This is a genomic window from Bacillus sp. AFS037270 (assembly GCF_002585305.1).
Genome location: NZ_NUNF01000013.1, coordinates 1 through 115343 on the forward strand (window position 1 = coordinate 1; position 115343 = coordinate 115343).

The 115343-nt window shown below is 38.2% G+C and carries 88 protein-coding genes and 4 pseudogenes (1 of these 92 running past the window's edge); 19 read left to right on the top strand and 73 right to left on the bottom strand.

The window, feature by feature from the left end:
* Positions 1-222 precede the first annotated feature (222 nt).
* Positions 223-1281, top strand: a complete 1059-nt coding sequence (locus COD92_RS06085; RefSeq protein ID WP_098528502.1) for a LacI family DNA-binding transcriptional regulator — start codon at positions 223-225, stop codon at positions 1279-1281.
* 353 nt (positions 1282-1634) lie between these two features.
* Here the strand turns inward: COD92_RS06085 and COD92_RS06090 are convergent, their stop codons facing one another.
* The 6 genes from COD92_RS06090 to bioW form a co-directional block, all read right to left on the bottom strand.
* Positions 1635-2843 carry a cytochrome P450 gene (locus COD92_RS06090; protein ID WP_255295246.1) on the bottom strand — a complete coding sequence of 403 codons (1209 nt, stop codon included), beginning with the start codon at positions 2841-2843 and terminating at the stop codon, positions 1635-1637.
* A 77-nt stretch (positions 2844-2920) separates the two neighbouring features.
* Complete coding sequence (bioB, locus tag COD92_RS06095) at positions 2921-3928, bottom strand: biotin synthase BioB (protein WP_098995930.1); 1008 nt, start codon at positions 3926-3928, stop codon at positions 2921-2923.
* On the bottom strand, positions 3925-4629 hold the full coding sequence (gene bioD, locus COD92_RS06100; protein WP_098528500.1) for a dethiobiotin synthase: 705 nt from the start codon (positions 4627-4629) through the stop codon (positions 3925-3927). Before bioD ends, bioB begins: the two co-directional genes overlap by 4 nt.
* Positions 4626-5795 (bottom strand): 8-amino-7-oxononanoate synthase, encoded by a 1170-nt coding sequence (gene bioF, locus COD92_RS06105; RefSeq protein WP_098528499.1) that lies wholly within the window; start codon positions 5793-5795, stop codon positions 4626-4628. The genes bioD and bioF overlap by 4 nt, the downstream gene beginning before the upstream one ends.
* Positions 5785-7143 carry an adenosylmethionine--8-amino-7-oxononanoate transaminase gene (gene bioA / locus COD92_RS06110; protein ID WP_098528498.1) on the bottom strand — a complete coding sequence of 453 codons (1359 nt, stop codon included), beginning with the start codon at positions 7141-7143 and terminating at the stop codon, positions 5785-5787. The genes bioF and bioA overlap by 11 nt, the downstream gene beginning before the upstream one ends.
* Positions 7124-7909 carry a 6-carboxyhexanoate--CoA ligase gene (gene bioW / locus COD92_RS06115; protein WP_098995931.1) on the bottom strand — a complete coding sequence of 262 codons (786 nt, stop codon included), beginning with the start codon at positions 7907-7909 and terminating at the stop codon, positions 7124-7126. Before bioW ends, bioA begins: the two co-directional genes overlap by 20 nt.
* Before the next feature lie 571 nt (positions 7910-8480).
* On the opposite strand from bioW, the gene COD92_RS06120 reads away from it, so the two are divergent.
* Positions 8481-8660: a helix-turn-helix domain-containing protein gene (locus COD92_RS06120; protein ID WP_098528496.1), complete on the top strand. Its 180-nt coding sequence runs from the start codon at positions 8481-8483 to the stop codon at positions 8658-8660.
* Between the two features lie 268 nt (positions 8661-8928).
* On the opposite strand, the gene COD92_RS06125 is transcribed toward COD92_RS06120, so the two are convergent.
* From COD92_RS06125 to COD92_RS06245, 25 genes and pseudogenes are all read right to left on the bottom strand, one after another.
* A complete protein-coding gene (locus COD92_RS06125) occupies positions 8929-9201 on the bottom strand; it encodes an HU family DNA-binding protein (RefSeq protein ID WP_098528495.1) in 273 nt (90 codons plus the stop codon).
* Between the two features lie 367 nt (positions 9202-9568).
* A complete protein-coding gene (locus COD92_RS06130; RefSeq protein ID WP_098995932.1) occupies positions 9569-10897 on the bottom strand; it encodes a glycoside hydrolase family 30 protein in 1329 nt (442 codons plus the stop codon).
* 220 nt (positions 10898-11117) lie between these two features.
* A complete protein-coding gene (locus COD92_RS06135; RefSeq protein ID WP_098995933.1) occupies positions 11118-13427 on the bottom strand; it encodes a glycoside hydrolase family 3 C-terminal domain-containing protein in 2310 nt (769 codons plus the stop codon).
* 221 nt (positions 13428-13648) lie between these two features.
* Positions 13649-14938 (bottom strand): prolyl oligopeptidase family serine peptidase, encoded by a 1290-nt coding sequence (locus tag COD92_RS06140; protein ID WP_098995934.1) that lies wholly within the window; start codon positions 14936-14938, stop codon positions 13649-13651.
* Between the two features lie 17 nt (positions 14939-14955).
* Positions 14956-16704: a DUF5605 domain-containing protein gene (locus COD92_RS06145; RefSeq protein ID WP_098995935.1), complete on the bottom strand. Its 1749-nt coding sequence runs from the start codon at positions 16702-16704 to the stop codon at positions 14956-14958.
* Positions 16705-16827: 123 nt separating this feature from the next.
* On the bottom strand, positions 16828-17475 hold the full coding sequence (locus COD92_RS06150; RefSeq protein ID WP_098528490.1) for a YesL family protein: 648 nt from the start codon (positions 17473-17475) through the stop codon (positions 16828-16830).
* Between the two features lie 116 nt (positions 17476-17591).
* The gene (locus COD92_RS06155) at positions 17592-18479 is read right to left on the bottom strand and encodes a carbohydrate ABC transporter permease (RefSeq protein ID WP_098528489.1); all 888 of its coding nucleotides are present in this window, start codon (positions 18477-18479) and stop codon (positions 17592-17594) included.
* 18 nt (positions 18480-18497) lie between these two features.
* The gene (locus COD92_RS06160) at positions 18498-19367 is read right to left on the bottom strand and encodes an ABC transporter permease (RefSeq protein ID WP_098528577.1); all 870 of its coding nucleotides are present in this window, start codon (positions 19365-19367) and stop codon (positions 18498-18500) included.
* A gap of 362 nt (positions 19368-19729) precedes the next feature.
* Positions 19730-21214, bottom strand: coding sequence for an ABC transporter substrate-binding protein (locus COD92_RS06165; RefSeq protein ID WP_098995936.1), 1485 nt, complete (start codon positions 21212-21214; stop codon positions 19730-19732).
* A gap of 128 nt (positions 21215-21342) precedes the next feature.
* Positions 21343-22962, bottom strand: coding sequence for a response regulator transcription factor (locus COD92_RS06170; RefSeq protein ID WP_176550391.1), 1620 nt, complete (start codon positions 22960-22962; stop codon positions 21343-21345).
* Between the two features lie 20 nt (positions 22963-22982).
* Positions 22983-24707, bottom strand: coding sequence for a sensor histidine kinase (locus COD92_RS06175; RefSeq protein WP_098528486.1), 1725 nt, complete (start codon positions 24705-24707; stop codon positions 22983-22985).
* A 455-nt stretch (positions 24708-25162) separates the two neighbouring features.
* On the bottom strand, positions 25163-26323 hold the full coding sequence (locus tag COD92_RS06180) for a serine hydrolase domain-containing protein (RefSeq protein WP_098528485.1): 1161 nt from the start codon (positions 26321-26323) through the stop codon (positions 25163-25165).
* 110 nt (positions 26324-26433) lie between these two features.
* The gene (locus COD92_RS06185; protein ID WP_098995938.1) at positions 26434-27918 is read right to left on the bottom strand and encodes an ABC transporter substrate-binding protein; all 1485 of its coding nucleotides are present in this window, start codon (positions 27916-27918) and stop codon (positions 26434-26436) included.
* A gap of 200 nt (positions 27919-28118) precedes the next feature.
* Positions 28119-28916, bottom strand: a complete 798-nt coding sequence (locus COD92_RS06190) for an alpha/beta hydrolase (RefSeq protein ID WP_098995939.1) — start codon at positions 28914-28916, stop codon at positions 28119-28121.
* Positions 28917-28961: 45 nt separating this feature from the next.
* Complete coding sequence (locus tag COD92_RS06195) at positions 28962-29267, bottom strand: AtuA-related protein (protein ID WP_098995940.1); 306 nt, start codon at positions 29265-29267, stop codon at positions 28962-28964.
* The gene (locus tag COD92_RS06200) at positions 29264-30685 is read right to left on the bottom strand and encodes an acyclic terpene utilization AtuA family protein (protein ID WP_255295247.1); all 1422 of its coding nucleotides are present in this window, start codon (positions 30683-30685) and stop codon (positions 29264-29266) included. Before COD92_RS06200 ends, COD92_RS06195 begins: the two co-directional genes overlap by 4 nt.
* A 17-nt stretch (positions 30686-30702) precedes the next feature.
* Complete coding sequence (locus COD92_RS06205; RefSeq protein WP_098995941.1) at positions 30703-31545, bottom strand: polysaccharide deacetylase family protein; 843 nt, start codon at positions 31543-31545, stop codon at positions 30703-30705.
* A 253-nt stretch (positions 31546-31798) separates the two neighbouring features.
* Entirely contained in the window at positions 31799-34075 is a 2277-nt protein-coding gene (locus COD92_RS06210) for a glycoside hydrolase family 3 protein (protein WP_098995942.1), read from the bottom strand.
* 161 nt (positions 34076-34236) lie between these two features.
* Positions 34237-35333, bottom strand: a pseudogene (locus COD92_RS06215) (Gfo/Idh/MocA family protein).
* 20 nt (positions 35334-35353) lie between these two features.
* Complete coding sequence (locus COD92_RS06220; protein ID WP_098995943.1) at positions 35354-36226, bottom strand: sugar phosphate isomerase/epimerase family protein; 873 nt, start codon at positions 36224-36226, stop codon at positions 35354-35356.
* A 181-nt stretch (positions 36227-36407) separates the two neighbouring features.
* Entirely contained in the window at positions 36408-37955 is a 1548-nt protein-coding gene (locus tag COD92_RS06225) for a glycoside hydrolase family 43 protein (RefSeq protein ID WP_098995944.1), read from the bottom strand.
* Positions 37956-38202: 247 nt separating this feature from the next.
* Positions 38203-41046, bottom strand: a complete 2844-nt coding sequence (locus COD92_RS06230; RefSeq protein ID WP_098995945.1) for an alpha-L-rhamnosidase — start codon at positions 41044-41046, stop codon at positions 38203-38205.
* A 217-nt stretch (positions 41047-41263) separates the two neighbouring features.
* Positions 41264-42988 (bottom strand): glycoside hydrolase family 3 protein, encoded by a 1725-nt coding sequence (locus COD92_RS06235; RefSeq protein ID WP_098528474.1) that lies wholly within the window; start codon positions 42986-42988, stop codon positions 41264-41266.
* Between the two features lie 4 nt (positions 42989-42992).
* Complete coding sequence (gene pgmB / locus COD92_RS06240) at positions 42993-43655, bottom strand: beta-phosphoglucomutase (RefSeq protein WP_098995946.1); 663 nt, start codon at positions 43653-43655, stop codon at positions 42993-42995.
* Between the two features lie 264 nt (positions 43656-43919).
* Positions 43920-45032: an alpha/beta hydrolase gene (locus tag COD92_RS06245; RefSeq protein WP_098995947.1), complete on the bottom strand. Its 1113-nt coding sequence runs from the start codon at positions 45030-45032 to the stop codon at positions 43920-43922.
* A 372-nt stretch (positions 45033-45404) separates the two neighbouring features.
* Here COD92_RS06245 and COD92_RS06250 point away from each other — a divergent pair, with 372 nt between their 5' ends.
* Together COD92_RS06250 and COD92_RS06255 are read left to right on the top strand one after the other, a co-directional pair.
* Positions 45405-45707: a phosphotransferase gene (locus COD92_RS06250; protein ID WP_098995948.1), complete on the top strand. Its 303-nt coding sequence runs from the start codon at positions 45405-45407 to the stop codon at positions 45705-45707.
* Positions 45700-46413, top strand: coding sequence for a phosphotransferase (locus tag COD92_RS06255; RefSeq protein ID WP_098995949.1), 714 nt, complete (start codon positions 45700-45702; stop codon positions 46411-46413). The genes COD92_RS06250 and COD92_RS06255 overlap by 8 nt, the downstream gene beginning before the upstream one ends.
* Before the next feature lie 332 nt (positions 46414-46745).
* Here the strand turns inward: COD92_RS06255 and COD92_RS31505 are convergent, their stop codons facing one another.
* From COD92_RS31505 to COD92_RS06260, 3 genes and pseudogenes are all read right to left on the bottom strand, one after another.
* Complete coding sequence (locus tag COD92_RS31505; protein ID WP_141561080.1) at positions 46746-46853, bottom strand: beta-xylosidase family glycoside hydrolase; 108 nt, start codon at positions 46851-46853, stop codon at positions 46746-46748.
* Positions 46854-46926: 73 nt separating this feature from the next.
* Positions 46927-47163: pseudogene (locus COD92_RS33275) on the bottom strand (beta-xylosidase family glycoside hydrolase); the annotation flags it as partial.
* Between the two features lie 134 nt (positions 47164-47297).
* Positions 47298-48197, bottom strand: a complete 900-nt coding sequence (locus tag COD92_RS06260) for a helix-turn-helix domain-containing protein (RefSeq protein ID WP_098995950.1) — start codon at positions 48195-48197, stop codon at positions 47298-47300.
* A 313-nt stretch (positions 48198-48510) separates the two neighbouring features.
* Here COD92_RS06260 and COD92_RS06265 point away from each other — a divergent pair, with 313 nt between their 5' ends.
* The gene (locus COD92_RS06265; protein WP_098995951.1) at positions 48511-50169 is read left to right on the top strand and encodes a glycoside hydrolase family 43 protein; all 1659 of its coding nucleotides are present in this window, start codon (positions 48511-48513) and stop codon (positions 50167-50169) included.
* A 21-nt stretch (positions 50170-50190) separates the two neighbouring features.
* Complete coding sequence (locus COD92_RS06270) at positions 50191-51483, top strand: MFS transporter (protein WP_098528468.1); 1293 nt, start codon at positions 50191-50193, stop codon at positions 51481-51483.
* Positions 51484-51690: 207 nt separating this feature from the next.
* Here the strand turns inward: COD92_RS06270 and COD92_RS06275 are convergent, their stop codons facing one another.
* On the bottom strand, positions 51691-53211 hold the full coding sequence (locus tag COD92_RS06275) for a glycoside hydrolase family 43 protein (RefSeq protein ID WP_098995952.1): 1521 nt from the start codon (positions 53209-53211) through the stop codon (positions 51691-51693).
* A complete protein-coding gene (locus COD92_RS06280) occupies positions 53208-54518 on the bottom strand; it encodes a glycoside hydrolase family 1 protein (RefSeq protein WP_098995953.1) in 1311 nt (436 codons plus the stop codon). Before COD92_RS06280 ends, COD92_RS06275 begins: the two co-directional genes overlap by 4 nt.
* 227 nt (positions 54519-54745) lie before the next feature.
* Here COD92_RS06280 and COD92_RS06285 point away from each other — a divergent pair, with 227 nt between their 5' ends.
* Complete coding sequence (locus COD92_RS06285; RefSeq protein ID WP_098995954.1) at positions 54746-55750, top strand: AraC family transcriptional regulator; 1005 nt, start codon at positions 54746-54748, stop codon at positions 55748-55750.
* Positions 55751-55848: 98 nt separating this feature from the next.
* On the opposite strand, the gene COD92_RS06290 is transcribed toward COD92_RS06285, so the two are convergent.
* From COD92_RS06290 to COD92_RS06370, 18 genes are all read right to left on the bottom strand, one after another.
* Positions 55849-57159, bottom strand: coding sequence for an MATE family efflux transporter (locus tag COD92_RS06290; RefSeq protein ID WP_098995955.1), 1311 nt, complete (start codon positions 57157-57159; stop codon positions 55849-55851).
* Positions 57160-57253: 94 nt separating this feature from the next.
* Complete coding sequence (gene nikE, locus COD92_RS06295) at positions 57254-58063, bottom strand: nickel import ATP-binding protein NikE (protein WP_098995956.1); 810 nt, start codon at positions 58061-58063, stop codon at positions 57254-57256.
* 28 nt (positions 58064-58091) lie between these two features.
* Entirely contained in the window at positions 58092-58919 is an 828-nt protein-coding gene (nikD, locus tag COD92_RS06300; RefSeq protein WP_098995976.1) for a nickel import ATP-binding protein NikD, read from the bottom strand.
* A gap of 5 nt (positions 58920-58924) precedes the next feature.
* On the bottom strand, positions 58925-59767 hold the full coding sequence (gene nikC, locus COD92_RS06305; protein WP_098995957.1) for a nickel ABC transporter permease subunit NikC: 843 nt from the start codon (positions 59765-59767) through the stop codon (positions 58925-58927).
* Positions 59764-60708, bottom strand: coding sequence for a nickel ABC transporter permease subunit NikB (gene nikB / locus COD92_RS06310; RefSeq protein ID WP_098995958.1), 945 nt, complete (start codon positions 60706-60708; stop codon positions 59764-59766). The genes nikC and nikB overlap by 4 nt, the downstream gene beginning before the upstream one ends.
* Positions 60709-60725: 17 nt before the next feature.
* Entirely contained in the window at positions 60726-62351 is a 1626-nt protein-coding gene (nikA, locus tag COD92_RS06315; protein WP_098995959.1) for a nickel ABC transporter substrate-binding protein, read from the bottom strand.
* Between the two features lie 237 nt (positions 62352-62588).
* Positions 62589-63494 (bottom strand): alpha/beta hydrolase, encoded by a 906-nt coding sequence (locus tag COD92_RS06320; RefSeq protein WP_098995960.1) that lies wholly within the window; start codon positions 63492-63494, stop codon positions 62589-62591.
* A gap of 108 nt (positions 63495-63602) precedes the next feature.
* The gene (locus COD92_RS06325) at positions 63603-64895 is read right to left on the bottom strand and encodes an MFS transporter (protein WP_098995961.1); all 1293 of its coding nucleotides are present in this window, start codon (positions 64893-64895) and stop codon (positions 63603-63605) included.
* Between the two features lie 265 nt (positions 64896-65160).
* On the bottom strand, positions 65161-67665 hold the full coding sequence (locus COD92_RS06330; RefSeq protein ID WP_098995962.1) for a GH39 family glycosyl hydrolase: 2505 nt from the start codon (positions 67663-67665) through the stop codon (positions 65161-65163).
* Between the two features lie 90 nt (positions 67666-67755).
* Entirely contained in the window at positions 67756-68517 is a 762-nt protein-coding gene (locus COD92_RS06335) for a DeoR/GlpR family DNA-binding transcription regulator (RefSeq protein WP_098528461.1), read from the bottom strand.
* Positions 68518-68660: 143 nt separating this feature from the next.
* Positions 68661-68789: a hypothetical protein gene (locus COD92_RS32670; RefSeq protein ID WP_255286580.1), complete on the bottom strand. Its 129-nt coding sequence runs from the start codon at positions 68787-68789 to the stop codon at positions 68661-68663.
* A gap of 45 nt (positions 68790-68834) precedes the next feature.
* Positions 68835-71747, bottom strand: coding sequence for an alpha-L-rhamnosidase (locus COD92_RS06340; RefSeq protein ID WP_098995963.1), 2913 nt, complete (start codon positions 71745-71747; stop codon positions 68835-68837).
* Between the two features lie 118 nt (positions 71748-71865).
* Positions 71866-73158 carry an MFS transporter gene (locus COD92_RS06345; RefSeq protein ID WP_098995964.1) on the bottom strand — a complete coding sequence of 431 codons (1293 nt, stop codon included), beginning with the start codon at positions 73156-73158 and terminating at the stop codon, positions 71866-71868.
* 211 nt (positions 73159-73369) lie between these two features.
* Positions 73370-74638: a glycoside hydrolase family 1 protein gene (locus COD92_RS06350; RefSeq protein WP_098528458.1), complete on the bottom strand. Its 1269-nt coding sequence runs from the start codon at positions 74636-74638 to the stop codon at positions 73370-73372.
* Between the two features lie 165 nt (positions 74639-74803).
* Entirely contained in the window at positions 74804-75829 is a 1026-nt protein-coding gene (locus COD92_RS06355; RefSeq protein ID WP_098995965.1) for an AraC family transcriptional regulator, read from the bottom strand.
* A gap of 233 nt (positions 75830-76062) precedes the next feature.
* Positions 76063-77316: an L-rhamnose isomerase gene (gene rhaA / locus COD92_RS06360; protein ID WP_098528456.1), complete on the bottom strand. Its 1254-nt coding sequence runs from the start codon at positions 77314-77316 to the stop codon at positions 76063-76065.
* A gap of 21 nt (positions 77317-77337) precedes the next feature.
* Positions 77338-78756: a rhamnulokinase gene (rhaB, locus tag COD92_RS06365; protein WP_098528455.1), complete on the bottom strand. Its 1419-nt coding sequence runs from the start codon at positions 78754-78756 to the stop codon at positions 77338-77340.
* Between the two features lie 227 nt (positions 78757-78983).
* Positions 78984-79901, bottom strand: a complete 918-nt coding sequence (locus COD92_RS06370; RefSeq protein ID WP_098528454.1) for a DMT family transporter — start codon at positions 79899-79901, stop codon at positions 78984-78986.
* 246 nt (positions 79902-80147) lie between these two features.
* Between COD92_RS06370 and COD92_RS06375 the strand changes: the two genes are divergently transcribed.
* The 4 genes from COD92_RS06375 to dcuS all read left to right on the top strand — a co-directional run bounded on the left by COD92_RS06375 (position 80148) and on the right by dcuS (position 85017).
* On the top strand, positions 80148-81164 hold the full coding sequence (locus COD92_RS06375) for an AraC family transcriptional regulator (RefSeq protein ID WP_176541109.1): 1017 nt from the start codon (positions 80148-80150) through the stop codon (positions 81162-81164).
* 192 nt (positions 81165-81356) lie between these two features.
* A complete protein-coding gene (locus tag COD92_RS06380; protein ID WP_098528452.1) occupies positions 81357-82610 on the top strand; it encodes a dicarboxylate/amino acid:cation symporter in 1254 nt (417 codons plus the stop codon).
* A gap of 111 nt (positions 82611-82721) precedes the next feature.
* Positions 82722-83399: a response regulator gene (locus COD92_RS06385; protein WP_098528451.1), complete on the top strand. Its 678-nt coding sequence runs from the start codon at positions 82722-82724 to the stop codon at positions 83397-83399.
* A 31-nt stretch (positions 83400-83430) separates the two neighbouring features.
* Positions 83431-85017, top strand: a complete 1587-nt coding sequence (gene dcuS, locus COD92_RS06390) for a DcuS/MalK family sensor histidine kinase (RefSeq protein WP_098528450.1) — start codon at positions 83431-83433, stop codon at positions 85015-85017.
* 230 nt (positions 85018-85247) lie between these two features.
* Here dcuS and COD92_RS06395 read toward each other — a convergent pair whose 3' ends face one another.
* The 5 genes from COD92_RS06395 to COD92_RS06415 all read right to left on the bottom strand — a co-directional run bounded on the left by COD92_RS06395 (position 85248) and on the right by COD92_RS06415 (position 92301).
* Positions 85248-88079 carry an alpha-L-rhamnosidase gene (locus COD92_RS06395; protein ID WP_218014457.1) on the bottom strand — a complete coding sequence of 944 codons (2832 nt, stop codon included), beginning with the start codon at positions 88077-88079 and terminating at the stop codon, positions 85248-85250.
* A gap of 172 nt (positions 88080-88251) precedes the next feature.
* Complete coding sequence (locus tag COD92_RS06400; protein ID WP_098528449.1) at positions 88252-89523, bottom strand: MFS transporter; 1272 nt, start codon at positions 89521-89523, stop codon at positions 88252-88254.
* 335 nt (positions 89524-89858) lie between these two features.
* Positions 89859-90044 (bottom strand): hypothetical protein, encoded by a 186-nt coding sequence (locus tag COD92_RS06405; protein WP_098528448.1) that lies wholly within the window; start codon positions 90042-90044, stop codon positions 89859-89861.
* A gap of 255 nt (positions 90045-90299) precedes the next feature.
* Complete coding sequence (locus tag COD92_RS06410) at positions 90300-91637, bottom strand: family 43 glycosylhydrolase (RefSeq protein ID WP_098995966.1); 1338 nt, start codon at positions 91635-91637, stop codon at positions 90300-90302.
* 253 nt (positions 91638-91890) lie between these two features.
* Positions 91891-92301, bottom strand: coding sequence for an Lrp/AsnC family transcriptional regulator (locus tag COD92_RS06415; RefSeq protein ID WP_098528446.1), 411 nt, complete (start codon positions 92299-92301; stop codon positions 91891-91893).
* Between the two features lie 117 nt (positions 92302-92418).
* On the opposite strand from COD92_RS06415, the gene COD92_RS06420 reads away from it, so the two are divergent.
* Positions 92419-93177: an MBL fold metallo-hydrolase gene (locus tag COD92_RS06420; protein ID WP_098528445.1), complete on the top strand. Its 759-nt coding sequence runs from the start codon at positions 92419-92421 to the stop codon at positions 93175-93177.
* 31 nt (positions 93178-93208) lie between these two features.
* Here COD92_RS06420 and COD92_RS32675 read toward each other — a convergent pair.
* The 3 genes and pseudogenes from COD92_RS32675 to COD92_RS06430 form a co-directional block, all read right to left on the bottom strand.
* Positions 93209-93357: pseudogene (locus COD92_RS32675) on the bottom strand (MFS transporter); the annotation flags it as partial.
* A gap of 249 nt (positions 93358-93606) precedes the next feature.
* Positions 93607-94560, bottom strand: coding sequence for an alpha/beta hydrolase (locus tag COD92_RS06425; protein ID WP_098995967.1), 954 nt, complete (start codon positions 94558-94560; stop codon positions 93607-93609).
* Between the two features lie 56 nt (positions 94561-94616).
* Positions 94617-95606 carry a quercetin 2,3-dioxygenase gene (locus COD92_RS06430; RefSeq protein ID WP_480254339.1) on the bottom strand — a complete coding sequence of 330 codons (990 nt, stop codon included), beginning with the start codon at positions 95604-95606 and terminating at the stop codon, positions 94617-94619.
* A gap of 225 nt (positions 95607-95831) precedes the next feature.
* On the opposite strand from COD92_RS06430, the gene COD92_RS06435 reads away from it, so the two are divergent.
* Positions 95832-96758: a LysR family transcriptional regulator gene (locus COD92_RS06435; protein ID WP_098528442.1), complete on the top strand. Its 927-nt coding sequence runs from the start codon at positions 95832-95834 to the stop codon at positions 96756-96758.
* A gap of 301 nt (positions 96759-97059) precedes the next feature.
* Here COD92_RS06435 and COD92_RS06440 read toward each other — a convergent pair whose 3' ends face one another.
* Complete coding sequence (locus COD92_RS06440; protein ID WP_098528441.1) at positions 97060-97959, bottom strand: LysR family transcriptional regulator; 900 nt, start codon at positions 97957-97959, stop codon at positions 97060-97062.
* A gap of 169 nt (positions 97960-98128) precedes the next feature.
* On the opposite strand from COD92_RS06440, the gene COD92_RS06445 reads away from it, so the two are divergent.
* From COD92_RS06445 to ystJ, 5 genes are all read left to right on the top strand, one after another.
* Positions 98129-101023: a 2-oxoglutarate dehydrogenase E1 component gene (locus COD92_RS06445; RefSeq protein ID WP_098995968.1), complete on the top strand. Its 2895-nt coding sequence runs from the start codon at positions 98129-98131 to the stop codon at positions 101021-101023.
* Positions 101024-101085: 62 nt separating this feature from the next.
* A complete protein-coding gene (gene odhB, locus COD92_RS06450; RefSeq protein WP_098528439.1) occupies positions 101086-102330 on the top strand; it encodes a 2-oxoglutarate dehydrogenase complex dihydrolipoyllysine-residue succinyltransferase in 1245 nt (414 codons plus the stop codon).
* Between the two features lie 20 nt (positions 102331-102350).
* Positions 102351-102857: an acyl-CoA thioesterase gene (locus tag COD92_RS06455; protein WP_098528438.1), complete on the top strand. Its 507-nt coding sequence runs from the start codon at positions 102351-102353 to the stop codon at positions 102855-102857.
* Between the two features lie 137 nt (positions 102858-102994).
* A complete protein-coding gene (locus tag COD92_RS06460) occupies positions 102995-103264 on the top strand; it encodes an aspartyl-phosphate phosphatase Spo0E family protein (RefSeq protein ID WP_176550393.1) in 270 nt (89 codons plus the stop codon).
* A gap of 185 nt (positions 103265-103449) precedes the next feature.
* Complete coding sequence (gene ystJ / locus COD92_RS06465; protein WP_098528436.1) at positions 103450-104697, top strand: NADP-dependent malic enzyme; 1248 nt, start codon at positions 103450-103452, stop codon at positions 104695-104697.
* Between the two features lie 275 nt (positions 104698-104972).
* Here the strand turns inward: ystJ and COD92_RS06470 are convergent.
* From COD92_RS06470 to COD92_RS06505, 8 genes and pseudogenes are all read right to left on the bottom strand, one after another.
* Positions 104973-105250 (bottom strand): annotated as a pseudogene (locus tag COD92_RS06470) (DUF2179 domain-containing protein); the annotation flags it as partial.
* A gap of 63 nt (positions 105251-105313) precedes the next feature.
* Positions 105314-105610 carry a glycoside hydrolase family protein gene (locus COD92_RS06475; protein WP_098528435.1) on the bottom strand — a complete coding sequence of 99 codons (297 nt, stop codon included), beginning with the start codon at positions 105608-105610 and terminating at the stop codon, positions 105314-105316.
* 193 nt (positions 105611-105803) lie between these two features.
* Positions 105804-106247 (bottom strand): PNPOx family protein, encoded by a 444-nt coding sequence (locus COD92_RS06480; protein WP_098528434.1) that lies wholly within the window; start codon positions 106245-106247, stop codon positions 105804-105806.
* A gap of 20 nt (positions 106248-106267) precedes the next feature.
* Positions 106268-107452, bottom strand: a complete 1185-nt coding sequence (locus COD92_RS06485; protein ID WP_176541107.1) for an acyl-CoA dehydrogenase family protein — start codon at positions 107450-107452, stop codon at positions 106268-106270.
* 19 nt (positions 107453-107471) lie between these two features.
* The gene (locus COD92_RS06490; RefSeq protein WP_098528575.1) at positions 107472-108431 is read right to left on the bottom strand and encodes a VOC family protein; all 960 of its coding nucleotides are present in this window, start codon (positions 108429-108431) and stop codon (positions 107472-107474) included.
* Positions 108428-109366 carry a fumarylacetoacetate hydrolase family protein gene (locus tag COD92_RS06495; RefSeq protein ID WP_098528432.1) on the bottom strand — a complete coding sequence of 313 codons (939 nt, stop codon included), beginning with the start codon at positions 109364-109366 and terminating at the stop codon, positions 108428-108430. The genes COD92_RS06490 and COD92_RS06495 overlap by 4 nt, the downstream gene beginning before the upstream one ends.
* Before the next feature lie 517 nt (positions 109367-109883).
* Positions 109884-110834: an alpha/beta hydrolase gene (locus COD92_RS06500; protein WP_098528431.1), complete on the bottom strand. Its 951-nt coding sequence runs from the start codon at positions 110832-110834 to the stop codon at positions 109884-109886.
* Positions 110835-110836: 2 nt separating this feature from the next.
* On the bottom strand, positions 110837-111889 hold the full coding sequence (locus COD92_RS06505) for a quercetin 2,3-dioxygenase (protein WP_098528430.1): 1053 nt from the start codon (positions 111887-111889) through the stop codon (positions 110837-110839).
* Positions 111890-112155: 266 nt separating this feature from the next.
* Between COD92_RS06505 and COD92_RS06510 the strand changes: the two genes are divergently transcribed.
* Complete coding sequence (locus COD92_RS06510; protein ID WP_176541106.1) at positions 112156-113043, top strand: LysR family transcriptional regulator; 888 nt, start codon at positions 112156-112158, stop codon at positions 113041-113043.
* Positions 113044-113085: 42 nt separating this feature from the next.
* On the opposite strand, the gene COD92_RS06515 is transcribed toward COD92_RS06510, so the two are convergent.
* Together COD92_RS06515 and COD92_RS06520 are read right to left on the bottom strand one after the other, a co-directional pair.
* The gene (locus COD92_RS06515) at positions 113086-115155 is read right to left on the bottom strand and encodes a bifunctional aldolase/short-chain dehydrogenase (protein ID WP_098528428.1); all 2070 of its coding nucleotides are present in this window, start codon (positions 115153-115155) and stop codon (positions 113086-113088) included.
* A 117-nt stretch (positions 115156-115272) separates the two neighbouring features.
* Positions 115273-115343, bottom strand: the final stretch of a protein-coding gene (locus COD92_RS06520; RefSeq protein ID WP_306418540.1) for a Gfo/Idh/MocA family protein. 892 nt of this gene lie beyond the right edge of the window; the window shows 71 of its 963 coding nt (coding positions 893-963); the start codon falls outside the window, past its right edge — the gene reads right to left on this strand; its stop codon occupies positions 115273-115275.

Sequence of the window (115343 nt, forward strand, 5' to 3'; positions counted from 1 at the left end):
ATATAAATTTTAGTATTTTTATATGTTTATTCTTTGGTTACCTACTATATTGTCTAGAATTTCGTTTTATTTTAGATATTTTTAACTAAATAAAAACTAAATAAAAACTAAACAATAACTAAATATAAACTAAACCAACTTGTTTTATGCTATAATAAAATAAACAAAAAGGTTTAACTAACGAAATGAATTTTTATCACGTAGGCAGGTGTTTATAACTTTATGAAAATAGATGATATTGCTAAATTAGCTAATGTTTCAAAATCCGCTGTTTCTCTGGCGTTAAATGGAAAAAATGGTGTCAGCCAAAAAACACGTGAGAAGGTCTTGCGAATTGCTCAGGAACATGGATATATTCCACGCCCAATTATTAAAGCTGATCAATTTGTTCAGCTAAACACAAAACTGTTGAGATTTGTAGCAGTCACAAATGCAGGCATTGTAACAGAGCAATATGAATCACTCCCTTTTTTCACGGATTTAATACATAATCTTGACAAACAAATCGGAACCAGTGGTTATTCACTTATGGTTTCTTCAATTAACATAGATAACCTCCAAGATGAAATAACCAGACTCGAGCAAGAACAAAAGTCCGCCGGTATATTATTGTTAGGTACCAACTTAACACCGGAGCAAATTAACCTAGTTGCAAGTGTTCAGCCAAATATTGTTGTTTTGGATACTTGTTTCGAAACAATGGATGTCAGCTTTGTCGTCATGAACAACGTATATGGTGCATACCAGGCAGGACAATACTTAATGGAGTTAGGACACCAGCAAATTGGTTATGTAGGGTCAAATACGAGAATGTATAATTTTGATATGAGGAAAAAGGGTTTTTTACAAGCACTTAGTGAAAATGGGTTAATGATTGCCGAAACCAATTACTTTTCAGTATCCCCGACAGTGATTTCATCCCAGGATGTGTTTAAAGAGAAAATCAAAAACCGGTTAAACCAATTACCTTCAGCCTTATTTTGCGAAGCTGATTATATGGCCATTAGCGTTATAAAGTCGCTTACTGAATTAGGCGTCAGAGTTCCGGATGACGTATCTGTGATTGGTTTTGATAACATATTTGAATCCCAAGTGATAACGCCTGAATTAACGACAATCCATGTGAAAAAGGACCGGATTGCTTTACTTGCTGTTGAAAAACTTATTAAGCAGATTGAAAATAATGACACGGATAAAATTAAATTGTTTGTGGATACAGAACTCATTGAGAGGAAATCATGTGTAGTTTCCACACTAACGGAAAGAGAAATAAAAGCCTAAAAAAACCTTAGTTTGGTAACATGAACTATAACCCGAATAATGGACTCTTAAAAAAAATCCCTTATTCGGGTTTTTTGTGTCCCTTAGATTAAAAAAGACGACTTAAAATCCCCATTTTGGAATTTTAGAGTCGTCTTTTTTTGTGGTGATAAAAAGATTTTTGAAAAACCGAAGGTTTTTCAGTACCCTCCTTTAGCTGCTAGGGCCTTTTATAGGATCTTACTAAGGATATCAATGAATTTTTCATAATCATTACATTATGGCGGTAGGAACATATGAAAAAGCGGATGCATAGTTTGTGTCCTTTTTCTTTTACCGCTTGGATTCACCATTCCAAATATAAAATCTCTAACTCAGTCAAATATAATTTGCAGTTCGTTTAGCGATCTAAATCCAATCAGTTTTCTCCATTGCAAGTCAGAAGCCGCTAATTGAAGGTTGTCTTTCCAAACTAGGAATGATTTAATCGCAATTTGTGTTTCTAAACGTGCCAACGGGGCACCTAAACAAAAATGCGTGCCATATCCAAATGCAAGATGGGGATTCGGATTCCTCGTTATGTCGAATAAATGAGAATCATGGAATTTATTCTGATCTCGATTGGCAGCTCCCAATAAGATATATATTTGTTCCCCTTTTTTAATAGTTGTATGATGGATCTCAATATCCTCCGTAGCAATCCGAGCGGTCATCTGTGTTGGACTCTCATAGCGTAAACACTCCTCAATCGCTCCTTCAATCAGTAATGGTTTTTCCTTTAGCTCCATCAGTTGATTAGGATGTTTCAATAAGGTAAGGATCGAATTGCTAATAAGATTGACTGTTGTCTCATGACCGGCAATAACAAGTAAAATGCAGGTTGCCAATAATTCCTCATCTGTTAACCTGTCCCCTTGCTGTTCCTCTTTTATTAACAAACTGATAAGATCCTCTTCAGGGCTGTGTTTCCGTTTTTTAATTAGTTCATTAAAATAATCCCTTAAGATTATAGTAATTGCATTTCCATTATCTAACGCCTTTCTCGAACGGGTAAAATCAATGGTTTGAATTAAGCTTGCCGCCCATTCTCTAAATTGATATCGCTCTTCTTGAGGTACTCCTAATATTTTCGCGATAACGAGACTTGCTAAAGGAAACGCAAAATCGGAAACCACATCCATTGTTTTCTTATTTTGAAACTGTTGCAGTAAATCGTTTACCGTTTCTTGGATAAAAGGACGAAGATGTTCCACCATTCTAGGAGTAAATAGGTTACTAACCAGGAAACGCAACCGCTTATGGTCTGGTTGATTTTTAAAAAGCATCATGTCATTTTGGATGTTTTTGAGCTGCTCATATTTTTTCGATGTCTGGGGCAGCGGGGTGCGATTTTTAAATCGAGTATCTTTAAGAATGGTTATTGCTTCTTCATATCCTGTCACATACCATCCCGGATACTTTAACAGGTTTCCCCAATAGATTGGATGCATGGATCGAAGCTTTTCATAAAATGGATAAGGATTTTGAAAAAACTCAGTAGTAGTAAATGAAAGTGGTAATGTTTGATTTAAATCTGTTTTCATGTCAGCCCCCTTTAATATAATCACAATCATCTTACAGCGATCCATCACTCATATCTCTGTAAAACTTTTAAACTCTTTTATTTTTCTACTACTAAGTTAGCTTTCATTTCTTCTACTGATTCTACCTCAAATCCTAACTCACGTAACATCTTATAATCTTCAATTTCTTCTTGGCCAGCTGTTGTTAAATAATCGCCAACGAAAACCGAGTTGGCTGCGTATAGCCCTAACGGCTGTAAGGAACGAAGGTTGACCTCGCGTCCACCCGAGATTCGAATTTCCTTAGTTGGATTGATAAAGCGGAATAATGCTAGCACTTTTAAACAATAAAGTGGATTTAATTCTTTTACTCCTTGTAGTGGTGTACCGTCAATGGCATGTAAGAAATTAACTGGAATGGAATCCGCATCAAGAGCTTTTAAGCTGTTAGCCATATCCACTACATCCTGCTTCGTTTCCCTCATACCGACAATAACACCTGAACATGGCGACATACCAGATCCTTTTACCGTCTCAACCGTATTGACGCGATCATCATACGTATGTGATGTGGTAATGTTTGCATGGTTACTCTCGGATGTATTAATATTATGGTTATAACGGTCTACCCCGGCTTTTTTTAGGCGCTTCGCTTGTTCTGGTTTCAACAGCCCTAGACAAGCACAGATTTTTAATCCGTATGTTTCTTTTATTTCCTTTACTGCTTCCACCACGTGATCAATTTCTTTATTTGATGGCCCTCTGCCGCTGGCCACAATACAGTATGTCCCTACATTTAAATCATGGGCACGCTTTGCTCCTTTAAGGATTGTATCCTTATCAACCATTCTATACGTATTAATCGGTGCAGTTGAAATAGAAGATTGAGAACAATAACCGCAGTTTTCTGGACATAATCCCGATTTTGTATTCATAATCATATTCAGTTTTACCTTTTTGCCAAAAAAGCGCTTTCTAATTTGAAATGCCGCATGCATGAGCAACAATACTTCATCATCCGGACATTCTAAGATTGAAAAAGCCTCGTCATTTGTGACTTCCTTCCCTGTTAATACCTGTTCCGCAAGTTCCATCCATTTATTCATCTTCTTAGCTCCTTTTCGTTTAATAATAAAGTCATATCTACGTGTTCTTTTACCATATTTTTTATGTTTGCCATTGTTAAATCTTTCAGTTTAGGAGTAATTCCTAATATAGGGACACCACATAATTCATCAATTAATTTAGGGTTGGTTATTTCAGCAAGACTAGGATTCTCACTAATCCCATTCAGAATGATACCGGCAATCGTGAGCCCTAGACTTTTTGCGTACTGAACCGTTAGAAAAATATGATTCACCGTCCCGAGATTTGGCCGGGCTACAATCAAAACGGGCAGCTTTAATGCTTTTATTAAGTCACTTACTAAAAACTGTTCCCCTAGTGGGACCGAAATACCACCAGCCCCTTCGACAATGAAAAAACCGTGTTTTCCTTTAATCTTTTCCCAACGATCTAATACATCTTCAATCCCAACACTCTTCCCTTCGAGCTTTGCTGCAATGTATGGTGCAAGTGGTTCTTTAAATGGAAAAGGCGTGATTTCTTCGTAAGATAATGATGTTTCAGATAGTTGTTTTAAAAGACTTGTATCGCTTGCTGGATCCTCACGTGGAATACCGCTTAGAAATGGCTTAAACACTCCAACATCTATCTGTCTCTCTTTTAGCACTGCTGCTATTCCACTCGCTATGATGGTTTTTCCAACATCAGTATCTGTTCCTGTAACAAAAATTCCGTTTTTCAAATCAATTTCAGCTCCTTACCAATGCAATAAAAGCACTCTAACAAGTAATCAATTTCATTCGAAGAATGGTCAGAGGTGACGGTTAGGCGGATACGACTTTCCCCAACAGGAACCGTTGGCGGACGGATTGCAGGCGCAAAAATTCCATTTTCCTGGAGCTTTTCGGCAAAAATAACCGCCTCTGTTGGTTCTCCGATCATAATAGGAATAATCGGGGTATCGTCCCCCTTCACGTCAAAGCCCATTTCTACTAAACTCGTTTTTATTTTTTTTACATTTGAAACTAGCAGCTTGCGCTTTGTGTCACTTTCTTCAATTATTTCAAATGCTGCATAGGAGGCAGAGCAAATGGAGGGAGGCATTGCAGTTTGAAATATAAAGGTCCTCGAATGGTTGAGCAGAAAGTCAATTAGAACCCGAGAACCCGCAACAAACCCGCCCTCCGTGCCAACAGCTTTACTTAAGGTTCCGATAACCACATCAGGTTGCACACCGAAATGTTCGCTCGTGCCCCTTCCCTTTTCCCCTAAAACACCTGTTGCATGTGCATCATCGACAATTACGTAGGCATGATACCGTTTTGCAAGGGAGATAATCTGATCAAGAGGGGCGATTGTTCCGTCCATACTGAAAACACCATCTGTTACGATAAAACGCCGTATATAGTGAGATGTTTTTTTCAACTTTTCTTCAAGATGATCCATATCGATATGGTTATACACAACAGTTGAGGCTTTTGAAAGTCGGCAGCCATCGATAATACTTGCATGATTTAATTGGTCGCTTAAAATGAGATCCCCTTTTTCAGGTAGGGAAGATAACACACCAACATTTGCTAAAAAGCCGCTTGAAAAAAGTAAGGCAGCTTCCGTTTGCTTAAATTGAGCGATTTTTTCTTCCAGCCTTCGATGCCACTCTGTATGGCCAGTGGTTAATCTAGAGCCGCTGCTGCCTACTCCAAATTCATTCAGGATTGTTTCTGCGGCGTAAACCAACTGCCTGTCATTCGCCAAACCTAAATAATTATTGGAAGAAAAAACTAGATGTCTCTTACCGTCGATTAACATTTCTGGAAGAGGAGCCGTATTCATCGTTCGTAGTTTTCGATACAAACCAGCTGCTTTCGTTTGATCAATTCGCTTGCTCAACCATTCATCAAGCTCCAACACTTGTCACCTCATTTGTCACATCGATGATCGCTTCTTTCATAATCTCAACCATTTCTTTTAGTTCTTCCTTTGTGCTCACATGCGGCGGCATAAAGACGATGGTATCCCCCAATGGCCTTGTTAGCATACCTAGCTCTCTCATTTTCAGTGTAGCCTGATAGCCGATCCGTTTTTCTTTCGGTAAAGGCTCCTTCGTTTCCTTTGAAAAAACAAGCTCGATACCACACATAAACCCAAGCTGACGGATGTCGCCAACGTAAGGAAGCGATTTCAGCTCCTCAAGTAATTTATGGAGATACTTAGCCTTTTCGGCTACCTCTTCTACAAGGTTTTCTTTTTCAAATAAAAGTAAATTTTCAAGGGCCACTGCACACCCCAGCTGGTTTCCCGTATAGGAATGACCATGGAATAAGGTTTTTAGTTTATCGTAGTCATCATAAAAAGCTTGGTATATTTCCTCTGTTGTTAAGGTTGCCGCAATTGGTAAGTAGCCACCTGTAATTCCTTTCCCAACTGCCATTAAATCAGGCTGAACCCCTTCGTGTTCACAGGCAAACATCTTTCCTGTACGGCCAAATCCGGTTGCGACTTCATCGACAATCATTAAGACATCATATTTTGTACAAAGCTCACGGACACCTGCTAAAAATCCATCAGGCATCACAATCATTCCTCCAGCCCCCTGGACCATCGATTCTATTGAAAGCGCAGCGATTTCTTGTTGTTTTTCGATTAGCAGCTGTTCAAGTATATGTAAACATTCGTCCCGGCATATCGTTGGATCACCGCTCTTAGAATGATAGACAAATGGAATGGGAGCTTTATAGCTTTCAAACATGAGCGGTCCGTACACTTGATGGTAAAGATCAATCGAACCAACACTAACGGCGCCAATTGTATCGCCATGATAGCCATTATGCATTGCAATAAATTTTTGCTTCTCCGGTCTTCCAATATTCATCCAATATTGAAACGCCATCTTGAGCGCAATTTCCATCGCTTCCGCACCACTATCTGAATAAAAAACACGAGTCAGTTTTTCTGGACTAATTTCGATTAGTTTTTCTGCCAGCTCTGTTGCCGGGATATTAGTCATTCCTAAAAGAGTAGAGTGGGCTATTTTATCAAGCTGTTTCTTAATCGCTTCGTCCAATTCTTTTTTTCGGTGACCATGGACATTCAACCACAATGCAGAAAAACCATCGTAATATTCTTTGCCATCTGTGTCTTTCATTTTTATCCCTTGGCCGCTTTCTATGATGATCGGATTTTCATCGTAATCTTTCATTTGCGTGAACGGTAACCAAAGGTACTTTTTACTTTTTTCAATTAATTCGTGTGACATTTTCTTCCTCCCATTCAACGAATATTGGCTGTTTTTCTAAGTATTCTATGTATGCATGCAGATCGCTTAAGCCATCCACAAAGAAGATGCGGCAGCCACGTTCATCACCAAATTCTTTTAATCTCGTAATCCGCTGATAGCCAATTTTTTTACCGGCAACATATCCAGTAATATATTCAGGATCATCGGACCAGCATAATTCTGCGACTGTAGCTGGATGCTGACTTACCTTTGTTGCAAGAACAAGTGCCTCTTTCACCCTTAGACTTGGAGTTATTTTGTGGTGGTCCGACCATTTGTCAAAATTCGTGGTCAACCAGTCCATTCTCGAAACCCGTACTCCTTTTTCGTTTCGATTATCCATTCGTACACTAGATCGAATATCAAACAAAATGGCCCCTCTAAGCCCAGAATTTTCAGTAATTTGCTCAAATGCTTTTTCAATACATTTTCGGGGAACCCCTGCTATCTCTAATAGGTTCTGTGCGATTGAATGTCCTTCTTTTACAGATTCCACTTCATTTGTACCAATCGGTAATGGCTTTAATTTTGTTACAGGTTTATCTATTAATTCAAACTGAATCTGCAAAAAATCAGGGGTCCCTCTTGAATGCGTTAATGCCTTTTCGAGCAGGACATTAACAGCATTTTTCAAATTGTCGTAGGTAGAAATGAGTTCCCCACCGGAAATATGCTTGCCCCCCTGTTCATGGGCTCCATCCTCAGAAGCTCTCATTCTAACACTATAGAAGTCTTCCTTGCTCAAACACTCTCACCCTCCTAACCTTGGTATTTGTTTTAGCATCCTTATTAATTTGATTAGTGGATATCTTTTTAAAATCACATCTTTTGTCAGCTATCATTATGAACAAACTTTCTATCTAGTAGATCTTCCATAAAACAAAAGCCCCTCTTTTTCAACCATACCCTTCTAAATGTTAACCAAAATTAAAATTGGTTAACATTTTAAATGTTAAAATCCTCTACCCATTTTGTCAATAATTTTAATTTTAAACAATTTCCGACAAATCCCATCCTCCTTGATTGCTTTAACCGCTAACGAGTTACTTCTATGATATTTGTTCGTAAAAGTATAATAAAAGTTTTGAACGTTCATAAATTTTTTTTGTTTAACGAACGTTAATAATGACCTTTTTCGATCAAAAAATACCGTTCGAAAAACGAACAGGTAGCAGCGGTAGCCCTGCACATCAACTTGCTAAATACTCTCAAACATTTCTTTTCTAATTATGACAACATCCTTTAGGCCCAAAAAGAAAACAAAATCATTTTAGTTAAAGGTGGATAAGTTCGAATTGTATGTATAAATTAAAGGAATGCATAATCAGGTGTACAGAATACCTGCGATCGCAAAGAAGCTAGATATATCAAGAAATACAGTGTATAAGTACGTAAAGAAGACACTAGATGAAATGGTAGAGTGGACTGCGTCCACCATGACAAGAAGAAAGAAGTTCAACGAACATAAAGAATTAATTCTTCATTGGTTAAGATAATTTCCAGATATAACTGCTTCACAGGTACAGGATTGTTTAAAAGAGAAATTTCCACATACAAAGGTTAGAGAAAGTACAGTCAGGATTATTAAGAACCCTCCATGAAGAATATGGGATTCTAAAGAAATTCATAAGGGATTATGATTCTATTCCTGATCCACCAATGGGTTACAAATTCAAGTGGTAAAAGTGTACTTTTTTAACAAGAAAAAGGCTCTAAGGAATGATCCCTAGAACCTTTTCTGTATTTAATAAAAGATATTCGAACTTATTTAACGGCTTCCTTTAATTCCTTGCCTGGTTTAAAAGCTGGAATTTTAGAAGCGGGAATTTGAATTTCTTCCCCTGTTTGTGGGTTACGCCCCGTTCGAGCTGCACGTTCGCGAACTTCAAATGTTCCGAAACCGATTAACTGGATTTTTTCTTCCTTAGCAAGAGCATTAGAGATGGTTTCGAGCAACACATCCACAGCTTTTGTGGCATCTTTCTTTGCTAGTTCTGCTTGTGTTGCGACAGCATTTACTAATTCTGTCTTATTCATTATTCAAGCACCTCTTCTTTTTATTTTTTGATATTATGTAGAGATGACAGCATATCATATTTTCAATATATCTGTCACTTGATTATATTAGCTTAAAGATGGAGAAACTCCTGTTTTTTTCAATGATTGATTACTTTAGATAGGGCTTCTAAAGTAATCAGATGTGGGTTTTAATATAACTAACAGCCATTTGAAAATCCAGCTAAATATCCCCGTTTTTAAATACGATTTTTCGTATAGTTATTTTCAGTTCAGACAGTGTTTCCACACAATCACTGACAAGTTTATAAAAGTATTCTTTTCTAATACTACCTCCTGCATTGCATTTACAGCTGACATCTCTCGCATGAATACCGGAGTCAATGGGTTATTTTAGAACAATTGTATTAAAGGATTCAGGTTTTAAATCAAATTGATAGGCTTGGCCTTGGATTTCAAATACTAATTCCCGCTCTTTTTTAAGTGGATTGTTCACAATTAATGCAATGGAATTATCCGGATTTTGGAATGCAAGTGCATGAGCTGTTATATGACCTTTTGTTTCTAGTCTGACCGCTCCATTTTTCACAAAATGAGAATAATGCTTAACCACATAAAATTCGGGATTGTATTGGAAGCTTTTCGTTTCTGGATCCACAGTGATCATCGAATTTTGTTCCCAGCCCCAAGTGCTGCGGCCTTTTGGCTCTAGAACGGCATTCCAGTATACATATCCATTAGCCCCATTAACAAAATAATGACGGAAAAGGTTGCTGACGTATTGCGCATATTCCCATGTATTTTTGCCGTTTCCACATTCATTTTCTGTTTGTAAGTAACGTAATTCAGGGTAACTCTCAGCAGTCCTTTGGATAGCATGTTTTCCTGCCCATTGATAGCCGACACCCGAGATATACTTATAGGCTTCAGAGTCACTGAGAACAAGATCAGCATACACATCAAAATCAGATGTAGTATCCGTCATTAACTCCTGCCAAGGTTCTGGTGCATTGATCGTCCCCAGCCAAATTTCTGTATCTAGGTTGTGTTTTTCAAAAGCTGGTCCTAAATAATCACGGATAAATTCCTGTAATTGTTCCCCTGTCCACTTACAAGAAGGAAATTTTTGATCAGCCATTACTTCATTTTGAACATGAATTTGGTTGATTTTAATTCCTTCTTTTTCATAGGCTTGTACAAATCTCACGAAATAAAGTGCATAAGCCTCTAGCACTTTTTTCTCCCAGCGCAGTGTTCCATAGTTATAAGCCTTCGGAAATTTTAGCCATGTCGGCGGGCTCCATGGTGAAGCAAAAAATTTCATATCCGGGTTTCTTTTTTGTGCCTCACGAATGTATGGAATGAGGTATTTTTGATCCCGTTCAATCGAAAAATGCTCCATCTCATAGTCGTCATTGGTTTCATTATGACTATACCATTCCAAAGCATAATCACTTGCACCAATTGGCAGGCGGCAAAGGGTAAACTGACAGTCTCCATCGGTAGCAAATAAAGAATCGAGTACTTTTGTACGCTCTTCTTCAGACAAGTGATTAAGCGCATACATGCCAAGTTCATTAAAGCAGCTGCCAAAGCCCTCAACAACACGTCCTTTATTTGCTGTTATGATCAAATTGCTTTGTTTATCAGAGGTTTCGATAGGTTCCTTTGTTTGCCAATAAGAATCTCTTGTTGATTCAATCCAATTTATAGTCATTTATATTCATTCCTTTCAAATGCATTTTTTCATATGTAAACGTTTTATTACTTGTCAGTTTATATCGTATTATTTAAGATTTATGGTATTATCTACGGAAAAATAGTATTTATTTAAAGAGAATTGTTAAATTTATTAGTTTTTCACCTTAAAACATATAACAAGCCAAACTCCCGAATCCGTTTGGCTTGTTATAATCCCCTATTGATTTATAAGATGTTTAGTTTTCAATTGTTTGAGCCTGAGGCGCATTGTTTAATGTCTCATTCAGCTGATGGATAAGACTAGTAAGCATATCTTCCGTTAATTTTTCTGGATTAAATGCAGCCATGGCACGTAACGGCATAAATCTCATCATTGCCTGGAACATTTCAAAAGCATCTGAGTCTTCCGCCATATTAGCAAATGGGCTTCCTTCATTTGCTTTAGCAAGGGTTTCTTGAACAATTGGAGCAAGAACTGGATTGGCCATCAGGTCCCCTATTGTCGTGTTCCGATGGACTAGTTTATTAACCGTAACACTCGAGTTGACTTGTAATGTACCTTTTAAAATCATTTCTGCTGAAGACTTGCCGACAAGAACCTCGAACAACCCACTCTCAACATGCCAATCTTGAAGATCCACATTGTAATAAGCAAAAGCTCTTTTATCCAAGGTGAAACTTACTTTTTTCTCTTCGCCTGGTTGTAAATCAACCTTTACAAAGCCCTTTAATTCCTTTTCAGGTCGAATAACAGTACTTTCGACATCACGAACATAAAGCTGAACAATTTCCTTTCCAGCCCTCCCACCTGTATTTTTAACTGTAGCTGTCACTTCAACTGTTTCATTATCTAAAATGGATTCCTTGTTAATTAATAGATTGGAATATTCAAAGCTTGTATAACTCAGACCATAACCGAATGGAAATAACGGTTCAATCGCTTTGGCATCGTAATAGCGGTACCCTACAAAAAGCCCTTCCTTATATTCTACCTTGTCCCCTTCCCCTGGGAAGTTAAGATAGGAAGGATTATGACGCAGCTCTTTTGGGAATGTTTCAGCCAATTTTCCACTTGGATTCTCATCACCAAATAATAAATCGGCTATCGCACCTCCTAGCGCCTGACCTCCCAAGTATCCTTCAAGGAGGCCCTTTACTTTACCAAGCCAAGGCATTTCAACTGGTGCACCATTGCTTAAGACGACCACTATATTAGGCTGTACCTCTGCTACCGCTTCAATAAGAATGCGATGATTGTCAGGAATTCTTAAATGCTCTCTGTCATAACCTTCCGATTCATAACGATCTGGAAGACCAACAAATAAAACAGCAGCATCCGCATGGACCGCTTTTTCCTTTGCTTCTGAAATTAATTGATCATCCGTAAGATCATTTTTTAAATGATATCCTTTTGCATAAACTACGTTGGCATTTCCTGCAGTTTTTTCTATTTCCTCACAGATATTATCCAGCTTGGTCGGCTTGATATGGGAACTTCCGCCGCCCTGATACCTTGGGTTAACAGCAAACTCACCGATAACGGCAATGGTTCCGTCCTTTTTTAACGGAAGAATACGATCTTCATTTTTCAGTAAAACCATACTTTCCCTCGCAACTTCTCTAGCAAGCTGGTGATGTTCCTCTTTATCATAAACAGCGTTTTCTTTTTTGTTACCCACTGCCTTAAAGATAATTTTTAATAATCGTTCAACGGTTTTGTCCAGGGTTTGTTCCGAAAGTTTACCGCTCTTTACTGCTTCAACAATTTTTCTATCTCCTAATCCATTACTTGAAGGCATTTCTAAATCTAATCCGGCTTCTAATCCCTTTGCCCGTTCATTGACTGCACCCCAATCTGAAACGACAAACCCATCAAAGCCCCATTCATCCTTTAAAATATCGGTTAATAAGGTTTTATTTTCTGAAGCATATTCCCCATTTACTTTGTTATAGGAACACATAACAGTCCATGGTTCAGCTTTCTTAACGGCATTCTCAAAACTAGCAAGATATATTTCTCTTAACGTCCGTTCATCAACGATTGCATCCACCGACATTCGTCGATGTTCCTGATTGTTGGCAGCAAAATGTTTAAGTGATGTACCTACACCCTGGCTTTGAACACCTTTAATGTGGTTTGCCGCTAATTCCGAAGATAGATAGGGATCCTCGGAAAAATATTCAAAATTCCTGCCACATAATGGTGAACGCTTGATATTCGCACCAGGTCCAAGAAGAACAGCGACGTCCTCAGCCTGACACTCTTCACCTAAGGCAGCACCAACCTTATTAATTAGAGAACGATTCCATGTACTTGCAAGTCCAACAGCAGAGGGGAAACAGGTTGCTGGCACACTATCATAAATCCCCAGGTGATCAGCACTTTGCTGCTGTTTGCGCAGGCCATGCGGGCCATCTGTAACCATAATGGATGGTATGCCTAATCTTTCAATTCCTTTAAGCTGCCAGAAGTTTAGCCCGGAGCAAAGACTTGCCTTTTCTTCAATTGTCATTTGTTCAATTAATTTTTTAATATTTCTTTTCATTCAACAGTCCTCCTCATTACTATTTCATAGTCTATTGACGTACAAGAACTAGTTTTTTATTTAACTGCTCTAGTTTTTGTGAAGATGCTAATGGTGTGAACTTTTCAAAAATCTGTAGGAACATCCAGATTATTCCCTTCTTGCCCCCACAGAGCGGATTTTCCACATGAATGTTCTTAAATTACTAAATTTGTTTTAATAGCTTCACTTTACTGATAGGATCAACAATTCTGGACTGTTATTTGTTTTGACTGCAACGCCAACCATTGGAGTAGAGTTACCTCTGTTCCGTTTTCTTTTACCGGAGAACCATCGTAGTCCAGTACGCAATCGTCTTTTAGCATGTAGATCCAGGTGCCATGGCCGAAAAATTCAAAGGGGTTTCCTTCATCATCCTTAAAAATACCTGAGGTATCTACGACCTTATCAAAATATGATAAATGAACATTAGGAGCACCAGCTTTGAATAGACGCTCATATGTTGGAATCACAGTGATTTCAGGTTTTACTATTACATCATTTTTTGCATGTGTGAACCAGATAGGAGTATTCTTGATATCTTGAATATTTTGTTCCGTAATGACCTCGTCATAGAGAGCTTCGCATACAGGATATGCTGCTGCGAAGAAATCGGGGTAATCGATTATCATTCGCATGGTCATAAACCCCCCGTTAGAACAGCCACCGATATAGATACGATTCGTATCTATGTTTGAATGTAAATTAATAAACTCATCAATGAGCGCTTTTAGTGCCTTCACGTACATTGAATTTCCGCTCTTAGTGTACTCACCGCTGCCGTCATCCATCCACATGGTGGGTACTTGGGGAGCAAGGACATAAGCGCCCCCGAATATTCTTTGTACTTTTTCACTTGACAGGTTTACTACATTATTTCCGGTATAAGCGACCGTCGTGTCATATCCTCCTTCGCCTGCACCATGCAGCCAGATGATTAAGGGATGTTTATCTCTGCTTATATTTGGTGAAAAACAGCCAAAACTGAGGGGCATCTCAGCATATGATGACTCACTGTTTACCCAGCCTTTGACCTGCTCCATGTTACCGCCGCCGAAATGATCATAGACAAGTCCTGAAATGGAATCAGTATTGGTTTGTATTTCTTTCACCTGTGTTATGCGAAAATCGCAGAAAACATAGACATTATGTTCCTGCATAAACGCAATTTCCGAGTTCAAACGGTAGATCGCCTCACATTCAAGTTCCAGCGTGGCGTGACTGCCTATTTCGGTTTTGTTCCCTTCACTGTCTGATGTATACGCATTTGTCACACGACAATAGCCTTTTGACGGATAAAGTTCTACCGAATTCCAATCTTTTCTGAGTTGTATCACTTCGCCCGTTTTTTTACTTCGTCTCTCGACATAAACGTTGAATGTATCTTCAGATAGTGCCTCTGATTTAATAGATTGGGAAAGTGGAAGAATGATTTTGGTTATATAAGGGCCATAGTCAGTAACCTCTGTCACAGTCATGTAAGAACGATTCATTTTTACCTCTCCTTTTGTTATATTTTAGTCATCCTGACAGCCATATACTGTTTACCAGGAAGTTCTATTCTAAATTTCCCTTCATAAACATCTTCGAGTTCATTAATCGTCATATCCCAGGTATCAATTACGTCCACTTTATACTGAATGCCAGGTTTCATCCGGTACTCTCTGAAACTAGGTCGATTAAAGCCATAATAATATAAATAAAATTTGTCAGGAATTCCCGCAGAAGGTGCATCCCAAGCGGTCTCTAATGGATTCAATCCCTCTTGCGGCCCCTCTTCCATTATCCGCCTCAAGAAACCAATTCGCTTTGGACTGTCTCCATGTAACTGTCCACCTTTGGACCACCATAAAATATCTTCTGGATGGAGATACGTTTCGCCATGTCCAACATAACCACCTCTGACTGCACCTTCCCAAAACCTGCGTACCATTTCTTCCCCAGTGATATTTCCCCATCCTTGGTCAATATCTCCCTCATAGGCACATTCGTCGATCACGATTGGTTTATTCCACTGTTTTCTCCAGTCGTCCGTATTTTCCGATGTTTTATATACATCAATTCGTTGAACACTACAGTGTGTAATCCAAGGCCGTGAATAATCATAGAATCCCCAACAGTTATGAATAGAAATAAGGTGATGGTGAGGGTCATTTTCCGTTATAATCTGAGCGAATCGCTCCCAATCCTCTATTTCTTTAGCCCACATTAAGTCATATTCATTTGCTAATGACCACCAAAGATTGCGATAAGCTGAAAGACGAGCGGAGAGGTATCTCAAATAGCGATCATCTTCCGCCTTTTTCATTTCTGCAAATCCCCACCTGTCATAGGCGTGGTACAGGATCAGATCGGCTTCAATTCCTAGATTGCCAAGATCTGCGATCCTTTGTTCTAAGTGCTGAAAAAACTTTGGATTAAAACGTGTAAAGTCCCATCCTTCCTCAAGAGAACCTTCAAAAGGATAGAATAAAGGCTCATTAGAGTTAAATTGATAGGATTTAGGAAACACACACATTCGTATTTTATTAAATGGTGAAGCCTGTAATGTATTCAATGTTTGTTGAATTAATTTTTCCTCTTGGTGAACCCATGCATAACAAGTGGTTCCTACTGGAACGTATGGTGTTCCATCCTCATACGAAAAATGAAATGTATTTTTTACCCGGACAGGACCATGGTTTTCCTTAGAGGGACTTTCACAAGTAAACTCACCTTCAATACCGGTCAGTGACCGTGCATTGCTCGTTGTTTTAAATGTCCAGCTTCCTTCAATACCCGGCATAAATCTGATCCGATAGATACCCTCCCCGTCATAGAATCCAAGAGTCTTATAGCGTTTCTCTCCATTACAGATAAATTCTGCTTCCAAAGTGACGTCTGTAAAAGGGTTGCCGTGAGCTGGGCCATGAAGTTCCACCTCAAATACGGACCATTTCTCTACTTCTTTAGGTATAGACACTTTGGCCGATCCCAAAATTGCTGACTCAGATTCATAATTAGACGCCGGTGCAAAGTAACCAGTCTCTTCTTCTAACTCTTCTATAGCAGCCAACTCTGAATACAGTTTTTCTTCAATATCCTTTTGACGTAAAGACTCAGGCAGCCGCGAAATTAGTTGTTCCAACGTATTTAATTTAACAAACATAATCGGGAATTCAGTAGGTTCCAATAATTGTGGCACATATTTTAGCAAAACTGCTTTGGCATTTTTATTTGCCAGGATCTTACCCATTTTCATTTTTGGTGAATAACTCATTTCAAGTGTTATCCCCTTTCTCTAAGAGATTTTTAGACTTTATTAGGAAAAGATATGTAAAATATGCTTATTAATATAAAAGAGAACTATCTCTTCAGCTCTCTTTTATTGTCTCTCATGGAATTAATACGCTTCTGTTCTGGTCTTTTTTTCCGAGAAGTCCGCGGCTTTATTCATTTTTACAAAAACATAATTACTTAGCCACATAAGTAAAAATGCTATAATACTACCGCTAAAAAACGGGAGGACTCCGGGTATTTTAATAAAGATGAAACAGAGGAACCCAGTCAAAGTAGCCATACTAAAGGTTGGGATTGGATTTATGGTCATTAAAACAAATGAATTTTTAATTCCCTCTTTCAAGCGAACATCAAAATGAACCAACACCGGAAAAATATATAATAGAGTAAGTAAAAATAAGATTATGATAATAACATTGGGGACATAAAGTAATTTGAATGTCGGTACCGTGGTTGCCTCGACTATTCTTATGTTTGAGTACATGAAAAAACAAGATAGGCCGATTATGAGTCCTAATAGGTTCCCTTTAACAAATTCTTTTTTATAAGTGAACCAAAACGTTTTAAATACTGGAATATCAGTCTGCTTCAATACCCATTTACGTACCACCGTGAACATAGCCAGTGTGGCCGGAAAAAAACCAAAAACAACAAAACCAAGCAAGGTAAATGAAATCCAAAGAACATTCACATAAGCAAACCTTAGGATCCACTCCGAAATACTATAAAATCCCCGCATAAAACCTATCATTTAACATTTCCCCCTTGCCTGTTTCTCCTGTTTTTGATTCCTTATCTCGATACCGTGATAATACTGGAGGACTATCGATATTCAACCAGCCCTCCATTTTTTATAGAGTGATATACTTATCCTTTAACTGAGCCTAAAGCAATTCCTTTTACCAAGTACTTTTGGAAAAATGGATAAGCGATGAGTATCGGCAGGATACCGATTACCGCAATCGCCATCCTTACAGCTGTAGTAGGAACTTGTGCAGCCGCCGTACTTGTGTTAGAACCTAAATTGCTTGTCGCTAAGAATTGAATATCCGACAACATCCTGTTCAAGATGTTTTGAATACTAAATAATGAAGGTTCTGTAATATAGACAAGTCCGTTGAACCAGTCATTCCAATAAATAATGGTTTGTAGTAGGCCAATTGTAGCCAGGATTGGGAGGGAAAGCGGCAGAATGATCGAAAAGAATGTTCTAAATTCACCTGCACCATCCATCCGTGCTGATTCGATTACTGGCTCCGGTATCGAAGTCATAAAGAATGTTCTCATTAATAAAACGTTAAATCCGTTCATGAGTAACCCTGGAACGATTAATGCCCAGATTGTATTTTTGATATCGAACACCTGCGTATAGACAAGATACGTTGGAACAAGTCCGCCGTTAAACAATAGGGTAAAGAAAACGATGAAAGCAAACACATTTTTGAAAGGTAAATCACGTCGTGAAAGACCGTAAGCCAAAAACGATGTCATTACCAAACTTACAAAAGTTCCAAATACCGTTACAAATACCGTAATACCATAAGCCCGTAAAATACTTGAAGAATTAGCGAATAGATAATCATAGGCCGCAAAACTTACTTCCTTCGGGATAAAGGAATACCCTTCCTTCAGAATGGATGCTTCATCACTCAGGGAAGAAGACAAAAGAATGATAAAAGGTATGATGCTGCCTGCCGCAAGTATAATTAAAACGATATGTGATACCCATTGTGTAATTCGATCAGATTTATACATCCTTTTCCACCTCCAATTTTAAAATAATGCATTGTCTTTACTTTTTCTACGAACGAGATAATTCGATAATAATACAAGTACAAATCCGACAATGGACTGATACAAACCGGCTGCGGCCGACATACCGATATCCCCAAGCTGCATTAAACCCCGATACACATACGTATCAATAACATTGGTGGTATCATAGATAGCACCTGAATTCATTGGTACTTGATAGAACAGTCCGAAATCGGAGTAGAAAATGCGGCCGATTGCCAATAAAGTCATCATAATAATAACTGGCATAATGGAAGGAATCGTAATGTGAATAATTTGATGCCATTTATTCGCTCCATCTAAAGTGGCTGCTTCATAATATTCTTGGTCAATCCCGATAATAGCGGCTAGGTAAATAACACATAAGAACCCTACGCCCTTCCACATATGGATAAAGGTTAAAATATATGGCCAGTATTTGGCTTCGTTATACCAAGAGATACCATCCAGACCCAGCATTGGTAAAATGGTTTTATTCAAATAACCAACATCTTCACTAAGGAAGGCAAAACCCAAATAGCTGACGATAACCATTGAGATTAGGAATGGCAAAAGAATGACACTCTGATAAAAGCTTTTTGCCAACTTATTTTTTATTTCATTTAGCATAATCGCCACAGCTATCGCAATTGCGGTATTTATGATAATAAAGCCGCCATTATAAAGAATGGTATTGCGAGTAATGACAAACGCATCTCGTGTGCTAAACAAGTATTCAAAGTTTTTAAAACCAATCCAATCACTGGCAAAGATCCCTTTAGCATAGTTAATATCTTTAAAAGCAATGATAAGACCAAACATTGGCAAATAATTATTGATCAATAAGTAAACCAATCCAGGTACCATCATGATAAAAAGTGGTAAAGCCCTTTTTAATCTTATCCGCCTGGCATTTACCTTTTTCGCAGGAACCGCTTGGACCCCTGCTTCTAATTCCCTTACTGTCACTTCTGACATCCCTATTCCCCCTTCGTTACGTGAAAATGTTTGCGCTTACAAAGAACTATCATTCCAACTTATAATTTTATTTTATAAGACTAGAAACTCTGAAACTATCCAAAATACGACTTCTTATTTTTGTTTATCCGACTTTTCAGAATATATTTTCAATACTTGGTTCTGGAATAGGTGGAAGCAGAAGAACCGTCCCCATGCTTCTATGCTTCTATAAAAAAAGAGAACTAGATCCACTAGCTCTCTTTCTCTGTTCCTTATTGCTTTTTCTTCCAAGCTTCGAATTGCTTTTTCTTTTCAGAAATTATTTTATCTAGACCTGCTGCTTTAAGCTTTTTATTAAACTCTGGTAAGCTCTTCTCTGGGTCCAAAGTGCCCGATTCAATCCCTAATTTATACTGATTAATTACGTTTGTTGAAGCGGCCATTTCTGTTTTCACTGGATCTGGGTTAAATGTAAAACCAAACGCAGGAGAGAAAATTGCAGAATTATTATGTTTTTCCATAACTTCCCAGTAATTTGCAGAATTTCCTTCCCAAGGGTAGGTTAGGAAATTATTCCCAATCTGCCATTGACCAAACACATATTTGGATTCCTTGACATTATCAGGCAATTTAATAGTACCATCAGATTTGACTTGATAATGCTTCCCTTCGATACCATTATCTAATAAATTCATAATATCTTTATCGGTATAGAGTAAATTAATTAATTCCATTGCCTTCTCCGGATTTTGGCTGTTTCGAGCAATGGACATATTAAAGCCTGTTGCTGCATCCGTATATGAATACACATCCGTCAATTTAACAGATACCATATCATATCCTGTGATTCCTTTTTCCTGAACATCAAAACCTGGTTTCATGTGATTAAAATATCCAAACCCTTTGCCTGCCTTAACAATATTAGCAGCGACGTCTTGTGAGGTAGCTGAATTCTTAATAATATAGCCAGCCTGGAACCACTTTCTTGCTAACTTGACAGCATCAACATATTCTGGTTCTTCAAACATATTGACGATTTTTTTATCTTTAAAGGATACTACTCCAAGGTTGTCCCCTAGAATATCAAACTTACCACCTGCAATAATAGAAGCAACCGATATGCGTCCTGTGTTTACAACCGGAGTTAAAGTTGGTTCTTTTTCTTTAACGATTTTAAAAACATTCTCCAAATCAGCAAATGTTTTGACTTGAGAAAGATCGATTTTATATTTATCGACAATATCCTTTCTCATGATAAATCCATAATAGGAACCCCAATCACGCATGCTTGGAATACCATACATTTTACCATTCACCTTGTTACCTTCTAAAAGACGTTTAGGTACGACTTCCAAAATTCCCTTGCCATGTGTTTTAACCAAATCATCTAATGCAAGAAGCTGGCCTTTTGTGGCCTGTGTGCTATAGCCTAAATTGGCTCCGGTCACGACCAAATCTAGTTTGTCATTCCCTGTAAGCATTAAGTTCGTTTGCTGTTGGTAATTCGCCACATTAATTGGTACTAATTTTACAGTGGCATTAATCTTCTTTTTAACGATTTTATTTATTTCATCCTGTACTAATGGCAGATCTTCCATCTCTGTAAAGGTTAAGTATGCCATATTAATTTGATAAGGCTGGCCCTTTGAGCCTGATCCTTCACTAGTACTACTTTCCTTCGAGCTGCAGCCAGCTAAAACTAAAGCAGCAGACATGACGAACAGTAAAAAACGTGTGAATCTCTTAAACTGCTTCATCCTTTTTTCCCCCTTATTATCTAGGTGATTTCATGTTAACCTTATTTGAAACCGTTATCATGAATCTATTTTTAGTATAGAGGATGGGATAAAAAAACACTTACTAAAAATACGACTTTTCATTTTTGTTATAACGACTTTTCTGAAAATATCGACTTTTTCCGATATTCCATCGGATTTAATTTTGTTGACCTCTTGAAAATAGTAGAAAAATAGGAGAAATTTGAATATCCCGCAGATAATGCTACTTCACTTACAGGCAAATTTGTTTCTATTAATAGTTTTTTAGCGTATTCAATCCGCTGCAGCTGTAGGTAGTCAGATATGGACAACCCTGTTTGTTTTTTAAATAATCTTGTTAAATAGTCCGGATTCAGATAAACAAAATTGGCAATATCTTCACGAGTTAACCTTTGTTCACCAAGATGATCATGAATATATTTTTTCACTATATCCACCACTGATCCTTTTTCTTGAGGCAAATGAAGCTGGTCCATGGCTACATCTGCTATATAAATGACCCAATTATGGAGTGAGTTTAAAGATTTCAATACTCTTTTTGGCTTTTCAGTTAGCAGATTTTGAGAATAAACTTTATTGGCTTGAATTCCTTTTACCTGAAGAACATAAAAGACTAATTGCAAAAAATCTTGATAAAATAAATGCAATGATTGGGCGATTATATTTTCATCTGACTTTTTCCAATTGGTAAAATAATGATTAATAGCATCTAAAAATTTTTCTTTTGGGCCACTCTTCATTAAACTTGTCCAATCAGCAGTAGGAAGCAATGGTGAAGACCCCAAACCTTTTTTATTTTTGTAACAGACCATTGTTTTATTACTTTCGGTAACATTATTTCGATCAAATTCCTGCAGGATTTGGACCATTCCGACTAATTCCTCAATAGGAACCTGATTACCTATGTAGCCGCAAAGATCACATAAAAAAAACTGAGCAAATTCCAAAATAAACTGGTTACAATTTTCCTTAAACTCTTTTAAATTGATGGGGGTTTCCAAAGCAATAATCATTAAGACATAACCAACTTCTAAATTAAGGACATACCCATCCATATTATTTTTTTCGATAATCTCAGCAAGAGCTTTATTCAAAGCATATTCGCTCACCTTTTCTTCATGTACCGACAGAATCTCTTTCCATTCTTGAACATGAAATAAAATAGGCAGAAAAGTATTCAGATCTGTATAAGATAAATGATAACACTTCATTTGTTTTTCAATTGTTTCTTTTGCTGCGGGGAAAGCTTGATGAATAAGATCTAACCAGAACCGTTCTTGCATAACGGAATGGTGAGACTTTTTTAATCGAAGATAAGATTCCTCTACCATTTTTGCTTCTCGATCTTTTTTGATCTTTTCCAATGCATCATGAATCACATCTTCCAGTTCTTGATAGTCCACTGGTTTAAGTAAATAGTTAAAACTTTTCAATTGCAAGGCTTGTTTCGCATAGAAAAAGTCTGAATGGCAGGTTAAAAAAATAGCTTCCGTTTCAGAGTAGTGTTCACGAACCCACTTTAATAACTCCAGGCCGGAGCCTTTAGGCATTTCAATATCACATAATAACAAATCAACCTTTTGATTTAAAAACACTTCTTGGGCTTGTCTTAAGTTATTAGCGGTATAAACTGATGTGATATGATGCTTTTCCCAATTAACACCCGCTTGTACACCTCGAATGGAATGAATTTCATCATCAACGATAAGTACATGAAATTGACTCATAACCATGCCACCTTTTTATCTTAGATTAATTCGTTAGGAATTCGTATCTGGACTGTTGCTCCCCTGCCCAGTTCATTGAAAAATAATATGGTTGCCTTTTCTTGATATAACAAGCTCAATCTTTGTTTAATATTCCAAATACCCATTCGCTCCCCTTCCTCATTTGTCAATGATTTTTCTTCTCTTAAACTGCATAAAACATCCTCTGGGAAACCTTCTCCTGTATCCTGAATTTTAATGTTCAAATACTCAGGGTCATCGTCTTTCATTACCACTATTAAAATATCAAGAGGATCATCAAGATTAAAGGCATGTTTAATTGAATTTTCGACAATTGTTTGTATGACAAGTGGAGGAATCTTGCATTTTAAAAATTCTGACGGTGATACAATATCATATTTAAAGGATTCAGGAAAACGAAGCTGTTGAATTTTCAAATAATTATCCGTATGCTTTAGTTCATCTTCTAATTTAACAAAATAGGAATTACTGCGACACATAAACCGAAAGTAATTAGCCAGACATTTAGCCATCTCTTGAATGACTGCAAAATCCTTTACTGTCGCCAAATTATAAATAATATTTAATGAATTAAGGAAAAAGTGCGGGTTGATCTGCAGCTGCAAATGCTTTAATTCTGCTTTTTGCAAATTTAATTTTTCTTCATACACATTTATTTTTAGATCCTTAATCTCAGAGACCATATGGTTGAAGGTTCCATTCATCACCCGAAACTCAGTCGAATTCCGATTGGCAGGAAGACGAATATCCAAATCTCCTTTTCTCAGCTTCTTCATGGCGGAGACAATTCGATTGATAGGTTGTAGAAAAACTTTTCTCATAATAAAGATAAAAAATAGTAGAAACAATACTGCTAATATAGTTATTAACGACGAAATTCTTTGTAAAAATGGAAGTTTCTCTAGGATTTCTTTCTCAGGAATCAATGCTGCGAGATAAAAATTAGCTTGTGATGATTTTTTCTTCATTAATACAAACCGATCATTTTCCCCAGTTATGATATACTTTTTCTGTTTAATCGTTAAATCTATTTTTTCCTTCTTAATAAAGGTCTTATTAGTAATGGGTTCAAAGCTGGAAGTTGCCAGCAAGGCTCTTCCTGTATCTCCAAAATCAATATATTTAAACGGTGTAATAAGTTTGTCCATATTCACCCAGGCGCCAACATATACTCCATCAACGTTATAATATTGAATCAAGTAATAATCTTTTGCCCCTTTCCAGATATTCCATCTGCCTTCTCTAAGCTCCTCTGGATGTTTCTCGAGTAACTGATAAATTTCATCTCTTGCTTTATATCGAGCAAAATAATTATCTGAAGAATTTTGTGTAAATAATAGATCCTTATAAGCCTCCGAATAGATAAAAATTGAATCGATTGAAGTGTATAAGTAAGACTGATTGGTAATCGAATTAAATAAACGTATTTTTGCTTCCTCATAATCATTGGGATCTAGGGTGTCATTATATTGAAGGAAATATAAATCGGTATTATTCTGCGTGATTTGAAAAATATATTTTCCGACACCTTCCAACCCTTTGTCGATTTGGTCCATATAAATATTCAGCATATTTTTGTTCGACTGGGCTACCTGACTCCTTATCACTTCTACCGCATAATAGTTATTTACAATGTGAACAACGATTAGTGGTCCAATAATTAAAAACACACTTAAAAAGAGTTTAAACAGTAACGAGTTAATAATAGGCTTTATCGTCCGCATAGGTAGCCCTCCTGATGTAATCCCTTACAAACTACTAAATCATATTATACATGATTTATTTTTGAAATTATGAAAAAACTTTAAATAAATTGTCATCAAATTCATTCAAAAGTCCTATATTAATTACCCCCTAGGCGCTTTTTTCTCATGCTCGGTCGTCAATAACGCCCATTGACTACCTTCGGCGCTCTTTTTTCTCTTGCTCGGTCGTCAATAGCGTCCATTAACTACCCTCAGCTCTCTTTTTTCTTTTGCTCGGTCGTCAATAGCGTCCATTAACTACCCTCAGCTCTCTTTTTTCTTTTGCTCGGTCGTTAATAGCGTCCATGGACTACCCTCAGCTCTCTTTTTTCTTTTGCTCGGTCGTCAATAGCGTCGTATACTTAAAACCTACTAGTAAAGCAAAAAGCCTTGAGCATTCACTCAAGACTTGTGTAAAGTATTATTTTATTGACTTATAATGATCCATAAATAACAGACCGTAATCTTGGCTGTTGATAATCCTCAAGGTTTGGCAACATCTGCTGCATATAAACTGCTGAAAGTTTTTCTTTAGGACAAATAGTTACCCATGTTCCTGACATCCCGTTCCAGCCAAATTCACCAACAGGACTGTTGCTTCCAGACGTTGGTGGATCTATCATAACCTGCACTCCAAGACCATAGCCATAACCTGCTAAACGATCCCAATTGAAATCCGAAGAGTTCTGTGAGTTTAAATGATTAGTTGACATTAGTTGGATTGTATTCCTTCCTATAATTCGATTACCATTCAATTCCCCTCCACTGGCTAACATATGGGCAAATTGACTATAATCACCTAGAGTAGAGAATAGTCCTCCTCCTCCACTTTCAAAACGTGTATCAACTTTCGGAAACATATCTAAGCTTTTAATTAGCTTACCTTCTTCATTTCGAATATAAAAGCTGGCTAGATAATCTTTTTTCTCTTCGGGCAGATTAAAAAATGTATTCTTCATTGATAGAGGCTGAAAGATTTCTTCTTTTAGAAATTGACCAAGAGTCTTTCCGGATATGACCTCAATTAAAGCGCCTAAAACATCGTGACTATATCCATACTTCCAGGCAGTCCCGGGATCAAATGCAATCGGAATAGTACTTAGTGCTTTAGAAAGGGCTCGAATATAGGTTTCTTTCGTGAAATCCCCTTGGCTATTTAATTGTTCTTCTACTTCCTTTACCCGGCTTTCCTGTTCCGTCGTTCCCCAGCTATAACTCAGCCCTGATGTCATTGTGAACAGATCCTTGACCCTAATTTGCCTCGACGCAGGCAAAATTTCCTGTTCTCCTTCTTTACTGATCCGAAAGACCTGAGGACTTTTAAATTCGGGCAAATATTCCTCAAGTGGATCATTCAGTAAAAACTTTCCTCGTTCGTATAAAGTTAAAGCTGCAGTACATGTAACGATTTTTGACATAGAGTGGATTCGAAAAATCGTATCAGATCTAATTGGTTTTTGCGTTTCCAAATCCGCATAGCCGATGTACTCTTCAAATACCTTTTCACCATCGTGGATTACAGCACAAGAACAGCCTACAGGACCCTTCTCTACAAAACTTTTCAATAATGGTTGTAAGTTTTGAAATGACAACATCTATCTTTCCAACTCCTCTATTAACTTTTATATTATGATGAATCGTATTAGTAGACTTATAAAAAAAAGAGAACTGGAGAAAAATCCAGCTCCCTATCCATCTTAATTACTTATTTTTTCCACTTATCATATTGCTTTTGTTTCTCAGCAATGATTTTCTCCAAACCTGCCTGTTTCAGCTTTTTATTGAATTCTGGTAAGCTCTTATTCGGATCTAATGTACCTGATTCAATCCCTACTTTATATTGATTGAGTACGTTTGTTGCTGCGGCGATTTCTGTTTTTACTGGATCTGGATTAAACGTAAAACCAAAAGCTGGAGAGAAGATAGCAGAGTCGTTATGCTTCTTAAAGATTTCCCAATAATTTGGCGGGTTTCCTTCCCAAGGATAAGTTAGAAAATTATTACCAATTTCCCACTGACCGAAAACATATTTAGATTCTTTAACACCATCCGGTAATTTAATAGTTCCATCTGATTTAACGACGTAATGCTTCCCTTCAATTCCATTCGCTATTAAATTCATGATATCTTTATCAGTGTAAAATAAGTTCATAAGCTCCATTGCTTTTTCCGGATTTTGGCTGTTTCTCGCAATGGACATCCCAAAGGATGTGGCAGAATCAGTATATGCGTAAACATCTGTAAATCTAACAGCTACCATTTCATGCCCTGTGATTCCTTGTTCCTGTATTTCAAACCCTGGCTTCATATGTGAAAAATAACCAAACCCTTTTCCTGCTTTTACGATATTAGCTGCTGCTTCTTGTGATGTTGCTGCATCCTTCATGACATACCCAGCTTTGAACCATTTTCTTGTTAGTGCTACTGAATCCATATAATCTGGATCTTCAAACATATTGATAAATTTTTTGTCTTTAAAAGACATGACGCCCAAGCCATCACCAAGAACATCATACTTTCCGCCATTTAAGACGCTCGCCGGTGTTATGGCACCTGTATTAACAATTGGGGATAAAGTTGGTTCTTTTTCTTTGACAACTTTGAACACTTTTTCTAAATCCGCAAATGATTTTACCTGAGAAAGGTCAATGTTATATTTATCCACAATATCCTTTCTCATAACAAAACCATAATCAACGCCCCAATCTCTTGCACTTGGTACCGCATAGAGTTTTCCGTTCACTCTGTCTCCTTCTAGAAGCGTCTTAGGCACGGCTTCCAAAATACCTTTCCCATATTTTTCAAGAAGATCATCCAAGGGTTGATATTGCCCCTTGACTGCAGATGTGTTATAGCCAAAGAATGATGAGGATACGATTAAATCTAGTTTTTCATTTCCTGTAAGCAGCAGGTTAGATTGCTGCGACCAAGCTGAGCCGTTAATTGGCATTAGTTTTACCGTTGCATTTATCTTTTTCTTGGTAATTTTATTGATTTCTTCTTGAACCAATGGCAAATCGTCAATTTTAGTAAAGGCCAGGTATGCCATTGTCAGTTGATATGGTTCGCCTTTTCCATTAGAATCCCCTTTACTAGCAGTGCTGCTTTGCTTCGAGGAACATCCTGTCAGAATTAAAAAAATTGACAGGATGACCACTATAAATCTGACAAAAAATTTACCCTTACCCATCGTTTTCCCCCTTATTTTTGTTTGATAGCACCTCTATTGAAAACGCTATCAAAAATTTAATTTAAGAATTTGATATTATCTCCTTCTTAAATTCATTCTAAAAGAGAATCTAAAGGCACACTTACTAAAAATACGACCAATAATTTTAAATTTTCCGACTTTTATATCAATCTATTATCTTTATTGATTATTATCGAACATTAAACTGTCTTTCTTTTTAAAGGGAACCAAGCTAGGGTTTTTTGAATACACATATCCCAATACGACCAAGTGTGTCCTCCTTGCCCCTCTTCATAGTGAAGTTCCAATCCTAAATTCCTTACATGGTTTCTAAAGTTGCTGTTCAAATCATAGGTAAAATCTTCGGTGCCGCAGCATTGATATAATAATGGCAGATTTGTTTGTGCTTCCTTTGCACGTGTGGCTAAAAACAATAAATCTTCCTCTCCATTTGCCAAATTAGCGTAATCTCCAAATATCTCATTAAAAGCTTTTTCCCTGATTGGCTGCATGGCAGGATGCAGTTTACTTAGCAAATTGGGCATATCAAGTGTGCCGGAGAAACTGGCAGCTGCCATAAACATTTCAGGCTTTTTCAACGCCCATTTAAAGCTTCCATACCCCCCCATAGACAAACCAGCAACAAAATTATCTTCTCTTGTATCGGATAATGGAAAATATCTTTGTGCAATGAGTGGAACTTCTTCTGTAATAAAGGTCCAATAATTTTTTCCGTGAACCATATCTGTGTAATAGCTTAAATCCACATTAGGCATAACCACAGCAACCATATGTTCCTGTGCATACCGTTCGATAGCTGTTTGCCTTGTCCAAGCTGTATGATCATCCGTTCCTCCATGCAGTAAATAAAGCGTTTGAAAATTAAAAGGTTTGCTGTAATCTATCGTTTGATGAAAATTTGACTCTGGCAGTATGATGTTCATTGCTGTAGACATTCCCAATACTTGAGAAAAAAATTTCATTTCAATTAAGGCCATATTCATTGTCTCCAATTCTATTTTTTTGTAAATATTCTAAAAAATCTAATCTGCTATCTCCATTTCTAACAGCGCTGAACTTAAACTTTTTCCGTGCATATCGATTGCTATTGACTTGGTAACTCCCCCGCCCAAAGCCTTTTCCATAACGAAATTCAATGCTCCTAAACTTGGTATCTCATATCTTGTCACTTTGCCTTGAACAATTTCCTTAAACCAGTCTTTTATTCTTTGAGCAGTTACCTGTTCTTTTATTTTTTCATAGTTTTCCATATCATAGGCAATGACGGATATCACAGAAATATCTCCCTTATCTCCGGTTCTTGAATGGGCGATTTCCCTTAATTTCATAGTTTCACCTCTTCATAAACTACTTCAAGGTTTATATCAGTTTCTGGAATTAAAATGGATCCTATCGCAATTATTTCTCTGGTAAACTTTCTGGCTCCTCCGCCCCCTGCAGGCCCGTTCGTATAGAGTGCTTCTACTTCGTTTCCAATTTGATCTGCAGCCTCCTTTGTTTGCGTCCTAGCTGCAACTCTTAATCGTACTTCTTTAAAATCTTGTTTGCCATCATACAAAATCTCGCCTAAAGTGTCTTGATAAAGTGAATTGACCCCAATAAAATAGATCCTTAATTCATCAATTGGCAGGCCGCAATTCTCCACCCGTCTTTTAACAATCTCTCCGGCCAACCTAGCCCTTTCCAAGGCACCAGTACCGCCATAACTTATTTCTCCTTCACCAATGTAACCTTCTTTATATCCAATACTGGTTTTTAGAAGACCTGTCTTTTCTTTACCACTGGCAAATTGGATTAATACTCTATTTTTCTCAAGTTGCTGTACAACCACCCTTGAAAAATCTGCTATTACATCAGGTGTATAATAGTTTTCAGGATCTTGGATTTCATATAGAATTTGTTCTTTACAGGTTTCAGGAGTAACCATCCCCCCTGCCTCTTCCAGCTTGGTAATTAATATATCGCCCTTTTCATCAATTTCTCCGATTGGAAAGCCAATGTTCCATAAATCAGGTACTTCTTTATAACCAGGATCTGCAAAATATCCTCCCATCACCTGTGAGCCACATTCCAATAAATGACCGGCAAGTGTCCCTTTTCCCAATAAATCGTAATCATGAACATCCCAGCCAAATTCATATAGTAAAGGTCCAACAACCAGAGATGGGTCCGCACCCCTGCCTGTAATGACGATATCTGCCCCATCTTTTAGAGCTTGTACGATGCCTTCTGCTCCAATATAGGCATTGGCCGATACCATTTGAGATTGAATATAGCGAAGCTTTTCACCTGTCTCCATTACCTTATAATCCAAGTATTTTTCAATATTGTGATAAACATCATCCCCAAGAACTGCTGCTATCTTGAGCTGCTTGATTTCCAATTGTTCTGCAAGCCTTTGGGTTGCTTTTACGGCTGCCAAAGGGTTGGCTGCCCCCATATTGGTGATAATCTTTACATTCTTTTCAATACATAAAGGGAGTATCTTTTCCATACGATATTCTAGTAGTTCATTATAACCCTTTGTTGGATCGAGAAGTTTTTGCTGTTGTGCAAGTGCGATGGTCCTTTCAGCCAGGCATTCGAAAATAATATAGTCCAAGTTTCCCTTTTTAATAATGTCTATCGCTGGTTCAATTCGTCTCCTGCATATCCGGCTCCGGAACCTATTCTTATCTTTTTCAAGTTCAAAAACCTCCAATAAAATAAAATAACCCGAAAAATTGGACTCATTCCATGCGTCCAATTTTCGGGCTTCTTTCATCACATTTGTCTTTGTCGATTACGCAAATCACGCCATTTTATTAGTTGGATTTCTTCTGATCGCAGTAATTCTTGGATTTCTTTGTCCCGAAATACATCAAATTCAAACCGCCTCATAGGCCAAGTTTCCGTGATGCCTTTTAATTCGCTGGTATCCAAGGAAGGATGAAAAACTAATTCGGTTATACCTGGTTTTAATGAACGTATACAATTAATGGCCGCCTCTTTGGTGATTTGATAGGCTGGTTCTTTTCCCGCGGGCACAAAAAAGGGTAACATTTCTATATAGTCAGGCAATTGAATCCCCTTTTTTTCTGCAAGCGCGATAATTTCTTCATGATTTCCCTGCTTTCTGAACGAGTGACCTTGTTTGGCATATCTTAATGGCAATTGATACTTTTCACAAAGGTCTAACAGAATGTCCATGACATGATGCATACTTCCCATGTGATTATCAATGTTGGTGGGCTCTAACCCTAACTTAAGCGCAAACTCCATCTGAGCAATCGCTTCTTCGCGAAGCTGTTCTGGATCCGCATGTGTTATAACCGTTTGTGTATCTGCAGGAAAATACCCCTTTTCATCAACTAGGGTAGACATATTTGTTTTTAGCGGCCCCCATTTGTAAACGTCCCACTCGGATGTGTGGGTAAAATGAATCCCAACGTCCATTGATGGATTTTGTTTAATGAGGCGGACGGCTTCCAATGTCCAAGGACATGTCATCATGAGACTTGCAGAAGTAATGGAGCCTTCTGTAAGGAGTGTATTGATTGCCTCATTTGTTGAATGACACATTCCAAAATCATCCGCATTTAGTATTAAATAACGTTCGTTGGACACTATTCTCCCCACCTATAAATAATTGTTTTACTCAACGAGCTCCTTTTTATCCCATCTCGGGCAATGAACCAACCTTTCATTTACCCAGCGAGCTCCTTTTATCTCATCTCGGGCAATGAACCGGCCTTTCATTTACCCAGCGAGCTCCTTTTATCTCATCTCGGGCAATGAACCGGCCTTTCATTTACCCAAGGACCTATATTTATTCAAGTTGGGGTAATGGAGCTCTGCTATATTTACCAAGGCCTACTATTTATTTGATATTTTGATATTTTTCGGTTCTTTCATCCTGAATCTTGCCAGACCAATTTAGACCAAAGGCAAAGTCATATACATTTCCCTCAGTGTCAACGTGACATTCCATGTCGTGAGCAACATCTTCCAATTGTTCTTCGACTGTTTTCATATTAGCCGGCATTTGCATTGGCAGAAGACCTGATGGCTCCACCCCGCCCGTTAAAATGTCAAAAATCGCTTGATCCTGTACGCCGAAATTCGCAATAATCCCCTCTACTTTGCCTTCAAATTCTTCTACAACAGTCGGATTTGATAGTAGGAGCGAAACAACAACCGGTTTTCCTTTCATGACTTCAACTGTTTCTATTACCATATCCAGATCCGTTGTATTACTTGGTGTCACCGTTTTTCCTTTGTATGATCGGTTTAAAACGTCACCCGGACGTGCATCTCCAGCAAGACTTTTTTCGCGGGCGTAGGTCGCTGTATAAGGTTTGTACTGAAGGCTGATTGGTACATACCCATTACCCCCTTCCTTCACATCATCATGACTATAGCCTGTTCCAGACTTTGGAGTACTTATAAAGACGAGACCAAAATCTGCTTCCTTAGGGTTATCTGTCAAATTGAAATATTTCCTAACCACATCGATATTTACTGGGTATTCAAATTTTTCAGGTGTTGGATTACCAAACCAATCTTTACCGGCAGGTGTATATTTTTTAGGGATATAGACAACCTTGTCCTTACTTAATGGCAAGATGTTTTTCTTGTTTTTCAACATCACGATTGATTTAAGCTGCACATCATATCCTTCCTGCATATACTCTGGTTTCCCGACTTCTTGAGAAGTTTCCTCTACTTTCAAATATGGATTTTCAAATAATCCAAGACGGAAGATATTTTTTAATAGACGTACGGCCGATTCCTCAAAGCGCTTGCGCATAAATTCCTCACCGTGTTCAGCAACGCCCATTTGGTAAGCTTCCAAAATGGGACCAGCTTCATTATTTCCTCCGAATTGATCGACACCTGCCATGATTAATTTATAATGCCGCTCGGCTACGGTTAGATTTTCGACACCCCATGGCTTCCCGCCCACGAAGGTATCAATGTTCTCAGGTTCATCGGCAGTGATGATCCAATCCGTACAGACCACACCGTCATAACCATATCTTTTTCGAAGTAAATCATTAATTAAATACGAATTGTATGAATTACCGACATTTTCTTTATTCAAAGGATCCTGATCGACTGAGATTGTGTAATATGGCATAACTGCTGAAGCCATTTTTGTTTTCCCAGGTAAGTTAAAAGCACCTTCTGTAAAAGGAATTAAATGTTCCTCAAAGTTACCATCTGGATAAACAGCATACTTACCATATCCATAGTGGGCATCCCTGCCGCTCTCGCCAGAACCGCCTCCCGGCCAATGTTTTACCATGGCATTAACGCTTTCATAACCCCAGCCTTCGGAAATCTCTTTATCACCCGCAGAATTCTGAAAACCGTTCACATAAGCACGAGCCATATCTGCAGATAGCTGTGAATCTTCCCCAAAGGTGCCATTAAAACGGAACCAGCGCGGGTCGGTTGCGATATCAATTTGCGGTGATAGTGCGGTTGTAATACCTAGTGTCCGGTATTCCTTTGAGGCTATTTCTCCAAATTTTTCTGTTACCTCTGGATTAAATGTAGCTGCAAGACCAAGCGGTTCAGGCCACATGGAAATTTTACCGCCGGCTCCTGCATTAAATTCAGTACTCGAATCTGATGCATGGCGTGGGTCCGAGCTGTTGTTCGCTGGGATGCCAAAGCCTGTCCCTTCTGCAAAAGCCTGAATATTGTTATTCCAGCGTGCAGCCGTTTCAGGACTTTTTAAGGTGGTTACAAGGATATGTCTAAGATTATCTTTAGATAGGAACTCGATTTGTTCATCGGTTAAATCCCATGGATTGGCACCACTTTCTTCGTAGGCCTTTCCGCCATAGGTACCAGCAAACCAGCCTTTACTTACTGCAGGAATCGCTTGATGCCTGCTGTATAACATGAGTCCGGCAATTTGCTCAATTGTCATCTTCGAAGCAAGGTCCTCTGCCCTTTCCTCTGGAGTCAATCTCCAATCTTCATACTTATCTATTTTTCCATCTTTGTTTAAATCCTTAAAAAAGTATCCATCTTTTTGGATGATGGTAACCCCAGAGGTTTCGGAATAAGCTAACGTTGGTCCATCATTATTTTCTATATATTTAATCTGATCTTCAGTTTTGAATATCGTTTTATGATCCTTCATTCAAAATCCTCCCAACTATATTGATATTGCAACTAAGAATAACTTTCATAATCAAGCTAGGCGCTATTGCTAGACAATTCTCAAAGTCGAATACTTTTCTTATCTAGCAAGAAAAGGAGGATTTCAAAATCCCCCATTTCCTGTTTTTGTTTACTTTTCGGTTAGAATTCGATTGTTTTCCCTGTCTTTGCGGAGGTATAGATTGCCTCTAAAATTTGTGTGACAACTAATGCTTGTTCTGGTTTAACTAATGGTTCTGTATCATGAATGATACACTCGAGCCACTGTCTCGCCTCTTTTACACCAGGGTCTTCCGCTCCAGCATCAAAATAGGCAATCCCGCCTCCGGTTGCAGGTTTGGTCTCCACCAGCTTTCCAAATTTCGTGCTATTGAAAACTAACTCACTGGTCGGCGATTTTGGTAATGCTTTCATTTCAGCGCCGCCTTCAGTACCACATAACGTTGTCATCGCCTCACGAACATCCGTGGTATTTAGTGCCCATGCACATTCTAGAATGATTGTGGCACCGTTTTGCATCTTAATAAAGCCAAAAGCCGAATCTTCTACTTTAAATGTTTCCGGGTCCCATGGACCAAATAAATTTCCTTCATGCTTATCTGCAAGCTTATAGAAAACAGAACCTGTTACAGATTGCGGTTTGTAATTGTCCATACACCAAAGAGTCAAATCCAATGCATGTGTACCAATGTCAATTAAGGGGCCTCCCCCTTGTTGTTCTACATCTAAGAACACTCCCCATGTAGGAACAGCTCTTCTTCGTATGGCATGCGCCTTTGCGAAATAAATATCACCGAATTCACCTTCTCTTGAAGCCTTATACAACACTTCTGAATCATCACGAAAACGGTTTTGGTACCCTATTGTCAGCTTTTTGCCTGTTCGATTAGCTGCTTCAATCATTTCCTGGGCTTCTTTCGAATTGATGGCCATTGGCTTTTCGCACATTACATGCTTTCCCGCTTCTAGAGCATCAATAGTGATAAAGGAGTGTTGCAAATTTGGAGTAAGCACATGCACAACATCAATCGAATCATCCTGTAATAACTCTTTATAATTGCTATAAACATTTGCCTTTTCGGCGCCAAATTGCTGTGCTGCTTTAACCGCTCTTTCTTCGACCACGTCGCAAAAGGCGATCATTTCTCCTAAATGACTTAACTTTGCCAATGAGGGCATATGCTTTTGATTAGCAATACACCACAGCCAATAATACCGATTTTCAACTTCTTAGACATATGAAAAACACTCCTCTTGATTATTTTTTGATAACTCCTTGTACATAGTTCTCCATCACTTTTAAATCGTCCGCAATGCTGGTAATTTTATTTCCAAGCTGTCCTTCGTTTTCCACAATTGTATAACGGATAGAACCTAATTCATTTAGCTTTTGATAGGTTTCTTGAAAATGAACAATACCAGTGCCGAGATTAACGAAATCATTTGGCTTCACAAACTCCGTATATAATTTCATTGTATCTGGGCTATCCTCTTGGCTTAAAGCGCTAAATATATTAACCGGATTGACATGTTTGCCTAAATCCTTTTGATGGATCATGTCGCAGCGGCTGCCCAATTTTTCAAGCAATGAAATGGGATCATATCCACCTCTCATCACCCAAACAAGGTCAAGCTCAAATTTCACGTTCTCTGAATCTGTATTTTCAACTAGAAGTTCAAATAAGGAGGTTTCTCCAATTCTCTTAAACTCATGTGCGTGATTATGATAATAAAAGCTTAAGCCCGCTTCCTTGCATTTCTTTCCTAATTGATTAAGCTGTTCTGCTGTTCTAAGAGTGTCCTCACGTCCTGATATGAATGCCATTGGGAAAACAATGGACTGACATCCAAGTGATGCATTTTCTTCAATAATCTTATCCCAATCTGCATCAAGGATTGCTTTCCCTGGAGCAACACCTTCATGCGCTGCAAATGCTTTTAATCCCAAGTCGTCAAACTTCTGTTTTATTACCGGAAGTGTAAAGGTATCAGTAAATCGTTCACCCGTAGCAAAATTGGCAGAAATCAACTCTACATTTTTGTAACCTATTTCGGCTACCTTTTCTAAGGTTCCGAAATAATCCTCGTTTAACTCTCTAAATACTGAAAATAGATTTAATCCGATTTCCATCACGTAACTACCCCATTTCTTATATTTTTTGCGAACTGAGATTATTGAAGTTTCTTAGCTCACTATAATCCCACTGTTAAAGCCCTTTGTTATTTTATAGATTTCTAACCACTAACAAACTATTAAAAACGTTTATAAAACTGAATTCTCTGCATTTCCACCTGTCAAAGCGGCTAATAAATCATGTTTTAAATCCTTTATCTGGTCTATAGCTAAAATAGTCGAAATGAGCTGGAACAGTGGATTCTTTTCCATTTCCAGTCGCATACATTCCGAAAAAAAGGCCCGTAAAACCGCCGGCAACTTCAGTGGAAAGCATGGAACTTTCGCCTTTACCTAAAATGACTTTTTCACCATTTGAGGATATAAAGGAAAAAGTAAAACTAAAATCATCAGCTTTTATTCCAAGGATCACCCTTGGCGAATCGTACTCCACTTCTGCCTCCACCTTCCACATGCTCCCAATTCTGCGGCGGAATTGAATAAGAGATTTTCCCTTTTTAAGAGTCTTAGCTATTTCATAATGAAAATTTTCGTTCATAAATACAGTCAGGCCTGCTTCTTCTCCCTCCACAATAGGGCTAAATTCCATTAAGGTAGAAATCTCACAATTAAGATGCTGCTGCCTTCGCCCCACAAATGCAGGGGAGTCTGTATCATTCAAAGTACATGATTGACCACGAATGGTTAGCCAGCCAGATCGCTCCGTTAAGGACCATGAGGTTGGAGTCGGATTACGATAAAAATTCCATTCTAACGGAAGGGAGGTGGTATCAAAATCTTCTTTCTCCTGCCATGGCTTAGATAGGCCTAATGGAAGAGATTTTGCATCATTCTCTACATCTGCCTGCCCATCTTCTCCCATAATAGGCCACCCTCCTTCGGTCCAATAGACTGAAACTAGATTGGTTTCGCGCCCTAAGTGATGACGTTTTGGATAACCGACAGGCCTGATTCCAAGAAACACAGACCACCAGCTGCCATCGACTGCTTGGACTAAATCAGCATGCCCTATCGCTTGAATTGGTTTATCCGTACTTCGATTCGACAGGATTGGGTTATTCGGATTGCCCTCAAAAGGCCCGTAAGGACTTCTGCTTCTTGCGATGGTGACCATATGGCCATATTCTGTACCGCCCTCGGCAATTAGTAAGTAATACCATCTATTCATTTTATATAAATGTGGTCCTTCCGGGGAGCTTCCACCTGTTCCTTTCCAAATTAACCGACGCTCAGTTAGGAGTTTCCCTGATTCAATATCTAGTTCTGCCTGATAAATACCTATTGGTTCACCGACGCGAAAATCGCTTGTCCCAGTTATGAAAACCCTTCCATCTTCATCAAAAAATAAGGATGGATCAATTCCGCCCCACCCCTCAATAAATATAGGCTCGGACCATGGACCCTCAGGATGTTCTGCAAAAACATAAAAGTTCTTCGATGTTGATATATTGGTTGTTATTACATAAAAGCGTCCGTCTTGATAACGGATGGTTGGAGCAAATATTCCTTGTGAAGGTCCCATTTTATGTATGCGTGTAAGCGGTAATTGACTTTCGCGTGTCAATACATGGCCAATCTGTTCCCAATTTACTAAATTCGTACTATGGAAAATTGGTATGCCTGGAAAATATTCAAACGAACTGGTTACCAAATAATAATCTTTGCCCACCCTGCAAATACTTGGATCAGGGTGAAAACCACTAATAACTGGATTCAAATATTTCATATTCATAACACTTCCCATCTTATTTTCAAAGTGGTACTCAATTTAACTATTTTAAATTGCTAAAAATTCAAAATAGTCTAATCTATCTTTAAAGATAACCTAGTTGAAAGCCATTTCCTACTGTAAATACGACTTATTCCTTTTAAAATTCCGACTTTTTTACCTTATATGGGATTTCTTCTATATCGATAATTAAAACTAGCCAAACACGTTTTGGGTGTTTGGCTATTCAAAATCTCTTTATTTGTTAGTGAACAGTCACTTTAATTTTCTTTAGCTTAACATCTAACTCATCAAGAATTTCGGTCGAAATAGGTAAGAATGGCATATGTGACAATTCCCTTAAGGACTGGTGTCCAACCTTATCCACCATTTCCTGAGGGAAAGCTCCAACATGTGGGACTGTCTCTGCCAGTACATTCTTAGCTTCTTCATTTTCAAGCACTTCACCTAAAGGCATGTGTGTACCGAAGTATTTAATATAGTCAACTTCTGGCGTATAAAAGATTTCCCAGGTTCCGCTGCTTATCTCAACAAGGACCAGCTCCCCTGATTGACTTGCGTTGTTTTCAGTGTTCCTTAAAGGTCTGCCATTGATTGATACGTTCTCGAGTTTCGCATCCGGCAACTCAACAGTAGCTGTAGCATTAAACGGAATCACGAATTTAAATTTCAAATTTCCTTCTTCCGTTAGTTCCCACTGACTTTCGTATAAACCTGCAGCAGAATCCAATGTCGCTTTAGCAAATTTCAATCGATAATCGGGCTGAGGCGCCAACCTGACATGTCTAAAACCTGGCCTATCCTCCACAGGGTTGATACCTGCTACATTTCGATACATCCATTCCACAATCGAACCATAAGCATAGTGATTTAAAGAGTTCATATCGGTTCCGCTAATCTTGCCGTCCGGTAATACGGAATTCCATCGTTCCCAAATGGTTGTTGCCCCCATTGTGACGGCATATAACCAGCTTGGATAATCCTTATTTAAAAGTAACGTATAAGCTAAATCATTGTTTCCGTTCTCGGAAAGCACTCTGCATAGATACGGTGTCCCAACAAATCCAGTCTTCAAGTGGTTCTTGTCCTTTTTTAATCTTTCACGTAAATCGTTAGCTATTCTGTTTCTATGCTCTTCTGGAACAAGGTCCATAAATAAGGCAACAACTAATGCTGTCTGATTGTTTAAGGCAAGGCGTCCGGTGGAAGTAAAGTATTCTGCTCTTATCGCTGCTCTTACTTCGTTTGACAACTTTTCATATTCCTGTGCTATTTCCTTCTTGCCAAGTACATTTGCTGCTTTAGCCACTAACATAGAGGAATAGCAATAATAGGCTGAGGAGATAAAAACTGTTTCTGTTCCGCCCATTGGAGAATTTGGATCATCTCCATCCAATGCCAGCCAGTCACCAAAATGGAAGCCTGTTGTCCAAAGTCTTTTAGAACCAGAAGCTTCATCTGCCCTCTTTATAAAATCAACCCAGCCCTTCATACTCTCAAATTGCTGTTCTAGAATCGCTTTATCTCCATAATGAAGATAGACATTCCATGGGATAACAGTTGCTGCCTCTCCCCATGCACTTGAACCGCCGCCTTTAACAGTTGCCATAGGAACTACCATTGGAACCATACCATCTAATCCTGATTGTTCTTGGGCTAGGTCATAACCGTATTTACTAAAGAAAGCGTAGGTATCCATATTGAAGGCAGCTGTTCCTGAAAACACTTGGGCATCTCCAGTCCAGCCCATTCGCTCATCGCGCTGAGGGCAATCTGTCGGTACATCTAGGAAGTTCCCTTTTTGCCCCCATAATGCATTCAGGAATAATTTATTAACCAATGGATTACTAGTTTCAATACTTCCCGTTTGATCCATATCTGAATACAAGACACATCCTGTAAAATCTTCTTTATTTAGTCCTCCGTTCCATCCGGTGACTTTTACATATCTAAAGCCGTAATAAGTAAAATGTGGTCTAACAGTATATTCTTCTCCATTAGAAATATATCTGAACTCTGCCTTGGCTGTACGTAGATTGTCTTGATAAAAATTTTCTTCTTGCAAGAGTTCAGCATACTGTAAAACAATTTCGGACCCCTTTGGAGCATTGGTTCTAAACTGAACCCAGCCAACCATGTTCTGACCCATATCCAGCACTGTTTCTCCGGCTGGAGTTTTGATCACTTCAATTGGCTTTAACTCTTCCTTCACTACTACCGGCAGGCTTAATCTTGCCTTTAGTCTGTCATAACCTGAGTCAAGCATCTTAACATTGTACGAAGTACCATCAATAAAGGTTGCATCGTAAATCTCACCATCATATAAACCACTAAATAAGATATTGCTCTTTCTGGCTTTCCATGAGCCATCCGAATGAATGACGGTCGTTGTTCCATCTGCATGGTTTAAAACAATTTCACATAGAAGGGCAAATTGATCACCATAAACTTCCGTTTCTCCACCTTCAAAACCAAAGCGACCCTTGTATAATCCATTTCCAAGACTAACCTCGACAGAGTTTTGTCCCGTTCTAACTAGATCGGTAATATCATAGGTCTGGTATTGCAGCCATTTGTCATATGCATTGAAATTTGGAGTAAGATACTCATCCCCGGCTTTCTCACCATTAATCTCGATTTCATATAAACCTAAACCACAAACATAGGCGCGAGCAGAGACCACTTCTTTTAACAGGTCAAATTCTCTCACTAAGACTGGGTGTATCTCCTTATCAAAATCCGGTGTAATCCACTTTGCCTCCCAAGGTTCTGCCATTTTGGCCGTTTCAAACCAAGCTGTGTCACTAGCAGCCACATCCCCATTATCCGCCCAAACCGTCACTCTCCAAAAATAGCGTGTACATGACTGTAATTTAATCGGAAGTTCAAAAGCAAGACTATCAATTTCCGCACTCTTTCCACTGTCAAATACAATGTTCGCAAAATTTTCATCAAGGGCAACCTCAATTTGCGCAGCTGTTTGTTTTTTGGCGGTTGTGTCATAAGTGACAAAAGATAAACGAGGCTTTCCTAAATCAAATCCCAGTGGGTTTGTTATACGGTTTGTTTTCAAATTTTTTATTTTCATGTTTTCATTTTCCTCCCCATAGGTATTCACAAAACATGTATCTTTTTTTAAGATTTAAGTTGATATTTCCATAAATTTATTTTAGCAAACGCTTTTATCTAATTTAATATTGAAAAACAAGATTAACATTGCTCGAATCAAAGATTAGTTAACAGGATTTAGTCATCCGATTAAAAGGAGCAGCACTCCATCTTGAAAATGGAGTGCTTACTCTTAATTAAAATCTAGTATCCCATTTCCCGCAGAACGGATCTATAGGACTCTTCCCTTTAAACTCAGATTTTCCTAAGATTTTGTCAACTATTGCCTCCACCACAAATTCATTAGATGAATAAGCATTAATATAGGTCTTCACCATTGGAACGTCCTGAAGGTGGTACGGGTTCGCAACCGATATAAACAATGTAGGAATATCTTTGACAAACCACGGAGCATTTGCATTTAACGGCTGCTGCCAATTAATTCTAACCGTTGTTTGGTTACTTGCCGTTTCAAGGTTGGCAACGTAAATAATAAGATCATATTTCTCTTTAAAATCATTCACGCTCATAAATAACTCTGGGAAATTAACTTGCTTGTCATTATAAAGTTCTACTTGGAGTCCAGCATTTTCAAGAGAGTCGATAAACGGCTGGGTGACAGAACCGCCTTCCTTTAGTCCTCCTTCTTGATCACCTAATACATATAGACGAACCCGTTTATACTTATCAGCACTAATCGGCAGCAGTTTTTGTGTATCCTTTACTAATGTAACGGATTGGTCTGCACATTCTCTTGCCCAATCCTTATGTTCCTCACACTGTAATACCGACAAATCCGCTTCCCCAGCTACTAAGGTTCCCATTTCCTTTTGTACATGCAGACCTAGTGATGCTTTAAGAGCAAGTACTCTAGTAACAGCTTCATCTACTCTTTCTAAGGTTAGAATACCTGTTTCAATCCCTTTCAACATAAACTCATAATCTTCTTTTATATTTCGGTTGAAGAGGAACATATCACAGCCTGAAGCAATTGCCTTAGGTACAGCAATTTCTCTTCTTTCTGAAGTAGTGAAACCAAGCATTGGCGTTGCATCTGTAACAATTAAACCATTAAAGCCTAATTTTCCCCTTAATAAACCATTGAGTAATTCCGGCGCTAGTGTAGCCGGCATAATTTGTTCATCTTCAATTCCTGGCAATAGCTTTTTTGAATACTCTGGGAGCATAATATGTCCTGCCATAATCGATTTAGCCCCACTGTCGATCATCTCTTGATAAACCATCCCAAAGGTTTGATCCCATTCCTCCGTAGATAGGCTGTTTACGGATGATAAAAGATGCTGATCTCTGTCATCTACACCATCCCCTGGGAAGTGCTTGACAGCAGCTGCGAGTCCGCTTTCATGAATTCCCTTTATAAAAGCTTTAGACATTTGCGCCACTCTAATTGGGTCAGATCCAAATGTTCTTACATTTGTGATTGGGTTTCGGTAATTCATATCTATATCTACGATCGGTGCAAAGGCCCAGTTACACCCAGCTGCACGTCCTTCACGGCCAGCTACTAATCCTAATTTATAGGCCATATCTTCATTGTCTGTTGCAGCCACCTGCATCTGTTTCCCGAAATAGGTGCCATCTGTAGCAATGCCATTTCCACCGGCTTCTAAGTTAGCAGAAATCAATAAAGGAACTGGAGAAAGCTCTTGTAACAATCGGTGTGTTTCCTGTATTATTTCGCCTGTGTTCGGACGGTACATGATTCCGCCAGGATGAAATTCCTTAATAAATGCTTCTAAATCTTGTTTATTATCTGAACTGCCAATTGGACAAAATAACTGCCCTACTTTTTCACGTAAGCTCATCGATTGAAGAGTCTCTTCTACCCACTGTATTTCTTGATCATTTAGAGAAAATGGTTTGTTTTTCAAGTTTGCTAGGCTGGCATTTAGTTTAAGCATGATCTCAACTCCTAATCTTGGTAACTTCTAATAATTGATCAATTTCTATATTGGTTAGGTCGGTTAATTTCAGATCGGCATTTAAACACTTAGCAGCTGACCCAATACCTACTGCCTTCATTCCAGCAGCTTTTGCCGCATCAATTCCAGCTTGTGCATCTTCAATAACAGCGCATTCTTCAGGCTCTACTCCTAGCATTTTAGCTGCTAATAAAAACACCTCCGGATCGGGCTTACTATTTTTGATGCTATTTCCATCAGCGATCGCATCAAAATTCGTTGTTAACCCGATTTGGCTCAAAATAAATGGAGTGTTTTTACTCGAAGAACCAATGGCAATCCTTATATCCCTAGCTTTTAACCCCAATAAAAGATTAATTACCCCAGGTAAAATGTCGTTTGGTGACAAGTTGTTAAGCAGTTCACAATAGATGTCATTTTTTCGCTGTGCAAGAAGGTGCTTTTCAGTTTCACTGTATGTTTTATCAGAATGGCTCAGGATAATATCAAGACTTTCCATTCTGCTTACACCACGAAGTCGTTCATTTATTTCTCTATCAAAATAGATTTGTTCCTGATCGCTAATTTGTTTCCAAGCTTCGTAATGATATTCATCGGTGGAGACAATCACACCATCTAAATCAAAAATGACTGCTGATATTTCCATAGGTATCATCCTCATTCATCATATAGTAAGCGACATTGCCATCCATTACAGCAATATCTGAAAGCGTTTCCTAGTTCTATCATTATGTTATAAGAATTTACCCTTAATCGCTTTCCCCTTTTTAACTGAAAACAGGTTGATATTTGTTCTATTTTAATTTTATGTATCCATCCTTAAAGGAAAGTACGTCAAAAAAAGAGCCTTGTTTAACCAAGACTCAAGTTAACAAATATTTTAATATCCCCAATTACTACTTTTACCTACCTATAACTCCCTCATAGCTTTGGCAATTTCCAAACACAAATCTTCTGCTTGTGCTACATGTCCTAATTTATCAATAAATGCATGGGTCATCCCTTTATAACGGAAACAAGTGGTTTCTACTCCTGCATCCTGAAGCTGCTTGGCATAGAACTCTGTGTGAATACGCAAACCGTCAAATTCGGCGCCTGCTAAAATGGCTTTTGGAAGTCCAGCATGAGAATCTGCCAGCATTGGACTTACATATGGATTATAGATATCTTCCATATCTGAAATATAAGCTCCTAAAAACAGAGAATCCTCAACTTTTGTGGGTCTTCCAAGTGAAATAAGTCCATTAATGATATCCTTGTGCCCCTCAGACATTTCGAAAAAGTTCTCACTCCACTCATATCCGTCAACCATTGCATCCGCATGTGTAATTGCCGGATAAATCAGTACTTGCATCGCAATTTTTGGTGTACCTTCATCTCTTGCTTTCAAACAGACTGCGGCTGTATAGTTTCCACCCGCACTATCTCCGCCAATACAGATTTTATCAGGGTCAATTCCATAGATTTCGGCATGGTCGTAAACATGCTTGACCGCATAATAATTGTCATTTAAACCATTAGGAAACTTCTTCTCTGGAGCTAAAGAATAATCTACGTTAAATACTACAGCATCTGCTAATTCTGCTATCAATTTGCAGAAGTTTTCAACCGTATAGACGCTTCCCCCTATCCAGCCGCCTCCATGAAAAAATACGAAAGCAGGACGTTTCGGATTTTTTTCAGATTTTCTTGGATAGTACCTCCACAAGCCTACTGTATTGCCACTATCTGTTATTTCTTCATATTTTGTATGTATTTCTACAGTGTTTAAATTATAGTTAGGGAAACCCATATTTTCCCTCATGATAGGAATTAGCACTTCCATTGGCGGCATCGCTGCAGGTTCTTCCCCTTCTAATTTTCCTGCCCAATGATTCTCCATAAGACTTAATTCCATAGGATCTAGATTTCCTGGTCTATCTTCACCAGGGCTTGGTTTTACGATGATGTTAACTCCATTATTTTCGATAATCGTAGTTTCCTTTTGTAATTGGTCGATGGCACTCGTATCATATTTACGCATGGTATATAACTCCTCTCTAAAGTTCGAAACCTATAATTTTTCAATTTAACCTATTAAAAGCTTCCCCTTATAGTTGGGTAGTAAGAAAATGATTGTTAAACTACATGACAAGGCGTTCTGGTACTATCCCACTCTCAGAAAACGCTTTCTTATATGAGTTTTATAATATACCTAATTCTTGTATAATACATCCCTTTTTTTGACTGAAAATAGGCAACTTTTTGTCCTACACTGATAGAGCAACATACTAGAATGGTGACCTTACTTTAAAAGATACCCTCTTTCTTGTTTTTTGCCATTTATCTATGCAAAATTACTTTCTTCTTTTTCATGTACATGATAGACTTCTTTTTAAAAAAGGATTTTGGATAGATGAGAAAAAATTTATCATATATAGAAGAAATAGTGCCTTTGTACTTCCCAAATGAAAACTGGGAGATGCTCCCCGGACCAAGTGGAGAAAACAATACAACCGTATTTATTCTGGCAAACAGTGAGCAATACGTACTAAGAATTTACCGAACCCATCGAGATGAAGACAAAGTAAATTATGAACATGCTGTATTATTAGCATTAAAAGAACGGTCTCTTTCCTTTTCCATTCCAGTACCAATGAGCACAAAAGATGGGCAAACCATTGTAAAAACTTTCCGGATTTCTTGCAGGATTGTTTAAATTTATCGATGGGAAAAATCCTGCCCTAGAAGACTTAGATCAAATTAATTCATTTGGTATGGTGACTGGTCAACTTACTGCAGAACTTGCCGAGGTCAGTGTAAATCAACTGCCAGTATATAGACCGTATTATGATATAGAGAGTACACACCCAAGATGTTCTTTAGATCAGATTAAAGATTTTTCCCTAACTCCACCAGAGGACTTTGTGGAGTTAACTCAAGAATTATTAATTATCTACAAACAACTAGTTTTATTTCAAGACAGAGTCCCATTTTTAAAAAGGCTTCCCCACCAGCTCGTCCATGGAGATTTAAATGCTTCCAACATTCTTACGGGTGGGGATGGAAAGATTTCCGCCATTCTTGATTTTGAATTTGTTACACATGATTTACGAGTGATGGAAGTTGCTGTTTCGATTTCCGATTTTATAGATGATGAAGAGGATGAGACCATTATTTTTAAAAAGATTACTGCCTTCCTAATGGGATTTGGCAGTAGGATTACGCTGACAGAAGGAGAAATCCAGGTCCTTCCTCTTCTAATCCAGCTTCGCAGTTTAGATGTTTTTATCCATTTTCTCGGCCGTTATTGGGACGGGGTTGACTCTATTGATACGGTCAAGAAGTATATTCGCAAGGCGGCACAACGAGTTTCATGGATTTTAATACATCAAGACAAGTTCATCAAATTCTGTGAAAAATAGTTATGATATGTTAATCAAATTGATCCAATTTTCTAACCCACATAGAAAATCCTTGATCAACTTAGGTAATTTCTTAAATATAAATAAAGCTGCCAATACACACGGCAGCTTTTTTCTTATAAATGGTTATTGACTACTCTATTGATTAATTTTCTTGGATAAAGGTCGGCAATAAGGACTATTGGCTACCTTGATTGCATCATTTTATTGGATCACGATCCTTAATTAGCTCTATTTGCTCCCCTGATGGTCCATTTTCTTGACTGAAGGTCGGAAATTATTTTGCACTAACGAAACCTCGTTACCATAAAAGTGCTGCATTAATTAAAAATTTATATAGAATACTCAAACCAATGAAAATAAGCAGGAGTCCCTTTTTTCTGTCCATTTCCTGCTGCATAAAGTCCAAAGAATACCACCGTAAAGCCACCGGCAAATATAGCTGATAATAGTAAACCTTATCCTGAACGTAAAATAATAGATTCCCCGCCAGGCTGTTGATAGGAAAACGTATTATTTTTTGCATCTGCCTGAACAGTTGTAATAATGCCCTTCGTCATACTCATGCTTAGACTCAGTCTTCCAAAGGGACTCGATTCTACTTATAAAGACCTTCTTTAAACCATCCCATATACCCAAGTCTACTTCATAATGAACTTGCTCATACATTAGGACGGTTAGTCCTGCCTCTTCCCTCTCCTCAATTGGAGATAATACTAGCAATGTTGAAGTTGCACATTCAAAATGCTGTTGCCTGCGTCCCTAGAATGCTTGAGAATCTAAGTCATTCAAACTTGTAGAAGTCTCATATGCCGTAAGGTAACAGGCCTGCCAAAACATAAATCAATTAGATGCGAGAAACATAAAAATATTTCCTTTATATTCTAAGCATTAGTTTTTTTACGAAATTCTGAAGGATTTAATCCAGTCCACCTTTTAAATTGTCTGCTAAAGTGAGAAAGGTTTTTATAACCTAAACGTTTTGAAATCTCATTTAAAGATATTTCTGGTTGTTGTAGTAAAATTTTAGCTTCTTGCAATTTTAAATCGGATAAATATCTTCGAGGTGACATATGATAAATTTTTTGAAAGACTTCTAATCCATAATTGGGGCTTATCCCAAGAGAAGCAATAATAGGTTGTATGTGGATTGTGTAATCTACATTTTCGTTTTTCTCTAAACATTTATTTTTAAAGGTCCACTTTATTGCTTCCGCAATTTCTTTTGCATATTTTGCTGTTGTCATTGATTGATTTATTCGTATGTCTGTGTTTTGCGGCTGTATATCTACCAAAACTTCTAATAACTTAAAGAGGACAACTTGTGCTCTTAATTTTGCTTTAGAAACTGATATATCTGGGTCCTCTAAAATGTCCATCCATTTTTGAACGCAATTATTTAACCTACTATGGTATGAATTGGAAGGTTTATAGACCCAATCACAGTTTTTCATTATTTTCATTCGTAAAGAAGGTTCGTCTATATCAAAATGAGCACAAAAATAGGTCATAGATTCAGTAGAGATACATTTATTGGTATGCTCAAATCCAGGAGGAATAAGGAGAATATCACCATTTTTAATTATATATTGCTCATTTTCGATAAATGTTTCTTGTGCACCATCTAATACAATTAATATCTCAAAAGCATGGTGGAATTCCTTAGTCATTGACCAATTTGAATAAACCGTTTGTTTGTGAGCACCAAAAAAACGTATATTCCAATCAATACGTGGGAGAATTTGTGTTTTACTACCTACAAAGCTATTTTTATTATTTTCCATTTTAAAGAGCCACCTTTGTTTTGGGTAAATTTAACCTTAATTGTACAATGGCATTTTCAGATAAATTGTTATTATAATATAGTCAAGCATTAGGAAACGCTTTCGTTATCAGATGATTAAACTTATATTCTCTATAATTTAGCGAGAGGTATGCTTATTATAGACAAAATAGAAAACGGTATCAATCTGTTGTTTTGGGATTTTGACTGTTTAGTAAAAAAAGGGTAAATAACTAGGTCGTAAAAAGGAAAGCGCTTATAAAGAACCACCTACTAAACCAAAAAAAACATTAGGCGCGAAAGGAACTAGAGAAATGACAATCATTAAAAATCCAATTATTCCTGGAATGGCACCAGATCCATCCATTATTCGAGTCGATGATGTATATTATATTGCTACATCCACTTTTCATTGGAATCCAGGCATACAAATTTTTAAATCAAAGGATTTAGCAAATTGGGAGCTAATTAGCTTCGTATTAAAAAAGGGTGAAGTGAATTTACGTGGTACGCATACTCCGGCTGGTATCTGGGCGCCACACTTATCCTATGATTCTTCCACGAACAAATACTGGCTAGCATTTTCTCACATGGCAAATATGGCAGGTCGTGAATTTAACGCAGACTCATATGCAATGTGGGCAAAAGATATAAATGGCCCTTGGTCAGAACCAATTTATATTACATCAATAGGTTTCGACCCAGCTATTTTTCATGATGAAGATGGAAAACATTATATCTCCATACTTGAATGGGAAATACGTCAAGGGTATCAAGCGCCTGGACATATAGTAATTGCCGAGTTTGATTTAGATAATGGGGAGATTATTGGTAAATGGAACCGAGTAACGCAAGGGTTTACCAGTCGTGGATGTGCTGAAGCACCACAAATATATAAATATAATGGCTATTACTATCTTATTATAGCTGCTGGTGGAACAGGCTATGCACATGGTGTAGAGATTGGACGTTCGAAGAGTATTTTTGGGCCATATGAACCACATCCATCAGGAGAACCGATTATAACATCTTCACCACGACATCTATTTTCACTTGGTGATCCAGATGCAGGACATTTTGAAATGTATAATCCAAATTCAATTATGCAAAAAGCAGGTCATGGTTCATTAGTTCAAACACAAACGGGCGAATGGTATATTGCTCATCTAATGTCCCGACCAATTGAAGGAACTCTCTCAAATCCATTAGGACGCGAAACGTCTATTCAAAAAATGAAGTGGACGGAGGACGGTTGGCTGGAAATGGAAGATGGATCAAATTTAGCAAAGATGGAAGTTGAAGGTATGAAGGGAGTTAATTTATCCACTAGATTATCTCATGATGTATTCGATCATTTTAATAACGAAAAATATAATGTGCATTTTATGACTCCTTATCGAAATCAAGAAGTTGATTGGGTAAATACGAATGAACGTCCAGGTTATTTACGTATTCACGGCGAGAATTCTTTCTTTTCACAAGTAAATCCAGCTATTATGGCAACACGTGCGACATCATTTAATTATGAAATTCAAACAAAAGTCGAATTTCATCCTGATCATTACTCAGAAACTGCTGGTATGGGGCTTTACTATGATTCAAATAATTGGATATATGTCCACTTAACTCATTCGGAATCATTTGGTGGAACAGTTTTAAGTTTACTACAGGCTAAATTAGGAGAGCGCATCGAATTTGTTAATAATACTATTACAGTGCCTGAAGGAGTAGTTGAGTTGGCGATTGTCTACAATTCTGGTGTAGCTGATATCTTTTATCGTTTGAGTGATAATATGGATTGGCAATTATTTGTAGATAAAATCGATGTTCTTTATTTGTCTGATGAAGGCGTTAACGGGGAACCAGGTGAAATTGGTGGATTTACAGGCTTGTTTAATTTTATAGGCTCGGTTGATTCTCATCAGCATGACTCATTTGCAGATTTTGATTATTATTCAGTAAAAAATTACTAGTTTCCAGAGAGGAAGTTTTACATGGCTATTCCACTAAAACATATTACCGAAACAACTGAAACATCGGAGGCACAAGTGAACACTATACCACTAAAACGTTTAATACCAGGATTAATTATTGGACCAGCTTCCTGGTTGGGACCCTATATTGCATGTGTAAGTTTATTTTTACCTGCGTTGATTCAGCATCTGGATGCCGATAACAAAATTAAATTAGTAGCATTATTTTCATCAGTAGCGATGATTACCGCAGCCACTTCTAATATGGTTGCTGGATATCTTTCTGACCGCACAAAGTCTCGTTTTGGAAAACGAACGCCTTGGCTAGTTTCCGGAGCATTCGTATTTATGTTGGCAATGATTTTTGCCTCAATAAGTACTACTATTCCTTTATTATTACTAAGTTGGATTCTAGGACAGGTTGCTTTAAACTTCATTGTAGCACCAATGGTTGCTTGGTTAGATTTAGCACCTGAAAGTGGTAAAGGAATAGCATCATCTGCTTATGGCGGCTTAGGTATGGCGCTCGGCAATAATGGTTTTAATATTATAGGAGCTATTTTTTTAGGGCAATACCGTTTAGGTTTTATCATTTTTGGTCTTATTACATTTATTGGCACATTGATTACAGCATTTATTGTCCGTGAGCCATCAAACTTGAACGAGAAATTAGATATATCAACATCAACTAAAAAAGAAAAGTTTTCTATAAAAGAAGTATTAACAATTTTTCCAAAGTGGTCTGTTGGTCGTGATTACTATTTGGCATTAATCGGAAAACTCTTCCAAGGGATTGGAAACTTTGCTATTACAGGTTATCTATTATTTATAATGACAGATTTTTTACACAAAAATACATCTGCTACACAACATTCTATACAATTAATTAATTTAATAATGTTGATATTTGGTATTGCTATGGGATTTATTGCTGGTCCTATTGCAGATAAGTTCAAATTATTAAAATTCCCTGTAGGCTTATCTACTATTTCATTAGGAATTGGTGCACTAAGCATTTTCTTTTTACAAAATGAAATCGGTATAATTATTTATGCTTTTATGGCTGGTTTGGGAATGGGAATATGGAATTCCTTGGATAACCTTTTAAATTTGAAAGTTATTCCTGATAAAGATCGCGTTGGATTTTTCTTAGGAATTTACAATTTAGGAAATACTGTAACTCAAGCTATTGCCCCAGTTATTGCTGCATTTATGATTTCAGCAATAGGATTTTCATCCATTTTTATAATGTCATTTATTTTCTCAATAATCGGAGGGATATCAATTCTATCAATTAAATCCGTATCTAGGTAATTTATTGTAAATTTAAGCTTAAAACTTCTCTTATCTTGTATCTGGTGCTTTAACTCAATAAGCATGTTCTAAAAAAGGCTTTATATGCAAGTTAATATTAATAACTTGTTTATAAAGCCTTATTATCTATACAAAAAACATACTGCTATAAGGATATGTCCACCACCGAGGCCATCTCTGCTCCCCTTTTTTACTTTTATAGAGAAATTATATAGAGTACTCAAACCAATCAAAATATGCAGGAGTACTCTTTTTCTGGCTATTTCCTGCTGCATAAAGTCCAAAATATACTCCAGTAAATCCACCAGCCACTTCAGTTGATAAGAGCAAACATTCTCCTGAACCTAATATAGTAGATTTCTCACCTGGCTGTTGATAGGAAAACGTATAATTTTTCGGATCGGCATTGACGGTTAGAATTATCACATCTTCTCCATATACATGCTCGGCCTCAACCTTCCAAAGTGATCCTATTCTTCTTCTTATAAAGACCTTCTTTACACCATCTCTCATTCCTAATGCGATTTCATAATGAAATCGCTCATTCATGAAGACAGTTAGCCCAGCCTCTTCCCCCTCCTCAGTTGGAGAGAATTCTAGTATTGTTGAAACTTTGCATTCGAAATGCTGCTGCCTGCGGCCTACAAACGCTTGAGATTCTAAACCATCCAAACTTGTTGAAGATCCATATAACGTAAGGTATCCAGGCCTTTCCGTTAAAGACCAGCTTTCCTCACTAGGATTACGCAGGAAATTCCAAGAGAAATCTAAAGCAGTCTCATTAAAATCATCTTTACAACTCAACTGTTCTTTGTTCTCTATCTTGAGTGTTCTTCCGTCCATTTCTAATTCGACTTGGGCCTCAATTATTGGCCAGCCTTCGTCATTCCAATCCACTGGTGCCAAAAAAGTTTCCCTGCCAAGATGATGATGCTTTCCGCTAAATGGAACGGGAGCAGGACGGATTCCTAAAAATACCGTCCACCAGCTGCCATCAATATACTGTACTAAATCAGCATGTCCAGTAGCTTGAATCGGGCTTGCACTGCTGCGATGGGTAAGAATCGGGTTATTAGGATGACTTTCAAATGGACCAAAAGGCTGGTTACTTCGGGCCATAGTCACCATATGTCCGTATTCAGTTCCCCCTTCTGCAATCATCAAATAATAATTGGTATTTATCTTATAGAGGTGTGGTCCCTCAGGATGGGCCCCGCCTGTACCTTGCCATATTAAGCGGCGCTCACTAAGAATCTCTCCTGTATCAACATCAATTTCAGCCTGATAAATCCCCGAAGATTCTCCACAAAAGATATCCTGTGTGCCGGTTAAATAGACCTTCCCATCTTCATCAAATAAAAGAGAGGGATCTATTCCAGGCCAATCCAGCCAAATTGGTTCTGACCAAGAACCTTCAGGTTTTTCAGTCCATACGATAAAATTTTTTCCGATTGTTAGATTCGTAGTAATCATATAAAATCGGCCATTATTATATCGAATGGTTGGGGCAAAAATCCCCATGGAACTCTTTGATTTGTGTAAAGGTAATTGACTATCACGAGTTAAGCAATGACCTATCTGTTTCCAATTGACAAGATCCTTGGAGTGAAAAAACGGTACACCAGGGAAGTATTCAAAGGAACTTGTAACTAGATAAAAATCCTCTCCTACTCTACAAATGCTGGGGTCTGGGTGAAAGCCGCTAATGACAGGATTTTTATATATCATATTTCGAATTCCCTTCTGTATAGATTTAATAGTTTTTCCGGTTCGTAATATACGGTGTTGTTCTTTGAGATCTCCCCTAACACACGTCCGCTTTCTTTTACCTTTCTCTCTTGTGTTTCACGATTTACTCCAATAATCCCAAAATGCGGATCATAGCCAAATGTCCATTCATAGTTATCAAATGTGGACCAATATAGATAACCCAGGACTTGAATCCCATCCTCAAGGCACGAATGCATCCCTTTAAGGCCACGTTGGATAAATTCAACCCGACGGCTATCATCATTTGTTGCAATTCCGTGCTCCGTTACCAGCACAGGGATATTTAACTCTTTGGCTACATTTCGAATCGTTCCTGCAAGTGCTTCAGGATAAAACTCATACCCCATCGCTGTCACTTCTGTTCCTTCTGCTAACGGAACTTGCCCTTCTGGACCATATACTTCACGTGTATAATTCTGTACGCCGATAAAGTCATCGCCTTCAATGATAGATTTAAATTGTCCAAAATAATCATGCCATACTTTTGCGGCCTGTTTGTCTCCACCCTCAATAGCTTGGATTTCAGGCAGCGCCAAGGAAAGCCCAACTTTGGTAGAAGGGTTAATTTTCTTCATTACTTCCCGTGCTTTGCGGTGCGCATCTTTCACTATTTCTAATGACTCCACATCGGAAGCCATATGGAAAGTAAAATATTGATCAATAGTTGTCCCGCATTTTGCGGCAGCCGATTCACGCCAGCCTGGTGCTGTCCAAGACTTGGCATCCATCCCAACAGGAGGCATAAAGTTCATATTAATAAATAATTCTTTTAACATGACTGGCAAATTGACTTCATTCATGGTCAATACATAAGGAATATCCTGACCAAACTCCTTGAATACGACCTCGCAATATTTTGCGAATAGGTCCGCAGTTTTAGGATTTTTCCAACCGCCAATCTGCATCAGCCATTGTGGTGAAGTAAAATGCATCATAGTTACCACTGGGGTAATATGGTTGTCGTAACATACTTTAATAACATCCCGATAATGGTCCAATTCTTTTTGAGAATATATGCCCTGTTCAGGCTCAATTCTTGCCCACTCGATGGAAAAACGATAGCTGTTAAGACCAAGACTTGCCATGAGTTCGATATCCTGTTTGTAACGATTATAGTGATCGACTGCATCTCCGGAATAATCTCTGTAAGGTGACCCTTCAGAATATTCTTCAGCCCACATATCGGATTTATCATTGTTTCCCTCAACCTGGTAGGCTGACGTAGCAGTTCCCCAAAGGAAGGAATTAGGAAAAACATATTTCATTTTCATTTACCTCCTGATCTCATAAAAAAATCAACCCTATTAAATTTAATAGTAGCAATCAATTACTGAAGATATAATGTTAAAAAACGAGTTAGTGATTGCTCGAATCATAGTTATTAATATTAAAAGCAAAAACTAGTATTATTGACTTTTTGTACTTATCGTAAAAATTTTTTATAATAAAGTTAAGAAATGATTACTCAAATCATTATTCATAGGGAGCATATATGGAACGACAAGAACTTGAAGGCTACTTAGATACCTTTCATTTAGGGCCAATTGATACCGAAAAAGTTTTAAAGGAGTATAATCCTCTAACGGTGGTGGTAAATGAAGAACCGGTATATCTATTTAATAAAGCATTTGATATAAACGATTCACCCATTGATGAGAACATTTCCATCTCTCAGCAACCATATGGCTCGGTTATTCCTCTTCATATGCATGATTACATTGAGTTGATGTTTGTCTACCGGGGAACATGCACGATACTAATAAAAGGAAAAAAGGTTAATTTGAATAAAGGGGAACTAATTTTCATTAACAAAGAAGTACCTCATAGCGTAGCTGCAACCACCAAAGATGATATTGTTATTAATATCATTCTGAAGCAAGACTATCTTTCACCGAGTTTTTTAAGAAGATTGTCACAGAAAAGCATTATCTCTCAATTCATGATCGAATCGCTCGTCAGTCATCGGAAGCAGAATCAATTTTTGATTTTTACACCTGAAGGCATTAAGGTCACGGAAATTATGGATAATATTATGTGTGAATTCTTTGACCGTGACTTCGGTTCTGCAGAAATTATCGATTCTTATTTAGTAGTCCTATTTTCTACATTAATTCGAACCAATAATATTCAGACAAGATATGAAGCCGTGGACAATAAAAACACTGTTTCTTTACTCGTTTTTTTGAAGTATATTGAGGAAAATTACCGGGACTGTTCGCTGGTTAAAATGGGTCAGACCTTTGGCTTTAATCCGAGTTACCTCTCCACTTTGCTTAAAAAAGGGACAGGGAAATCATTCAAAGAACTCCTTCAAATTCAACGGCTGAACCAGGCTGCTTTGTATCTCGCTAATTCTGATTTACCTATTCCTGAAATTGCCCAGGAAGTAGGATATTCAAGTGTTACCTTTTTTTATAAAAAGTTTAAAGAACTATTTAAGGAGACCCCGCATTGTTATAAGGAATTGCATAAACAGCAAGGGCTTAAGCACGACTAAACGTAAGAAAAGACCGCAGTACGATCTTTTCTTTAACTCTTACATCCGTTTAAGTTTATATTTTTACTGTTAAAAAACTTAAGTACAAACTATTGTTTTCATGTTGTTGATTCAAACAATTTCTTATTTAATCTAGGAGTATACATGATAAGAAATCCAGATCGTCCAATCGTATAAACGATGAAAGCCAGCCATAGGCCATGATTATGCCAGATAGATGTTACCGTAATTTGTAAAAGTATATAAACAATCATTGCGTAAATCATAGAGTTTCGAACGGGAGCAATTTCAGTTGCTCCTGTAAAAACACCATAAATGACAAGGCCAAAACATGCGGCAAAAGGGTAAAGGATTAGCCATGTTCCGTATGTAATTGAAAGTTCAATAACACTTGATAGATTGGTAAAAAGTGCAATAATTTGTTTTTGAAATAATCCATAAATACAAGCTATAACAAACGCGATAATGACCGACCATTTTTTTGATAAAGTAAGTGTCTTTTTATATAGTTCCTTGTCATTTGATCCTACCGCTTTACCGACAAGTATACTCGTGGCGTTCGCAAACCCCTCAAAGAAATAAGCCATTATGTAATGAATTTGAAAAAGAACAGCATTGGCAGCTAACAAGTCTGTTCCAAACGAAGCTCCTTTTGCTGTAAACATATTAATAACGACTAATAAACTAATTGTTCGAATAAACAAATCCTTGTTAACGTTAAACATCTTTTTCATAGACTGTGTATCTATTAGTTCTTGAAAGGATGGGAATTGCCACACAAATGGGGATGCCTTTATTATAATAAGTAACCCTACTATAGAGGCTGTCACTTCAGCAATCAAAGCGGCCGCAGCGACCCCTTTTACAGCAAAAGAAAAGACGTGGACAAAAAGAATGGCCAAAATCATATTCAAAACATTCATTAAGACTTGTAAAAATAATGATTCTTTAATCTTAGCCATCCCCATTAGCCAGCCAAGGATAACATAGTTCATCAATGTAAAGGGTGCCCCCCATATTCTGATTCGAAAATATTCTGCGGAAAACTGACTGACATCAGAATCAGCGGAAAACAATTTCAGAGCTAAATATTCAATTGGCCATTGAAGTAGAATAAAACAAGTTCCAACCGCAATAGCTAATAAAAAGGGACGAGATAAAGCAAGTATTCCTTGATCTGGGTCGCTTGCCCCGTTCGCTTGTGCAGTAAAAGCAGATGTACTAACCCGTAAAAATCCGAATACCCAATATAATGTATTAAAAATTAGAGTCCCTACTGCAACTCCTCCAATATAAGCTGGATCGGGAAGCTGCCCTACAACGGCTGTATCTACAGCACCTAACAAGGGCGTTGTCATTGTCGAAATTGTTAAGGGGATCGCCAAAGATAGGTACGCCCGATTATTCATTTGAAATAGCCTCCTTTTATTACTTTAAATAAAAACAATAGCCCCGATTTTGTAAAGGAAATCGAGGCACTTGAAACTGCGGTTACTTTTTAAATTAAGCACGTCTAACCGATCGAAAACGTGGGTACTCGGCAAGCATTGAATCCCTCATCTCTTTTACTACAGGATGTACTGAAGTAAAAAACTGATTTTTATCATCGTATAGCTCCACCAATTCTCCCTTTTCTAGTACACCTAATCTATCACTAATGGTATAGGCAGCTTTAATATCATGTGTAATAAAAAGAAACGATAGTCCGAAGTCTGCTTTTAACTGCTTTAGTAATTCCAAAATCAGGGTTTGATTCACCATATCTAGACTACTGACAGCTTCGTCCAAGACAATCAGCTTTGGCTTAAGTGAGATGGCTCTTGCAATATTGATTCTTTGCAGTTGCCCGCCGCTAAATTGATTGGGATATTTTTTTAAGTCCTCTTCACTTAGCCCTACCCTTTCCAATAATTCAATAACGGTCCGTTTTTGTTCAGAGAGAGTAAGCTTTTCAAAGTTCTCTAACGGCTCTGAAATAATTTGTTCCGCGGTCATTCGAGGGTTGACCGATGAATAGGAGTCCTGAAAGACTGCCTGGAGATCACGACGAATTTTTTGATAACTGTGCTTATCTGTGTTATAAATATCATGCCCTTGAAAAAGAACCTTTCCATATTGCGGCCGTTCCAAACCAAGAATCACTTTTCCTAAGGTACTTTTCCCAGCTCCACTCATACCAAGCAAACCTAAACAAGTTCCTTCCTCAAGAAAGAGAGAAATGTTGGAAAGTATTTTTTTAGAACGGTCTTTCCAGTTGATAAACTTTCGAGATCCGTAGCTATGAGTTAATTCATTTAATTGTAATAAACTCATTTTCTCCCCCCTTACAAAATGCCTATTTTTAAGCCAAATGGCTGACAGACTGATCGAATGGTAATACTGTTCGTGCACGTAAAAGTTTTTTCGTATATTCATGCTGTGGCTCATCAAATAGTTGGAACACGTCCGCTTTTTCTACGATTCGGCCATTCTGCATAACGGCAACTTCATCTGCCATTTCAGAAATGACCCCGAGGTCATGAGAAATTAATAATATAGCTGAGCCGAACTCAGAGCGAATTTTATCTAAATGGTACAGTACTTTCTTTTGATTATTTACATCAAGTGCGGTTGTCGGTTCATCAGCAATAATTACCGAAGGATGTAAGCATGCTGCAATCGCAATCATCAGCCGTTGAAGCATACCACCACTCAATTGAAAAGGATAGTACTTTAATAGTTTAACAGGATCTGGTAAGTTGACATGATGCATCGCCTCAATGGCCTGCTCTGTTGCTTGTTTTTTATTCCATTGTGTATGTGAACGAATCGTTTCAATAAATTGATGGCCAATTGTAAAAACAGGCGTAAAAGCATTCATTGGATTTTGCATAATAAAGGCTATATCCTTACCACGAATTCCACGCATTTCTTTCTCACCTAAACCGTTCAATTCATGTCCTTGTAATTTTATGCTCCCTGTAACTTTAGTGGTTTTCCGATCGAGCAGCTGAAGAATGGACATACTCGTAACGGTTTTACCGCATCCACTTTGCCCAACTAGACCAAGAACCTCCCCACGCTTCAGTTCAAAATTTATATCTTGAACGAGAGTGGCAGCCCCATTCTTTGTTTTTACCTCTACATGTAAATCTCTAACTTGTAGCACATTCGACTGTTCATTACCCAACATTCTCATTCCTTTTTAAAATCGCGTTTGACTCCGTAACGTTCTGATAACGCTTCTCCTAATAAATTGAAGGTAACAATAACAAGCATAATCATTAACCCAGGATAAATCATCAAGGCAGGGTTTGTACGAATATACGACTTTCCTTCGTGAATCATTGCTCCCCATTCAGGTGTTGGCGGTTGTACTCCTAAGCCGAGAAACGACATAGCGGATATGTCCATAATGGCCCAACCCATTTCTAATGTACCCATTACGACTAATGGAGGGAGTACATTGGGAACAATATGATTTTTAATAATCTTCCATTGAGAGGAGCCGCTTATTTTCGCGGCTGCAATAAAGTTTTGTTCCTTCAAACTTAGAACCATTCCTCGGAACATTCTTGCGTAATAGACCCATTGGACAAGCATTAGCGCCAAGATGACCTGTGAAAGTCCAGGTCCGAAAATACCAACCAAACCAAGAATAAGGATAAGACTAGGAAAAGCCATCACACCATCACAAAATCTCATCAAAACATGATCGACCCAGCCGCCTTTATACCCTGAAAAGGTACCAACGATTAAACCAATCACTAAGGATGAAATGAAAATGAGCATGGCAAAACCTAATGAAATTCGTGCCCCATATAAAAGGCGTGATAAGTTACATCTTCCTAAATGGTCGGTTCCTAATGGAAATTCCCAAGAAGGAGGCTGTAGTTTATAAACTAAATTGACCGCAGTCGGATCATTTGGTGCTAGCCAGGGGGCAACTATCGCCATAATAAAAAGTATACCTAGAATCATCGAACATATAGGAATCACTTTTTGACTTATGAATTTTTTACGTATACTAGTTATCATAAGCGATTCCCTTCTTTCCTGGATATGCGCGGGTCAATATACATTTGAATAAGATCCACAATCAAATTACTAACAATAAATAAGCTAGCTGCAATAAACACATAACATTGAATGACAGGTATATCACGGTTAAAAATTGCTTCAATAAAATAACGACCAAACCCAGGCCAAGAAAATACGGTCTCCACGATAATCGTTCCCGTTAACAGTTTTCCAAGATTCATCCCTAGTCCCGTAATCATTGGTGAAATGGCGATCCTTAAGACATGCTTGGCCATTATCGTTTTTTCCTTAATTCCCCTTGTTCTTGCGAAAAGCACATAGGGCTCTTGTAAATTTTCTAGGATGCTCGTCCGCAACAATCTTGTATACATCGCAATTAAAGGAAGAGCTAGTGTTACGGAAGGAAGAACAAGATGCTGCCATGTCCCAATCCCCTCAACTGGGAAAAGGTCCAGTTTTACTGAAAAGAAAAAAATCAAAAGATAACCTAACCAAAAAGATGGAATGGAGGCCCCCACAAATGAGAGTATACGACTAAAATGATCAATCGCACTGTTCTTCTTTACCCCTGCCAAAAAGCCAAGGGGGATACTGACGAGCACCGCTATGAATAAACTTCCTAAAGCTAGCTGGATGGTCGCAGGAATTCGGTAAATAACCTCGTCCCAAACGGGCTTATTCGTAAGATAAGATATGCCAAAATCAAGTTGGCATATCTTCATAATAGAGTTTACATACTGCATAAAAAATGGTTGATCTAAACCAAACTCATGTCTTTTTTGGGCCAAAATCTCATCGGTCGGTTCGATATGAGCTACTGTTAAATAGGCCTCGGCCGGATCCACCGGAGAAAAGTGGATCATCCCGGTCGTTAAAAGTGCGGCCAAAAGAAAAACCGGGATAATGGACATTATTCGTTTTATTATAAAAGTGCCCATAATAGCCTCCTACCTTCTTACTGCTTGATACTAATTCCTGTGAATGGATTTTCGTCACGATTCGCAGAGAAATGGAAGTTCGTGACATCTTTTTGATAAATCGCTGTTTTCTTAATATATGAAATAGGAACAATTGCTCCCTGGTCTTGCAGTGATGTTAAAACAGATGTGTAAAGCTGTTGACGTTCTGCTTCGTCAGTTGTCTGGGGAATACGTGCGATTTTCTTTAGTAATTCCGCTTTGTTCGGATAGGCTGAAATGGCTTCATTAAAACCAAATCCTTCTTTAGCCACAATGTTTATAAATGTATGCGGATCATATGGAGCACCATAGTTACTAAAGAAATTAATATCAAAGTCATTATCTTTAAATCTTTGAACCTGATCCGCCAGCTCTACCCCCGTAATATTTAATTTAACACCAATGGCTGCCCATTCTGATTGTAGTGTTTCTGCCATTGCTTTTTGAATGGATTCTGCTGAATCGTACATCATCTCAATTTCTAGCGGTTGTCCATCTTTTTCACGAACTGTTTTCCCTTTAGGAAGTTTCCAGCCTGCCTCATCCAATAACGCTTTTGCTTTTTTTACATCATAATCAGTTGATTTAACATCAATATTGGAAGTGTAAGGCAAGTTTGTTGGTAAAATAAAATCGGCTGCTTCTTCTAGTCCCGAAGTAATTCCTTCTACCATTGCTTCCTTATTAAAGCCATAATGTAGTGCTTGACGGACACGCTCATCGGAAAGCTGTTTTCTATTAGTATTCATAACAAGCTGTCTTGTCGCTACTGGCTCAGAAATACTAGCTTCGTAGTTACCAGTTGATTCCAATTGTTTGAAGGCGTCTAAACTAATAACCCCTTCTCCGTAAATTAAATCTATTTCACCTTTTTCAAAGGCTAGTACTCTCGTTTCTGCATCAGGAATCACTTTCACTTGAATTTTTTCTACTTTCGGAAGCTCACCCCAATAGTTTTCGTTGCGTTTGAAAATCGCATATTCATCCGCTTTATACTCTTCTAAAATCCATGGGCCTGTTCCAACTGGCTTCTTAATCCCTTTTGAAGTATCACCATCTTCAGGGAATCCAGCTTCACCTAAGAAACGAACTGGTCGAACAACAGCGAGCTCCTGAATCGTTGGATAATAGGCTTCAGTTAATGTCATTTTAAACGTATAATCGTCGACAACTTCCGTACTTTGAATTTTTGAAAGAAAACCCAACCAGCTATGTAGATCCATATGATTCAAAATGGTATCAAAATTCTTTTTCACAATTTCAGCATTAAAACTTGTTCCATCAGAAAATTTCACATCTTTACGCAGATGAAATGTATATACTTTTCCGTCTTGAGAGATGTCCCATGATTCTGCTAGATGAGGTTTTAACTCGCCTCCTTCTCCGTAGCTTACTAATGGTTCATATACCATGGACTGAGCAAATAATTGTGATGGATTATAAACATGCGGATTCATTTCGCCCACATCTCTCGCCCAAGCGATTGTAAGCATGTTATCCTTTTTATTCTCCGAAGTTGCATCCTTATCACTAGCGTTGGTACAACCAAGTAATACTGTTGATAATAGTAAAATAAAAACAGAAGTTAATAAAAAATTCCGACTATTTATGATTTTAAACATATAACTTCCTCCTAATTGATGTTGATAATCATTTTCAATTGTAAGAGCATCACAGAGTCTTGTCAATGTAAAATTAGGAGCTTTATATTTTTTACCCACTTCATTAACAGTGCTAATAAATAAAAAAGAGCCTGTATCCATAATTACTTGGTAATTAAAGATTCAGGCTTTTATTTTCATTATCCATTAATGTTTATATATATTTAACGTAATGGATGGTTTTTTATATTTTATAATCTATCTAAAATGCTTTTTCAACCAACTATGAGCTAAATCAAACCAAACCTTGCATTCTGGGTTTATATGACTTGCATCCCCTGCAGTGGTCTTATCACAAAGTGACAATCCATGTACACCGCTTTCAAAAACATGCAGCTCATACGGAACTTTATGTTTTGCCAACATAGTTGCAAATCGTAAAGAATTCTCTGCATAAACCAGATCATCGTCAGCAGTGTGCCAGATAAATGTTGGCGGTGTTTGCGATGATACATAGTTTACTGGACTAACTTTTGAAAGTTGTTCATCACTAGGATTAGAAGTACCAAATACAGCTTTACCTGAAACCTCCCAGAATCCTTTAATAAACTCATTAGCATCTGTTTCAACCTTCTCCTTCATTAACTGATAATCTACTAGAGGATATCCAAGAATAACTGCATTAGGCTTGAACACTTCATTATCAACATTAAACTTCTCATTTAATAAGCTGTTATTCCAATGGACACCAAGGCTGGCTGACAAATGAGCGCCGGCTGAAAAACCACAAACAGTAATTTTATTTGTATCCACTAACCACTTTGATGCATTTTCGCGGATGATGAGCATAGCCTTTGCTAGATCAAACAATGGCTGCGGATAAGCTGATTTCTCATTAGGAGCAGGGAGATTATTGAAATCTTGAATCTTCTCCTTAAAATAGGTCGTATAGCGAAGAACAAACGTATGATATCCGAGAGAAGCGAACCGCATAGCCACCGGTTCAGCCTCACGATCCGAGGTCCCTAGATATCCACCGCCTGGGCAAATCACGACCGCAGGGCGCAGCTGGTCCTTTTGAAATTCCATCGAGTTATTAAGAATATAAGTATGTAAGGTGACTGTTTCACTATCATCCCAAACTTGGATTTTTTCAATTAGCATTTAATCTTCTCTCCCTTGATAAATTTCCTATATTTTCTATTATACTTTAACTTATACAACAATAGAGGTGAATCTAAGTATAGTTCACCCCTATTGTTCAATATTTGATTAAACTACTTTTTCATTAAGATCATTATTGACTTTCAACTTAGATTCCATTTCTGGAATTGGAAGAACAAACACAGCTGAAAGAATGGAGAAAGCGGCTAATACTAAGAAGAAGAACGTATATCCATCTCCGCCAAACAGGCTTACACCTAAAGCAATTAAAGCAGGTGCTGCAAAATTTACTAGTGTTGATGCTAAGTTTGTTGTTGTATTCATGATCGAGATGTCTTTTGCTGCATTCTCTTTGTTTGGGAGAATTCGGTTTACAAGAGCATTGTCTACCGCACCATATAATCCAAACCCAAAGTTAAAGATAAAGTTCCCTACGATAACCCAAGTGATATTGGATGAGAAAGCAAATGTGATTAGACAAACTCCTGTTAAAAGGGCTGCACCGAAAACAAATGGCTTTTGTTTTTTTACCTTATCTGATAAGAAACCACCAAGTATACCAGCAGCAACCATTATCCCGATGGCTGGAGCAGTAAGTCCCATTAATTGAAAAATCTTTGTTTCACTCAAATGGAATCTTGCGATATAGAAAAGTGTTAACATATTCATTCCGGCATTTGTAAAATAAATAAATAGCTTTGTTAATAATGCCCATGTATAGGAAGGGTGCTTTATAAAACTTGGATAGAAACCACGAATTCCAAACGACTTCTTTTCAGCTTTTGTTGCTGTTCCGGCAAAATAATTATCTTTAATAAGAAGAGCAGCTAGGAACCCACCAATTAATTGAACAATAATCATAGTAATCATTTTTTCACTTTGGGTAGACTTAGCAAAGACTCCCATTAACATTTGTCCGGTCATTACGAAAGCAGGTGCTGCAGCACCGATAATGCCCGAAATTCGACCAAACTTTTCTTGTTCTACTTGTTCTGGAACAATCGCATAACAAGAGAGTGATACCATTCCATAAAAGAATTGTGCCAAACACCAGGAAATGACAAGCATCGGGATTGATGTAGAATACGCGAGAGCTAGCATACAAATGGCGCCGCCGATACTTCCTCCAATAATCCAGAATCTCCTTCTACCCATTTTTACACGAGTTTTATCTGCAATTATCCCACTGAATAGTCCAAAAATAACAACTGCTATTCCTGTAATCCCAGATGCTGTACCATACACAGCTGTTGAATGTTCCGGCCCAACAATTTTTATAATAATAAATTGAATAAGTCCAAACGCTAATAATACTAACGGCGCTATTGCAGTTCCAACTCCAAGAATTGATGCAACGATTAATCGTCCAAAAGGTGTCTTATTCATTACCGTATTCTCCATTTTATAGCCTCCTTATTTTCAAACGCTTTAATTCACTATAAATTTACAATTACCTATGAATCCTTCTAACTGGAAACGCTTCCTTATGTACTTCATTATAGAGATATGAAAACCTTTACACTATCCGTTATTTGTTCAAAGCAGGTACGTAAATTGTCATTTCTCTTTATTATGGTTCCTTTGTACTAATTATCTGCAACAAAAAAAGGCAGGTCGGTTCCTGCCTTCACTTAAATTCCGTCGACAACTAAAGGTATAATTCTGCCTAAAGCATTTTTTGAGGAATAATTTCATATAATTGGAGTTCATGGGGGGCAAGATTAGCGGTTAAGATATAATCTTCTTCAATTCGGACATCCCTTAATTGAAGTCTAGGTACACTAGAATTTTTCAAATAGCTAATCTCTTCCTTACTCAAAGTTTGCGGAGCTCCCATCTCGACCCACTTATCAAAAGAACTTCCATTCTGCCTATTTAATTGGTACTGTTTCACCTTATATGTTCCTTTTTTTAGATCACTTAAGATTAATTTCATTTCAATTGGATCATGATTAAGAAACACATTGTATCTATTTTCTAAATCAATATTGGCATGCTGGTTCATACAATACAGCCGGTCATAATGGCAATAATGATATAACATAAGTTGATAACCCTTAGAATTTTTCGTAAGAAAATAGCCATCCCCCTGAGAAACGAGTTGATTACCCAATTTCCCCATAAGTTCATAGGCAAAAAAAGCAGGTTTGGAAATGTTTCGATTAGTGATTAACCCAAGTCCGCCATGATAATCGATCGTCGCCGCTCTTCTTTCCTCAATTAAGTCGGTTATCGTCCAATAGCCAAAACTTTGGATGGAATCAATATTTTCCAAAAGATTTTTTACGATATAGGCTGCTTTAAAAGTAGTATCATTCGTTAAATCACGATGGTAAGCCGTTGAGTTCCATTCAGATAGGTGAATTTCAAGGGTTTCCAGATTATTTTCTAACAATATCTGCTTGAGATCAGCTATACGGTTTTTCAGAAAGCTTTCATCCCTTGAAATATACCCAAAATCCATAGCATTTTCATTCGTTAGATTCTTTTTCTTATTTACATCCATTTCATCATGTGAGTAATTGTGGAACGAGATAAAATCAGGGATACAGCTCTCTCTCTTGCAAAAATCTAAAAATTGCTGCAGCCAGTCACTGTTTTTTATCGAAACAATACTTGGTCCGCCTACTTTATAAAGAGGATTAATTCCCTTAATCGTTTCGTAAGTATTTTTATACAACGTGCAATAATCTTCGAAGGTCCCTCGCCAGAACACATAAAAATCCGGTTCATTCCATACTTCAAAATACCAGTTCAAAACTTCCTCATCCCCATAAAGGTTCTCATAATGTCCAATAAACGCCTTTAAGAGGTCATTCCATTTTTCTATATCCTTGGGTTTACTTACGTTGCTTTCTTTAAAAAACACTGTTTCATTACAATCGGCTAAGTCCCTTGGCATAAAGCCTAACTCGACAAACGGCTTTACTTGGATACTTCGTAAAAAATCAATAAGCTTATCTGTATATAGAAAATTAAATTCAGGTACTCCTTGTTCATCTTCTCCATAAACCATCATTTCATCATCAAAAATGCCATGAAAACGAAGATACTGAAAATTTGTCGCGTTTTTTACCATTTTAAGCTGGCTTTGAACGTCAGTGATTAGACACTCTTTGGCCTTCCCAACAGTCATAAGATTCTTCCAAGTATGTGTAAGCTTTCGAACCTTTTCATCCACATTAATTTTAATGGTCTTTTTTTGAACGGCCTTATGTTCGACCACTAATGCTTGTTCATTATTAGGCAAAAAGGCAAACAATTGGTGGAATGCCTGTGTTTTGTCAATTTCCACATAGTTCGCAAGTGTTACCTTATTACTCTCCGTTTTCTTTGGTTCCATCTCAACCGCACGACGGTATTCACTCGGCGTCTGATGATAAAATTCCTTAAAAGCCCGGTTAAATGCCTTTACGCTTGCAAATCCATTATCAAGCGCAATCTGTGTCAATGGAATATCGGTAAAGACAATATCTTTCACAGCATGATCAAGCCGAATACTATCGACGTATTTCGAAAAAGGCATCCCCAAATGTTTTTGGATAAACTTTGATAAGTAATGTACAGACAAAAATTCAATTTGTGATAGTTCATTTAAGGTTATTTGCTGCTTAAAATTGTCCTTTACATAGGAGGTAATTCTTAGTAACCGTTCAATGTGTTTCTGGCTGGAAAGTTTATTCTCCTTCTCTGTCTCCTCTTTAAAATTTTTGATTAATAGATAGATTAGCTGAAAATAAAGGGACTTTATTTGTAATTCGTATCCTTCGCCCTCTTTGTTGATGACCCACATCATCTGCGCTAATAAGGAGCGGAGTTCATTAAACTCTGCTTGGTGTTGTTCATCATATAAAAACGATTTACAAGAGAAGACAAAGGAGTCGACATCTTTTACATTCTCTTTTAAGTCAGGAATCGGCAGTTGAATCGTTAATAATAAGTTCTCTTCTTGGTGTCCAATGGCATGAATGTCGTTTGCATTGATCAGGAATACGTCTTTTTCATTTAACTCAAAACGCTTATCATTCACTGACACGCTCACTTTCCCTTTTAGGACAAAGATGATTTCGATGCTGTCATGCCAATGATTTGTAACATAATCTACGCTATTTAGAAAAATATGCAAGGGCAGTTCTTTATTCATTTCGATGATTTCATAGGTAAAATTCATAACTGTCACCCATCTTGATTAGATCAATTATTTTTTCTAGTATACATCTATCTATCGTAAAGTGTAAAAAAACAGACCAGTTATGGCCTGTTAGTCTACAATTAATAACTTTATCTTTTTTTCTTCCAGTTCGTTTTTAGTTTCTTTATCTACTTTTGAATCTGTAATAATGCAGTCGATGTTTGTAACTGGAACGATCTGTGAAAAAGCACGTGTTCCAAATTTACTAGAATCCACCATTAAAATGGTTTCATCGGCGATTTCCCTCATCTGCTTTTTTAATAACGCTTGTGACTCATTAAAATCACTTAGCCCTCTTTCCAAATGAACTCCTTTACAGGAAAGGAACGCTTTATTCACGTGGTACATACTAAGGGATCGTTCCGCAAGCGGTCCAACATATGATAAAGATTGTGAGAGTAACGTTCCGCCAGTCGAAATGACTTTGATTTGTTCTTTTTTACTAAGCTCGATGGCAACTTTAATCGAATTGGTTAAAACGGTTAAAGGCATATCAGGCAGTTCCTTTGCTACATACCATGCGGTGGTACTAGCATCTAACACAATTTGATCACCTTGCTCAATTAACCGAACGGCTGCCGCCGCAATCGCTTTCTTTTGTTCCGCATTCGTAATTTCTCTTTCTAAATAGGAAATCTCCCCTTGATCCTTCTCAATACTAACTGCACCGCCATGGGAGCGCATTAATAAATTCTCTTTTTCAAGCTTTTCCAAATCTCGTCGAATAGTTTCTTCTGTTACAGAGAAAATTTTGCTAAGCTCCGTAACCCGAATACTTAATCGTTCATTAACCAATTCGACGATCTTTTTTTGTCTTTCTGCTACAAGCACATCTTTTACCCCTTTCTATCTTATACTTTTATTTATGTTGTTTTATGTTTGTTTTTTACTTATTCTCACTATAACTATACCATATATTTTTGAAAAACAAACACAAATTATCTAAAAAGAAAGATTCAAAAAGGGAATTTTCTTTAATAAAAAGGCTGTGCTAAACTTGGATGTTGATTTCCGCTCCAGTCGCTCGCTTTCCGCAGGCGCCGAGCGCCTTCCGCTCCAATCAACATCGTTTCAAAATCAACAATATCCATTAACACAGCCAATAAAAAAACAAGCCAATCACATCAAAGTGAATGGCTTGCTTTTTTTTATTTTACCAAAACGGCTTCAAATTCAAGCTTGTTTATCTCGTCAATAATGGCTTTTACTTTATCAACTGTCAAATTCGCTTCTTGTAATTCAACCAATTCTTTCAAACTTCTTGCTTTTGTTGTAAAAATACCAGGTGGTTTTGTGATACCAGGGGCAGCTTTCTCTAAAATGGCAACTGCCTCTTTATAGTCAAGGAAATCAATAATGCGTGTATCTTCCGTAAAACTTGGTCTTAATCCACGTTCGTTCCTATATCTAAAGTGATAGACACCAGAGCCTACTGTAAGTTGGACACCTTCTAAGGTTTCCATATAGGAATGAATGTCACCGGAAACCAATGGTTTATTACCTTCTAGTACTTCTGAAAGGCGCGCATTAGGTAATAGAATTTCGGCCGTTGTATTAACTGGAATTTCAACTTCCATTACTACCTCTTTATCTGTAAGGAGCCAGGATGAAAGGATCTTCCCATACAAGGACTCGTATGCTGCTTTTGCATAAGTAAACGAAAGACTAGCAAATTTTGGCTCAATTTTGATTCTCTTATACGCTGGACTTGAAGCATCCATATCCAATCCTGCGATAACTTTGTACATCAAATTTCCGATAGAACCATATGCGTAATGATTGAAGGAATTCATTTGGTCACTCCAGAACGAACCGTCTTGCTTTATGCTGTCCCAATGCTCCCAAACGGTCGTCGCACCTTTTTTAACTTGGTAAAGCCAGGACGGGAAATCATCCTTCATTAATAATTTAACAGCGGTTTCGTGGTAACCGCCTTTTGAGAGAGCTAAACAGATATACGGCGTTCCGACAAACCCAGTATTTAAATGATAATCATTTTGAATCAGCAGCTCGTTAAGTTCAAAGGCTGTCCGTTCTTTCGCTTTTCCGTCTACCATATCAAACATGAGGGCAATGACATGGGCCGTTTGGGTTGGAGATACCAGTCTTCCAGATGGTGAAACAAATTCATGATTAAATTGTTCAATAATCTTATTCAATAGAGCGCTATATTCCTTAACTTCATCTGCTTTTCCAAGGACCTCTGCCGCATCTCTAAGAATTCTCGTTGAATGGGCATAAAAGACGGTAGCAATAAAATCCTTTGGAGTGGCCCCAACGAAGCTATTTTCTTTGGCATCAAGGGCCAACCAATCCCCAAAATGGAAGCCAGTGTTCCATAGGTATTCGTTTTTGCCCTGCCTGCGGATATATTCTACCCATGCTTTCATGCTGTCATATTGCTCTGCAAGTAATCGTTTATCTCCGTATGTTTGATACATAGTCCAGGGAATAATCGTGGCTGCATCGCCCCAAGCGGCGGAGCCGACCCCACCCTCAACGTTTGGTATCACAAATGGAACATTTCCGTTTGGAAGCTGATCAGCCTTTAAATCTCTGAGCCATTTTGTGAAAAATGGTCCTCCCTGATAATTAAATAAAGCCGTCGAAATAAAAACTTGGGCGTCCGCCGTCCACCCCAGCCGTTCACTCCGCTGCGGGCAATCGGTCGGCACATCCACGAAATTGCCTCTTTGGCCCCAGACAATATTCTGCTGCAGGCGATTAACCAGTGGATCGGAGCATTCAAATTCTCCTGACTTCGCCATATCAGAATGGATGACTTCACCTACAAAGTTTTCAAGCGGCAGCCCATATTCCTGTCCCGGATATCCTTCGATTTTCACATACCGGAAACCTTGGAATGTGAAATGTGGAGCATAGGTTTCTATTTCATCGCCTTTTGTAATATATTCTACTGTTTGCTTTGCAAATTTTAGATTACCAAAGTAAATATTCCCGTCCTTATCCAGTACCTCGGCATGCCGTAAGACAATTCGAGTTCCTTTAGGAGCATTCACTTTAAATCGGATTCTACCGACCATGTTTTGCCCCATGTCTAAAACAGTATCCCCAGCAGGTGTTACAAAAGAGTCTATTGGATTTAGTACTTCTGTTACACGAGTTGGGTAGTTTTCTTGTGCCACCAACTGGGTAATGGGCATTTCTTGAATGATTGTACCCATCCAATCCTGATCATTATAATTGGACTGGCTCCAGCCTTCTTTTTCGAGCCTTGCATCAAATGTTTCCCCATGGTAAATTTCTGAAAATAAAATTGGTCCTGTTGAAGCCCTCCAAGTGTTGTCTGTTATAATTACCTCTTCTGTCCCGTCGTTATAGGTTACATGGATTTGAAATATTGCTGCCCGTCTGTCCCCATAGATATTGCGGTTATTTTCCCTGACAAGGTTTCCTTTATACCAGCCATCTGCCAGTATAATGCCCATTGCATTGGAACCTGCTTGAAGCTGTTCGGTCACATCATATGTTTGATATTGAAGACGTTTATGATAGCTCGTCCAACCCGGCGCGAGAAGTTCATCACCGACGCGTTCTCCGTTTAAATATAATTCATACAAACCAACGCCGGTACCATAGATTCGAGCTGATGTAATACTGGGCTTTAAGGTGAATTCTTTTCTTAATAGAAAAGCAGACTCGCTTAGTGGATCCATTCCTTCTGGATCTGGTGTAATCCATTCTGCCTTCCATTCTTCAGGAGATAACAGACCCGTTTCCCACCAAACAACATCACTCCAATTGGATTCACGTTCAAAGTTATCCCATACCTTTACACGGTAAAAATACCTTGTTCGAGAATGTAAATCAGGACCATCATATTCGATGTGGATTGATTCATCTGATGTGATAACCCCGGTATCCCATAAGCTGGTAGTGAAGTCTTCATGATTTACAGCTACTTGAATCTGATATGCTCTTTGCATCGTTCCCCGTCTGTTTGATTGGATTTTCCAGCTAATACGTGGTCTTTTTATATCAATTCCTAGCGGATTATTTTGATATTCGCATGTTAATGCATTTACTTTTAACAGTGTCATTTTCTTATACCTCTCAATCCATACTTTGTTTCTAAAAAAACCTTGCAAATACTTAAAGACAACAGGGATGAATGTCTACCAAGAACATTCATCCCCTTTTTCATTTTTCAATGATTGATTATATAACTATTTCGTTTGTAGCATCATGGCTGCTTTCCTGTTTAGATCCCATTTCAGGAATAGGCAGGACTACAACAGCAGAAAAGATAGAGAATGCAGCTAAAACCAAGAAGAAGAGAGTATATCCATCTCCGCCAAATAACTTTACTCCTAAACCGATTAAGGCAGGTGCTGCAAAATTCACTAATGTAGCTGACAAATTTGTTGTTGTATTCATAATAGAAATATCTTTTGCTGCATTCTCTTTTGAAGGGAGAATTCGGTTTACAAGGGCGTTATCTACTGCACCGTACATTCCAAAACCAAAGTTAAAGATAAAGTTACCAACAATAACCCAGGTAATGTTTGTCGAGAAAGCAAAGGCAATTAAACAGATCCCTGTTACAAGGGCTGCCCCCATAACAAACGGCTTTTGTTTTTTCACCTTATCTGATAGAAATCCTCCAAGGATCCCAGCAGCAACCATTAACATAATTGCAGGTGCGGTAAGCGCCATTAATTGAAAAATCTTTGTTTGATCCAATTGAAATCTTGCAATATAGAAAAGAGTTAACATACCCATTCCAGCATTTGAAAAGTTAATAAATAACTTTGTTAATAATGCCCAAGTATAAGACGGATACTTTTTAACACTTGGGTAGAAACCTCGAATCCCAATGGACTTTTTCTCACTATTTGCTGCCCCTGCAAAATAATTATCTTTTATTAAAAGGGCTGCTAAAATCCCACCAATCAGTTGGACAATAATCATTGTTATCATTTTTTCTTCAAGAGTAGATTTAGCAAAAGCTCCCATAATCATCTGTCCGGTCATAACGAAAGCTGGTGCTGCTGCACCGATAAGACCTGAAACGCGTCCAAACTTCTCTGGTTCTACTTGTTCAGGAACAATGGCGTAACATGAAAGTGATACCATACCATAAAAGAAATTTGTTAAACACAAAGCAATGATAAACACCGGGATGGATGAAGCAAACGTAAGTGCTAACATGGATAAAGCTCCACCAATACTTCCCGCAATCATCCAAAACCTTCTTCTACCCATCTTTAGCCGGGTCTTATCAGCAATGACTCCGCTAAAAAGTCCAAAAATAACGACAGCAATACCGGAAATCCCAGATGCTGTAGCAAAGGCAGCAGTTGCATGCTCTTGTCCAACTATTTTAATAACTATAAATGTAGAAAGTCCAAATCCAAGCAGTACTAACGGCGCGATCGAGGTGCCCACACCAAGCATTGCAGCTACTAATAATCTTCCAAAAGGCGTCTTCTTCATCATACTATTTTCCATAGATTTAACCCCCTCTAATTTTAAACCGTTAATTTAGGTAAACGTTTGGGAATTGAACATTTAGTTGTAATCCTTGCTTAAAACCCCTCCCTTTTTGATATTTCAATTTTAGCAAGCGTTTTCAAAGATTTTAATGTTAAAAGTAAAGCAGTGTATTGCGCGTTTCAAAGATATTGTCAGCCCCCGAGCTGGACCCGGGAGCCCCAGTAATTTATTTTGATACGAATGTGTCCATTTGTGCAATACGACCTAGCAAACGTGCGCTTTCTTTTACTTTTCGTTCCTGTGTGGTTCGGTCTACTTCAATTAAGCCAAATTTCATCGAATAGCCGGATTGCCATTCAAAGTTATCAAAAGTTGTCCAGTGAAGATAGCCTCTGACGTCAAGCCCTTCATCCAGACAAGCCTTCACACCTTCTAAACTTCTTTGGATAAATTCTACACGTCTATCGTCATCATCCGTTGCTATACCGTGTTCTGTGATCATAATTGGTAGGGATAAGTCTTTAGAGACATTGCGAATCACGTTAGCAAGAGCTTCAGGATAAAATTCATATCCCATTTGTGTAAGTTCAGCTCCTTCGGCAGGCTTCACTTGTCCTTCCGGGCCGTATACTTCTCGTGTATAATTTTGTAATCCGAAAAAGTCATCCCCTTCTAACATCGGTAAATATTGTCTAAAATAACTGTGCCATTTTTGCGCGGCCAATTCCTCGCCTCCAGGGATGGACTGGATATCTGATAGAGCCATCGATAAGCCTACTTTGGTATTTGGCTGAATCCGTTTGATTGCCTCACGTGCCTTTCGATGCGTTTCTTTTAAAATATTAATAGAGGACTCATCCGAAATCATATGGAACGTGAAGTAATTTTCAATCGTTGTTCCACACAATTTTGCAGCCGACTCCCTCCATTTAGGTGCCGTCCAGGCATTTCTATCAATCCCGACAGGAGGTATAAAGCCGATTTTCGAGAAAATCTCACGCAGCATAACGGGCAGGTTTATTTCATTCATCGTTAGGGCGTAAGGAATTAAATGGCCTATTTCACGAAATACCACTTCACAATACTTTGCAAAACGATCTGGAACCTCCGGGCTGGCCCATCCTCCAAGTCTCATTAGCCATTTAGGTGAAGAAAAGTGATGCATAGCAACTACTGGTGTTATACCGTATTTATGACATGTTTCAAGCACATCCCGATAATGTTCTATCGCCGAACGAGAATATTGCCCCGGTTCTGGTTCAATTCTCGACCATTCTATCGAAAATCTGTAGGTGTTCACTCCTAGGCTGGCCATCAGGGCTATATCGTCTCGATAAAGCCGGTAATGATCTATGGTATCCCCTGATTTATCTTTATATGGTGAGCCATCTGCATGCTCTTCCGCCCAGAAATCGCTGTTATAATTATTCCCCTCAACTTGATATGCTGCTGTCGTCGAACCCCAAAGAAAATTGGCTGGAAAGTTAAATTCCATTTTTAACACTCCTTGTATTCTTATATCCTGCTGATTACCTATATTGTAGCAAGCGTTTTCAAGGGTTTTAATATTAAAAACAAAGAGGTTTATTGCTCGAATCAAAGATTTTGATGATACCTCACTTTTTCTCAAAAAAATAAAACCGCTGTTTAGGCGGTTTCATTACGTGAGTTGACTTTTAGTAATATCATTTTGAGACCTGTTATCTCGATATTCTTTCGGTGTCTGGAGGTAAACTTCATTAAATTTTTTATAGAAAAAAGATAAGCTTGAATAGCCCACTTCTTCTGCAATATCAGGAATAGGAAGCTCTGAGTTAGAGAGATATAAGGCGGCCTTATTTAATCTTTGAATCTGAAGAAGATCCTTAAAGGATTTACCTGTTGCTTTTTTAAGGACAGCAGAAATATAGTTTGGGTGATATTTGTAGTGATCTGCCATTTCCGTTAAGCTGCAATCCTTAAAATGATCGTCAATGTACTTTAGAAACTCTAGAACAATAGCATCTTTCTGCTTAAGATCGTCTTTCTGTTTTGTATTGGAACTGTTACTGTGGCGAATTAATTCAGTAAACAATATGAAAAGGTACGCGTCAATCATTTCCGCCGTAAAAACATCCTTTTCAAAATACTCGCACATAATTTGCTCCATAATACCAACCACTTTTGAATGTACTTCAAAAGGGAAGAAAAGATAGTTATTTGCTCTTCGACTATCGATCAGGGAGTCAATTAGGAATTGGGAGATAATACTCTTATTCGTGAAACGGCTGAGGAAGCCGGTTGATAAATAGTCATGCTTAAGCTTCATTTCAATAATGATATCAGATTTTGATGTCTCGTTTATCGTATGAGGGGTGTTTTTATCAATCATAATGGTTCCGCCCTCAGAAATGTTTATTTCGTGGTCCTCCATGGTAACCGTGCATTTCCCTTTGTAGACGTAAATTAATTCAATATACTGATGAATATGCATAGGGACGAGCGCGGCGACGGGACACTGAGAAATGAAAATGTTATCCTCAATCGGATTAATTGTGGGATCAAAGATCATATTGAAATTGTATACTGGCTCACCATTTACTTCATTTACCGGTTCTGGATTATAGGTGTTTTTAATAACATTCCAATCAGGTGCCTCCCTGGTGTTGTTGGTTTCAAGTAAAGACCGCAAATCAGTACTATTCATCTGAACCCTCCCATCAAATCAAATTGGGAATTAATTTACAATTAATGTAGAATTCTTTTATTAATTTGTAGAATTCCTTCTTTATCTTGTAGAATAACTTAAAACTTCGTAGAATTCTTCATTTATTTCGTTTAATTCTTCAATTTTTTGTAGAATCCCTTCTTTTTCTAAAAAAGAAGACCCAAAAAGGAGTCTATCATTCTCCTTATTTGAGTCTTCCCCAAAAAATCCACTTATCGCTTTAATAAAACCTCTTGCTCATACGCTTTTACTTCTTCTAACCAAGATTCTCTTACTGGAACGCCCATTTTTTCACAATAGTAATCCCAAACCGCACCAAATGGATAAGTTTTGAATTCTTCCATTAACGCTAATCTTTCAGTAAAGTTTCCTTCTTCTTGAAGCTGTTTTAGATACTCGTTTGGTACTAACATTGCAGATAATAATGCCTTGATCATATTGCGAGTTCCAATTGTCCATGCAGCAACACGGTTGATGCTGGCATCAAAGAAGTCAAGTCCGATGATAACACGGTCTAACGCATCATTACGTACAATTTCTAAGGCAATTTCTTTTAGTTCATCATCAAGGATAACTACATGGTCACTGTCCCAGCGTACAGGTCTTGAAACATGCAATGCAAGCTTTTCGCTAAATAATAACATTGAAGAAATTTTATTGGATACTGTTTCGGTTGGATGATAGTGTCCTGTATCCAGTAAGCATAATTTATCATTTTTCATTGCATAATTTAGATAAAATTCATGTGAACCAACTACATAAGATTCAGAGCCAATTCCAAATACTTTACTTTCAACCGCATCAAGATTGTATTTCTCGTCTGTTTCTACTGCAAAAATTTTATCCAATGAATCTTTTAATCTTTTTCTTGGAGTTAAGCGGTCACTAGGAATATCTTTATAGCCATCTGGAATCCAAATGTTTGTTAAGGCCGGTGTACCAAGTTCTTTTCCGAAGTACTCACCAATTTTACGGCTGCCAATGCAGTGATTAATCCAGAATTCCCGAATTTCCTCGTTTGGATGAGAAAGCGTCAAGCCATCATTTGCTTTCGGATGTGAGAAAAGCGTTGGGTTGTAGTCTAAACCTAAACCATTTTCCTTTGCCCATTTCACCCAGTTTTCGAAGTGTTTTGGTTCTAATTGATCTCTTTCTACAACTTCTCCATTTGTTTCCGCATAAATCGCATGTAAATTAACGCGGTGTTTACCTGGAATTAAGGAAAGTGCTTTTTCTAAGTCAGCTCTTAATTCTTCCGGTGTTGACGCTTTACCAGGATAATTTCCAGTAACAGAAATTCCACCAGATAATTCGTTCGGATTGACTTCAAATCCTCCAATATCATCGCCCTGCCAGCAATGAATAGATATAGGTACATTTTTTAATTTTTCAATGACTTCATCAACATTAATTCCCCATTTTTCATAAGCCTTTTTAGCAAGTTCATAGTTTTCTTGAATAGACATGTATTTTCTTCCTCTCCATGGTTAGTTTGTAATCGGTGCCGTTGGTAAATATTTCTTTACCTCAAATGATTTTTTAACAATCGTGCGCGCCTCTTTAATATCTTCAATTTCATCGAGGGCCATTAACTGCGCCACGATATTACCGATCGCAGTAGCTTCAACTGGTCCTGCATATACTTCTTTCTTTGTTATATCAGCGACAAGTTGATTTAACATTTCATTTTGACAGCCGCCGCCAATGACATTGATTTTTTCAAATCTCTTTTCAAAAATTTCCTCAATTTCGTGAACGGCATCCTGATAGCTATCTGCTAAACTATCATATACGCATTTTGCGACTTCTCCCGGTGTGCTAGGAATCGGCTGACCTGTTTCCACACAATAATTCATGATTTCCTGAATCATGTTCTCAGGTTTTAAGAAACGGTCATCATTCACGTTAACAATAGCCCTGAAGTCCTTAGCTTCTCTAGCTAAATCGACTAGTTCGGCAAATGAATATTCATTATTGTAGTTACGTTTAACCTCTTGAATCATCCAGAGACCCATAATATTTTTTAAGAACCGGTATTGATAATCGATTCCGCCCTCATTAGTGAAGTTGTAATCGAGTGCTTTTGTTACACAGATTGGGAAGTAATTTTCTACTCCAATCAGCGACCATGTACCGGAGCTGATATAAATCGTTTCATTTTCTTCGGGTACGGCAATTACTGCTGAACCTGTATCATGTGTTGCCGGTAGAATCACTTGAAGGTCAAAGCCTAACTCTGAAACTAGTTCTTCCCTTAATGTTCCAAGAACCGTCTTTGGCGTTTTAATTTCGTGGAACATTTCTTTATTAATTCCCAATAGATCTAATAAGTCATGATCCCATTTTTTTGTAAAAGCATTGACTAATTGTGTAGATGTAGCATTTGTGTATTCGTTTGCTTTTTTCCCTGTGAGCAAATAGTTAAAGTAATCCGGAATCATTAAGAATGATTTTGCCTGGTCTAAGATTTCCGGTGCGTTTTGTCTAATCGAATATAATTGATAAATGGTATTAAACTTTTGGAACTGGATGCCTGTTTCTAGATACAGACGCTCCTTCATGATCTTTTCAAAAACTTGCTCCATCATACCGTCTGTTCTTGGGTCACGATAAGAAACTGCTTCAGTCAATGGTTGATTCTTATCATCCAATAACACAAAATCGACTGCCCAAGTATCAATTCCGATACTATCCGGCTTTATGCCAAGTTCATTGCACTTTTTTAATCCATTTTTTATTTCTTGAAAAAGCTTGTCGGCTTCCCAGCAATAGGAGTCGCCTTTTTTGACAATTTTGTTTTCAAAACGATGAATTTCATCTAGTTTTAATAATCCATTTTCTAGGTAGCCTAATATGAGCCGGCCGCTAGACGCACCAATATCAACAGCAATACTGTATTTTGTCATTAACATCACCTCTCGGTTGGAAACGCTTACTGATATATTTATATAATACTAGAAAATGACGTTTTTCCTATAACTTGATTCGACCAATTTATTGTCCTTATTTGCCAACCTTAATTCTTAAATACCAAAAAACACCACAGATTTTTTCTGTGGTGTTATCATCCCTATCCATTTCTCAGGATGTATTGATAGTTTTTGTTATTTAGCCCTATCAGTGGGAGGACTCTTTACATTACCGCTTTATTTGACCCAGTAGAAACCACGGTTTTAGCCGATGGCATATTTGCAATAAATACGCCTAGTAATACCAAAATACCGCCAATGATTTGATTCAGCAAGATATGATTCCCTAAAATAAAATGGGAGGCAAGAATCGCGACAAACGGCTGGATATTCATGAACATTGAAGCTGTACCTGCACCCACTTTAGCTACGCCTTTATTCCACCAAAACCCGGCAATACCTTGAGCCATGATCCCAGCAAAAATTAACAAAATCCACATAAAAAGAGAATGGCTGATGACAGTGCCGCTCACAAAACTTTCGACACCGGCAGCAGGAATCATCAGTACACTTCCTAGTACGGTTGAGTATATCGTAATAATAAATGTGTTCATGGTTTTTGATAAACCTCGGATAAATAATATACTAATTGAGAGGCAAAGCATGGCGATTAGTATGTTAAAATCTCCCCATGAGATTCCCAAACCGCCATTTGCAACACCAATAATTGAAAAAACACCAATTAAACTAATAAAGGCTCCTGCCGATTTTTTAATGGTAAACTTGACCTTAAAAATAATCCGTTCCAACAAAATGGTGGCTATCGGTGCCAAGGAAATAATTAATGAGGCGTTTGCGGGTGTTGTATGATGAAGACCAGTAAAGTAAAAGGTTTGATTTAACAGTGTTCCAAAAATCCCTACACCCACTAGGAATTTCCACTCTGAGATGGTGGGTCGCTTCATTCCTTTATGAATCAAGGCAACGATAATCAAAAAAAGTGAGGTAAAGCAAATTCGAACGGTTGATAAAAAAACAGGTGAAAATCCTTGCAGTAAATAGGCACTGACCGGATAATTACAACCCCATAAAACAGAAACCAAAAAGAGACTAATAAAAGCTTTTATCATACTACTCGACATTTACCATAGACAACCCTTCTCAAAATGTTTTTGTTGGTGACTTTTATTAGTATAGCATGGTATTTCGCTAATCGAAAGAATTATTAATGGGAATTTTCATTCCTCTTTCCCAAGTTAAATGGATTAGAATTTCCTGTTTGCCGGCAGCCAAACACACGTAAATCTCTTTTAGTACTATATAAAGGAATAAGAAATTGATAAACTATATCTATAGGAATTTCATGCAAATAAAGGAGGGTGATGAATATGGATACGACCATTATTGAAAAACAATTGATGGAAATGAGTGAATATGAAAGAAAGTATTCAGGCACGCCCCAACACCCAAGACATTATTCCCACTTAGAAGACTCAGAACTAACTTTTTCTACGGGCATTCAAGCTCCCGACATTGTACCGGTAGATTATTTTTTTAAACCTGATCAAAATGTTGTATTTTTAAAACATCCTCGTTTTATCAAATTTACTGACCATAGACATTCCTTTATTGAAATGAACTATGTATACTCAGGTACTTGTACACAATTCATTAATGGCAAAGAGGTTATCCTCAAAGAAGGAGATCTTTGTTTACTAGATACCAATGTTATGCACGGAATTGAAAGCGCCTCCGAAAATGATATTATTATCAACATCATGATTCGAACAAGTTATTTTGATTCGGCACTGCTTCAAAGACTATCCGGAAATGATTTATTAACCGATTTTTTCGTAAATGCCATTTATCAACAAAAGAAAGATAGCCGGTATATCATTTTTCCTAAAGGTCCCAACAATCGACTTAAAGAAATCATCATCCAAGCATTGGGAGAATTCTTTCATCCGCAGCTTTGCTCGAATGAGGCAATCAATTCATATATGCTGTTAATTTTTACAGAGCTTTTAAGGATTTATAATAGCTATTCTAAGGACAAAGAAGAACCAACCTTTAAGAAAGCGATTATCTCGGAGATTCTAAGTTATATGGAACAAAATTATCAGGCGATGACACTAGAACAAACAGCTGAGAAGTTTCACTTTCATCCGAATCATCTAACTAGATTACTAAAAACCAACTTAGGCAAGACATTTATTGAATTATCACATCAATTAAAAATAAAAAATGCCTGCACCCTGTTAGAGAATACTGATTTTACAATCGATCAGATCGCAAATAAAGTTGGGTACACCAATATTACCTTTTTCTATAAATCATTTAAAAAAATTCATGGCGTTACCCCCGCCGAATATCGCAAGAAGAACCACGAAAGCCCTACTCCTTAGTAGACTTTCGTGGTTTTTTGTTACTGCATGAAATTTGTGAACAAATTGTGACCAAAATCACCAAAAAGAACGATATAACCAAAACATTGTCAGACTATTCTATAAAATCTATACTTTCAATTAGAGTTTACATCTTGGCTTGATTCACTTTTGTAAGTGTTTACAATTTTATAAGAATCGGAGGATTGGGAAATGAAAATCAATTTTAAAAGTCTTACAACCCAGGTTTTAATCGCAATTGTACTTGGTATTATCTTTGGTGCCTTATTTCCAAAAACAGGTGCAGATTTAAAAGTCTTATCGGATATTTTTGTTAAAATGATCAAGATGGTTATTGCACCAATTATTTTCTTAACAATTGTCGTTGGTATTGCTGGCATGGGGGATATGAAAAAAGTCGGCAGGATCGGCGGAAAAGCATTATTATACTTTGAAATCGTTTCCACTATATCTTTGGCAATCGGAATCCTGTTTGCCACTATTTTTAAACCTGGTGCGGGAGTTAATGCACATAGCGCGAAAGCAGATATTACTCAATTTACTAAACAAGCCGCCGAAGGAAGTCACAGTTTCATGGATTTTATCATGGGAATCATTCCTGATAACTTCTTGGGGGCAATGGTAAACGGCCAGCTTTTACCGATTCTTTTCTTAGCCGTTCTGTTTGGAATTGCCTTATCTGGGCTTGGAGAAAAAGGAAAATCAGTTATTGATCTTTTTGAAAAACTGTCTGAAACATTCTTTCGGATTGTAAATATTATTATGTACTATTCACCTATAGCAGCGTTCGGTGCTATCTCCTATACAATTGGTGAATTTGGTATCGGTTCCCTCGTATCTCTTGGAAAATTGTTTGGATTGACTGTCTTAGCCATGTTAGCATTTATTGTTATCGTTTTAGGCGGAATTGCAAAGTTCTATCGATTTAATATTTTTCAATTTATACGCTATATCAAAGATGAAATCTTTTTAGTACTAGGCACATCATCTTCTGAATCAGCTCTTCCTAAAATGGTTGAGAAGCTTGAGAAATACGGTTGTTCCAAGTCAGTTGTCGGTCTAGTTGTTCCTACAGGCTACTCTTTTAATCTAGATGGAACATCTATCTATCTTTCTATGGCTGCCCTCTTTATTGCCCAGGCTTTCGGGGTTCACTTAAGCTTTGGTCAAGAGGTCACATTACTTGGTGTGTTAATGCTTACCTCCAAAGGAGCAGCTGGTGTAACAGGCTCCGGGTTTGTTACTTTGGCGGCAACGCTAGCTGCCTTCCCAAGTGTTCCTGTTGAAGGGATTGCCCTTCTTCTAGGGGTTGACCGGTTTATGTCTACAGCTCGTGCCTTAACAAACTTAATTGGCAATGGGGTCGCAACAGTTGTTGTTTCGAAAATGGAAAATGAGTTCGATGAGAATGTGAATTCCAAGCAATCTATTAGTAAAACAGCCTAACCTCCTGTAAAACTGGATAAAAGACTTCAGCCACGAAAACCGTGGCTGTTTTTTTGAGGATAGGAAAAAAAGTAGGGTATAATGGTAGAAAAGATATCAAAGGAGAAAAGTATGGAGCCAATCAAAGTCTTGATTGTCGAGGATGACCCGATGGTCATGGAGATTAATGCTCAATTCGTTTCCAAGCTTCCTGGCTTTAAGTTAGCTGGAAAAGCTTTCACTGGTAAAGAGGCTATTTCATTCATTAATGATGAAAAGCCAAATCTCGTTTTACTTGATTTCTTTTTACCAGACACAAATGGACTTACTTTGTTACAAACCATTAGAAATAACCATTATCCTTTAGACGTTATTCTCTTAACAGCCAATCGCGATCCACACCATATCCAGGAGATTTTCCGGGCTGGTGTTGTGGATTATATTGTCAAACCATTCCGATTTGACCGTTTTCAAACAGCACTTGATCAATATCGTCAAAATTTTAAAAAATTCAAGGAAAATAAACCCCTTGAGCAAGCAGATTTGGACGCTTTAGTGGGAGTTCAACTCAAGGGAGGCGAGCCAGAGGACTATTTGCCAAAAGGGTTGAATGACAGAACCCTCCAGCAAATAGTACAATTTTTAAAAGGACAAGCTGAACCTCTTTCTTCTGAAGATGTTGCCGCAGGCATTGGCTTAGCCCGCGTAACCGTTCGCCGTTACTTAGATTATCTAGAAAAAAAAGGCGAGATTGTAATGGAAATCCAATACGGTTCCGTTGGCCGTCCAATGAATAAGTACAGGTTATAACCTTGAAGAAAAAAATGAAAGTGGGGATCCTGTGCGAAACAAACGACCACGGTTTCGTCTTCAAACTACGATTACCTTTTTAGTCTGCGGAGTTGTTGCACTTGCTTTATTTGTCACCGATTTGCTCATAAGTAACGAAATAGGGGAAGCGACACTAAATAATCAAACAGATAAAGCGATGAATATTGCCAGGATGGTTGCGCATTCTCCCCTTACTATTAACAATTTGGAACAAAAGCAAAATGAATGGGAGATACAGAATTATACCCGTGAAATGACTAATATAACTAACGTCGAATTTATTGTTGTGATGGATATGAATGGGATACGGAAAACGCATCCTAGTCCAGATAAAATTGGTCAACATTTTGTTGGAGGCGATGAAGGACCCGTTCTCCGTGGTCAAGAAAAGACCTCCATCGCAAAGGGAACATTAGGGTACTCTTTAAGAGCCTTTACTCCAGTATATTCATACTCTGGAAAACAAATTGGCGCTGTTGCGGTAGGAATTTCTCTTAATAAGGTCAAACAAGACGTTAAAAACAGCAAACATGTCATTTATTTAGCTGTTATTTTCGGCGTATTAATTGGAGTTATTGGGGCAATTTTTTTGGCTAGAAAAATAAAGAAAAGTATGTTTGGACTGGAACCATTTGAAATTGGTAAATTACTTGAAGAAAGAAGTGCCATGCTACAATCAACTAAGGAAGGAATTCTAGCTGTTGATCAGGATGCCCGCATCACACTCATTAATAATGAAGGACTGCGGTTATTCGAAGAAGCGGGAATGAAAGAAAACCCTGTCGGCCACTTTGTGGACCAATACCTCCCTCAACTTCAATTGCGAAATGTCTTAGAAACAGGGAAACCGAGTCTGAATATTGAAGTTGATTTATCTGGTATTACCCTATTTGCAAACCAACTGCCGATTATTGTCGGTAATCAAATGGTTGGTGCCATTACTACTTTTCGTAACAAAACAGAAATTAATAAGTTAGCAGAAGAGCTCACTGGGGTCACACTTTATGCAGAGGCATTAAGGGCCCAATCCCATGAATTCATGAACAAACTTCATGTTGTTTTAGGATTAGTTCACCTGCAGCAATATGAAAAGCTTTCCGATTATATTAACCAGATTTCCGACCAGCTTCAAAATGAAGTCGGTTATATTGTCAGCAAAATAAAGGACCCCGCTCTAGCAGGGTTCATACTTGGAAAAATGAGCTACGCAAGGGAAATGGGGGCAGAACTTTCCTTCTCAGGAGAAGGTACCTTGCCTGAACCTGCCCTGCCTGAAACTACTCATGAAATAATTACTATTATTGGAAACTTAACTGATAATGCTTTAGAGGCTCTTTCCGGCCAAGAGAATAAAAAGGTATTGATTCATTTTGATTATTATGATCATGAGCTTTTAATTGAAATAGCGGACAATGGTCCCGGAATTGAAGCGAATATGGTTAAGCAGGTCTTTTCGAAAGGGTTTTCTACAAAAGGGAACGATCGAGGAATCGGTTTATTTCTTGTTAAACGCAGCTTAGAAAAACTTCACGGTCAGATAGAACTTTCTTCAGAGGTTGGTAAAGGAACGAGATTTACTATTACTCTCCCCTACTAATTAAAGGGAAGAGCTAACAGTGTGTTTAATGATAGAGCAAGAGAAAAAGTCCGGGCAGCGGTTGTCAAAGCAGCGCATGAAACAGGTGCGGCACGCAAAGAGCTTCGGAGGGCAGCAAATTCAGCCAACGTTTAGGTCGTAATAACCTATTAGTCTATATTAGAGTTAAGGGACCGCCAATGATAAGAGGCGGTCCCTTTTTCTTTAAGCGATTCATGGATTTTAACCTTTTAGCTCTTAAGCTCATTTATTCTACATAACTCATTTAATTTGTATTCAATATTAATTTGTCCAGAACGTGCAGTGAATTCAACTCTTCTTTCCTTTTCATCATATTGATAATTTGAATATCCCATCTCGGTCACATAATCATTCAGTTCTTGAATGCAGCCTGGATCGACATTTGTTAGTGAAATAACAGCAATTGTATTAGCTGGTACCATGACTTGTAAGAACATTTTCTTTTCTTCTTTTATCTCCCATTTCACCTTAATATCACCATAAATAGATTCAAATTGCGTATTCGCATATTTTAATCGGTCATTATAATGCGGTTCGACCTTAAACTGACTGTATCCTGGTTCAATTGGAGTTAAACCGCCAATATGGCGGACCAGCCAATCCCCTACACAACCGAATGCATAGTGGTTAAAAGAGAAAGCCCCAACAGTACCATCCGGTTTAATCGCTTCCCATGATTCCCAAATCGTTGTTGCACCATTTTTGACTTCATAAAGCCATGAAGGGCAGGCTGTTTGGAAGAGCAGCTTATAGGCAATTTCCTCATAACCATTTTCACATAAGACATCCATAATATACGGAACAGATAAGAATCCTGTATCAATTTTATAATCATTTTTCTCAATTAACTCTACTAATCTTTCAACCGCTTTTTTCTTTCGCACTTCTGAAAGCAGATTAAAAGCCAGTGCTATTGTATAAACACCTTGGTAATCTGAGGTCATCATCCCTGAATCTGTGACATAGGCAAGTCTAAAGGCTTCCTTTACCTTATTATGAAGCGTGTGATAATAATCAGACTGCTCTGGTTTTCCCAGGATTTTTGCAATCTCAGCTAACAAACCAGCAGAATATGCATAGTAGGCAGTTGCAATAGAATCCTTGGTAGCAAATGCAGAGGCGATAGGTCCTTGAGGCTCTTTACCAAGCATAAAACTCGGGATCATCCAGTCACCAAAATGGAATTTTGTATCCCATAAGTAGCAAACATAGTCTTCTTCCACATTTTCTTTATTTTCTGCTGCACTTTTTTGTACAAAATCAAGCCATTTTTCCATTGCCGGGAAGCATTGTTCAAGGATACGTTTATCCCCATATCTCTGATAAAGTACCCAAGGAACAATAAGAATAGCATCTCCCCAGCCGGCTGAAGAAATAGTTCCAGTAAATTTTTTGTCATTCCAAATGTCCTTTGGAGCAGGGCTGAAATTGAGAATTTCTCCATCTTCCGTCTGCTCTTGTTGTAAATTCCAAAGCCACCTTGTCAGAAATGCCTGGACATCCATATTAAAAGCAGCGGTGGGAGCAAAAACTTGTAAATCACCGGTCCAGCCTGCACGTTCTCGTTGCGGGCAATCTGTCGGAACCGACAGCATATTGCCTTTTTGGCTCCATTGAATATTTTTCCAGAGTTGATTAATCTCTGAATCAGATGTTGTAAAAAGTCCCGTTACCTTCATATTTGAGTACAAGACGATTGCTGAGATATCCTCTCGATGAAGCTCCGAATGAAAGCCTGATAGCCGCACATATCGGAAACCATGGAAAGTGAATGTTGGTTCGAAAACCTCCTCATTCTCACCGCTTGTCACATAATAATCCGTTTGCTCTTTATTCCTTCCTACTATATTATTAAAAAACTCACCATTTGCATCCAAGACTTCACTATGTTCAAATTTTAGTTCCTGCCCTTTTGAACCGTGCACGTGAAACCGGATACGTCCTGCAATTACTTGGCCGAAGTCGATGATATATGCTTGGCTCTGATCCTTCCAAATATCAACAGGAGATAGAATTTCAGCCGGTTTAACAAATTCACCATATTGTGCTCGTAAGTTATCTAACCTATAATCAGCAACTGCAACGGGTGTCCATTCATCTTCTAAACAATTATATCCTGGCCGGTCCCATCCTGACTTTTCTAGATTTTTATCCTGTTTTTCTCCGATAAAAATGTCACTGTATAAATAGTGACTGTTTGATGATAAAAACGAATCATCTGTTGCAATTATCTGTTTGGTTTGATCTGTATAAGTTATTTCTATTTGACCCAGAAGTCCTAACCTGTTGCCAAATTGAGCGCTTCCTCCAGGAATACTGATTCTGCCTGCATACCAGCCATCCGCAAGAATCACGCCTAAAACATTTTCACCATCACAAAGATACGGCAAAACATCATAAGTTTGATACTGTAGATAGTTGGAATATGATGTGTAATCAGGTGTGAATTCTGCATCCGTGATTTTTTGACCATTTATTTTTGCATGATAAAGTCCATGAGCAGTAATGTAAAGACGAGCTTTCGCTATTTTCTTTTGGTCAATGTGGAAGGATTTACGAACCAATTTTGGCGGGTGCAATCTACCTTCTGGGGATGGTAACTCCCCTTTCTTCTTATTAATAAACATATCCTCTAATGTCAATTCCGGTTCTTCTACAACATTTTCTTGCTGTGGTTCAATCCAGTTTGCTACCCATTCATCCTCGTGTAAAAGGCCCATTTCCCAATGTCCTTCACTGCTCCATGCTGATTCCTCACCATTTGAACCCCAAACACGGACTTGCCAGGTATAAATGGTTTTACTCTGCAATAAAGGACCTTCGTATGGAATGTTTACTGAAATTTGAGAATGTACCATTTTTGAATCCCAAATCAGCTTTTTAAAACCTAAAGATTCTTTTTCAAACACATTTATTTGATAGGCAGACTGATTTATGCCTGTCCCTTCACTTTCTATTATCCAGCTGAAACGCGGCTGCAGGATATCTGCTCCCATCAGACTATCTTGATTTTCTATTTTTAACTTGATGACTTGGATCAAGATTTTTCCTCCTCATTTGCCCTCTATTTCTCATGTTGTTTACAATAAGAGGTGCTACCATTATTTCAAAAAGAACCGCTGCTATTGCAATGAGTATCAAGGTTATATTCACGTGTAACCTCCAACATATGGATAAAATCCACGCAATTAAGGCGCGGATTTTATCATTTTTTTACTGAGCAATTTCAATATTAGTAGCTTCTTTCCTTTCCAATTCTGGAATTGGTTTAACAATAATTCCTGCTAGTATTCCGAAGATAGCCAGTACTCCAAAGAATAATGGATAACCCCCTGCTGCAACAATTGGACTTGCAGCCGAGTTGGCAAGCGATCCTCCAATATCATTGGCAATGTTGACGATTCCCATATCTTTTGCTGCATCTTCAGGATGTGGAAGGACTCTTGACATCAGTGCAATATCGACTGCTAAGAACATTCCAAAGCCAAGGGAAATGACTGAACCACATACATAGGAAAAGCCAATACTAGGAGCAAAACCATAGCCTAAAATACCGATTGCCGTTACGATTGCCGCAAGAAATACAAATGGTTTTTGGCGTCCAAATTTATCAGAGAGACCACCGCCGATTATACTGGCCACTGCTAAGATTGGGATGGTTATGTTCATGCTTGTAGAGACAATACCTGCTAGATCTTGCTGAGAAACATGAAACCGTTCTAGATAATAGACACTTGTAAAAGAAGCAGCCGTATAGGCAATACCCATGAAAAATCTTGTTAAGACTCCAAATGTGAAGTAAGGATGTTTTCTTGGACTTGGATAAATCCGAGACATTTTTTCACCTAAGGTTAAGGAATCATTTTTCCCACGCTCTTTTTGATACTCTACTTTTCCTTCTTTTATCAATAAGCTTGTAATAACGGCAAAGACGACACAAATAAGTCCAAGTAATAAAAACTTCCTTTCAATTGCCCAGCTATTTAAGATAAACATTAAGTTAATCCCAGCCATAATGGCAAGCGGACTGACAAGACCATATATCCCAGAAGCAGTACCACGTTTGTTTTCCGGCACCTGATCCGGAATTAAAGCGGTTATGGCCGTAGTCATAAAACTTAACAAGAGTTTGGCTAGTGCCCAAAATAACAAGACCATTGTAAAGGTTTTAGCAGCCCCCACCCCGTAGAGTGCCGCTGCTCCCCCAATTGAACCAATCAGAATCCAAGGGCGCCTCCGTCCTAATTTCCAAGTTGTTCTGTCGCTAATCACGCCTGCCATGTATTGACTTAAAATACCAATAATGCCTGTAGTTAGACCAATGATACTAAAGTTCTTGGTAACGTTTGCAGGGTCAAGCATAGCTAATTTCACTGTTAGCAGGAATGCTAGTGGTGTAATTAGTGCTAGATTATAACCAAAGCTTCCAATTGAAATACCGGCAATTAAACGAGGAAAAGGTGTTTTGATTACATTAGAATTCATTGTTTAACCTTCTTTCCTTTTTTTGTTTTCTTAAAAAATTGAAAGCGCTTCTATCCTTAGTTTATAGGAGACACTATTGGTTAACTATAGCCATATGTGACATAATTCCTATCCATTTCAAACATTAATTAATAAAATAGTCTGAAAATCGCTATAAAAAAGTACCTCCTAGTTGCTTGTCCTTGATAACGGATGGAGGAAAACCATTCTATCGGGACCATCATAAAAAAGAGCAAGCAGTTTATTCCGAACTGTTTGCCCTTAAATAAATTTTCTATATTAAAATTAATCAAGATTTGAGCAACTGAAAGTAAACAATGTTGATCTAGAAAGCTCTAAGTAACTCGAATTTTACCAACTCTTCTATTTCGATTACCATCTTTAATATTCAGTGCTCTTTGGGAGTTAGGAATTGGGAATGAAATGAGACCAGCCTTATACAGGGCATATCCCATAAAGGTTGCAAAGATCGTACTCCCGACCAAAAACCAGATGAATCTTCTGCCAACATTGCTTAACATATTTTCACCTCTTTAACCTCTCATTAATGATAAATATGATAAAATCATCTTTTTTATGTCGTCTTCAACTTCAAATTAGTTTTATTAAGAAATGTCACTAGTTTTTTCTAATCTAAACACTAGTTTTACGAGTTTCATGGTAAAAGTCGTTTATAACTGTCAGAGAAGCAAAAATCCACTGTCTTATGTTGATTAAAAAATCCACGCATTTATGTGCGTGGACTTAGCCAAACTTCTTTTACTAATCATAAACTTTTATCTAAAGTACAATGAATGAATCGCCAATTCTTTTACCTTATTAAATTGTAATTTAATTTGATGTTTTCCAGAAGAACCTTGGAAGGAAGAAGCTACAATTTCCCCTTCTTCTAAGGTGATACTTCCGGAGGCCTGCTTCTCATCATCTAGAAATATATGAATTTCACCACTGCCTGTGGCCTCAATAGAAATATCAATTATTGGTATCTCCCATTCAACATAACGAATAATAGCTTCATCTTCATCCTTAATACCAGTTAGAACCTCATCCCCATTATTGGATGGAGCAAGGTAAACACTGCCTGATAACTGACAAGCTCGATACGCTGCTATTTTTTCATTGATCTCAAATGGCCACCCTGCCCCTTGGGATGTCATTTTAACTTCCTGGAGGGTACCGTCCTCATTGAAGAAAATCGGTTCAATGCAAAGTCTGCGTTTTTGCTGTCTGTTCTGAGAACTACGATGATAGAATACATACCATTGCCCGTTTACTTCCTCAATCGAGCCATGGTTATTCCAACTCTGTGGATCACATCCATCGTTATCAATAATGACCCCTTGATACTTGAATGGCCCAAGTGGTGATTTACTAGTTGCATAGGCTAGAGATGTTGGTTTGCCTCGGACCATACTTGAATATACAAAATAGTATGTATCGCCGCGTTTGCGAAGGGAACTGCCTTCATGAAAATAATGATCTTCTTCCGTAACAATATTATTTACAATCGAGTTTTCTTCAAACTCTACCATGTTGTCTTTCAATTTGGCACCATGAGCATAGAACTGTCCCCAGTAATAATAGGCCTGGCCATCATCGTCGACAAAAACAGCTGGATCGATTCCGCCACAAGGTAATTGGATCGGATCCCTAAAAGGCCCCTCTGGCATATCAGCAACGGCAACCCCCTCACTTGCATCTGCCATACAAAAATACAAATAATATTTACCATCCTTATGAATGGCATCTGGTGCAAACAACATATCTTTCGGGAAATTAGGAATCTCTAACTTTCCGTCTTTGGTATCTTTTTCAATCATTTTTTTCAAGAACGGGGTTAGTCTTGACCAATCAATACTTGATGGATATTTGGGAGCATTCTCATCAAATACCCATGGAACTTGGCTGGCATCAAAGGATTTCCCATGGTCTACCCAATCAATCAGATTATCTGAAGAAAAGACTCGATATTCCTTACTACAATAAATATTCTCCTTCTGATCCCAAGAACCGTAGACATACACCCTTCCATCTGGCATCACATGTGCTTCTGGATCGGGAATGTGCAGGTCTGGCGGTAAAACTGGATTGCGGCAATCTTTATATTCTTTCATTTTTCCACTCCTCAAAGATCTTCATAATGCATACTAGAATCCAATAAATTAGTTACCTATGATAGCGCTGTCTTAAGTGTAGAGAATAAGATGTGAGATGACTATATCGATATCCTCCTAGATTCTATCCATTTCACACAAAAAAATAGTCGACTGTTATCTCACTTCAATAAAAAATCCTCAACCGATAAAAAGGTTAAGGATTTTTGTTTTTTACATAGGGCAATATATTGTGATAGATACTTTTATTGAACTATTTATTGATAACAATCGATAATTTATAGTTTGCATGCTTGTTTAAGTTTACCAAAAATTTATCTAATATTTCATTGGATGGGAATCTGCATTCAAGGATGTAACAACTATCTCCACTGATTTTATAGTTGTTTATGACATATTGTTGTTGTGTTTTTATGAACGACAGATATGGTTCATGATGCGTACTTTTTGTATAGATATTAATTAAAGCATGTATAAAACACCCTAATTTAGCTTGATTAACTTTAATGCTATACCCTTCAATCACCCCATTATCTTCTAATTTAGCCACTCTAGATGCGGCTGCTTGTCCAGTCAAATGAACTTTCTCCCCCAATTCTTTCATGGTGATCCGACTGTTCTTAGATAATTCATCTAGGATTCGCATATCCGTGCTATCTAACATGAATTCAAATCCTTTCATTTATCAAGTGAAATGGCCAAAAGACTTGATTTTATCTATGTAAATGTTATTCGGTCATAGTATAAACTATACGTAAATCAAAGAAAAGGAGTTAAAAATATGAAGATACAACAAATTCGTAATGCAACACTAATTGTCGAATATGCAGGCAAAAAGTTTTTAATAGATCCAATGTTAGCCGAGAAAGGTACTTACCCACCTTTTCCCAACTCATTAAGACAAGATCAATTTAATCCTTTAGTTGGCTTACCCACGTCACTTGACAATATTACTAACGTAAATGCTGTAATTGTAACTCATCTACATTTAGATCACTTTGATTCTGTTGCCAAGGATGTATTGCCAAAAGATATAAAAATGTTTGTTCAAAATGAAGAAGATGCTAAAGTAGATAGAAACGCTGGTTTTCAAAATGTAGAAGTTTTACAAGAGGATACAGTCTTTGATAATATCCAATTAATTAAAACAAAAGGCGAACACGGAAGAGGAGAAATATTAAAACGTACTGGTTTAGTATGTGGCGTTGTCTTCAAACATCAAAATGAGAAAACCTTATATGTAGCTGGAGATACCGTTTGGTATGAAGCGATCCAAGAAGTGATCGATACACATAAACCAGAAATCATTGTGGTAAATGGTGGAGATAATCAATTCTTTGAAGGCGGTTCTCTTGTAATGGGGAAAGATGACATCTATGCGGTGTATAAGGCTGCTCCTACCGCCAAAATCATTTCTGTCCATATGGAAGCTGTCAACCATTGGACATTATCCAGAGAAGAGCTAAAAAACTTTATTGAGGAAAAAGGAATCTCTTCTCACGTTCTAGTGCCAGATGATGGCGAATCATATACATTTTAAAACAAAAACAAAAACAAATAGAAATACCTTTCAGTGCGCCTACGGTTATACCGGCTGCCACTCCTGCCCCTCCAAAGATTTGTGACAGGATTACAATTCTTAATGTTTTTATAGAGCTGTTTTTGTTTTTGGTGAATCAATATAACCTTGCAACCAAACAGTTCTGTCACTGTTGCTTATTCCTGTAGTTGCTTGGTCAGGAAGACTACAAGCAAAGAGCTGATATAAAGTATTTCTAATTCATATCCTTTTTATTTAGTTAAGCTTATATTAATGCAGACTTTTATTTAACTAGGCAATTAGATTCTAATGTAAAAGGCAGCTTCGGTAAGAAATAATGAAAGCTGCCTTTTTCATATTTTTTCGTCTATTGAATCCTAAGAAAAATTTCTACATTTAAAAATTGGCCCTACTTGTACTAGTCTTCTCTTATGAAAGTTCTCTTCGAAAAAAATCTTCAATTGTATCAAAAATCAACAAATCCATTCCTTCAACAATCTCCTCTACCCCATTCTTTGAGGCATAATACTTTGCAATCCTTGGACCACCTTCATCTAAATTTGTACGATTCAGAAATCCATGGCCCAGCCCATTAATAAGATAAAGAGACACATTATTCTTTTTATCTGCTAGTTCCTGATATAATAACTTACTTTGATGTGCAGGAACAGCAACGTCACTTAGCCCATGCTTAATTAGAAATGGCGGAAGACTTTCTTTTACATAGATCAACGGATTGGCTTCCTTTACACGTTCCGGACATGTTAAAATTGGTGCTCCTAAAAACAACGATTCAAACGAATCAGGGTCAGAAGTTTTTTTATCTTTTGGAATTTGGACTGACTCAGGATCTTCTTCGATAATTCCATATAATTCTCTTTGTTCATCGATTTGGAGAAAATCAACTGGACCATAGCCAATTACGACAGCTTGAACGTCACTTGTCATTTCAGGATAGAGAGGATTTTCTCCGATGAATTCGTTAGGTTTTGTTGTTGCAGCAAGTGCTGCAAGATGCCCTCCTGCCGACGAGCCCCAAAGGCCTATTTTATTTCGGTCTAAACCATACTCCCCTGCGATTGTTTTAACCCACCTAACGGCTGTTTTTACATCATGAATTTGCGCAGGAAAGATAGCTTCATCACTTAACCGGTAATCAATGCTTACCATCGCATAGCCTTTGCTGGCAAAATATCGGGTGAAATCAGGACCTAATTTGCGATCCCCAAAGCGCCATCCCCCGCCATGCAGCCAAATAATCACGGGCAGAGGCTCTTTTTTCATCTTGGGTAAATATAAATCAGCTAATAACTGTCTTCCATTTATCTCCGCGTAAACGAGATCTGTTATGATTTCTACAGTATAATCCACTAACTTTTCCAATGAAAATCCTCCTTAAAAGATGCAATTCTTAACTAATGATTGTCTTCTTGTCACTATTAATCATTTGCTGGACGACCGCCAAGCACCTTCAGGTCAAGAATATCTAAATTTTGCAGTACTCGATCAAAACGGAGTGGAGCCGGCTCACTCGGGAAAATATAATCATCATACACATCTCCAAGAGTACGGAAAAATGCCTCGAATAGTCCCGTCGCAAGGATACCAATCATTTTTGTGTAATGTGAATCCATTCGATAAGAATGAACTGTGTTAGCAGGCACATGGAGAATATCCCCAGGGTGTAGTGTGAGCTCTACTCCATTCGCCCACAGTGTAACCTGACCTTCAATACAGAAGAAAATTTCCGTATGCTTTTCGTGATAATGTTCAGGAATGGCTTCACCTTTAGGACCTTCTGAAACAACAAAAATAAATTCACCATTCGAATTGGCTTGAGTTGTCATCAGGGTATGAAGTTGGTCTCCTGTAACTAAGCGAATGCCCTCTCCTGCTTCAAGGACATATGGTGCAGCCTCTTCAGGGATTTCTCCATTTTCAACTAGTTGTGATGTACCAAGAACTTGAGTATCCAAGATGAATTCTACATCTGCTGAGATTGATGCTTTTTTAAATTTCTCAATCGAAGGTTCTTGGACTGCTTTTGGAGGATGGACAAATTTTTCGTAAGGCTCACCAATAATCGAATAGAGCTTCGAAACGTCACCTTTTGATGTAAAAGATAAAAACTGTGTTCTATGGCTAAGCATTTGATAACTGTGAGAGGTGCCTGCAGGAATATAAGCATAATTCCCCTCGGTAAGTAGATATTTTTTATCAGCTATCACTACTTCAAGTCTGCCATGGAGGACGTAGATTCCCTCATGACTGTATAAATGTTTATGTAATGGAAAGGAATCTCCTTTTCCTCCTGAAATAATAACCATTTCTACTAAATTATCCGTACTCATGCCATTTGCTATAATAGTAGCAAGCTGTCTACCAAATAAGTAACGTTCCCCTTCCCCATTTCTTAGCAAATAAGGCATCTTGTAATCAGGAAGCTTATTAAACAAGGTACTCAATTTCATTCCTCCTAAATATTTGAACCAATTATCTAGTTACACGTGAGATTTAACACAATTACTTCAATAGATAGTATATGGTAGAATAGTTCTTGAGAGAAATATAACTAATAGTTCACAGTTATTCCTTTTTTTCATATAGGTAATTAGTCCAGAGCAAGATATTTAGAAAGAAAGGAGCGATTGCCTATGGATCTTAAACAATTACGTTACTTTGTCTCTGTTGCGGAACGATTGAGTTTTACCGAGGCAGCAGCGGAACATTTTGTTGCTCAATCTGCTATCAGTAAGCAAATCTCTAATCTTGAAGAACTGATAGGGGTTCAATTATTTATCAGAAATAGAAGAACCGTCCAATTAACGAAGGCTGGAGCTCAATTATTAAAAGATGCCAAAGGCGTAATAGAGCATTATGAAGAAGCAATAAGTAATGCTAGACTAAGAGGAAGCGATTTGTCGGGAAGTATAAAAATTGGGTATTTAGGACTTGAGAAACTTTTTTTACCAAGACTGATTAATCAATTCACCAAGAAATATCGAGATGTTAATATTGAATTAATTCAATACACGAGGGATACACTCAATGCCTCCTTAAAACTTGGAGATATTGATATTGGTTTTACTTTATCGTTATCAATTGATAAATTCCCCGAAATTACCTCTAGGAAAATATCCAATATACCTTTTACAGTGGTAATGAACAGTGAACATCCTCTAGCGAACCATAGAAAAATTAGTATTACTTCGATTGCTACTGAGCCGGTTATTGTTATTAATCCAGAAGTATCCCCAGATGGATTCAAACATATTTCGGAACTCTTTATAAAGCATGATATCTCTCCAAACATCATACAGGAATGTTCCCACTTTGAAACTGTGTTACTCATGGTTGAAGCTGGTATTGGTATTTCCATTCTTCCCGTTGCAATGGTCAATCCCCCTCCAACGCTTCGCTTTATTGAATTAGAAGAGAATATAGAGGAAATTGATTTCATTATTGCCTGGAATAAAAATAATCTTAATCCATTAATCTCTTTATTTACGAAAGAATTTGAGTCTTTTATCGATACACACGAGGACGGACTAATATTTAAAACTAAAAAATCCACGCCATAAAGAGCGTGGATTTACTTCATTCTCCTTTGTAATGTCAAAGGCTACTATTGAAAACATCTTTTTGAAATAGCGGGGTTGATGTTAACTGGAAAAGTTAATCCATCCATTAAAATTTGATCGTTTATCTAAGTCTAAATTACTGCATTAAAAAAGTTGGGCAAAGGACATCCTCAAAGCATGAACAGGATGTCCTATTTATGCACAACAGATATAGTTGATAAGAAGCAAACAGCTGCAAAATTTCAAAAGTTACTGAATTCTCATTTGTGGTCAGAAACTATTCTACTAGAGTTATACACTTTTATTTTATCTTTGGACTAATATATTTCCAATCAAAATTTTCTATAAAATGGACGAATGCCTTAACGACATTCCATTCAAGGGATTCCTTATGATAATACATCCACGTTCTTCGCAATATAGGGTTTCCTTCTTGATCGGTTATAAGGACTTTGGATAAGTTCTCTATACCATTAAGTACCCTGCTGGAAAGGATGCCATATCCTAAACCATTTATAACCATTTCCTTACACGTATCAACTTGGTCGACTTCTATACTGATAAAGGGTGCTTGCGCATAATTTTCAGCCCACCAATGATCAATGGTTGATTTTAATAAGTAATCCCCTCTATATTCAATTCTAGGAAGACGAGGAAGATCCATTATTTCAATCTCATCCTTTGAAGCAATGCAAATGGTTTCCTCAAATAATTGATGTTTCGATAATCCCCTGCATCCATAGTCTCCCCGAACAAAACCGATATGAACATCTTTATTGTGTATAAGCTGGGTAACGTCTCTGCTCCATCCCGTAATCACCTTGAATTCCACATGGGGAAATTGCCTTTTAAATAGTTTCAAAATATAAGGAAGTTCATAATTCGCAAAAAAATTAGATACCCCCAATTTCAACGTACCTACCACTTTATCACTTTCGTTATTACTCATATTTTGGACATTTTCTTTTATCTTCTCATAATGAGCAAGGGCCTCCTCAGCACATTGGACAAGATATTCCCCTTGTGGGGTAAAATGCACTCCACGGCTTTCACGGGTTACGATTGTAACTCCCAGCTCCTCCTGCATATGCTTTAATCTACTCGTTAAAGCAGGTTGAGTAAGAAATAATAATCGAGCTGTTTTTGTAAGATTTTTTTGATTATAAAGTACTTTCAGTATTTCCCAGTCACGGTAATCCATTGTCCCACCCTGTAATCTGATATAAAGATTTTTTATAAGTAAAAATAATTTTTTTGAATTTTATTTATTATCATTATTGCATTATCCTTATCCTTAATCAATTGTTAATTACTTCTATAACCTATCCAAATATTATTATACGAAAACTCAATCATGGGGGTATTCCATAATGGGAGAACAGGAAAATCAACGAAATCCATGGAGGAATTTTAATGGTCCAAACCTTGGCTATGTAATCGAACAATATGAGCGCTATATGAACGGTATAGATACCGTCGAGCCAAAATTAAAAGAGTTATTTATCAAATGGGGATCACCCTTGTCTTTTGAGACAAGTCAATTGAAAGAAAGCGGCGACCATGGATCTGTTATTCCAGGTAATTCAGCAGATATAGTGAAAGTGATGAAAGTTGTAAAACTGCTGGAAGATATTCGCTCACATGGACATCTAGCGGCAAATATAAATCCGTTAGATGTGAATGAAAAGCACCATGATTTGTTCAGTCCTGAAAAATATGGGATAAGTGACTACGACTTGAAAGCGATTCCAGCAAAACTCGTTTGGGAGGATACACCTGAAGGCGTTCAAACCGCATTGGATGCTATAAATCATTTAAAGAATCTTTATACCTCTTCACTAGCCTACGAATTTAACCATGTTGATAATATGGATGAAAAAACATGGTTAACTCAGATCGTGGAGACAGGGAGCATGCATCGCTCCTTATCGAAAGAAGAACAAACAAACCTATTAAAGAGTTTGACAGAGGTGGAAGGATTTGAACAATATTTACATAAAACCTTTGTCGGTCAAAAGAGATTTTCTATTGAAGGTGTAGACATGCTCGTACCTATGCTAAATGAAGCGATTCACGAAGGTGTCGGGGATCAAGTACAAAATGTCTTGATTGGAATGGCTCATCGCGGCCGCTTAAGTGTCTTAGCGCATGTATTAAACAAACCATACAGCAGGATTTTCTCTGAGTTTCAGCACTCTTCCGCCAAACAACAAGGACCGTCGGCAGATTTAGTCGATATTAGTGAGGGTTGGACAGGAGATGTGAAATACCATTTAGGCTACAATCGGTTCGTCGAAGGTGCAAGTACCCTTCGTACACGTATTACCTTAGCGAATAATCCGAGTCATCTTGAATTTGTCGATCCCGTGATCGAAGGGTTTACAAGAGCAGCCCAGGAAGAACGTCAAAAAGCAGGATATCCTGAGCAGGATGTTAAGAAGGCATTTCCAATACTGGTACATGGAGATGCTGCATTTCCAGGCCAGGGAATTGTAGCGGAGACTTTAAATTTAGGTGGATTAAATGGATATCGAACAGGTGGTACCATTCATATCATTACGAACAACATGATCGGATTTACGACAGATAGCCGGGATTCTCGTTTTACGAGATATGCGAGTGACTTGGCAAAAGGGTTTGAAATCCCCATTGTGCATGTAAATGCGGATGATCCAGAAGCTTGTCTGGCAGCTGTTCGTCTTGCCTATCAATACCGTGCTCGCTTCCAAAAGGATTTTTTGATTGATTTAGTGGGATACCGCCGATTCGGCCACAATGAAATGGACGACCCTGCGGTCACCCAGCCCCAGGTATACAAAAAAGTTTCGGGCCATTTAACGGTAAGAGCATTATATTCCGAACAGTTGAGAAATAAAGGTATTTTGAATGATCAAGAGGTCGAACAAATCAATCGCAGCGTCCAAGAAAGGCTCCAAGCCGAATATGACCAAGTGTTGGAGAGGAAACCTTATGTGCGATCTGCAGTTGTAGAGATTCCTAAGGTTATCACGAAAGGAATTCCGCAATTGAAAACAAGTGTACAGCTTAACACCCTTCGTGAATTAAATCATGAATTGCTGAAATGGCCGGTAAGCTTTCACGTTTATCCAAAATTAAAGCGGATTTTGGAGCGCCGTGAAATAGCATTGGAAGAAAACGGAAAAGTAGAATGGGCGGTAGCAGAAGTGCTGGCATTCGCAACGTTGTTAAAAGAAGGCACACCGATCCGGCTAACGGGACAGGATTCTGAGCGTGGAACGTTCGCTCAGCGTCACATTGTGCTGCATGACACAGAAACCAACGAAACCTATTCACCCTTGCATCATCTAACGCAAGCCCGCGCTTCGTTTGCGGTTCATAATAGCCCACTGTCTGAAGCGGCTGTTGTAGGTTTTGAATATGGCTATAATGTCTTTGCTCCTGAAACACTTGTCATATGGGAAGCACAATACGGTGATTTTGCTAACACAGCACAACCTCTGTTTGATCAATTTGTTTCATCCGCTAGAGCTAAATGGGGACAAAAGTCAGGGCTTACTCTTCTTTTGCCTCACGGTTATGAAGGCCAGGGTCCAGAGCACTCCAGTGCCCGTCTTGAACGCTTTTTACAGTTGGCGGCAGAAAACAACTGGACGGTTGTAAACTTGACAAGTGCTGCCCAATACTTTCATATTTTGCGCCGTCAAGCATCCATCTTAGGAACAGAATTCGTCAGGCCGCTGGTCATTATGACACCAAAAAGTCTGCTTCGTCACCCGCTGGTCTCTTCTCCTGGCACTGCTCTAAGCGATGGCAGTTTCCAAACGGTTGTGGAACAACCAGAGCTCGGAAAAGAGAGAGAAAAAGTAAAGCGGCTAGTGTTAACGACTGGTAAGATGGCCATCGATCTGGCTGTAGAAATTGACTCAAGAAAAGAAATTCAAACATTAGACGAAATACACATCGTTCGTATCGAACAATTGTATCCATTCCCGAAGGAAAAAGTAGAAGAAATTTTAAAGCGCTATCCGAACCTGAAGGAAATCGCTTGGGTACAGGAAGAACCAAAGAATATGGGAGCATGGCATTATATCGCCCCTACCCTCTTTGAACTTGCTTCCGGCAAACTGACAGTCGGTTACATTGGACGACAGGCGCGTTCAAGCACGGCAGTCGGCGATTCAATCGTTCATAAAAAGGAACAAGAACATATTGTCCAACAGGCTTTGAATTTTAATATTTTAATAGATACACAGAAACAAGAAAGAGAGTTAGTTAGAAGCTAACCATGATCAACAGCAAATAACAAGATAATAATAGTACTTACTATACTTAGGAGGATATGAACTTGATGGAAATTAAGGTACCAGAGTTGGCAGAATCCATTTCAGAAGGAACGATTTCACAATGGCTCATTAATATTGGTGACAAAGTATCAAAAGGAGATAGTGTCGTAGAACTGGAAACAGATAAAGTCAATATAGAATTAAATGCTGAATATTCAGGTATCGTTACGAAGGTATTAAAAGAAACCGGCGATACGGTAGAAGTAGGCGATGTCATTGCAATTATTGAGGATGGCACAGCTGAGGGACCCGTTGTCACCACAACAGCTCCGGAAAAATCGGTAGAAGAAACTTTAAATCAACAAAGCACCCGGTCAGAACAAGAAGTTCCGAAAGCCAACCGACCGATTGCTTCTCCAGCTGCAAGAAAATGGGCAAGAGAACTGGGAATCGATTTAAATCAGGTAAATAGCAGTGACCCACTAGGCAGAATTATGTCAAATGATGTCAAATCCTATTCACCTGCACCTCCGGTAAAAGAAGAACCAAAATTGGAAAAGGCAAGTCCAAAACGTAAGGAACAACAAAATGATGTGGAGTTTGATAAACCTGTAGAACGTGTAAAAATGTCCCGCAGACGCCAAACCATCGCTAAACGCCTTGTAGAGGTCCAACAAACAGCCGCGATGTTGACCACATTTAATGAAGTTGACATGTCTGCGATTATGGATTTACGCAATAAGCGGAAAGATGCCTTTTTCGATAAACATGGTGTTCGTCTTGGATTTATGTCGTTTTTTACAAAAGCAGTGGTTTCTGCCTTAAAGCAATTCCCTCTTTTAAATGCAGAAATTCAAGGAGATGAATTGCTGATCAAGAAGTTTTACGATATCGGAATTGCGGTGGCAGCTCCAGAAGGTTTGGTCGTTCCAGTTGTACGCAATGCGAATCAGAAAAATTTTGCAGAAATTGAACAAGAAATCGGTAATCTTGGTAAAAAGGCTCGTGATAACGCCCTCACTTTGAATGATTTGCAAGGTGGAACCTTTACGATTACAAATGGTGGAGTTTTTGGATCGTTAATGTCCACACCGATTTTGAATAGTCCGCAAGTAGGCATTCTCGGTATGCATAAGATCCAGACAAGGCCAGTAGCAATTGATAGTGAACGAATGGCAAACCGTCCGATGATGTATATCGCACTGTCTTACGACCATCGAATTGTGGATGGGAAAGAAGCCGTTAGCTTCCTGGCTATGGTAAAAGAATTGTTGGAAGATCCAGAAAGCTTATTATTAGAAAGCTAAAACTTTAGGGAGATCTATCAATGGAAGCTAAATTTTGCAGAGAATCAAGAGTGATTCGAACCAGTCGTGTATTCCCAAACGATGTGAATAATCATAATACATTATTTGGCGGCCGGTTAATGAGTGACATAGACCAAGTCGCCTCTATTTCCGCAGCGCGCCATAGTCGAAGCGAATGTGTAACTGCTTCAACGGATTCAGTCGATTTTTTACATCCAGTACGACCAACCGATTCCGTCTGTTTCGAATCTTATGTGACATGGAAAGGCACATCATCAATGGAAGTATTTGTGAAAATTATCGCGGAAGACTTAAAAAGCGGTAAGCGTAAAATCGCGGCGACTGCGCTCCTAACATTTGTCGCACTTGATGAGAATAAGCGCCCAACATGGGTTCCGGAAGTGATTCCTGAAACAGAAGAAGAGAAAAAATTGCATGAAACCGCCCCCGAGCGGGCAAGAGTGCGTAAAGAAAGAAAACAAAAGAGTAAAGAATTAGCTGCATTTTTAACAATGGATCAGTCCTAGGATCGACACAACTCATGATGGATATGATTGGGGTTCAGAAATCTATAATGTTCTAAAATTTTGATGGCAATAAAAAAAGTAGATTCCATTTATGAGGAAAATTTATATTTGATAACTATAGAAAGGAGATGAGGCTCATGATTCTAAAGAATGCCATAGAATTAAGTAAGCGTATCAATTCCTACCGCCAGGGTTTGGTTGAATTGAAAAGGAATAAGGGACCCTCTGATCCTGATGTCATAAAACTCAGCAAACAATTAGATCGGGACATTGTCATGTTACAAATAATCATGTGTGAACTTCGCTCCTTAAAACAGGGATATCTTTATAATAGGTATCCAAACTTAGATGAGCCCGTATGTATTATTCATGATCGTATAATCAAAAAAGATTTTATACAACATTAACAACATCAAACTAAGAGGCTCTTTTGCATGAGTTTAGAAGATACAAGTTTTTGAGATTGGTAGTCATTGCAACATATAAAAGTAAGCATTTATTTAAGAGATTAATGCCGCAAAATTGCTGAAATATAAGTATGGGCCCTCTTCTTTTCCTATAACCATAAAAACTTAACAAAGGAGTAACATGTATGTCAACTTTACGTGAAGAAGCATTAAAGATGCACAAAGAAAAGCGAGGAAAGCTGGGTGTTCACTCAAAAGTCGCAGTAAATAATGCAAACGATTTAAGTCTTGCGTATTCACCCGGTGTTGCAGAGCCCTGCTTAGACATTCATGAGGACGAAAGCAAAGTATTTGATTATACAATGAAAGGAAATCTCGTTGCCGTTGTATCGAACGGAACAGCTGTTTTGGGCCTTGGAAATATTGGCCCGAAAGCTGCGATGCCGGTTATGGAAGGAAAAGCATTGTTATTCAAATCGTTTGCCGATGTAGATGCATTTCCCATTTGCCTTGATACAATGGACCCCGATAAAATTGTCGAGGTAGTTAAACTATTACAGCCCACTTTTGGCGGAGTAAACCTGGAAGACATCGCAGCACCGCAATGCTTTGAAATTGAGGATCGCTTACGAAAAACGTGCGATATTCCCATTTTCCATGATGACCAACACGGAACAGCTATTGTAACGGCAGCCGGATTAATCAATGCTCTGAAACTCGTTAATAAAGACATTGAAGATATACGTGTCGTAGCAAACGGTGCCGGTGCGGCAGGTGTAGCGATTGTGAAGCTTTTGCTCCATATGGGAGTAAAGGATGTCATCTTATGTGATACAAATGGGATTATATATGAAGGACGTCCTGTCGGAATGAATCCATTCAAAGAAGAAATGGCCCGCATCACCAATAAAGAACAAAAACTAGGGACACTAGCGGATGCTCTTATAGAAGCGGATGTGTTTGTTGGCGTATCAGCGGCTGGTTCCGTGACGAATGAAATGGTTCGTTCCATGAACCAAGATCCGATCATTTTTGCCATGGCCAATCCAGTACCAGAAATCATGCCAGAGGATGCAAAAGAAGCCGGGGCACTAGTCGTTGGAACAGGGCGATCTGATTACCCGAATCAAGTCAATAACGTTTTGGCATTCCCTGGAATTTTCCGTGGTGCTTTAGATGTTCATGCAAAAGAAATCAATGAAGAAATGAAGTTGGCTGCCGTGTATGCGATTGCTGGATTAATTTCAGACGATGAACTTTATCCCGATTATGTCATTCCTGATCCGTTTGACCGCCGGGTAGCTGCCCATGTAGCAGCAGCAGTTGCGAAAACGGCTATGGAAACGGGTGTTGCACAAAAGAAAGTTAATGTTGAAGAGATAAAAAAGCGTCTATTAACACAAGTTGAAGAAAAACAACCTGCTTTTTTATAAATCTAACAACTAAAGTGGCAACCTTAATCACTACCTTGATGTTTCAATAAAGCCTATTTAACTACAGTTTGATGAGGGGTTGGCCATGTAAGTCGTCCCCTTACTCACTCTATTTTGACGAGTTTCTACTATTATATTTTGTCGTGTCCAATAGTTAATATTACATTAAAAAGACCGCAATTAACATAGCGGTCAAAAAGAATTCATCCGGCTCCAGGCCGTTTAACGCTTATACATATGCCATCACCCCAAACAGCATTGAATGATATAAAAAATTACATTTGTTTCATAATGTTGCCTTTTCTCAAGTGCTTTTTCATTGCTTTAATTAGGTAACCGCCTTTAAATTTCCGCGGTTCATAAGAGAGATGAATGCTTTTGGTTCATACTCTTCGATTAAATCCAACACTTCACTTTCGCGGTTTCGTTTTGTTAATATTTCCAATTGGTATCTTTTACCATCACGTCCCATCCCTACAAAGACGGTAACCCCAAATCCTTTATATCTTAATAAAGCAATAAGTTCTTCATTGATTTGCATTAAATTTACAACTAAGAATTAGCACGTAAGTCCGAGAAACTTAAAAATATTAATTTTCCATAACCATTTCGAAACTCAATCATCCTTTTTTAAAAACGGAGTGGGTTTTGACAATCTAGTCCGGATATTTAGGTGCATCTGATCAAAAACCCATGGAACTTGACTTGAATCAAAAGATTTCCCATGGTCAAGCCAATCAACCATATTATCAGATGAAAAGACGCGATATTCTCTACTGCAGAAAATATTTTCTTCCTGATCCCAAGAACCATAGACATATACTCTTCCATCTGGCATAACATGTGCTTCTGGGTCTGGTATATGCAGGTTTGCTGGTAAAACTGGATTGCGGCAATCTTCATATTCTTTCATAACCTCACTCCTCAAATGACTACTTGTTACTGTATAAAAACGTTGTACTCTTAGTTTAGTAGAGTTTCTTCCTTATAACTATGGCGATATCCCCCAAATACTGTCCATTTCAAACATAATAAAAAACAACGCCTGAAAGAAATTCAGACGTTTATTACTTTTTTATATTTAGATTTCAATCATTATAGTGCCTCTACCTAAGAAGTTCGTAAACTTCTATATCTAACTTCTTAGCAAGATCAGGATTGTACGTTTTTTCGTATTCCGGTTCAACCGTTACCTTTCCTCCATAAAACATGACATTCTCTACTTCTTCAATATCAATGGTTACCACACAAAGTTTCATCGTCTTTTCGAATACTTCAGATACTGTAGCTCTTCCACGCACTGAATAGCAGCTTCCTTCTCCAATCATTCCAACAATCACAGTAGGATTGCTTTGGATATTTGTAATACTTGATGCTTTATGACCAAGGGCTATCTTTATTTGTGTGCCGACCGGGTTAGCATTTACCCATGAAACAACACTTAATTGTGGTAGTTTTGTATCTGCATCAACCGTAATCAACGAAACCATCTTTTCTCCCTGCAAAGAAGAAGCGAGCTCAGTGCTCAGACGATCTAAAGTTTTAGTCATTATGATTCTCTCCTACTCTCTTAGTATTCCACTTTTACCGGAAGACCTAGCTCAAGCTTTCCGAACAGTTCTCCTACCCAATCAAAATTGAAGGCCGTATGCTGTGCTCCGGCGTGAATATCCCGCCAAAACTGTTGAAGAGGGTGACTCTCACTAGAGGCGGCAGCACCACTGCTAGTGTAGATGGTTTCCATTGCTTCTGTACACATTTCTGCGCAATAAGCATAATTACAGCGCAAGCGTACCCGTTCCGGATATTCAAGTAACCGTCCGGACTCTACTAGTTCTAAGGATTTATGGAGAAGAGCGTCCGCTGCTTCAATTTTTGCCGCTACCTTTGCCAGACGAATTTGCTGATGGGTTAAATTTGCGACTGCTCCTCCACCCCTAGCTTTATTTTTCCCAATAACTTGGTCACGCCAAATCTCATAAGCTCCTTTGGTTGCTCCGAGAATAACGGATAAAAGCGTAACTGGCATAACAGCTGACAATTGAATACGGTAAAGTGGTGCTGTATTCAGGTCCATCCCAGGAGAAATCCCATGAAGATTCCATGGTTCTAACTCCATTGTTCGGTACTCGGGAACAAAAACGTCGGTTAACTGCAATAAATTACTGCCTGTTCCTCTCATACCAATGACTCGCCAAACATCAATCACTTTTAGGTCGTTTTTAGGAACGAGGAAATATAAGACTTTGGTTTCGTCTCCCACTTCCGAAACTGGTGCTGGTGCACTAATCATGATCCAATCACAGTGATTGATTCCTGAGGAGAATCCCCATTTACCACTTAGTTTGTATCCACCATTAACACGGCTAATTTTTGAATCCGGACTTGGATTAATCGACGTAGCAAGGCATGCATCAGGGTTATTTTTCCATACATCCGCTTGTGCCTGGTCTGGAAAAAATGCCAGCATCCAGCTGTGTAATAGTAGAAGTGAATAGCACCAGCCTGTCGAAGCATCTCCTTTAGATACTTCTATTGCTGTATCAGCTAATGTTTTCCAACTAAGTTCATGCCCGCCCCAACGGCTCGGAACCAAGGATCGAACCAAGCCTGATGAAATGAATTCTTGGATTGTTTCGGGGGGTTGGTGTCTTAGTTCTTCGCCAAGGTTTGGCCGCATTCGTAGGGAAGCAGATAATTCTTTCGCACGCTCGATCGCTTCCACATATGAGAACTTATTTAATACTTCATTCATTTTCTCATCCTCCTCAGGTTTATTTGTCAATGTTAGGTGTCCCATACGTGTGGAAAGTGGATGGAAGTGGTGTTCCCCATGCTAACCCTTTTTTCCGTTCTTCCGGGGTCCAAGTTACCGTTTCCCACTCTGGTGTAAAGATGAGAAAACCGCCCGAGCATACCTCAATTCGATTACCTCCAGGCTCATACACGTATACAAACATCGTTTGACCTGCAACATGTTTATTAGGAGGTGCTTCAATGAAAATTCCATTATCTAAAAATACATCGGCTGCCCGGAGTACCATTTCGGCACTTTCTACTTTGAATGCAGCATGATGGAAACGTCCTTGAGCACCTGATTTATCGAGAGAAATGGCCAGGTCATAGGATTTATTCGTAACATGCAGCCAAGCGGTTGCCTGTTTGCCTTCATCGGTTATCGCTTGTTCACTTAGTCTGAAACCGAGGTGATTTCGATAAAAAGTACTATCGGCATCGACATTGGAGCTGAACAAATTAATATGATCCAGCTGCGTCACGCTTGCACCTCTTGCCGAAAACTTTTGAGGCTGATTTTTCAGACCCGGCTTTAAATGTTCCGGTGTTACAAATTTATCCGCCTCATAAAATACTTCTAATACATGCCCATCCGCATCGTAAAATTGGTAGGATCGTCCATGACCATAATCTCCATCAGTCCATCCAATTCCGTATCCGCTTTTCTCCAAATCAATAACACGCCGTTCAAGTGCTTGTTCGGAATAGGTCCTTAACGCCACATGTCCTAATCCAGCCTGACTTGCTTCCGTCAGCTTCAAGCTGTAAAGCCGCTGATCTCCCCAGCCGCGGAGAAAGACAGATTGTCCTTCTTGACGGACGATTTCCATTCCGAGTAAATCGCGAAAAAATTCAAGACTCTCGGTTGGCTTAGGTGTTAGTAGTTCAATATGTGCCAAGTAGGCGATATCTCGAATGGGTTCGTGACTTGCTGTCATGATTCAGTCACCTCCATGATCGTTGTCTCAATCGCACCAATTCCGGAAATTTCCACCCTCACCTTATCACCATGCTTTAAAAACTTGTTCTGTGCTTCCCCGACACCACCAGGTGTACCAGTAAGGATGATGTCCCCTGGCTCCAAAGTAACGATGCCTGATAAAAATTCAACAAGGTGATTAACATTGAACAACAGCTGTTCCGTATTGGACTTTTGCCTTAATTCATCGTTAACGGTTAAGCATATGTCTAAGCCGTGCGGATCTGGTATTTCATCCTTTGTGACTAAAACGGGTCCGAGTGGAAGACTCTTATCTAACGTTTTGCCTTGCAGCCATTGAATAGTTCGTTTTTGCATGTCACGGGCGGTAATATCGTTTGCGACAGTGTAGCCGAAGACATAGTCCAAGGCATCCTCATATGGAATGTCCTTTCCTTCTTTCCCAATGACAAATGCCAATTCTGCCTCGTAATCTAGCTTTTTAGTCAATTGGGAATTTAGCGGAAAGGTATCGTTCGGACCGGAAATCGCTGTAGCAAATTTGGCAAAAATAACTGGATGAACTGGGAAATCGCGCTTCATTTCAAGAATATGATTCTTGTAATTTAGTCCAACGCAGATGATTTTATTCGGCTTCAGTACGGGTGCCCCGATTTGAACATTTTCTTTTTTATAGAGGACGGAAGACTGTGCAGCACTTTCAAGTGCATAGGAAACCGCCTCTTTCGCGGTCTTTAGAGCCATGTCGCCATTTGCAATAAACTCTGTTGGATTGGCTGGCAATAAAGCGGTTGCAATTTCTTTCGCTCTTTGCTGCCCATTTTGATTTAATAGCTCGATATATGCTTCCTGTGGGTCTACAATCGTATTTTCGTCAACTAAAATGCCAAGTCGTAAAGGTTTATTGTTTGTGGAATAGGTTAGTAATTTCAAGTGATTTCCTCCTCGTATTTTTACAACACAACGATGTGTTTTTCTCTTTAAATTAATGATAAGCCACAATGAAATTTTTTTGAAATACACATATTGCATTTGAGAAATCATGATTTTAGATAATTTGTCACTTTGTCTTTTCCTCTGCCGTACCAATTCCCGTTAATTTTTAAGTCGATTTTATAGAATTTGGTTAATTCATAGGAATTCTACAAATTAAATGCTGAATTCTACAAAATAGAGAAGGAATTCTACAATTATTAAATTTATTCTACAAATGATGGCTTCGATTCTACATTAGTTGGTAATCAATTACCATTTTAAAAATTAATGGCCCAATTTTTACAAAAAAGGAGGATAATTCTACAAAGTCGAATGAATTCGCAACAAAAATTGTAAATTTTGTCCAATTAAACAAAATCCAATTAAAAAGTCCATGGGCAAATCCCAATTTCTAAAATAACTTCATGGTAGAACACAAAAAAAATACCCCTAAACGGAGTATCTATCGACCTAATCAATTTTCATGGAGATGCTTTCGAAAAAAGGATTCTACTAACTCAAATATTCTTTTTTTACTAGACTCTATCTGTTCAGGTTCCCCTGCTTCAGCCTTACGAAGGGTAACTTGTAGAGGCAGTTCATCCAAACCATTTTTATTAAAAAATGCATGCCCCATTCCTTCAATCAAACAGAGCGCTGCCTCATTCCCGTGTTCAATCAGTGCTTGATAAAGCAGCTCACTTTGATGAACTGGTACGGCTGTATCACTTAACCCGTGTAAAATAAGAAATGGCGGGATATTTTCATCAATATAGGTGATTGGATTTGCCTCACGGACAAGGTTTGGAACCGTTTGAATGGGTGCTCCCAGCAATTGTGACTCTGGAGAATCTGGGTCAGTATGGCGCTGAACTGCATTAAGACGAATGGATTCCGGATCATCAGAAGAAGCAGCCGTTGAATTATCGTATTCCTCCATCTGCAAGAAATCTGTAGGACCATACCCGTCAACTACTGCTTGTACGTCACTAAAATATTCCCAATTCCCTAACTTCAAATCTTCGAGCCTGCCTGAACCTGTGGTACCGGCCAAAGCCGCTAAATGTCCTCCAGCTGATGACCCCCAGAGGCCAATATGTTTGCTATCAAGACCATACTCGTTAGCTACCGAACGGAGCCAACGGATTGCGGCCTTTACATCATGAATTTGCGCAGGAAAAATCGCTTCACCGCTTAATCGATACTCAATGCTTGCCATAGCATATCCACGTTCAGCAAATCTAACTTTAAATTCCGGTCCTAGCTTTCTATCCCCAATTCGCCAACCTCCGCCGTGGAGCCAGACAATCACTGGCACTGGCCCCTCTGCTCCGATAGGCAAATAAAGATCCAGAAGTAATGATTTCCCATTTGGTGAGGCAAATTCAACATCCGGTAGGGCCTTTACTTCATACCGATTACTCATCTTTAATGAACCTCTTCCACTTCAGTTGGTGGAGGACCTGGAGGCTTGCCTAATAATTTTAAATCGAGCTCATGTATACGCTGGATCACTCGGTCAAAACGATATGGTGCCGGCTCACTAGGGAAGATTGGATGTTCATACGGATCTCCAAGGATACGGAAAAAGTTTTCAAATTCCCCTGGGGTCAATAATCCAAAAAACTTTGTATAGTGGGCATCACAGCGGAAGCGATGAGGTGTATTTGCTGGAACATAGGCAAAATCCCCTGGTAATAGGTGCAATACCTCGCCATCCACCCATAGTGTCATTTCCCCTTGTAAACACATAAATGTTTCGTTGGTCAATTCATGAGCGTGCTCACCAATGGCTTGTCCTTTTGGTCCTTCGGAAACGAGTACAAGAAATTGGCTGTTTGTTGCTTCTTTTGTCGTTAGGAGTGTATGAACGGTATCACCGCTAAGAAGATGGACTCCTTCCCCTGATTCCAGTACATACGGTTGAACTTCCTGCGGAATGGTAGAGCCTTTAGCCAATTCTGGTAAGCCAGCAGTTGGATGACTAGTGACCAATTTTATATCAATATCAGCAGGTATTCGGGTAAAAGTATCCTGGTTTAAGAGGTTCATAGAAACTGGAGGGCGCTCAAACTTAGTAAATGGCTCTCCAATTAGCGAATATAACTTTGCTACATGACCGTTAATAGTGAAAGAATAGAAGCGTGTTCGATGGCTTTGCATCCGATAGGCATGTACAGTGCCTGCCGGAATACTTATATAGTCACCAGCAGTTAATAAATACAATTGTCCATTAAGTTCTACTTCAAGCCTTCCGTCGAGTACAACAATTCCTTCGTGAGCTTGTTCATGTACATGTGCCGGGAAACTGTCACCTTTTCCACCCCACAATTGAACGATCTCCATCATATCACCGGTGCTTTCAGTTGTAGCAACAATGGAGGCAACCTGGGTACCAAAAAGATATCGCTCTCCCTCTCCATTTTTAATAAAATATGGTTTCTTCTCGTTAGGTAACTTGCCAACGACTTTTAGAACCATCTAACCACTCCTTATCAAATTCCTTTAAATTATTAAGCGCTTTCAAAATAACCATAATACGAATGAAGAAAAATTGGAAATATACGTATTCGATTTCTGTAATCCCATTTTCGTATTATTTGTTGGGTTTGTCACTTTAAGAGATCAATTCTTGTGGAAGAATACTAGTTTCTACATCGTGTTAATTCAAGAATAATCGCATAATTTCGACTACTTATTATCTAATATGATAAAATAACGGTAAATAAATGACAAGTGAGGACCCTATGGATATTCGACAATTGCGCTATTTTATTACCGTAGCTGAGCACTTAAATTTTACAAAAGCAGCCAACCAACTCTATGTTGCTCAATCAGCGATCAGCCATCAGATTGCCGATTTGGAAGAACAAGTGGGCGTAAAATTATTTATTCGAAATAAGCGCTCCGTCCAGCTTACACCGGCTGGGGCTGTCTTTTTAAAAGATGCAATGGAGATTGTAGAAAAAACATCGGGGGCCATCGAAAAAGCTAAACAAACGGATGCAGGTGTGATTGGCAGTATTTCGATTGGTTTTTTGAGTGTTCATGTTCGTGGTTTTCTACCAGAGGTTATCAAACGGTTCCGTGAACTTTATCCGAAGGTAGACCTACAGCTGAACCACTTCCCTAGTAAAATGCTAAAAGAAGCGTTGGAAGAAGGAGAATTGGACATCGCTTTTACACAGCCGTCTGGGTTAAATAGAATTGAAGAAATTGAGATTCAAACGGTAGCAAAAGATAAATATTGTATTGTTATGCATAAGAACCACCCTCTTGCTAATCGCAAAACAATTAAGCTTGTTGATCTTGCCACAGAGCCATTCATTATCCATAACCGTCATGATTCACCTATAGGTTCCTATGATTTTATCGTCCATTTATGTGAACAAAATGGGCTGACTCCGAGAATTGTGAGTCAACCGCGCTTTGTTGATACTGTACCGATTCTCGTTGAATCTGAAATGGGCATCTCTATACTGCCAAAAAGCTTTGAAGCGGTATCCAGCCCTACGCTTCGATTTATCGAAATTGACGGCCTGGAGGGGCATGATTTTGAACTCGTTATGGCATGGAAGAAAAACAATTTGAATCCGTCTATATCACTGTTTCTAGATGTTCTATGCATAAAATAAAGAAAGCCTGTCAATTGAGACAGGCTTGTCTTTATTCCTTTATTATCTAGTAAACGCAGCAGGTACCCCGCCATCTACTGTCAACATACAACCAGTTGTTCGATCTGATTTTGATGAAGCAAAGAATGCAATTGATTCTGCAATATCGCTAGGATAAATGTTTACTAGTAAAGTAGTACGTTTACGATAGTGCTCTTCTAATTGATCAGGGTCAATGCCATAGGCTGCGGCACGCTCTTCACGCCATCTTGATCCCCAAATAGCTGAACCTTGAAGAACTGCATCTGGAAGAACAGAGTTAACGCGAATGCCAAACTCGCCGCCTTCTGCTGCAATACATCTTGCCAAGTGAGTTTCTAGAGCTTTGACAGAGCTATATGCAGCTGCATTTTTACCAGCGTACACAGAGTTTTTTGAACCGATAAATACCATGTTACCGCCAATGCCTTGATCTTTCATTTGCTTGAACGCTTCGCGGGCAACTAAGAAGTAGCCTGTACCTAATACATTCATGTTCAAGTTCCACTCTTTAAGAGTTGTTTCATCGAATGGGCTAGATGTTGCCAAACCTGCATTATTAACAATAATGTCAACTCCGCCAAATGTTAAAGCTGTTTGATCGAATGCAGCTTGAACCTGCTCTTCACTGGTAACATCCATCTTAACAGCAAGCGCACGGTCAGCTCCAAATTGTTCGTTAATTTCAGCGGCTACTTTTTCTGCACCTTCAAGGTTTAAGTCAGCTAGAACAACGGCAGCCCCTTCAGAGACAAGACGGCGTGCTGTTGCACTTCCAATTCCGCCTGCTCCTCCAGTAATAAATGCAACTTTTCTAGAGAATTCTGCTTCAGCTGGAGCAAGAGATAATTTATATAATTCTAATGGCCAGTATTCTACATTGTAGGATTCGTTTGCACTTAGAGAAACAAATTCACCTAGTGTAGTAGCGCCCTTCATAACAGCAATTGCACGGTGATATAATGCACCACTGATCCTTGAGTTCTTAACGTCCTTACCAGTATTAACCATACCAACACCTGGAATTAGAATAACACGTGGTGCAGGCTCAAACATTTTGTCGCCTTCATTTTTATTTTGCTCATAATATTCTGTGTAAGACTGCTTAAAGCTTGCAACTCCTTCTTTCACACTAGCAATCAAGGCTTCAACATCTTTTGTTTGTGGATCCCAATTTACATAAAGTGGAACCATTTTTGTATGAACAAGATGGTCTGGGCATGCTGCACCAATTTGTGAAAGTTCTGGTGCATTGTAGCTGTTCACAAATTGCAGTACATCTTCACCACGGTCGTAAGTTAAAAGCATTTTCTTCTCATCACTTACCGCGCCGCGGATTACTGGCAATACTTTTGCTAGAATGCTAGTTGCTTCTTCTTCAGAAAGAGATTGATATTTTTGTCCGCCAAATACAGAAGTTTCATCAATTCTTTCATTGATATATTGTTCTGCTTCATTAATAATTTGAATGGTTTTTGCGTATGCTTCCTCAGAAGTTTCTCCCCATGTTACAAGACCGTGTTTTTCCATTAATACTAGTTCTGCATTTGGGTTATTTAATACTCCCTGGGCGATCATTTTTGAAAGAGTAAATCCTGGGCGAATATATGGTACCCAAACAAAACGATTTCCAAAAATCTCCTCAGCTAATTGCTTACCATTGTCTGCGCAGCAAAGGCTAATAATCGCATCAGGATGTGTGTGATCCACGTGTTTGAAAGGTAAGAATGCATGCAATAATGTTTCGATCGATGCTCTTGGGTGCTTACTGTCAATCATACAATGAGACAAATAAGCAACCATGTCTTCGTCTGTCATTTCGTCACGTTCGAATAATGGACGAATGTCTTCTAAATTAAGACCAGTAAAATTGTTTGCTTTCATTGTTGCTAAATCCGAGCCGCTTCCTTTTACCCACATAACTTCAACATCACGACCGCGGAAATCTTTTTCAATTGTCTTCATGGAAGTGTTACCGCCGCCAAAGTTACATACGGCACGATCAGACCCAATTAAATTGGAACGATATACTAATTCTTCTACCCCTTTTGTTACCTGTGAAGCTGTTTCTTGATTCCAAAGATTCTGTACCATCCGAAATCCTCCGTTTGTTTGTATTTATGTTTGTTATCTTCTGTTTTATTATAATATATGTTTGTTTATTTTTGAATAAAAAGTTCATAAATCTTTCATTTTTTTTGTTTTACTACTCTAACCCAAAGAAATTGGTGTCCCGCTTAGGGCAGATTGATTGGCTGCAAGTGTGACATGATGCGTTTTTA

Coding starts and splice junctions, on each gene's coding strand:
- COD92_RS06085 (WP_098528502.1), top strand. CDS start 223: ATGAAAATAGATGATATTGCTAAATTAGCTAATGTTTCAAAATCCGCT.
- COD92_RS06325 (WP_098995961.1), bottom strand. CDS start 64,895: ATGGAGAATACGGTAATGAATAAGACACCTTTTGGACGATTAATCGTT.
- COD92_RS06480 (WP_098528434.1), bottom strand. CDS start 106,247: ATGACTAAAACTTTAGATCGTCTGAGCACTGAGCTCGCTTCTTCTTTG.
- COD92_RS06330 (WP_098995962.1), bottom strand. CDS start 67,665: ATGAATTTTACCTATGAAATCATCGAAATGAATAAAGAACTGCCCTTG.
- COD92_RS06195 (WP_098995940.1), bottom strand. CDS start 29,267: ATGAAATTAAGGGAAATCGCCCATTCAAGAACCGGAGATAAGGGAGAT.
- COD92_RS06270 (WP_098528468.1), top strand. CDS start 50,191: ATGGCTATTCCACTAAAACATATTACCGAAACAACTGAAACATCGGAG.
- COD92_RS06340 (WP_098995963.1), bottom strand. CDS start 71,747: ATGACACTGTTAAAAGTAAATGCATTAACATGCGAATATCAAAATAAT.
- COD92_RS06490 (WP_098528575.1), bottom strand. CDS start 108,431: ATGACAGCAAGTCACGAACCCATTCGAGATATCGCCTACTTGGCACAT.
- COD92_RS06435 (WP_098528442.1), top strand. CDS start 95,832: ATGGATCTTAAACAATTACGTTACTTTGTCTCTGTTGCGGAACGATTG.
- COD92_RS06320 (WP_098995960.1), bottom strand. CDS start 63,494: ATGCTAATTGAAAAAATCCAAGTTTGGGATGATAGTGAAACAGTCACC.
- COD92_RS06170 (WP_176550391.1), bottom strand. CDS start 22,962: ATGAGTCAATTTCATGTACTTATCGTTGATGATGAAATTCATTCCATT.
- COD92_RS06485 (WP_176541107.1), bottom strand. CDS start 107,452: ATGAATGAAGTATTAAATAAGTTCTCATATGTGGAAGCGATCGAGCGT.
- COD92_RS06160 (WP_098528577.1), bottom strand. CDS start 19,367: ATGATGGTACCTGGATTGGTTTACTTATTGATCAATAATTATTTGCCA.
- COD92_RS06410 (WP_098995966.1), bottom strand. CDS start 91,637: ATGAAAGAATATAAAGATTGCCGCAATCCAGTTTTACCGCCAGACCTG.
- COD92_RS06290 (WP_098995955.1), bottom strand. CDS start 57,159: ATGAATAATCGGGCGTACCTATCTTTGGCGATCCCCTTAACAATTTCG.
- COD92_RS06445 (WP_098995968.1), top strand. CDS start 98,129: ATGGGAGAACAGGAAAATCAACGAAATCCATGGAGGAATTTTAATGGT.
- COD92_RS06135 (WP_098995933.1), bottom strand. CDS start 13,427: ATGAAAAGAAATATTAAAAAATTAATTGAACAAATGACAATTGAAGAA.
- COD92_RS06370 (WP_098528454.1), bottom strand. CDS start 79,901: ATGTCGAGTAGTATGATAAAAGCTTTTATTAGTCTCTTTTTGGTTTCT.
- COD92_RS06375 (WP_176541109.1), top strand. CDS start 80,148: ATGGATACGACCATTATTGAAAAACAATTGATGGAAATGAGTGAATAT.
- bioA (WP_098528498.1), bottom strand. CDS start 7,143: ATGTCACACGAATTAATTGAAAAAAGTAAAAAGTACCTTTGGTTACCG.
- rhaA (WP_098528456.1), bottom strand. CDS start 77,316: ATGTCTATTCAAGAAAACTATGAACTTGCTAAAAAGGCTTATGAAAAA.
- COD92_RS06175 (WP_098528486.1), bottom strand. CDS start 24,707: ATGCGGACGATAAAGCCTATTATTAACTCGTTACTGTTTAAACTCTTT.
- COD92_RS06345 (WP_098995964.1), bottom strand. CDS start 73,158: ATGGAAAATAGTATGATGAAGAAGACGCCTTTTGGAAGATTATTAGTA.
- COD92_RS06130 (WP_098995932.1), bottom strand. CDS start 10,897: ATGACTATAAATTGGATTGAATCAACAAGAGATTCTTATTGGCAAACA.
- COD92_RS06420 (WP_098528445.1), top strand. CDS start 92,419: ATGAAGATACAACAAATTCGTAATGCAACACTAATTGTCGAATATGCA.
- COD92_RS06415 (WP_098528446.1), bottom strand. CDS start 92,301: ATGTTAGATAGCACGGATATGCGAATCCTAGATGAATTATCTAAGAAC.
- COD92_RS06125 (WP_098528495.1), bottom strand. CDS start 9,201: ATGAATAAGACAGAATTAGTAAATGCTGTCGCAACACAAGCAGAACTA.
- COD92_RS06090 (WP_255295246.1), bottom strand. CDS start 2,843: ATGAAAACAGATTTAAATCAAACATTACCACTTTCATTTACTACTACT.
- COD92_RS06265 (WP_098995951.1), top strand. CDS start 48,511: ATGACAATCATTAAAAATCCAATTATTCCTGGAATGGCACCAGATCCA.
- COD92_RS06285 (WP_098995954.1), top strand. CDS start 54,746: ATGGAACGACAAGAACTTGAAGGCTACTTAGATACCTTTCATTTAGGG.
- COD92_RS06515 (WP_098528428.1), bottom strand. CDS start 115,155: ATGGTACAGAATCTTTGGAATCAAGAAACAGCTTCACAGGTAACAAAA.
- nikA (WP_098995959.1), bottom strand. CDS start 62,351: ATGTTTAAAATCATAAATAGTCGGAATTTTTTATTAACTTCTGTTTTT.
- COD92_RS06280 (WP_098995953.1), bottom strand. CDS start 54,518: ATGAAATATGTTTTTCCTAATTCCTTCCTTTGGGGAACTGCTACGTCA.
- COD92_RS06500 (WP_098528431.1), bottom strand. CDS start 110,834: ATGAGTAATCGGTATGAAGTAAAGGCCCTACCGGATGTTGAATTTGCC.
- bioB (WP_098995930.1), bottom strand. CDS start 3,928: ATGAATAAATGGATGGAACTTGCGGAACAGGTATTAACAGGGAAGGAA.
- nikC (WP_098995957.1), bottom strand. CDS start 59,767: ATGATAACTAGTATACGTAAAAAATTCATAAGTCAAAAAGTGATTCCT.
- COD92_RS06190 (WP_098995939.1), bottom strand. CDS start 28,916: ATGGCCTTAATTGAAATGAAATTTTTTTCTCAAGTATTGGGAATGTCT.
- COD92_RS06400 (WP_098528449.1), bottom strand. CDS start 89,523: ATGAATTCTAATGTAATCAAAACACCTTTTCCTCGTTTAATTGCCGGT.
- COD92_RS06385 (WP_098528451.1), top strand. CDS start 82,722: ATGGAGCCAATCAAAGTCTTGATTGTCGAGGATGACCCGATGGTCATG.
- COD92_RS06235 (WP_098528474.1), bottom strand. CDS start 42,988: ATGCTTAAACTAAATGCCAGCCTAGCAAACTTGAAAAACAAACCATTT.
- pgmB (WP_098995946.1), bottom strand. CDS start 43,655: ATGGAAATATCAGCAGTCATTTTTGATTTAGATGGTGTGATTGTCTCC.
- COD92_RS06440 (WP_098528441.1), bottom strand. CDS start 97,959: ATGGATTACCGTGACTGGGAAATACTGAAAGTACTTTATAATCAAAAA.
- COD92_RS06455 (WP_098528438.1), top strand. CDS start 102,351: ATGGAAGCTAAATTTTGCAGAGAATCAAGAGTGATTCGAACCAGTCGT.
- COD92_RS06430 (WP_480254339.1), bottom strand. CDS start 95,606: ATGCCTTATTTGCTAAGAAATGGGGAAGGGGAACGTTACTTATTTGGT.
- COD92_RS06120 (WP_098528496.1), top strand. CDS start 8,481: ATGCATAATCAGGTGTACAGAATACCTGCGATCGCAAAGAAGCTAGAT.
- COD92_RS06475 (WP_098528435.1), bottom strand. CDS start 105,610: ATGAAAGAATATGAAGATTGCCGCAATCCAGTTTTACCAGCAAACCTG.
- COD92_RS06260 (WP_098995950.1), bottom strand. CDS start 48,197: ATGGAAAATAATAAAAATAGCTTTGTAGGTAGTAAAACACAAATTCTC.
- COD92_RS06140 (WP_098995934.1), bottom strand. CDS start 14,938: ATGAATCGTTCTTACATGACTGTGACAGAGGTTACTGACTATGGCCCT.
- rhaB (WP_098528455.1), bottom strand. CDS start 78,756: ATGACAAAATACAGTATTGCTGTTGATATTGGTGCGTCTAGCGGCCGG.
- COD92_RS06165 (WP_098995936.1), bottom strand. CDS start 21,214: ATGAAGCAGTTTAAGAGATTCACACGTTTTTTACTGTTCGTCATGTCT.
- COD92_RS06180 (WP_098528485.1), bottom strand. CDS start 26,323: ATGTTGTCATTTCAAAACTTACAACCATTATTGAAAAGTTTTGTAGAG.
- nikB (WP_098995958.1), bottom strand. CDS start 60,708: ATGGGCACTTTTATAATAAAACGAATAATGTCCATTATCCCGGTTTTT.
- COD92_RS06230 (WP_098995945.1), bottom strand. CDS start 41,046: ATGAAAATAAAAAATTTGAAAACAAACCGTATAACAAACCCACTGGGA.
- COD92_RS06155 (WP_098528489.1), bottom strand. CDS start 18,479: ATGTATAAATCTGATCGAATTACACAATGGGTATCACATATCGTTTTA.
- COD92_RS06225 (WP_098995944.1), bottom strand. CDS start 37,955: ATGAAATATTTGAATCCAGTTATTAGTGGTTTTCACCCTGATCCAAGT.
- COD92_RS06275 (WP_098995952.1), bottom strand. CDS start 53,211: ATGATATATAAAAATCCTGTCATTAGCGGCTTTCACCCAGACCCCAGC.
- COD92_RS06220 (WP_098995943.1), bottom strand. CDS start 36,226: ATGGAAATCGGATTAAATCTATTTTCAGTATTTAGAGAGTTAAACGAG.
- COD92_RS06210 (WP_098995942.1), bottom strand. CDS start 34,075: ATGAAGGATCATAAAACGATATTCAAAACTGAAGATCAGATTAAATAT.
- COD92_RS06245 (WP_098995947.1), bottom strand. CDS start 45,032: ATGCGTAAATATGATACGAGTGCCATCGACCAATTACAAAAGGAAACT.
- COD92_RS06460 (WP_176550393.1), top strand. CDS start 102,995: ATGATTCTAAAGAATGCCATAGAATTAAGTAAGCGTATCAATTCCTAC.
- ystJ (WP_098528436.1), top strand. CDS start 103,450: ATGTCAACTTTACGTGAAGAAGCATTAAAGATGCACAAAGAAAAGCGA.
- COD92_RS06380 (WP_098528452.1), top strand. CDS start 81,357: ATGAAAATCAATTTTAAAAGTCTTACAACCCAGGTTTTAATCGCAATT.
- COD92_RS06510 (WP_176541106.1), top strand. CDS start 112,156: ATGGATATTCGACAATTGCGCTATTTTATTACCGTAGCTGAGCACTTA.
- COD92_RS06350 (WP_098528458.1), bottom strand. CDS start 74,638: ATGGAATTTAACTTTCCAGCCAATTTTCTTTGGGGTTCGACGACAGCA.
- COD92_RS06250 (WP_098995948.1), top strand. CDS start 45,405: ATGAGAAAAAATTTATCATATATAGAAGAAATAGTGCCTTTGTACTTC.
- COD92_RS06355 (WP_098995965.1), bottom strand. CDS start 75,829: ATGAATAGTACTGATTTGCGGTCTTTACTTGAAACCAACAACACCAGG.
- COD92_RS06150 (WP_098528490.1), bottom strand. CDS start 17,475: ATGATAGGTTTTATGCGGGGATTTTATAGTATTTCGGAGTGGATCCTA.
- COD92_RS06505 (WP_098528430.1), bottom strand. CDS start 111,889: ATGGTTCTAAAAGTCGTTGGCAAGTTACCTAACGAGAAGAAACCATAT.
- nikE (WP_098995956.1), bottom strand. CDS start 58,063: ATGAGTTTATTACAATTAAATGAATTAACTCATAGCTACGGATCTCGA.
- COD92_RS06405 (WP_098528448.1), bottom strand. CDS start 90,044: ATGTTAAGCAATGTTGGCAGAAGATTCATCTGGTTTTTGGTCGGGAGT.
- COD92_RS06185 (WP_098995938.1), bottom strand. CDS start 27,918: ATGGGTAAGGGTAAATTTTTTGTCAGATTTATAGTGGTCATCCTGTCA.
- COD92_RS06145 (WP_098995935.1), bottom strand. CDS start 16,704: ATGAGTTATTCACCAAAAATGAAAATGGGTAAGATCCTGGCAAATAAA.